Origin of the sequence: Parvularcula marina, from assembly GCF_003399445.1 — a bacterium.
Classification (GTDB): domain Bacteria; phylum Pseudomonadota; class Alphaproteobacteria; order Caulobacterales; family Parvularculaceae; genus Parvularcula; species Parvularcula marina.
Window position 1 is genome coordinate 1 of sequence record NZ_QUQO01000001.1, and the last position, 114,026, is coordinate 114,026.

105 protein-coding genes and 2 tRNA genes (1 of these 107 running past the window's edge) are annotated in these 114,026 nt (G+C 59.1%); 43 read left to right on the forward strand and 64 right to left on the reverse strand.

Annotation, left to right across the window (positions count from 1 at the left end):
- Positions 1-14: 14 nt before the first annotated feature.
- The 8 genes from DX908_RS00005 to DX908_RS00045 all read right to left on the reverse strand — a co-directional run bounded on the left by DX908_RS00005 (position 15) and on the right by DX908_RS00045 (position 7,021).
- Complete coding sequence (locus tag DX908_RS00005) at positions 15-764, reverse strand: electron transfer flavoprotein subunit beta/FixA family protein (protein ID WP_116390429.1); 750 nt, start codon at positions 762-764, stop codon at positions 15-17.
- Positions 765-912: 148 nt separating this feature from the next.
- Complete coding sequence (locus tag DX908_RS00010; RefSeq protein ID WP_116390430.1) at positions 913-1,473, reverse strand: PadR family transcriptional regulator; 561 nt, start codon at positions 1,471-1,473, stop codon at positions 913-915.
- Positions 1,470-2,198, reverse strand: a complete 729-nt coding sequence (locus DX908_RS00015; RefSeq protein ID WP_116390431.1) for a hypothetical protein — start codon at positions 2,196-2,198, stop codon at positions 1,470-1,472. The genes DX908_RS00010 and DX908_RS00015 overlap by 4 nt, the downstream gene beginning before the upstream one ends.
- Before the next feature lie 136 nt (positions 2,199-2,334).
- Complete coding sequence (locus DX908_RS00020; protein WP_116390432.1) at positions 2,335-3,159, reverse strand: DUF5694 domain-containing protein; 825 nt, start codon at positions 3,157-3,159, stop codon at positions 2,335-2,337.
- 42 nt (positions 3,160-3,201) lie between these two features.
- A complete protein-coding gene (locus tag DX908_RS00025; protein ID WP_116390433.1) occupies positions 3,202-3,798 on the reverse strand; it encodes a hypothetical protein in 597 nt (198 codons plus the stop codon).
- On the reverse strand, positions 3,795-4,373 hold the full coding sequence (locus DX908_RS00030; protein ID WP_116390434.1) for a cob(I)yrinic acid a,c-diamide adenosyltransferase: 579 nt from the start codon (positions 4,371-4,373) through the stop codon (positions 3,795-3,797). Before DX908_RS00030 ends, DX908_RS00025 begins: the two co-directional genes overlap by 4 nt.
- A 7-nt stretch (positions 4,374-4,380) precedes the next feature.
- Positions 4,381-4,587 (reverse strand): twin transmembrane helix small protein, encoded by a 207-nt coding sequence (locus DX908_RS00035; protein ID WP_116390435.1) that lies wholly within the window; start codon positions 4,585-4,587, stop codon positions 4,381-4,383.
- Between the two features lie 550 nt (positions 4,588-5,137).
- Positions 5,138-7,021 (reverse strand): hypothetical protein, encoded by a 1,884-nt coding sequence (locus tag DX908_RS00045; RefSeq protein ID WP_147303677.1) that lies wholly within the window; start codon positions 7,019-7,021, stop codon positions 5,138-5,140.
- A gap of 86 nt (positions 7,022-7,107) precedes the next feature.
- On the opposite strand from DX908_RS00045, the gene DX908_RS00050 reads away from it, so the two are divergent.
- A complete protein-coding gene (locus DX908_RS00050) occupies positions 7,108-7,593 on the forward strand; it encodes a GNAT family N-acetyltransferase (protein ID WP_116390438.1) in 486 nt (161 codons plus the stop codon).
- A gap of 11 nt (positions 7,594-7,604) precedes the next feature.
- Here DX908_RS00050 and DX908_RS00055 read toward each other — a convergent pair whose 3' ends face one another.
- A complete protein-coding gene (locus DX908_RS00055) occupies positions 7,605-7,985 on the reverse strand; it encodes a response regulator (RefSeq protein WP_158548380.1) in 381 nt (126 codons plus the stop codon).
- A gap of 32 nt (positions 7,986-8,017) precedes the next feature.
- Complete coding sequence (locus DX908_RS00060; protein WP_116390440.1) at positions 8,018-9,073, reverse strand: PAS domain-containing protein; 1,056 nt, start codon at positions 9,071-9,073, stop codon at positions 8,018-8,020.
- Between the two features lie 208 nt (positions 9,074-9,281).
- On the opposite strand from DX908_RS00060, the gene DX908_RS00065 reads away from it, so the two are divergent.
- A complete protein-coding gene (locus DX908_RS00065) occupies positions 9,282-10,241 on the forward strand; it encodes an SPFH domain-containing protein (RefSeq protein ID WP_116390441.1) in 960 nt (319 codons plus the stop codon).
- A gap of 27 nt (positions 10,242-10,268) precedes the next feature.
- Positions 10,269-10,742 (forward strand): NfeD family protein, encoded by a 474-nt coding sequence (locus DX908_RS00070; protein WP_116390442.1) that lies wholly within the window; start codon positions 10,269-10,271, stop codon positions 10,740-10,742.
- A 3-nt stretch (positions 10,743-10,745) separates the two neighbouring features.
- On the opposite strand, the gene DX908_RS00075 is transcribed toward DX908_RS00070, so the two are convergent.
- Positions 10,746-11,765 carry a lipid A deacylase LpxR family protein gene (locus tag DX908_RS00075; protein ID WP_116390443.1) on the reverse strand — a complete coding sequence of 340 codons (1,020 nt, stop codon included), beginning with the start codon at positions 11,763-11,765 and terminating at the stop codon, positions 10,746-10,748.
- A 126-nt stretch (positions 11,766-11,891) separates the two neighbouring features.
- Here DX908_RS00075 and DX908_RS00080 point away from each other — a divergent pair, with 126 nt between their 5' ends.
- Positions 11,892-12,830, forward strand: coding sequence for an NAD(P)-dependent oxidoreductase (locus DX908_RS00080; protein ID WP_116390444.1), 939 nt, complete (start codon positions 11,892-11,894; stop codon positions 12,828-12,830).
- Positions 12,831-12,952: 122 nt separating this feature from the next.
- Positions 12,953-13,552, forward strand: coding sequence for a hypothetical protein (locus DX908_RS00085; protein ID WP_116390445.1), 600 nt, complete (start codon positions 12,953-12,955; stop codon positions 13,550-13,552).
- Positions 13,553-13,555: 3 nt separating this feature from the next.
- Here DX908_RS00085 and DX908_RS00090 read toward each other — a convergent pair whose 3' ends face one another.
- Positions 13,556-13,882, reverse strand: coding sequence for a hypothetical protein (locus tag DX908_RS00090; RefSeq protein WP_116390446.1), 327 nt, complete (start codon positions 13,880-13,882; stop codon positions 13,556-13,558).
- An 87-nt stretch (positions 13,883-13,969) separates the two neighbouring features.
- Between DX908_RS00090 and DX908_RS00095 the strand changes: the two genes are divergently transcribed.
- A complete protein-coding gene (locus DX908_RS00095) occupies positions 13,970-15,517 on the forward strand; it encodes a cryptochrome/photolyase family protein (protein WP_116390447.1) in 1,548 nt (515 codons plus the stop codon).
- A 44-nt stretch (positions 15,518-15,561) separates the two neighbouring features.
- Complete coding sequence (locus tag DX908_RS00100) at positions 15,562-16,755, forward strand: BaiN/RdsA family NAD(P)/FAD-dependent oxidoreductase (RefSeq protein ID WP_116390448.1); 1,194 nt, start codon at positions 15,562-15,564, stop codon at positions 16,753-16,755.
- Between the two features lie 71 nt (positions 16,756-16,826).
- Here DX908_RS00100 and lexA read toward each other — a convergent pair whose 3' ends face one another.
- The gene (gene lexA, locus DX908_RS00105; RefSeq protein ID WP_116390449.1) at positions 16,827-17,522 is read right to left on the reverse strand and encodes a transcriptional repressor LexA; all 696 of its coding nucleotides are present in this window, start codon (positions 17,520-17,522) and stop codon (positions 16,827-16,829) included.
- A gap of 176 nt (positions 17,523-17,698) precedes the next feature.
- On the opposite strand from lexA, the gene DX908_RS00110 reads away from it, so the two are divergent.
- Positions 17,699-18,244 (forward strand): rRNA large subunit pseudouridine synthase E, encoded by a 546-nt coding sequence (locus tag DX908_RS00110; RefSeq protein WP_116390450.1) that lies wholly within the window; start codon positions 17,699-17,701, stop codon positions 18,242-18,244.
- Here DX908_RS00110 and DX908_RS00115 read toward each other — a convergent pair.
- Positions 18,241-18,939 (reverse strand): hypothetical protein, encoded by a 699-nt coding sequence (locus tag DX908_RS00115; protein ID WP_116390451.1) that lies wholly within the window; start codon positions 18,937-18,939, stop codon positions 18,241-18,243. The two genes, DX908_RS00110 and DX908_RS00115, sit on opposite strands and share 4 nt — an antisense overlap.
- A gap of 109 nt (positions 18,940-19,048) precedes the next feature.
- Here DX908_RS00115 and DX908_RS00120 point away from each other — a divergent pair, with 109 nt between their 5' ends.
- The 3 genes from DX908_RS00120 to DX908_RS00130 all read left to right on the forward strand — a co-directional run bounded on the left by DX908_RS00120 (position 19,049) and on the right by DX908_RS00130 (position 20,958).
- Positions 19,049-19,582, forward strand: coding sequence for a PadR family transcriptional regulator (locus tag DX908_RS00120; protein WP_158548381.1), 534 nt, complete (start codon positions 19,049-19,051; stop codon positions 19,580-19,582).
- Positions 19,579-20,409: a hypothetical protein gene (locus tag DX908_RS00125; RefSeq protein WP_147303679.1), complete on the forward strand. Its 831-nt coding sequence runs from the start codon at positions 19,579-19,581 to the stop codon at positions 20,407-20,409. The genes DX908_RS00120 and DX908_RS00125 overlap by 4 nt, the downstream gene beginning before the upstream one ends.
- Positions 20,410-20,487: 78 nt before the next feature.
- Positions 20,488-20,958 (forward strand): GyrI-like domain-containing protein, encoded by a 471-nt coding sequence (locus tag DX908_RS00130; protein ID WP_116390454.1) that lies wholly within the window; start codon positions 20,488-20,490, stop codon positions 20,956-20,958.
- Between the two features lies 1 nt (position 20,959).
- On the opposite strand, the gene DX908_RS00135 is transcribed toward DX908_RS00130, so the two are convergent.
- From DX908_RS00135 to DX908_RS00150, 4 genes are all read right to left on the reverse strand, one after another.
- Positions 20,960-21,469: a SixA phosphatase family protein gene (locus tag DX908_RS00135; RefSeq protein ID WP_116390455.1), complete on the reverse strand. Its 510-nt coding sequence runs from the start codon at positions 21,467-21,469 to the stop codon at positions 20,960-20,962.
- Between the two features lie 197 nt (positions 21,470-21,666).
- Positions 21,667-22,449 carry an indole-3-glycerol phosphate synthase TrpC gene (trpC, locus tag DX908_RS00140; protein WP_116390456.1) on the reverse strand — a complete coding sequence of 261 codons (783 nt, stop codon included), beginning with the start codon at positions 22,447-22,449 and terminating at the stop codon, positions 21,667-21,669.
- Positions 22,446-23,468 (reverse strand): anthranilate phosphoribosyltransferase, encoded by a 1,023-nt coding sequence (gene trpD / locus DX908_RS00145; RefSeq protein ID WP_116390457.1) that lies wholly within the window; start codon positions 23,466-23,468, stop codon positions 22,446-22,448. Before trpD ends, trpC begins: the two co-directional genes overlap by 4 nt.
- The gene (locus DX908_RS00150) at positions 23,465-24,061 is read right to left on the reverse strand and encodes an anthranilate synthase component II (RefSeq protein ID WP_116390458.1); all 597 of its coding nucleotides are present in this window, start codon (positions 24,059-24,061) and stop codon (positions 23,465-23,467) included. The genes trpD and DX908_RS00150 overlap by 4 nt, the downstream gene beginning before the upstream one ends.
- On the opposite strand from DX908_RS00150, the gene DX908_RS00155 reads away from it, so the two are divergent.
- Both DX908_RS00155 and DX908_RS00160 read left to right on the forward strand, forming a co-directional pair.
- Positions 24,060-25,025, forward strand: a complete 966-nt coding sequence (locus DX908_RS00155) for a divergent polysaccharide deacetylase family protein (protein WP_158548382.1) — start codon at positions 24,060-24,062, stop codon at positions 25,023-25,025. The two genes, DX908_RS00150 and DX908_RS00155, sit on opposite strands and share 2 nt — an antisense overlap.
- A 10-nt stretch (positions 25,026-25,035) precedes the next feature.
- Positions 25,036-25,638, forward strand: coding sequence for a hypothetical protein (locus DX908_RS00160; RefSeq protein WP_147303680.1), 603 nt, complete (start codon positions 25,036-25,038; stop codon positions 25,636-25,638).
- Positions 25,639-25,660: 22 nt separating this feature from the next.
- Here the strand turns inward: DX908_RS00160 and DX908_RS00165 are convergent, their stop codons facing one another.
- The 3 genes from DX908_RS00165 to DX908_RS00175 form a co-directional block, all read right to left on the reverse strand.
- On the reverse strand, positions 25,661-26,155 hold the full coding sequence (locus DX908_RS00165) for a TerB family tellurite resistance protein (protein ID WP_116390461.1): 495 nt from the start codon (positions 26,153-26,155) through the stop codon (positions 25,661-25,663).
- A gap of 73 nt (positions 26,156-26,228) precedes the next feature.
- Positions 26,229-27,752 carry an anthranilate synthase component I gene (trpE, locus tag DX908_RS00170; RefSeq protein WP_116390462.1) on the reverse strand — a complete coding sequence of 508 codons (1,524 nt, stop codon included), beginning with the start codon at positions 27,750-27,752 and terminating at the stop codon, positions 26,229-26,231.
- Entirely contained in the window at positions 27,749-29,611 is a 1,863-nt protein-coding gene (locus DX908_RS00175) for a peptidylprolyl isomerase (RefSeq protein WP_116390463.1), read from the reverse strand. The genes trpE and DX908_RS00175 overlap by 4 nt, the downstream gene beginning before the upstream one ends.
- A gap of 135 nt (positions 29,612-29,746) precedes the next feature.
- On the opposite strand from DX908_RS00175, the gene tpiA reads away from it, so the two are divergent.
- The 4 genes from tpiA to DX908_RS00195 all read left to right on the forward strand — a co-directional run bounded on the left by tpiA (position 29,747) and on the right by DX908_RS00195 (position 32,064).
- The gene (gene tpiA, locus DX908_RS00180; RefSeq protein WP_116390464.1) at positions 29,747-30,457 is read left to right on the forward strand and encodes a triose-phosphate isomerase; all 711 of its coding nucleotides are present in this window, start codon (positions 29,747-29,749) and stop codon (positions 30,455-30,457) included.
- A complete protein-coding gene (locus DX908_RS00185; RefSeq protein ID WP_116390465.1) occupies positions 30,457-31,470 on the forward strand; it encodes an alpha/beta fold hydrolase in 1,014 nt (337 codons plus the stop codon). The genes tpiA and DX908_RS00185 overlap by 1 nt, the downstream gene beginning before the upstream one ends.
- 24 nt (positions 31,471-31,494) lie before the next feature.
- Complete coding sequence (gene secG, locus DX908_RS00190) at positions 31,495-31,953, forward strand: preprotein translocase subunit SecG (protein ID WP_116390466.1); 459 nt, start codon at positions 31,495-31,497, stop codon at positions 31,951-31,953.
- A gap of 35 nt (positions 31,954-31,988) precedes the next feature.
- Positions 31,989-32,064 (forward strand) — tRNA-Val (locus tag DX908_RS00195).
- A gap of 1,095 nt (positions 32,065-33,159) precedes the next feature.
- On the opposite strand, the gene DX908_RS00205 is transcribed toward DX908_RS00195, so the two are convergent.
- From DX908_RS00205 to DX908_RS00245, 9 genes are all read right to left on the reverse strand, one after another.
- Positions 33,160-34,242, reverse strand: a complete 1,083-nt coding sequence (locus DX908_RS00205) for a polysaccharide lyase family 7 protein (RefSeq protein WP_116390468.1) — start codon at positions 34,240-34,242, stop codon at positions 33,160-33,162.
- Between the two features lie 54 nt (positions 34,243-34,296).
- On the reverse strand, positions 34,297-35,571 hold the full coding sequence (locus tag DX908_RS00210; RefSeq protein ID WP_116390469.1) for a TRAP transporter large permease: 1,275 nt from the start codon (positions 35,569-35,571) through the stop codon (positions 34,297-34,299).
- Between the two features lies 1 nt (position 35,572).
- Positions 35,573-36,052: a TRAP transporter small permease gene (locus DX908_RS00215; protein ID WP_116390470.1), complete on the reverse strand. Its 480-nt coding sequence runs from the start codon at positions 36,050-36,052 to the stop codon at positions 35,573-35,575.
- Positions 36,049-37,053, reverse strand: a complete 1,005-nt coding sequence (locus DX908_RS00220) for a TRAP transporter substrate-binding protein (protein WP_199564532.1) — start codon at positions 37,051-37,053, stop codon at positions 36,049-36,051. The genes DX908_RS00215 and DX908_RS00220 overlap by 4 nt, the downstream gene beginning before the upstream one ends.
- 257 nt (positions 37,054-37,310) lie before the next feature.
- The gene (locus DX908_RS00225) at positions 37,311-37,721 is read right to left on the reverse strand and encodes a cupin domain-containing protein (RefSeq protein WP_116390472.1); all 411 of its coding nucleotides are present in this window, start codon (positions 37,719-37,721) and stop codon (positions 37,311-37,313) included.
- A 5-nt stretch (positions 37,722-37,726) separates the two neighbouring features.
- Positions 37,727-39,892 carry an alginate lyase family protein gene (locus tag DX908_RS00230; protein WP_116390473.1) on the reverse strand — a complete coding sequence of 722 codons (2,166 nt, stop codon included), beginning with the start codon at positions 39,890-39,892 and terminating at the stop codon, positions 37,727-37,729.
- Positions 39,889-42,117 carry a polysaccharide lyase 6 family protein gene (locus tag DX908_RS00235; RefSeq protein ID WP_116390474.1) on the reverse strand — a complete coding sequence of 743 codons (2,229 nt, stop codon included), beginning with the start codon at positions 42,115-42,117 and terminating at the stop codon, positions 39,889-39,891. The genes DX908_RS00230 and DX908_RS00235 overlap by 4 nt, the downstream gene beginning before the upstream one ends.
- Before the next feature lie 125 nt (positions 42,118-42,242).
- A complete protein-coding gene (locus DX908_RS00240; protein WP_116390475.1) occupies positions 42,243-42,995 on the reverse strand; it encodes a FadR/GntR family transcriptional regulator in 753 nt (250 codons plus the stop codon).
- Positions 42,996-43,173: 178 nt separating this feature from the next.
- On the reverse strand, positions 43,174-46,437 hold the full coding sequence (locus DX908_RS00245; protein WP_199564533.1) for a TonB-dependent receptor: 3,264 nt from the start codon (positions 46,435-46,437) through the stop codon (positions 43,174-43,176).
- A 633-nt stretch (positions 46,438-47,070) separates the two neighbouring features.
- On the opposite strand from DX908_RS00245, the gene DX908_RS00250 reads away from it, so the two are divergent.
- The 3 genes from DX908_RS00250 (at position 47,071) to DX908_RS00260 (ending at position 51,956) form a co-directional block, all read left to right on the forward strand.
- Positions 47,071-50,010, forward strand: coding sequence for a TonB-dependent receptor (locus DX908_RS00250; RefSeq protein ID WP_116390477.1), 2,940 nt, complete (start codon positions 47,071-47,073; stop codon positions 50,008-50,010).
- A 271-nt stretch (positions 50,011-50,281) separates the two neighbouring features.
- Positions 50,282-51,160, forward strand: coding sequence for an NAD(P)-dependent oxidoreductase (locus DX908_RS00255; RefSeq protein ID WP_116390478.1), 879 nt, complete (start codon positions 50,282-50,284; stop codon positions 51,158-51,160).
- Between the two features lie 172 nt (positions 51,161-51,332).
- Positions 51,333-51,956: a putative 2OG-Fe(II) oxygenase gene (locus DX908_RS00260; RefSeq protein WP_116392918.1), complete on the forward strand. Its 624-nt coding sequence runs from the start codon at positions 51,333-51,335 to the stop codon at positions 51,954-51,956.
- Between the two features lie 10 nt (positions 51,957-51,966).
- Here DX908_RS00260 and DX908_RS00265 read toward each other — a convergent pair whose 3' ends face one another.
- Positions 51,967-52,722: a sterol desaturase family protein gene (locus tag DX908_RS00265; protein WP_116390479.1), complete on the reverse strand. Its 756-nt coding sequence runs from the start codon at positions 52,720-52,722 to the stop codon at positions 51,967-51,969.
- A 112-nt stretch (positions 52,723-52,834) separates the two neighbouring features.
- Here DX908_RS00265 and DX908_RS00270 point away from each other — a divergent pair, with 112 nt between their 5' ends.
- Both DX908_RS00270 and DX908_RS00275 read left to right on the forward strand, forming a co-directional pair.
- On the forward strand, positions 52,835-54,988 hold the full coding sequence (locus DX908_RS00270; protein ID WP_116390480.1) for an acylase: 2,154 nt from the start codon (positions 52,835-52,837) through the stop codon (positions 54,986-54,988).
- 64 nt (positions 54,989-55,052) lie between these two features.
- The gene (locus DX908_RS00275; protein WP_116390481.1) at positions 55,053-55,406 is read left to right on the forward strand and encodes a hypothetical protein; all 354 of its coding nucleotides are present in this window, start codon (positions 55,053-55,055) and stop codon (positions 55,404-55,406) included.
- Here DX908_RS00275 and DX908_RS00280 read toward each other — a convergent pair whose 3' ends face one another.
- The 7 genes from DX908_RS00280 to rpmH form a co-directional block, all read right to left on the reverse strand.
- The gene (locus DX908_RS00280) at positions 55,407-56,810 is read right to left on the reverse strand and encodes an FAD-binding oxidoreductase (protein WP_116390482.1); all 1,404 of its coding nucleotides are present in this window, start codon (positions 56,808-56,810) and stop codon (positions 55,407-55,409) included.
- 269 nt (positions 56,811-57,079) lie between these two features.
- Positions 57,080-57,742 carry a fatty acid desaturase CarF family protein gene (locus DX908_RS00285; RefSeq protein ID WP_116390483.1) on the reverse strand — a complete coding sequence of 221 codons (663 nt, stop codon included), beginning with the start codon at positions 57,740-57,742 and terminating at the stop codon, positions 57,080-57,082.
- 99 nt (positions 57,743-57,841) lie between these two features.
- Positions 57,842-58,462 (reverse strand): ribosome biogenesis GTP-binding protein YihA/YsxC, encoded by a 621-nt coding sequence (gene yihA, locus DX908_RS00290; protein ID WP_116390484.1) that lies wholly within the window; start codon positions 58,460-58,462, stop codon positions 57,842-57,844.
- A complete protein-coding gene (locus DX908_RS00295; protein ID WP_116390485.1) occupies positions 58,459-59,196 on the reverse strand; it encodes a Rossmann-like and DUF2520 domain-containing protein in 738 nt (245 codons plus the stop codon). Before DX908_RS00295 ends, yihA begins: the two co-directional genes overlap by 4 nt.
- A gap of 6 nt (positions 59,197-59,202) precedes the next feature.
- Positions 59,203-60,990, reverse strand: coding sequence for a membrane protein insertase YidC (gene yidC, locus DX908_RS00300; RefSeq protein ID WP_116390486.1), 1,788 nt, complete (start codon positions 60,988-60,990; stop codon positions 59,203-59,205).
- 42 nt (positions 60,991-61,032) lie between these two features.
- Positions 61,033-61,377 (reverse strand): ribonuclease P protein component, encoded by a 345-nt coding sequence (rnpA, locus tag DX908_RS16735; protein WP_199564536.1) that lies wholly within the window; start codon positions 61,375-61,377, stop codon positions 61,033-61,035.
- 11 nt (positions 61,378-61,388) lie between these two features.
- Positions 61,389-61,523 (reverse strand): 50S ribosomal protein L34, encoded by a 135-nt coding sequence (gene rpmH, locus DX908_RS00310; protein WP_116390487.1) that lies wholly within the window; start codon positions 61,521-61,523, stop codon positions 61,389-61,391.
- 200 nt (positions 61,524-61,723) lie between these two features.
- Here rpmH and DX908_RS00315 point away from each other — a divergent pair, with 200 nt between their 5' ends.
- The 3 genes from DX908_RS00315 (at position 61,724) to DX908_RS00325 (ending at position 65,174) form a co-directional block, all read left to right on the forward strand.
- On the forward strand, positions 61,724-62,485 hold the full coding sequence (locus tag DX908_RS00315) for a TVP38/TMEM64 family protein (RefSeq protein WP_116390488.1): 762 nt from the start codon (positions 61,724-61,726) through the stop codon (positions 62,483-62,485).
- A 27-nt stretch (positions 62,486-62,512) separates the two neighbouring features.
- Entirely contained in the window at positions 62,513-63,970 is a 1,458-nt protein-coding gene (locus DX908_RS00320; RefSeq protein WP_116390489.1) for a dihydrolipoyl dehydrogenase family protein, read from the forward strand.
- A 157-nt stretch (positions 63,971-64,127) separates the two neighbouring features.
- Entirely contained in the window at positions 64,128-65,174 is a 1,047-nt protein-coding gene (locus DX908_RS00325) for a sensor histidine kinase (protein WP_116390490.1), read from the forward strand.
- Positions 65,175-65,178: 4 nt separating this feature from the next.
- On the opposite strand, the gene DX908_RS00330 is transcribed toward DX908_RS00325, so the two are convergent.
- The 4 genes from DX908_RS00330 to DX908_RS00345 are packed head-to-tail and all read right to left on the reverse strand — an operon-like array spanning position 65,179 to position 69,174.
- Positions 65,179-66,126, reverse strand: a complete 948-nt coding sequence (locus tag DX908_RS00330; protein ID WP_116390491.1) for a lysophospholipid acyltransferase family protein — start codon at positions 66,124-66,126, stop codon at positions 65,179-65,181.
- Positions 66,123-67,112: a tetraacyldisaccharide 4'-kinase gene (gene lpxK, locus DX908_RS00335; protein WP_116390492.1), complete on the reverse strand. Its 990-nt coding sequence runs from the start codon at positions 67,110-67,112 to the stop codon at positions 66,123-66,125. Before lpxK ends, DX908_RS00330 begins: the two co-directional genes overlap by 4 nt.
- Positions 67,109-68,428 (reverse strand): 3-deoxy-D-manno-octulosonic acid transferase, encoded by a 1,320-nt coding sequence (locus DX908_RS00340; RefSeq protein ID WP_116390493.1) that lies wholly within the window; start codon positions 68,426-68,428, stop codon positions 67,109-67,111. Before DX908_RS00340 ends, lpxK begins: the two co-directional genes overlap by 4 nt.
- A complete protein-coding gene (locus DX908_RS00345; RefSeq protein WP_116390494.1) occupies positions 68,425-69,174 on the reverse strand; it encodes a lysophospholipid acyltransferase family protein in 750 nt (249 codons plus the stop codon). Before DX908_RS00345 ends, DX908_RS00340 begins: the two co-directional genes overlap by 4 nt.
- A 58-nt stretch (positions 69,175-69,232) precedes the next feature.
- On the opposite strand from DX908_RS00345, the gene DX908_RS00350 reads away from it, so the two are divergent.
- The 5 genes from DX908_RS00350 to DX908_RS00370 all read left to right on the forward strand — a co-directional run bounded on the left by DX908_RS00350 (position 69,233) and on the right by DX908_RS00370 (position 75,573).
- A complete protein-coding gene (locus DX908_RS00350; RefSeq protein ID WP_158548383.1) occupies positions 69,233-71,041 on the forward strand; it encodes an ABC transporter ATP-binding protein in 1,809 nt (602 codons plus the stop codon).
- The gene (locus tag DX908_RS00355) at positions 71,038-72,042 is read left to right on the forward strand and encodes a DMT family transporter (RefSeq protein WP_116390496.1); all 1,005 of its coding nucleotides are present in this window, start codon (positions 71,038-71,040) and stop codon (positions 72,040-72,042) included. Before DX908_RS00350 ends, DX908_RS00355 begins: the two co-directional genes overlap by 4 nt.
- Entirely contained in the window at positions 72,032-72,739 is a 708-nt protein-coding gene (locus tag DX908_RS00360; RefSeq protein ID WP_199564537.1) for an N-acetylmuramoyl-L-alanine amidase, read from the forward strand. Before DX908_RS00355 ends, DX908_RS00360 begins: the two co-directional genes overlap by 11 nt.
- 162 nt (positions 72,740-72,901) lie before the next feature.
- Positions 72,902-74,440, forward strand: coding sequence for a trypsin-like serine peptidase (locus tag DX908_RS00365; protein ID WP_116390497.1), 1,539 nt, complete (start codon positions 72,902-72,904; stop codon positions 74,438-74,440).
- Between the two features lie 23 nt (positions 74,441-74,463).
- Entirely contained in the window at positions 74,464-75,573 is a 1,110-nt protein-coding gene (locus DX908_RS00370) for a hypothetical protein (protein WP_116390498.1), read from the forward strand.
- Positions 75,574-75,636: 63 nt separating this feature from the next.
- On the opposite strand, the gene DX908_RS00375 is transcribed toward DX908_RS00370, so the two are convergent.
- The gene (locus DX908_RS00375) at positions 75,637-75,819 is read right to left on the reverse strand and encodes a hypothetical protein (protein WP_116390499.1); all 183 of its coding nucleotides are present in this window, start codon (positions 75,817-75,819) and stop codon (positions 75,637-75,639) included.
- 146 nt (positions 75,820-75,965) lie between these two features.
- Between DX908_RS00375 and DX908_RS00380 the strand changes: the two genes are divergently transcribed.
- Positions 75,966-76,667 (forward strand): hypothetical protein, encoded by a 702-nt coding sequence (locus DX908_RS00380; protein ID WP_116390500.1) that lies wholly within the window; start codon positions 75,966-75,968, stop codon positions 76,665-76,667.
- Between the two features lie 80 nt (positions 76,668-76,747).
- Here the strand turns inward: DX908_RS00380 and rpoD are convergent, their stop codons facing one another.
- Both rpoD and dnaG read right to left on the reverse strand, forming a co-directional pair.
- Complete coding sequence (gene rpoD, locus DX908_RS00385; protein ID WP_116390501.1) at positions 76,748-78,703, reverse strand: RNA polymerase sigma factor RpoD; 1,956 nt, start codon at positions 78,701-78,703, stop codon at positions 76,748-76,750.
- A gap of 49 nt (positions 78,704-78,752) precedes the next feature.
- A complete protein-coding gene (gene dnaG, locus DX908_RS00390; RefSeq protein WP_116390502.1) occupies positions 78,753-80,654 on the reverse strand; it encodes a DNA primase in 1,902 nt (633 codons plus the stop codon).
- Between the two features lie 212 nt (positions 80,655-80,866).
- Here dnaG and DX908_RS00395 point away from each other — a divergent pair, with 212 nt between their 5' ends.
- A complete protein-coding gene (locus DX908_RS00395) occupies positions 80,867-82,222 on the forward strand; it encodes an ammonium transporter family protein (protein ID WP_233508606.1) in 1,356 nt (451 codons plus the stop codon).
- A gap of 86 nt (positions 82,223-82,308) precedes the next feature.
- On the opposite strand, the gene DX908_RS00400 is transcribed toward DX908_RS00395, so the two are convergent.
- Entirely contained in the window at positions 82,309-82,779 is a 471-nt protein-coding gene (locus DX908_RS00400; RefSeq protein WP_116390503.1) for a GatB/YqeY domain-containing protein, read from the reverse strand.
- 221 nt (positions 82,780-83,000) lie between these two features.
- On the opposite strand from DX908_RS00400, the gene carA reads away from it, so the two are divergent.
- A complete protein-coding gene (carA, locus tag DX908_RS00405; RefSeq protein ID WP_116390504.1) occupies positions 83,001-84,185 on the forward strand; it encodes a glutamine-hydrolyzing carbamoyl-phosphate synthase small subunit in 1,185 nt (394 codons plus the stop codon).
- A gap of 22 nt (positions 84,186-84,207) precedes the next feature.
- On the opposite strand, the gene DX908_RS00410 is transcribed toward carA, so the two are convergent.
- The 6 genes from DX908_RS00410 to DX908_RS00435 all read right to left on the reverse strand — a co-directional run bounded on the left by DX908_RS00410 (position 84,208) and on the right by DX908_RS00435 (position 95,132).
- Positions 84,208-85,002, reverse strand: coding sequence for a nuclear transport factor 2 family protein (locus DX908_RS00410; RefSeq protein ID WP_158548384.1), 795 nt, complete (start codon positions 85,000-85,002; stop codon positions 84,208-84,210).
- A gap of 108 nt (positions 85,003-85,110) precedes the next feature.
- Complete coding sequence (locus DX908_RS00415; protein ID WP_158548385.1) at positions 85,111-86,412, reverse strand: patatin-like phospholipase family protein; 1,302 nt, start codon at positions 86,410-86,412, stop codon at positions 85,111-85,113.
- A gap of 144 nt (positions 86,413-86,556) precedes the next feature.
- Positions 86,557-88,503, reverse strand: a complete 1,947-nt coding sequence (asnB, locus tag DX908_RS00420) for an asparagine synthase (glutamine-hydrolyzing) (protein ID WP_116390507.1) — start codon at positions 88,501-88,503, stop codon at positions 86,557-86,559.
- The gene (gene xrtA / locus DX908_RS00425; RefSeq protein WP_158548386.1) at positions 88,503-89,408 is read right to left on the reverse strand and encodes an exosortase A; all 906 of its coding nucleotides are present in this window, start codon (positions 89,406-89,408) and stop codon (positions 88,503-88,505) included. Before xrtA ends, asnB begins: the two co-directional genes overlap by 1 nt.
- Position 89,409: 1 nt before the next feature.
- Positions 89,410-93,297, reverse strand: coding sequence for a translocation/assembly module TamB domain-containing protein (locus DX908_RS00430; protein ID WP_116390509.1), 3,888 nt, complete (start codon positions 93,295-93,297; stop codon positions 89,410-89,412).
- On the reverse strand, positions 93,297-95,132 hold the full coding sequence (locus DX908_RS00435) for an autotransporter assembly complex protein TamA (protein WP_116390510.1): 1,836 nt from the start codon (positions 95,130-95,132) through the stop codon (positions 93,297-93,299). Before DX908_RS00435 ends, DX908_RS00430 begins: the two co-directional genes overlap by 1 nt.
- Before the next feature lie 58 nt (positions 95,133-95,190).
- Here DX908_RS00435 and DX908_RS00440 point away from each other — a divergent pair, with 58 nt between their 5' ends.
- Both DX908_RS00440 and DX908_RS00445 read left to right on the forward strand, forming a co-directional pair.
- Positions 95,191-96,111, forward strand: coding sequence for a polyprenyl synthetase family protein (locus DX908_RS00440; RefSeq protein WP_233508607.1), 921 nt, complete (start codon positions 95,191-95,193; stop codon positions 96,109-96,111).
- A 53-nt stretch (positions 96,112-96,164) separates the two neighbouring features.
- A complete protein-coding gene (locus DX908_RS00445; RefSeq protein ID WP_116390512.1) occupies positions 96,165-97,208 on the forward strand; it encodes a zinc-binding metallopeptidase family protein in 1,044 nt (347 codons plus the stop codon).
- Here the strand turns inward: DX908_RS00445 and ppk2 are convergent.
- The 5 genes from ppk2 to DX908_RS00470 are packed head-to-tail and all read right to left on the reverse strand — an operon-like array spanning position 97,205 to position 100,154.
- The gene (gene ppk2, locus DX908_RS00450) at positions 97,205-98,119 is read right to left on the reverse strand and encodes a polyphosphate kinase 2 (protein WP_116390513.1); all 915 of its coding nucleotides are present in this window, start codon (positions 98,117-98,119) and stop codon (positions 97,205-97,207) included. The two genes, DX908_RS00445 and ppk2, sit on opposite strands and share 4 nt — an antisense overlap.
- On the reverse strand, positions 98,119-98,736 hold the full coding sequence (locus tag DX908_RS00455) for a peptidylprolyl isomerase (protein WP_116390514.1): 618 nt from the start codon (positions 98,734-98,736) through the stop codon (positions 98,119-98,121). The genes ppk2 and DX908_RS00455 overlap by 1 nt, the downstream gene beginning before the upstream one ends.
- Positions 98,733-99,023 (reverse strand): YdcH family protein, encoded by a 291-nt coding sequence (locus DX908_RS16880; RefSeq protein ID WP_116390515.1) that lies wholly within the window; start codon positions 99,021-99,023, stop codon positions 98,733-98,735. The genes DX908_RS00455 and DX908_RS16880 overlap by 4 nt, the downstream gene beginning before the upstream one ends.
- Complete coding sequence (locus DX908_RS00465; protein ID WP_116390516.1) at positions 99,020-99,574, reverse strand: TIGR02444 family protein; 555 nt, start codon at positions 99,572-99,574, stop codon at positions 99,020-99,022. Before DX908_RS00465 ends, DX908_RS16880 begins: the two co-directional genes overlap by 4 nt.
- Entirely contained in the window at positions 99,564-100,154 is a 591-nt protein-coding gene (locus DX908_RS00470) for a UbiX family flavin prenyltransferase (protein WP_116390517.1), read from the reverse strand. Before DX908_RS00470 ends, DX908_RS00465 begins: the two co-directional genes overlap by 11 nt.
- Positions 100,155-100,316: 162 nt before the next feature.
- Here DX908_RS00470 and DX908_RS00475 point away from each other — a divergent pair, with 162 nt between their 5' ends.
- From DX908_RS00475 to DX908_RS00495, 5 genes are all read left to right on the forward strand, one after another.
- Positions 100,317-100,496, forward strand: coding sequence for a YdcH family protein (locus tag DX908_RS00475; RefSeq protein ID WP_116390518.1), 180 nt, complete (start codon positions 100,317-100,319; stop codon positions 100,494-100,496).
- An 85-nt stretch (positions 100,497-100,581) separates the two neighbouring features.
- The gene (locus DX908_RS00480) at positions 100,582-101,388 is read left to right on the forward strand and encodes an SDR family NAD(P)-dependent oxidoreductase (RefSeq protein WP_116390519.1); all 807 of its coding nucleotides are present in this window, start codon (positions 100,582-100,584) and stop codon (positions 101,386-101,388) included.
- An 89-nt stretch (positions 101,389-101,477) separates the two neighbouring features.
- Entirely contained in the window at positions 101,478-102,290 is an 813-nt protein-coding gene (locus DX908_RS00485) for a M48 family metallopeptidase (RefSeq protein ID WP_116390520.1), read from the forward strand.
- A 101-nt stretch (positions 102,291-102,391) separates the two neighbouring features.
- Positions 102,392-102,468, forward strand: a tRNA-His gene (locus DX908_RS00490).
- Between the two features lie 109 nt (positions 102,469-102,577).
- Positions 102,578-103,030 (forward strand): RrF2 family transcriptional regulator, encoded by a 453-nt coding sequence (locus tag DX908_RS00495; protein ID WP_116390521.1) that lies wholly within the window; start codon positions 102,578-102,580, stop codon positions 103,028-103,030.
- Positions 103,031-103,033: 3 nt separating this feature from the next.
- On the opposite strand, the gene DX908_RS00500 is transcribed toward DX908_RS00495, so the two are convergent.
- From DX908_RS00500 to cydD, 4 genes are all read right to left on the reverse strand, one after another.
- Positions 103,034-103,906 carry an MBL fold metallo-hydrolase gene (locus DX908_RS00500; RefSeq protein WP_116390522.1) on the reverse strand — a complete coding sequence of 291 codons (873 nt, stop codon included), beginning with the start codon at positions 103,904-103,906 and terminating at the stop codon, positions 103,034-103,036.
- Between the two features lie 61 nt (positions 103,907-103,967).
- Positions 103,968-104,402, reverse strand: a complete 435-nt coding sequence (locus DX908_RS00505; protein ID WP_116390523.1) for an ArsR/SmtB family transcription factor — start codon at positions 104,400-104,402, stop codon at positions 103,968-103,970.
- Between the two features lie 153 nt (positions 104,403-104,555).
- Positions 104,556-106,202 carry an amino acid ABC transporter ATP-binding/permease protein gene (locus DX908_RS00510; RefSeq protein ID WP_116390524.1) on the reverse strand — a complete coding sequence of 549 codons (1,647 nt, stop codon included), beginning with the start codon at positions 106,200-106,202 and terminating at the stop codon, positions 104,556-104,558.
- Positions 106,199-107,881 (reverse strand): thiol reductant ABC exporter subunit CydD, encoded by a 1,683-nt coding sequence (gene cydD, locus DX908_RS00515; RefSeq protein ID WP_116390525.1) that lies wholly within the window; start codon positions 107,879-107,881, stop codon positions 106,199-106,201. Before cydD ends, DX908_RS00510 begins: the two co-directional genes overlap by 4 nt.
- Positions 107,882-108,024: 143 nt before the next feature.
- On the opposite strand from cydD, the gene DX908_RS00520 reads away from it, so the two are divergent.
- From DX908_RS00520 to cydX, 3 genes are read left to right on the forward strand one after another with little or no spacing between them, the layout of a single operon-like run.
- Complete coding sequence (locus DX908_RS00520) at positions 108,025-109,626, forward strand: cytochrome ubiquinol oxidase subunit I (protein WP_116390526.1); 1,602 nt, start codon at positions 108,025-108,027, stop codon at positions 109,624-109,626.
- Between the two features lie 9 nt (positions 109,627-109,635).
- A complete protein-coding gene (gene cydB / locus DX908_RS00525) occupies positions 109,636-110,781 on the forward strand; it encodes a cytochrome d ubiquinol oxidase subunit II (RefSeq protein ID WP_116390527.1) in 1,146 nt (381 codons plus the stop codon).
- Positions 110,782-110,798: 17 nt separating this feature from the next.
- The gene (cydX, locus tag DX908_RS00530) at positions 110,799-110,918 is read left to right on the forward strand and encodes a cytochrome bd-I oxidase subunit CydX (protein WP_116390528.1); all 120 of its coding nucleotides are present in this window, start codon (positions 110,799-110,801) and stop codon (positions 110,916-110,918) included.
- Between the two features lie 77 nt (positions 110,919-110,995).
- Here cydX and DX908_RS00535 read toward each other — a convergent pair whose 3' ends face one another.
- The 3 genes in view from DX908_RS00535 to DX908_RS00545 are tightly spaced (at most 33 nt apart) and all read right to left on the reverse strand, a layout consistent with a single transcriptional unit that may run on beyond the window.
- Positions 110,996-112,486, reverse strand: a complete 1,491-nt coding sequence (locus DX908_RS00535; RefSeq protein WP_116390529.1) for a hypothetical protein — start codon at positions 112,484-112,486, stop codon at positions 110,996-110,998.
- 22 nt (positions 112,487-112,508) lie between these two features.
- Complete coding sequence (locus DX908_RS00540; RefSeq protein WP_116390530.1) at positions 112,509-113,312, reverse strand: outer membrane lipoprotein-sorting protein; 804 nt, start codon at positions 113,310-113,312, stop codon at positions 112,509-112,511.
- A 33-nt stretch (positions 113,313-113,345) separates the two neighbouring features.
- On the reverse strand, positions 113,346-114,026 hold the 3' end of the coding sequence (locus tag DX908_RS00545; protein WP_116390531.1) for an efflux RND transporter permease subunit. It continues 1,974 nt past the right edge of the window; only the last 681 of its 2,655 coding nucleotides appear in the window; the start codon falls outside the window, past its right edge — the gene reads right to left on this strand; its stop codon occupies positions 113,346-113,348.

The following is a 114,026-nucleotide window of genomic DNA, read 5'->3' on the forward strand; positions in this document are numbered from 1 at the left end:
GAGAATGGCCATGATTAGAGTACCCCCGCTTCGTTTTTGAGTTTGTCGAGCAATTCGTCTACGGACGAGACTTTCACACCTGCTTCGCGTTTCGGCGGCTCGGTGACTTTGAGGACTTCAAGACGCGGGGCGATATCGACGCCGTAATCCGCGGCCGCTTTCGTATCGAGCGGCTTTTTCTTGGCCTTCATGATGTTCGGCAGGGAGGCATAGCGCGGCTCGTTGAGGCGAAGGTCGGTGGTGACGACCGCCGGCAGATTGAGCGCGACAGTCTGCAGCCCGCCATCGATCTCGCGGGTGACGTGGAGCTTGTCGCCTTCCTTTTTGACCTCGGACGCAAACGTGCCCTGCGGCCAGTCCATCAGCGCCGCGAGCATCTGGCCGGTCTGGGAGCGGTCATCATCGATCGCCTGCTTGCCCATGAGGACGATGTCCGGCTTTTCCTCTTCGCAGATCGCTTTGAGGATCTTTGCGACGGCCAGGCTCTCAAGGTCGGTGTCGGTGGTCACGAGAATGCCGCGATCGCCGCCCATGGCGAGGCCCTGGCGGATCTGATCCTGCGCCTTCTCCGGCCCGATCGAGACGATGACCACTTCCGTCGCCGTGCCAGCCTCTTTGAGGCGCACTGCTTCTTCGACGGCGATTTCGTCGAAGGGGTTCATGGACATTTTCACATTGGCAAGGTCGACGGCGGTCTGGTCAGCTTTGACCCGGACCTTCACATTATAATCGACCACGCGTTTGACCGGCACGAGCACTTTCATCGGCGCTTCTCCTCACTGGCGCGCCTCAACGGGCGCGATCTAGTCACTGTCTAAACCGGCATGTAGGCGAGGGTGCCCCTGCCGGTCAATGGGGGGATGTAGTCGCGGGTTTGGCCCGCTTTCGCAAGGGGATGGGGCAGGGAATTGCCTAGTCTTTCTCTGCTCCATCAATGCGAGCCAGACAGTCCTCAGCCCAGTCTACATAGAGCCGGAAGACCCGCTGGCCGAGATCGAACGTCATATGCTCGTAAAGGGCCTGACCGGTGAGATTATCGGGAAACGCAGGGCCGTGGTCGTCCCGCCAGACATCCTCAAGCGCGGTGAGGCGGTTGGCTCGGGCGCGGAAGTCATCGCGAAGCTGCTCGTAAAAGCTGCGCGGCTCATCGGGCGCGCGGGACTGGGCAAGGAAATAGGCCTGGGCGAGATAGGCGCGGCGCTCGGTGTTGAGCTGCGGGCCTTCTTCAAGCCAGTCGCGGAACGCCTCGCGACCTTTCTCCGTCTGCTGATAGACCGTGCGGGCAGGGCCTTTCTCGGAGGGTTCCTGCCATGATGTCACAAGCCCGTCCTTCTCCAGCTTTTTGAGGGCGGGGTAGATCTGGGCGAGCGCTGCCGACCAGAAGAAGCTCAACGACTGCTCGAATTCGCACTTGATGTCGTAGCCGCTGGCAGGCTCTTCCAGAAGACCGAGGAGAATATGCGGAAGGCTCATTGGGACGCCGCCGGGCCGCGAAGGATCGAGCGGCGGATTCTTTTCTCCGAAACGATGCCAATGAGAATGACAACGCCAACAAGGACGATGGGCGGTGTTGCGCCCCACTGCCAGATATCAATAAACCGCTCCGAGCCCAGAAGAATGAAGGCGACATGGAAAGCCAAACCTGCGCCAAACATGTTCGTGACATGCTCGGCAAGGCGTCTTTTCGGGTCAGCTCCGCGGCGGAACAGGAGCTTGACTTGATCCCAACAGGCATTGAGCCCCAGCGCGAAAGCTCCCGCCAGCGCCGGCCAAAGGGCAGGCTTCAGAATGAAGACGTAAGCGGCGAAGGCGGCAGTGGCGGCAATCGCAATGACGGCCCGGAGGAGCAGTCCCGGCAACGGAAGGTCATCCGTACGGTGATGGTATCTCGCAAGGACAGCACCTGCCCAGAGAAACACGCTGACCATCACGGAGATATAAAAGAGGACCGCTGCGGCCTGAAAGCCGTCCGGGTCGGAGAATATCGTGATGCCCTGCTGATAGGCACCATGTCCCCGCAAGATGACGGATGTTGCGGCGGCCCCCGCCACCATGAACCCTGCCAGCATGAAGAGCCGGCCTGAAAAGACATGTAAGGGAGAGCCTTTGCGGCTGAAAATCTGGATCCAGAAGAAGATAAGTGTCGCAAAACCTGCGCCGATATGGACGTAAAGATTGATGTCGAGAATGCGCTCCATGACCGGCCCCAGATAACTATATAAATATTTATATAGTCTGGAGTGCGAGCTGACAATGGGTGATTTGCGGCATGAAAAAAGCCCGGCAATCTGTGATGCCGGGCCGAACTCGTTAAGTGGATTATTGGATCTTCGTTCAGTCCCCGCGAAGATAGGGGACGGGATCGACCAGCGTCACGCCGGGCGTGTGCTCGGCAAGATGGTCGAGCCAGTGCTTGTGCCCCGCGCCATAGATCACGACGATACGGTCCCCGGGCTCGGCGATATCGAGCAGTTTAGAGAAAATCTTTGTGTTTCGCATGAACCAGTAACCCTGAAGCTCGGCGGCAGGCTGGGCCTCGCCTTCGTCAAAGGACGCCATCAGGTAGTAAAGTTCGGGACTGCTCAGCAGGCCCTCATTCACGCGGATGAGACCGTCGGCAATGGTGAGGCCAGAAATCGCCTCCATCTCGGTGGCGACCGTACTCTGGATTTCATCCATCATTGCCTGAAATACCGGCATCTGACCGGTCGCGCCGAGATGCTCCATCAGTTTGTTGAAAGGGAAGTAGTCGGGCTCTCCGTCCGAGGGCTGCTCATCTATGCCATAGACATCGTCGAGACCGGCCGCTGTGGCGAGGCGGTAGCCGAGCTGAACCCTTTCATTCGGATTGGTGGCCATAATATCGGGCGGAGAGGTGTGGAAGCCCTTGATGATATAATCCGGAGCTTCGGTTACGCGCTCAAGCGCGACAATGGTTGGCTCGAAGGCCATCAGCCGTCCTACGACATCCGCTAGTTCCTGCTGACGCTCCGCCTCAAGAACATTCGGTCCGTCAACATTGATGACATCCGCACCTGAATTTTTAAAATGCCAGGTGCCGATGACCATGACCTCAATCGGTTCACCATCGGGGTCAGGCTCGGCTCGGGCCGGCAGGGCGGCCAGTAAGATTAAGCAGATCGATAAAATCAGGCGCATGTCGTTCTCCCCCGGACTTTTGATTGAGACACTGGACGTGCCTCACTCCTCAGTTTTTTCTTGTTCCTCGCCCCAGACAGGCGGCGGGATGTCCGCATGAGAAAGAAGATCGAACTCGACGCGGAAGAAACGCTCCGGTCGGGTCAGTTCGTAAGCGAATTTCTCGCCCTCGATGATCTCAATCGCCCAGACATTGTCTGCCGATTGCGGAATATCCTCACGGATGAAGAGGTCTTTTGAGAACTGATCCGCCGGAAAGTTCTGGCGCGTGCCCTTGCCTTCATCATCCGTGGTGCCGCCATAGTTGGAGAGGACATCTTCCTCGCCATCTTCGTGCCGGTGAATATGTTTGAGGGTCAGGCTGTCATCCGATTTGGTGATGACCCATGTACGCGAGCGGTTCTCGCCGATAATGAAAGGGATGCGGATTTCCGTATCCGAACAATCCCTGACATACATCACCATGGGCTCGGCGGCGAGCGGTGCATCGACCTCATCATTGGAAACAAGGCGACCGTTGAAAGCTTTGCCGCACAGCACACTGACATTATCGAAAAATGTCTGCTGCGGGTCAGGTGTTTTGCCGCCGCAGCCTGTGAGGAGGGCGATCGCAGGTAAAAGGAGAAGAGACCTTTTCATGTGCCCTCCGCATTGGCACCGGGTACCCAGGTAACTTCACCGCCAGCCGCGCGAGCGACATGACGGGCAGCAACGAAGAGGTAATCAGACAGACGATTGAGATAGGACGGGATTGTCGGATTGAAAGCGGGTCCGGGCTCGACCTGCTCTCTCAGGATCCACACGGCACGTTCGGCTCGACGGGCGATCGCGCGGGCTAGATGCAGATGTCCTGCACCGCCGGGGCCAGAGGGCAGGACGAAGGATTGCAGCGGCGGCAGATCATCATTGAGCTCATCAATCGCCTTCTCGAGCCATTTCGGCCCGTTCGATGACAGCCTCAGCGCGCCCTTGATCTCTGCCGGGGTGGCAAGATCCGCCCCCAGATCAAAGAGGTCATTCTGGATCGCGAGCAATGTGCCTTTCACTCGGTCATCAGTGAGCTGGGAGAGCGCCACGCCTATTGCGGCATTCAGCTCATCGACATCACCCATCGCCATGATCCGAGCGTTCGTCTTCGTCAGGCGCTGACCTGTCGCAAGGCCTGTCGTACCCTCATCACCTGTGCGGGTGTAGATTTTGTTCAGCGTCACCATCGGGGGCTCAGCCCTGATTTTGTAGGATGACGACGAGGAGCGCGAGCAGCGCCAGCGCGATCCCCTGGAACATGACGCGCAGACGCATCAGCTTGTTCGAGTTGCGCTTGTTAAATTCGCCGCCCCGGCCGAGCGCGTAAATGCCAAAGCCCAGCGCGACGACGGTCCCCAGCATGGCGAGGGGTATGAGCAGATAAAGAAGTACGTTGGTCATGGGAGTTCCTTGATATGTATCCCATGTAGACCCCGCCGCCGTTTGTGCAAATCCGGTTGCGTCCAAAAGGCGCGGGGTGAGTGCAGCTGCGGGTTCAGACGCCAAGCGTCCACTGGGCCAACATGCCGGCCGAAAAGGCTGTAGCCATCAAAACAAGGGGCAGGCCAGCAAAGACTTTGCGGCCTGGCTGACCACCGAGAGCCGTATGGCGCCAGCTGCCATGTGCTTTCATCCGCTGATACGAGGGCAAGTCAGAGCGGACGGTTTGAGGCCGAGTCTGACGTCGAGAGCGCGTGGCAAACGCACGCACGGTCGCTTCGTCCTGACTGTCGAGAAAGCGTGCGCTCGTTGGGGCTGAGGCGCCAAGCGCGACACACGACAGCGTGGTCGTAGGGACGACTGTCGGGCGGGTTCCATCCATCTTCAGCATCGGTTTCTCCTCTCGCGGCTTTGGGGTGCCGGTAAGAAGGTATTAACCATAAAGTTGCGCGACTGCCTGTGATGGCGATCACGGGAAGAGAGCGGAAACGGGAAGAGCCGCAGGAAGCAGCTACCGTCTTCTGCGGCGCAGTTTGAGCGGTGGCAGGGGCTCGTCATTCACCGCATCGGAGTTGAGGATGATCGTTGCGGGCAACTTGGCACCTGGCTTTGTATGCTCGCCAGCCTCCTCCTCGAGGAAAGTGTAAAAGTCGATCACCGGCGGCGTCGCACGACCGATACCGCCATCCTCCGGTGGATGACGTGCGGGGTCTTTGAGCTCATCAGCCGAAAAGTTTGTCCGCAGATCATAGGTCCGGTCAGGGTCATTCCGCAGATAACGCTGCGCCTCGTACCATTTCTGTTTGTCTGGATCTTCCTGACAGGTCGCTAACTCGATGCCTTTGGCTCCCCAGCGCCGCTCCGGGCAGTGATAGGGGTCAAAGCTGAGATCGAAGATCCGGTCGATCGCGTGATGCATATTGAGCTTCACAACGGTGTCATCGGACCGCTTGTAATTGATCTCGCAGCTTTTCGCGGCACGGTCATAGACATCGAACAATGCCGCCGCGAGATCGCCTGTCGGATAGTTGATGTTCGGATCGCCTTCTTCGTGGCGGCGGATCAGGTCACGTGCCAGCTCATTGAGTTCAACGGCTTGCGTCTTCAAACGTGCATCACGAGACGGAGTCGCATAGCGCTCCCAATCCCCATAGGTGCCGTAGATATTTTCAGGTAGTTTCTCAGGCGCGGGCTTTTCATGCACGCCGGCATAGACGGCAAGATTGACAGCTGTCTTCCGTGCACGGAAAGACGAGCAGAGCGCCGCTGTCGCATTGGCCATTTCCTCGACCGGGTCATAAGGCGTGCCGGGTTTTCTCAGCCGCATGCGTACCCAGTCATAGTAGGGCAGGAAGCGGTCTTCGACGAAGAAGCGGCTGCGATCCCAACGTCCAGAGTCATCGGGATGCGTGCCCCAATACTGCTCCATTGAGAAATCAGGAAGCGTCGCGTTTTTTGCGCCGACAACGTTTCCGCCGATATAAGTACCCTTTGACGTCTGGCGGGCACCAGTCAGGCGGATCGGGCGCCATGCTTTCAGTCCAGAGCCAAGCTCAGGTTCAGAACGGACAACATGGTGGCCGTAAGGCTCGCGGCTGACCGTATAGTCAGGGTGCGAAGAGATCAGCAGGATGCGACCGTCATCCTCAATCTCATAGACGATGCTGACATGGCCGTAGATATCATAAGCGATGGTCCCCGGGCGCACGGCCTCGCGCGTCACACTGACGGGATAGAAATCAGCAAATTGCAGCCGCTCGTCTTCAGGATGGACACGGAGCATCGCAGTCGAGACGATGTTGAAGATCCGGTTGAGCAGGACCGGCGCGTTGCGCGGGCTGCGGCCCTCCGGCTGGATCACATCTGCGCGGCTGACGACTCGGTTGCCGTATTTCGAGTAACGCGCGTCATTGCCGGCATCCTTGCCGGGCCTGATCGAGATCGCATCCTGAAAAGAGAAGGGCAGGCCGCGTTTCCACGAATAATAGCCGCGCAGCACATAGACCATGTCTGTGCAGTCGCCGAGCCACAGCATGTCCTCGTCATCATAGACGCGGTAGGGATTGGCATCAGAACGCAGGCAGTCATCAATCGAGATACAGCCCGACCGGCCGATGGCCTGAACGAAGGCCTCATAGCCGCGCTCATCTTCCTCGGTCCATTCGGTGGCCCAGATCTCCCAAGAAGCCGTCTTGTTCCGTGCCGGCGGCATCAGCTCTAGAAGGTGGTCGAATTTCTTCTGGCCGAAGGCTTCATCGGTGCCGCGCACGACATTCCAGTAGCGTTCGCCCCGGACAACGTCCTCAATCGGCGGGAAATTGGAGGCAGGCTGTGCCGCGGCGGCAAGCGCCGGCAGCAGGCCCAATAGTCCCAGAATTCCCCAACGACGTCCCATCTCACCCCGTCACTTCTACAAAGTGCCACAAGAGCCTAGCGGAAATCGGGCCCTGACGGCAAGAAACGCGGCTCAAGGAGCCTGACATGTCGAAATTCGCCTTTTTGATCAGGCCTTACGTGGCTCTTGACCTGCCCGCGATCCGCGAAATGTGGGGGCGCTCGATCCGAGAGTTGGGCCCGCGCGCCTATTCGCCTGAACAGGTCGCGGCTTGGGCCGTGCGGACGAATGATATGGATCGGCTAGGGGAGAGGCTAGGGGACGGCCGGCAGGTCTGGGTCGCAGAAGGCGTCACCGAAGAGCCAATCGGTTTCATCGACCTCGAAGAAGATGGACATATCGACTTTCTTTATGCCGCGCCTGAGGCCGCGGGGCAGGGGGTAGCCGTCCGGCTCTTTGCTGAGGTCGAGCGCGCAGCGAAAGCCGCGAAGATCAGCCGTCTGCATACGGAAGCCAGCGAAGTCGCGCGCGGTTTTTTCGAGCGGATGGGCTTTGTGATGCTTCATCGCCGAGAGCTGGAGCTTGATGGCGTGCCGATCCATAACTGGAAGATGGAGAAACAGCTCGCCTGAACCCGCAAGGTTCAGGCAGAAAGATGGCCCGTCTGGGTCAGATGGTCGACAAGGCAGTTGACGAGTTGTTCGTCACTCGACGGTTTGACGACCACGGGCGCACCGATTTCTTCGATCAACTCACCCCGCCGCCGCAGATCGCCTGAATGCAGGATGAAGGGGATGCCATATTCCTTGAGGCGGACGGCGACATCCGCGCAGGTCTTGTTCTTGCCGAGATTTACATCGAGTACGGCGCAATTGAAGACGTGTTGGGTCATCGCCTCCAACGCTTCTTCGGGTGAAAGGCAGTGCACGACATCAGCGCCGTAATCCTGAAGGCTCATCTCGACGTCGAGTGCGATGATTGGGTCGTCTTCCAGTACCAGAATTTTGAAACCAGATAACTTCATGCCTGTCTCGCTCACGGAATACTGCAACATCATCACGACATCACCGGCATGTGCAAGGTCGCCTTCAGCCCGTCCTCTTGCCAATCGAGGCCGAGCTCTCCCCGTGCCGATTTGAGCAGGGTCGACATGATGCCGGAGCCAACCCCGGCCTCTTCGGGTACGTGATCAATTTTAGGCCCGCCGGTCTCCTTCCAGTCGAGGATTAAATGTCCATCCTCTTCGCGCCAGTCGAGAGTGACCTTGCCTTCGTCCGCACTCAGCGCGCCGTATTTCGTCGCATTGGTCGCCAGCTCATGAAGGACAAGTCCGACTAGTGAGATGGTCGAGGTCGAAAGGCCGATCTTTTCACCTCTCATGATAAAGACATCCTCCGAACCCGCCGCATAAGGAGAAAGGACGGCCGTCACGATCTCCGAGATGTCCGCTGGCCCAGCGCTGGCCGAGGAGAGGGCATTTTCATGCGCATTGCCAAGCGCCCGAATACGGCCATTGATCTTGTCCGTAACCTGCTTTGCACCTTCCTGACGGCCCGTCAGAGAGACGATTGAACCGATCACGGAGAACATGTTCTTCATGCGGTGGGAAAGCTCACGCGCCAGCAGCTTTGCCTGATGCTCATCCGCTCGCGCGGCATGGACGTCCGAGACGTTCCATTGCGAGCCGAAAAAGTAGAGCAGCTCCCCGGTGTCGCCGTCGTAGATCGGGCCAAGGTGAAGTGCGTTCCAGAATTTAGTGCCGTCCTTGCGGTAGTTCAAAACCTCGACAACCAGCACTTCTTCCTCCCGGATCGCCTTGCGGATCAGGTTGAGGGAGTCTTCATCCGTATCCGGCCCCTGGAGGAAGCGGCAGTTCTTCCCGATCACTTCGTCATGGTCGTAGCCGGTCAGCATAAGGAAAGCCCGATTGGCAAAAATGATCGGATTGTCGGGCTGGTTCGGATCAGTCAGGCAGACAGCCATGCGGGTCTGCGCCATGGCCCTTTCGAAAAGGACTCCGGTCGCACCCGTAAAATTATCTTCAGGATGCCCACTTTCGGTGTCGTCGTGAGCGCTCTGTGACTGGGAAATGTTTTCGGTCGTCTTTTCCATGTCGCCTCCGCAAGAAGAAACGTGGAACAATCATCCAAGGTTCCGAAGTGCTGGAAAGTCAATGTAAATCAATGACATAAGAATGTGCGTTGATGCATGTTTGGTAAGGCGGTCTGTACGGAATTGAGAGCGTCCCCCCTCGTAAAATAACGCTTCGGTCACCATATATAACTAGGTAGGCGCACCAGCGCCGTTGCAGGAGGGATTTATGGAGCAGGGTCTGATTTTCGTCGCGGTATTCGTCGTTCTCGCATTTATCATCATTAATTCGATCGTGAAGATCGTCCCGCAGGGCTATCAATATACGGTCGAACGCTTCGGCAAATACACAAAGACCCTGAAACCTGGCCTTCACATCCTCGTTCCTTTTATCGACTCGGTCGGCAAAAAAATGAACATGATGGAACAGGTGCTCGATATTCCGAGCCAGGAAGTTATCACCCGTGACAACGCCATGGTTCACGCCGATGCGGTCGCCTTTATCCAGGTCGTTGATGCCGCTCGGGCAGCCTATGAAGTCGCCAATCTTGACCGTGCGATTTCGAACCTCGCACAGACCAACATCCGCTCCGTGATCGGCTCGCTCGATCTCGATGAGACTCTGTCGAACCGGGATGACATCAATGAGCGGCTGCTGCGCGTCATCGATGCGGCAACCAATCCGTGGGGGATCAAAGTCACCCGTGTCGAGATCAAAGACCTCTCACCGCCTGCCGATATTACCGAGGCGATGGCCCGCCAGATGAAGGCAGAGCGTGTGAAGCGGGCGGAAATTCTGCAAGCTGAAGGTGACCGGAACTCGGCGATCCTCCGTGCCGAGGGCGCCAAGCAGTCGGCGATCCTTGAAGCCGAAGGCCGCCGAGAAGCTGCCTTCCGCGATGCCGAGGCGCGTGAACGTGAGGCACAAGCAGAGGCCGAAGCGACCAAGGCCGTCTCGGACGCCATTGCGGGCGGTGATGTTCAGGCCATCAACTACTTCGTCGCGCAGAAATATGTCGACGCCTTTGAAACGCTCGCCAAAGCACCGAACCAGAAATTCGTCATCCTGCCGACGGAACTGACCTCGCTTGCAAGCACGGTCGGCGGTGTCGGGGCACTGGCCAAGGCCATGATGGACGGCCAGCCGATCAGCCCGGCAAACACTTCCGTGCCGCCGGCGCGTAGCTGATTTGCCGGATAAGTTTGGGAGGCACTGATGATTGAATTCTTGACCGATATGCCCTTCTGGGCCTGGTTCCTGATTGCAGGGGGGCTCCTCGTCCTAGAGCTTCTGACGGGGACGACCTTTCTTCTCTGGCCGGCGATTGCAGCGGCCATTGTCGGGCTCATCACGACTGTGCAGCTCGACGGCCAGTGGGTGACGCAATGGCTGCTCTTTGCCGGTCTCACCGTCGGGCTTGGTGTGCTTGGCCGTCCTTATGCGGAGCGCTGGATCAGGAACACGCCGACCGACAAACCGGGTCTCAATGATTTCTCATCGAGCCGGGTAGGGCGACGCGGCGTGTCTGCGACGGCCTTTGTCGGCGGTCAGGGCCGGATCAGTCTGGGGGACACTGAATGGTCAGCTCGGCTGGAAACGGGTCACGGTGAGTTGGCTGTTGGTCAATCCGTTGAAGTGACAGCGACAGACGGGACGGTCATGATCGTCCGCCCGCTGGGGCAAGCCTGACGCTTACCACTTGCCCAATTTCATCGCGAAGCTGAGCGCGCCGAATTCATCCGAGCCGCCCGAGTTCTCGAATTCGCTTGATCGGAAGACGTGGATGTAACTCAGCTGGAAACGGTCATACTGCAGGACGACACCTGCTTGTGCGTCTCCGACCAGCGGGTGCTTGTCGACCGTAACGATATCATCCGAAAACAGACGGCCATCTAGGAAGATGCTGCGTGCAACCGCGCGTCCCTCAAAGCCGCCAAAGACATGCCAGCTGAAACCTGGTACCGATGCAAAATAGGCTGTGCCGCCGAGGCCCGGTGTGACGCGGACGGGGCCATAGTCCTTGGCCAGATTATCGCCAATGCGGAACGTCAGGCTGGTGTGCACGTCGGTCTGAACATTCCCCACGGTGACACCATAGGCCGGGATCATGTCGATCTCGATCCAGCCATCACCGATTGACGTGCCGATCCGGCGGCGCTGGTCCAGCGTGATCGCTATCCCTAACTCGTCCCCGATCTGATTATCCCAACCCTCGGCTTCGACGCCGCCGATCAGGCGATGGGCGAAGTTCTGAGCGTCCTCACCAAGAGCGGAAGGGCCGACCATGCCGACCTGCGCCGTCAGTTGCGTCAGGCGGTCATTTTCTTCGACCATGGTTGTGTATTCGCCATAGAGATAGGCCGCATACGGATGCTCACCCGGTAGAGGTGCCGTCGCGAGCGTGTGCTCTGGCGTATAAAGCGACTGGCCAAGGCCAAAACCGATGCGCGCCTCGGCACCCGGTCCCATGCCGAGGAGATGCTCAGCGGCAAAGGCGGCGAGCCCAGCTGGCGGGCGCGGCCCAGACAGCCATGAGGCTTTGGAGCCATTGGTGTAGTTGAAATCGTCCGAGGCGAAATAATCATTCTCGAAGGTGAATGAGATCGTCGCGTCGTTGATATGCGTGTGCTTCTTGTCGTCCGCCCCTGCAGAAGCGGCAGATGCGAAAAGGACCACGGCTGAGATGCCGGTACTCAGTAACTTGCCTTGCATCAGTTTAAAGGCCCCCCCGGGTCATACACATTCTGATGTCGGTATTGCTTAGACCAGAACGATAATTCTGGAAAGCTTTCTGCTGGCGCGGTTTATGCGGCACCACTTCCCCTTTAATCAAGCCTGATGACCCAGTTTCCCCTTCGTTCAATATTGGTGCCAGAGGAGGGCCAGCGCGCAATCGGTGCGCTGCTGGCAGGCGCCCGGCTTGATATTGAGATCGTCCTTGGGGCGGATGCCGAGCCCCTTGCGTCTCCTTATGCCGTGATCGCCTTCGATCCCGGCCCCGTCATCAACCGTTTTGCTGATGCGGCCTGGGTTCATGTCGCGGGCGCGGGGACCGACAAGATCGAAGCGGCGATGGAGTTCACGCCGCCGCTGATGACCCGCACGTTGGGAGAGCTCGGGGCGCAGATCGCCGAATATGTGCTCGGCTATGTGCTCCAGCGCAGCCAGCGCATGGCGGCGCGCGCCCAAGCGCAGGCGCGGGCAGAATGGTCGAAAGATGCAACGCAGCCGAGATACCTGAACGGCCAGCGGGCGGTCATCTTCGGCACGGGCGCAATCGCGCAGGAGATTGCCCTGCGGCTTACCCAGTTCGGCGTGATCGTCGATGGTGCCTCCCGCAGCGGGAACGCTGTTACCCCCTTCCGGCAGGTGGTGCGGGCCACAGACTGGCGCGCGCTTGAGCCTGAGACGGTAGATATCGTGGTGCTGGCCTTGCCGAACCGTCCCGGCACCAAGGGGCTGATCGGGCATGAGATCCTGTCCGCATTCCGCGGCGCGCAGCTTATCAATATCGGTCGCGGCGAAGTGCTCAACGAGCGCGCGCTGATCGATGCGCTGGCGGCGGGCGAGATCAGCGAGGCTGCGCTTGATGTCTTCGCGACAGAGCCCTTGCCGGCGAGCTCTCCGCTCTGGTCGCACCCTCACGTGAAGGTGACGCCGCATGTCTCCGGGCTCACCCGGCCGGAGGACACAGTGGACGCATTTCTTGCAGCTCTGGATGCGTTAGAGCGTGGCGAGACGCCGCCCCTTCTGGTTAATCCGGGGGCAGGGTATTGATTTTCCGCGCAAAGCGGGCTGATGGCATGAAAATCGCTGGAAGTAGCAGGCTGAGTCAGTTTATGTGCGCGCGGGAGAATGTCCCGGGCCTTTCGGTGGGGCGCCGACCCAAGGGGATGAGAATGCGATTTCGTTTTGCCAGTGTTTTGCTTGTTGCTGCCGCTTTGACGGCCTGTGTGTCGTCACCGAACCCGGAAGCGGAGAAGCGGGCCAAGGCCTGGCGCATGGTCAATAACACGACCGATGTGACCGTTGTCGGTGAGAACCGTCTGCGGCTGATCAGTGATACGCCTTTCGCCGCTGGCGGCGATGAAATGGAAAAGGCGATGCTGCTGCGCGCCGCCGGTGAAGCGATCGACCGCGACTATCCGCGCTTTTCGATTGTCTATGTCGATTACCACCAGCGCGGCATTGGCGGCTGGTTCGGGCCGGACCTCGGCGATTCAACCAAGCGCTGGATCGGTACCTATGAGGATCTTCTCTCAGCCCGCGACCGCGCCGATCTCGACGGCAGTCTCGACAGCCCGTTCGGTTTCAAGAGCATGGACGTTGTCATCCGCCTCTTGGCTGAAGACGAAGAGCCGACACGTGCCGCTTTCTCAACCGAAGCGATTTTCGAGAATCTGATCGATGACCGTATCGACCGGCATAATCTGCAGGCCAATCCGCGGGTCGCGATTCCCAAGCTGAAAACGCCGAATATCTTCAAGCGCAACCGCTAAGCGCTACTGTGTCACCATGGCGGCGGCCGCAAAGGTCGTCGCAAAGCCCACCACCGGAAACAGCACTGTCTTGAACTTGCTGTTCCGGAAAAGGAGCGCCATCACCCCGAGTGAGAACGCAAAGGCGAGCCCGCCAATGGTGGCAATGGCGCCGAGCACCTCTGCATCCAGAAACCGGGTCTCTTCCTCGCGCTGGGCGGCATAGATAAAGCCCGCCATCGCCACGAAGATGAAATATTGCAGGGCGAGGCCGACGACACTCTTGAGCACACTAAGCAAGAGCAGGAGCGCGCCTGCAGCGGCGATGATCCAGACCCAGCCATCCTCCATGTCGTGTGTCTCCCTGATTGCGGCGGCGTGCCGCCTGCCTCCTGACCACCATTAGGGTTTATATGGGGTTACGAAGTGGAGCCCGCCATGGCGGCATTGCGCCTTATCCTTGGAGATCAGCTCAGCCGTGGGGTCTCGGCCCTGTCCGGGCTCGACCGCGATGCAGATATTATCCTGATGGCGGAGGTCATGTCGGAGGCAAGTTACGTCCGGCATCACCAGCAAAAGATCGCTTTCTTGTTCTCGGCCATGCGCCATTTCGCGGCTGATCTCGAAAAGGAGGGCATCAGGGTTCGCTATGTCCGGCTTGATGACAGCGGAAATAGCGGGTCGCTTTATGGCGAGGTCGAGAGGGCACTCGCGGAATGCGATGGGCTCGATGAGCTGATCGTCACCGAGTGCGGGGAGTATCGTCTCGCAGAAGAAATGGCGGGCTGGGCGGATCGGTTGGGACGGCCGGTCGAGATCCGGGAGGATGATCGGTTTGTCTGCTCTCTGACGGAATTCGAGAAATGGGCCTCAGGCCGCAAGACGCTCCGTATGGAATATTTCTATCGCGAGATGCGAAAGAAAACCGGCCTTCTGATGGATGGGGATGACCCCGAAGGCGGCGAGTGGAATTATGATACCGAGAACCGCAAGAAACTCCCGAAAGGCTATAGGCCGCCGACGCGCAAAGCCGTCCGCCATGACGATGTGACGAAGGAGGTGCTGGATCTGGTCGCGGACCGCTTCGGGGATCATTTCGGCACACTCGATGGGTTCAGTTATGGAGTCACGCGAGATCAGGCCCTGCGTCAGATGGATGATTTCATCGAGGTCTCGCTCCCAAAATTCGGCGACTATCAGGACGCGATGGCAACGAGGGAAGATTTCCTCAATCACTCGCTTCTCTCGGCCTATCTGAATGCGGGGCTGCTCTTGCCGATGGAGATCTGCGAGGCAGCAGAAGAGGCGTATAAGGAAGGTCATGTGCCGCTGAACGCGGCGGAGGGGTTCATCCGGCAGGTCATCGGCTGGCGGGAATTTATCCGCGGTGTCTACTGGCTGAAAATGCCGGCCTATAAGGAAACGAATGCCCTGAAAGCAGACCGTCCGTTGCCGGATTTCTACTGGACTGGTGAGACGGACATGCATTGCGTGGCGGAAGTCGTCCGCTCAACGCGGGACAATGCCTATGCGCATCACATCCAGCGCCTGATGGTGACGGGGAATTTTGCGCTGCTCGCCGGGATTGCGCCGGAGGCGATCAATGAGTGGTATCTGATCGTTTATGCGGACGCCTATGAATGGGTGCAGCTACCCAATACGCATGGCATGGCGATTTTCGCTGATGGCGGGGTGGTGGGTTCAAAACCCTATGCTGCCTCCGGTGCCTATATCAATCGGATGTCGGATTATTGCTCAAGCTGCCGCTTCAAGGTCACCAAGAAGACAGGCGATGATGCTTGTCCTTTCAACTATCTCTACTGGGATTTCCTGATGCGGAATGAAAAATCCTTACGCGGTAATCACCGGATGGGGATGATGTTCAAGAATCTTGATCGCAAGAGCGAGGAGGAGAGTGAAGAGCTGAAGTCGCAAGCAAAAGCGTTTCTGGATGGCCTGCCTTCAGGGACAAAGGGGCTTTACTAAGATAAAGGCTTTTCCCGAAGGGCTGAGCCGCCTAGGGCGGCGACATGAATTCGAAATTCGATATTGTTGTCATTGGCGCGGGCGCGGCGGGACTGTTCTGTGCGGGGCTCGCCGGGCAAATGGGCCAGCGCGTGCTTGTCATCGATCATGCGAAAAAGCCCGCCGAGAAGGTCCGCATTTCAGGTGGCGGGCGGTGCAATTTCACCAATATCCATACGTCCCCGGACCGGTTCATCTCGGCCAATCCGCATTTCGCCAAATCCGCGCTGGCGCGATATACGCCAAACGATTTCTGTGAGCTGATGGCCCGCCATCATCTGACCTGGAATGAAAAGACGCTGGGGCAGCTTTTCTGTGACCAGAAATCGGGCGCGGTGATCCGGCTGTTACTCGATGAGTTGGAGACCGGGCAGGGCGAGCTGTGGCTGGAGACCAAGGTCGAGAACATCGATCCGTCAGGTGACGGATTTAGCGTCAAAACCACGCGGGGGACGGTTGAGGTCAACAAAGTCGTGATCGCGACCGGCGGGCTCTCCATCCCGAAAATGGGTGCTACCGGCTTTGCCTATCATGTCGCGCGGCAGTTCGGCCATGAAGTCGTGCCGCGTCGGGCGGGGCTCGTGCCGTTCACTTTCGAGGGCGAGGCACTGGAGAGGTTCGCTTCGATTTCTGGTACTGCCCTGCCGGTCCGGGCGGCGACGGGCGGCAGGACCTTCGAAGAGGCGATGCTCTTTACCCATCGCGGGCTTTCGGGCCCGGCGATCCTTCAGGTCTCGTCCTATTGGGAGGAGGGCGCGCCTGTCACGCTTGATCTTCTGACTGGCGCGGGGGGTGAAGATGCTCTTCTGGCACTCAAACGCGCGCATCCGAAAAAGACGCTTGGTGGGGCGATGGACGGGCTCCTACCCGGACGGCTCCTCCGGCTGCTGACGGAGACCGGGCATATTCCTCAGACTGGCCCGCTAGCGGAAGTCTCCGACCGGGATATCTCCACCGTTGCGGCGGGGCTCGGGGCGTTCGAGGTCACCCCATCCGGGACCGAAGGCTACCGCACGGCGGAAGTGACGTTAGGTGGGGTAGATACGGACGGGCTCTCCTCAAAAACGATGGAGAGCAAGCACCAGTCCGGGCTCTATTTCATCGGCGAATGCGTCGATGTGACGGGCTGGCTCGGCGGCTATAATTTCCAGTGGGCCTGGGCCAGTGCCCATGCCGCCGCGATGGCTGTAGTGGGGTAGAGCGCTCGCCCTTGTGCCTCGTCTTTCGAGGCTGACCTGCGGTCAGCACCTCAGGATGAGGCTGGTGGGGATCAATACTCCCGCAGCAATCCCGTCAGGCGGCCCTGTACCTTGACCTGATCGGCGCCGAAGATGCGAGTTTCGTAAGCAGGGTTCGCCGCCTCAAGTGCAATCGAATTGCCACGCTTACGGAGGGTTTTGAGGGTCGCTTCTTCATCCTCGACGAGGGCCACGACGATCTCGCCATTGCCGGCATCATCACAGCGCTGAAGGATCACGGTATCACCGTCAAAGATCCCGGCCTCGATCATGGAATCGCCCTGGACCTCGAGCGCGAAATGCTCACCGCCGCGCATCATGGAGGGCGGCACGGAGACGCGCGCCTGCTCATGCTGAATGGCGGCAATCGGCGTGCCCGCAGCGATCCGGCCAAGGACGGGGAGTTCGGTCATGTGCGGGGCAGGTTCGATCTCACGTCGTTTCGGCGGATCGAGGTTTTCGATCACGGACGGAATGAACCCGGCGCGTTTCTTCTCGGCGCCCATGGTCGCGGCCTCGGGCAGGCGGGTCACTTCCAGCGCGCGGGCCTTATGCGCAAGGCGCTTGATAAATCCGCGTTCTTCGAGCGCAGTGATCAGCCGGTGAATGCCCGACTTTGATTTCAGATCCAGCGCTTCTTTCATTTCCTCAAAAGAGGGGGAGACCCCGGTTTCGAGAATCCGCTCATGAATGAACATCAAAAGCGCGTGCTGCTTCGGCGTCAGCATATGTCATATCCTTTCCCGCACATCTGGCGGTGGTTTCGGGGCCGGACCCAAAACAGGGGCAATCTCGGCTCCGGAACAAAGCATGATCGTTCTAGGGTTGTTCTCATGCCCCGTCAACAGCCTTCGCAAGAGTGTTCCGCTTGCGGTGCATGGGCGAGGCCGATTAGGGGGCGGGGATGGCCCGCGTGATCCTTCTCAACAAGCCGTTTGGCGTCCTTTCGCAATTCACCGACAGGGGGAATGCGGACAGTCCGCGCGCGACACTGTCTGATTTTATCGATGTACCGGGCGTCTATCCGGCAGGCCGGCTCGACCGCGATTCAGAGGGGCTGATGGTCCTGACCGATGACGGACGATTGCAGGCGCAGGTGGCGGATCCCAAATACAAGCAGCCCAAAACCTATTGGGCGCAGGTCGAGGGCGTGCCCGATGAGGCGGCGATCGCGGCCTTGCGTAAAGGCGTGGAGCTGAAAGACGGCATGACGAAACCGGCCGAGGCCAGTGTGATCGAGCCGCCCGCCATATGGGAGCGCGATCCGCCGATCCGGGTACGAAAGAGCGTGCCAGATAGCTGGATCGAGCTGACGATCCGTGAGGGGAAGAACCGGCAGGTGCGGCGCATGACCGCGGCGGTGGGGTATCCCACTTTGCGGCTCATCCGGGTGCGGATCGGTATCTGGTCACTTGATGGGCTGGCGCCGGGAGAGTGGCGGGCGGTTTAGGGTCTGTCGATCCTTGTTTCGGGATCGCATTTGTCTTCGTCATAGTCGGCGAGACATTCCCGCATCAGCAACGCCCACTGGCCCAGAACTTCATTTTCCCAGAAGCCTTCTGCTTCGGCTCCGGCGATGTAGTCTTCGGCAAGCTGGCTCTTGGCGCTGTACATTGCGGGATAGGCCATGATGAGTTTGATAAAGGCCGCGTCAATGTCACCGGGCTTGGCAAGAAATGCCGTGCCCGCTTTGAAATAGGCGTCCATGAACTCCGCATCATTCAGCGTATTTGACGGATCATACCAGACCCCGATGAGGAGTTGCTCGAAACTGATGAAGGGGTCTGATGTTGGAGAAAGTAACCGCTCGGTCCTGTAAGCAACATAGAAACGCGACTTGCTCCGTATGGAGGCAAATTCATCGGTCTTCAGCCAGGCCTCAAGCTGGGCGACTTCGCCGGGGGTAAAGTCGCGATACATGGGCAGCCCGTTCGATGGGCATTGCGGCAATCGGGTAATGAAATCACAGGATGAGATCGGGCGGAGGGAAAGCGTCCTGTCGCCCATTCTGGAGCAGGAAGCCGTCCCGGTAATGACAAATTTCTCGCCGCCGACCGGGCAGGTCACATCCACCTTGGTCGGAATGCCTGCCGACCCGTTCGTGATGAGTGGGGCGCCCAGAATGGCCATGACTGAATCGAACATCTCTTCCTCCTCGACCTTTGATGAAGCGTAGCGAAAAGCGGGGCGTTTACAAAGTCGACCCGCAGTAGTACGAAACGTACTAATCCGGGTTTTAATGATGGGAGGGCGCGTGACGCTCACCTCGCTTTCATATGCGCTGATCGGCCTTGCGCTTGCCGCACCGCGGACGGGCTATGCCTTGCGAAAGGTGTTCGCGGACACGCCGCTTGGCGTCTTCTCCTCCAGCCCCGGCAGCATCTATCCCGCACTGCGTAAGCTGACGGCGAGCAGGCATCTCGACGCGCGCACGGACGGCAACAGCGCGATCTATCATGTGACGGCGAAGGGGCGGCGGGCGTTGCGCGACTGGGCGCTGGCGCCGGTGACGCTGCATGAAATTTCGCGGGAGGCAGATATCGCACTCCTGCGCTTTGCTTTTCAGGAAATGCTCGATGATGCGGCCGGAACGCGCGCCTTTCTCTTGAGTTTCCAAGAGGCGGTCACGGCGCATATCGCAGGCTTAGAGGCCTACATGGAGAGTGATGACGTGATCCATATGTCCGTGCACGGCAGGCTCGCTATGGAAAACGGGATCATGTCTTACCGTTGCAATCTGGCCTGGGCGGAAAAGGCACTCAGGGCCTTTCCCGAGGAGGGGAAATGATGAAGGGTTTTGTGGTCAATGGGCTAAGATGGGCCGCGCTGTGGGCGGCCTTGCTCGCAGGATCGATGGCGGGCGTAGCGATTGCCGGAATTGGCAGCGAAGGGGTGGGCACGGACGGGCCGTTCTCCTCCGAAGCGGCGTTCCTAATCGTCAACGGGCTTCATGCCTTTGTGCTGACCCTTGTTGCCACCGCCGCGCGGGTCAGCCGGGTGAAGCTCTTCCTCGGGATCTTCACGGTTTTCTATGTCGTCCATTCGGTTCTTCAGCATATGGAGGCGTTCTGGTTCATCGATTTCCTTGAACTGTCGCAGGAATTCCTGATCCGCAGTTCGCTCATGGTGCTGGTGCAGGCGCTGATTGCGGGCGCGGTGGCGGCCCTGATGTGGCCGAACAGATCGTATAAGGAAGAAGGCAAGACGCCTGTGGGGCCGTCCCGGTTTGGTGGATCGGTCATTCTTTATATTCTCTGCTATGGGCTGGCGGGCATGTATATCGCCTGGGCGAGCACGGATGTGCAGGCCTATTACGATTTCGGCGACGAGATTGAGACCGGGCCGCTTCTCCTCTTCCAGGTTCTGCGCGGCAGCCTGTGGGCGGCGATCGTCGTGATGCTAGGCCGGATGATGACTGGACCGGCCTGGACACGCGGGGTCATCACGGGCGTGGTATTTGCGGTGCTGGCCGCAGCGCAACTCATCTATCCCAGCAGCTTCATGCCGTGGGAGGTGCGCCAGATCCATCTGGTCGAGGTCGGCACGTCGAACTTCGTCTACGGATTACTGGCTACGCTGCTCCTCTTTGCCGGGGTGCGGCGGCGGGCGGTTTAGGGCCGGTTTTGGTAGGGCCAAGGGTTCTGGATCGGGCCTTTTCGGGTTAGGGAAGCTCCGGCAAGAGGGAGACCTGATATGACATTTGAGAAAAAAGACCTGCCCGCCCAGCATTATATCTATGTGGACCGCGAGGTCTCCATGCTGGATGGCGCGGCGATTGGTGAGGCGATGGGCTCGGCCTTTGGCGAGGTTTTCGGCTTTGTGGGGCAGGCCGGGATCACGCCGCAATCGATGCCGATGTCGGTCTATATGGAGATGCCGACGGACGGGAAAATGAAATTCCGCGGTGGCGTCATGGTCTCCGAAGCTGATGCCGCAAAGGCATCAGGCAATGTGAAGGCCGATCAGCTGCGCGCGGGCGCGGCGATGATGACGACGCATAAAGGCCCCTATGCCTCGCTCAATGTTTCGCACAAGGCGCTGTGGGATCATATCGAGACGCAAGGCCTACAAACCGCGATGCCGGTCTGGGAGATCTATGTCGATGATCCGACCACGGTGGATGAGGCGGAGTGCCGGACGGAGATCTACCGCGCGATCGGGTGACTTACGGGCAGCCCGGCCCGGAAAGCGCGTCACCGCCCGCGACCAGCAGGACCGTATCTTCGCCTGATACGCAATAGAGCCGGTCATAATCCGTCTCAGGCATTGGCTCGGCCTCACCGCCGAGCAGGATGACCAGCGCCGGGGTCGTGTTCGAATGCCCGACGACGAGGGCTGTGCGGCCATCCTTCTTCAGATGATCGGCAAAGCCCGGCAGGTCGGAGGGATCATAGCTTGTAATCTCAAGATCGAGCGCTTCTGCGAGCGGGGCGGCGGTCTCTTGCGTCCGGTGATAATTCGTTGAGTAGATGACCTCGATGCCGGCGTTCTCAAGCTGGCCGGCCAAGCGCTCGGCGCGGGCAGTGCCTTCATCGGTGAGGGAGGGGTTAGGTCCAGCCTGTTTCTCGGCATGACGCACAAGGAAGATTGCGGGGTCAGTGTCTCCGGCCATGGCCAGCATGTTGGCGGTCATCGCGGTGAAAACAAGCGCGGCGCTGAGGAAAGAGCGGATCATGTGCAGTCCTTTTTTAGGCTACAATGCCCGATCGGTGGTAAGACAGCAAGATGCCAAGGCCCTCACCCGGCATTGCGTCCGCAATGCCAACCTCTCCCAAAGTGAGAGGATGTTCTGGGTAGGGACAGATATTGGTGTGCTCCAACTCTCCCTTGGGAGAGGTTGGAGCCTGCGAAGCAGGCTTCGGGTGAGGGGTCTTAGACCCCCAGCAACCGTTTCGTGGCTTCGGTCACGTCATCATGGCGCATGAGGTGCTCGCCGACAAGAAAACGGCGGATGCCGGACTGCTCAAGGCGTTTGAGGTCGTCATGACTGGCGATACCACTTTCGCCGACAATGGCGCGGCCCTCGGCCAATTCAGAGAGGCGTTCTGAGACGGCCAAATCTGTCTCGAATGTGTGCAGGTTTCGGTTATTCACGCCCAGAATGCCGCCGGGGAGGCGCAAGGCGCGGATGAGTTCATCCGCATCGTGAACCTCGACAAGGACATCCATCTGATATTCGCGCGCGGCGGCAAAAAGCTCCGCTGCCTGATCATCTGACAGGACCGCCATGATGAGGAGGATCGCATCCGCGCCCCAGAGGCGGGCTTCGCCCACCTGATAGGGGTCGATCATGAAATCCTTGCGTAAGGCGGGCAAGTCGCAAGCGGCCCGCGCGGCGGTCAGATATTCAGGCTTCCCCTGAAAGGCGGGTGTGTCGGTAAGGACGGAGAGGCAGGCCGCGCCGCCCTCCGCATAGGCCTCAGCAAGACGAGGCGGATCAAAATCAGGACGGATCAGGCCCTTTGATGGGCTTGCCTTCTTGATCTCAGCGATCAGGCCGAAGCCGTCTTTGGCGGCTTTATCAAGCGCGGCTTCGAACCCCCGGACGGGATCTGCATCGCGTGCGTCGCGGTCAATCGAAGCGGGGCTGCGCTCGGTCTTGGCCTTGCGGACCTCGCCTTTTTTATACTCGATGATGTCGTCGAGAATGGTCATGACTTGCCGTTCGTATACGCAATGAAATTGACGAGGAGCTGTTTGGCGCCGCCTGAATCAATCACCGTCTCCGCTATGCGCGCGCCGGCGGCGAGATCATCGGTGCGGCCCGCAACGATCAGCCCTGCGGCGGTGTTGAGGACCACGGCGTCACGATAGGCGCCGGGCTCGCCATCGAGCAGCTTGTGGAGGGCGAGGGCGTTCTCGGACGGGCTGCCGCCCTTGAGGGCTTCAGGGGGGTGGCGTTCGAGCTTGGCTTCCTCGGGGCTCACCATTTTCTCGATGATCATGGAGTCCCGGACAATGGCGACATGGCTGTCCCCGGTCACGGTCAATTCATCAAGACCGTCCGTACCATGAACGACCCATGCAGAGACGGAACCCAGATCGCGCAGGGTTTCGGCAATCGGCAAAAGGAGCGACTGGTCGTAAACGCCCAGAAGCTGGCGTTTTGCGCCCGCGGGATTGGTCAGCGGCCCGAGCAGGTTGAACAGCGTGCGCACGCCGAGCGCCTGCCGCACCGGCGCCATATGCTTCATCGCCGGGTGATGGTTCGGCGCAAAGAGGAATGCGATGCCGGTCTCTTCGAGGCAGGATTTAGCCACCTCCGCGCCGCCATCGATGGCAACGCCCAGGGAGGTGAGAACATCCGATGATCCGCTGGCGGAGGAGACGCTGCGATTGCCATGCTTGGCGACCGGTACACCGCAGGCGGCGAGCACCAGCGCGGTGGCGGTTGAGATATTATAGGTCTCTGCGCCGTCACCGCCCGTGCCGCAGGTGTCGACCGCGTCTTCGGGCCCTTCAAAACCGATGGCGGCGGCCCGCATGGCGAGCGCGGCGCCTGCAATCTCTTCGGGCGTCTCGCCTCGGACCTTCAGCGCCATGAGGAAGGCACCCGCAGCGATGGGGTCGACCTTGCCATCGAGCAAGAGGCCCATCGCCGCTGTCATCTCCTCTGAGGTCAGCGGGATGCCTTCGGCCGCGCGGGCGAGGAATGGACGAAAATCTGTCTTCATGCGGCGGACTTTGCTTGCGGGAGCTGGGCGAGGAAATTGCCGATCAGCTGCGCGCCGAATTCCGACGCGATGCTTTCGGGGTGGAACTGGACGCCCCAGACCGGCTGGTCTTTCCAGCGGGCGGCCATGATCTCCCCGTCATCCTCGGCCTCGGCAAAGACCTCGATCTGGTCGGGCAGGCTAGAGGCCTCCGCGACAAGGGAGTGATAGCGGGTCGCGGTGAAGTGATCGGGCAGGCCGGCGAAAAGCGGGTCGTGCTTGGTCACGCGGATCTGGCTCGTCCGGCCATGCATCAGCCGCCCGGCGCGAATGATTCGCCCGCCTGCGGCCTGCACGATTGACTGATGGCCAAGGCAGACGCCGAGGAGGGGGATGCCCGCCTCGATCGCAGCTGGCACGAGCCCAAGGCAGATCCCCGCTTCATCGGGCGAACAGGGACCGGGGGAAAGAACAATGCCCGCAGGCCTACGCGCAATCGCGTCGCTTATGCTAAGCGCATCATTGCGTTCGACTTCCACGGGCGCACCGGTTGCCCCGATCAGATGAACAAGGTTCCAGGTAAAGCTGTCGTAATTATCAATGACCAGGATCATGACATTCCTTCTCCTCCGTTCCCTATCATGGGTTCGGGCGGTGACAAGCGGATTGAAAGATCGGCGTAAACTTGGCTGGGCGGCAATTTTCCTGATCGGCGTGCTCAGCGGGGTGATATTCGGCATCTCGACCGGTATGCCGGTGAGCAATGGCTTTGCCGCGCCGGCAGCGGACGATGTGCGCCTGCGGGGCTCGGCGCGCACGATCATGGCGCTGCGGACGCCGGATGCCGTGATCCCGGCGGTGCCCGACGGGTTGATGCCGGTGCAGCCGAAAATCGCCATCGTCATCGATGATCTGGGGCTAAGCTGGGAAGCCTTCCGCGCGGTCAATGAGCTGCCGTCGCCCGTGACCCTGTCCTTCCTTCCCTATGCGGGTGAGGCGCAAGGCATGATCGATCAGGTCGCGCCCGGCCATGAGGTGATGCTGCATCTGCCGATGGAGCCGCTCGAGAAAACCGAAGATGCCGGGCCGGGGATGCTCAAAGCCAGTCTGAGCGAGAAGGCGCTGCGCGCGCAGCTTCTTGAAAACCTGACGAGCCTGTCGGGCTATTCGGGCGTCAATAACCACACGGGCAGCAAATTCACCGCCGATCCGAGCGCGATGGAAGTCGTCCTCTCGGAGCTTGATCAGCGCGGGCTGTTCTTTCTGGACTCGATCACGACCAGCCAGCCGGTTGCCGCGCGGATCGGGCAGGTCCGGGGCTATGATGTCCTTGAGCGGAATGTTTTCCTCGATCATGACTATGAACATGTCAGTGCTGAGACGGTGAAGATGCAGCTCGCCGAGCTGGAGGCGATTGCGCGGGCTGACGGATATGCGATCGGGATCGGGCATCCCTATAAAGCGACCGCTGAGGCACTCAGTGAATGGATGGGCACCGCCGATGTGCGCGGCTTCGAAGTCGTGGTGGTGAGAGACCTTTTGCCGCCAGAGCCGCCGCAGACACTGGCGTCGCGGTGAGGTAAAAGCAGTGAATTTCGTTCTGGTACTGTTGGCTTTAATGGCTTCCGCGAATGGTCAGACAGAACCGGATAGCGTTTGCATCCCAACGAACTCGGACGAATTGTTTGGTTTCCAGACAGAACCATCGGCCATTCTGGATATTTCTATTGAAGTCACTTCTTTCGTGGGAAGCCAGAACTTATCCTTACGGTTGGAGGATTTTAACTGTGACGAACGAAGTCATATTTTCGTTGAAACGACTTTCCGGTCGGATGTTCAGACACTAAATGTTGAGGGAGGTGAATTCAGCATACTGTTTGATGACACGACCCGGTTCTCTTCCATGCGCTTGCCTCGAGAAAAGTTCGGTAGTCTTTATTCCTCATATCTGGATCTTGGTTTGCAAGGGGCCACTGATAAAAGAGTGTGTCATCACTGCGCAGTATTTCAAATTTATACGGAAGATAGTGATAAAGTGACGATAGTTACTGAAGATGATGATGGCTTTGAGGCATTAGTGGAGATGACCGCGGATATTATCTCGATCGTTGATCAGCGTTTCACGGATGACCAATTTCACACAGCTTCGATGAAGCATAAGCTTGAAGAAGCGGTCCTTAGCGGGCAGTGAGGGCAGATATCGGCCTTACAGTTCAATCCATCATCCGCTGACGTGTCCGGTCGAGGAGGATCTGCTGCATCGGGCTGATCTCACCATTCCGGGCAGCAACTTCGTTCATCAGGCGGAGGAGGTCAGCGCGTTCCTCAGGTGTGCAGGCATCTCGGATCGGCAAGAGGAGCTTTGAGAGCTCATTGGCCGCATCATTCCGCTGACCGAGGATATAGAGTGCCTGCGCGACGATCTCCTGTGCCTCATGAGCGGGGGTACGCAGATCCTTCTCGACGATTTCTGCGAGGCGGTCGCGGTCGGAGGGGCTGATCTCGCCCTCATAGCGCATCAGCTGGCCGAGCAGGATGACCGCCGCGATCCGCGGGTCATCGATGGCGGCCACAAGATCCTTACCGTGACGATGCTGCCATTTGATACGGCGGACAGCACCCTTGGCATCCGCCGCGCCATTCAGGAGCTGGTTGATGGCCCAGGCGAGCCCGCCGAGCGCCATGATGGCGGCGATGATGAGATGCATGCCCCTGTTCCCCAGATCGTTTCCCCGGAGAGGGTGCCAGTTTGAGCGCTCACGCGCAAGTTGAGCGGGTTGGCTACTGCCCGGACGTCCGCGCGGCAATCTTCACCGCTTCCATCATGGCACGGGCCTTGATCTCGCATTCGCGCTGTTCGGATTTGGGGTCGGAGTCAGCGACGATTCCGGCGCCAGCATTCACATGGACATGACCGTCCTTAAGAACCGCCATGCGCAGGCCGATACAAGTGTCGATGCCGCCATCTGCGCCGAAATAGCCGATGCAGCCGCCATAGGGGCCGCGGCCTTCCTGCTCCAGCTCGTCGATGATCTCCATGGCCCGGACTTTCGGCGCGCCGGTCAGCGTGCCCGCAGGGAAGCCTGCGGCCAGCGCATCGACAGGCCGCATGCCTTCACGAAGGCGGCCTTCGACATTGGAGACGATGTGCATGACGTGGCTGTAGCGTTCGATAGTGAAGGTCTCTGTAGGGACGACCGTGCCCATATCGGAGGCGCGGCCGACATCATTACGCCCTAGATCGAGCAGCATCAGGTGCTCGGCGCGTTCCTTGGGATCTGCGAGAAGCTCCTGCTCCAGCGCCAGATCCTCCTCATGCGTGCTCCCGCGCGGGCGGGTCCCGGCGATGGGGCGGATCGTGACCTTGCCGTCGCGTATACGGACGAGAATTTCGGGACTTGCGCCCATCAGGCTGACAGGCCGGAAATTGAGATAAAAGAGGAAAGGCGAGGGGTTCACCCGGCGCACCGCGCGATAAATCGTGAAGGGATCCCCCTGATAGGGCGCGGAGAAGCGCTGGGAGAGGACGACCTGAAAGATGTCACCGGCCGCGATATATTCCTTCGCCTTGGCCACCATCTCGGCATAGACACCTTTGGGCGTATGCGATGTAAAGACGGGTTCGGGTTGATCCGGCTGCGGCGGCTGGGCAACCGGGCGATTGAGATCATCAATCGCATCGGCAAGGCGCTCGGCGGCCCGTCCATAGGCGGCGCGGGCAGAGACGCCTCTGTCGGGGCGTACGGGGCTGACGACCACGACCTCGCGCTTCACATTGTCGAAGATCGCAATCAGGGTCGGGCGGACGAAATAACCGTCTGGCACGTCATAGGGGGCGGGCTTGCCGTTCGGCAGATGCTCCGTCAGCCGAACAAAATCATAGCCGAAATAGCCGAACATGCCGGCGGCCATGGGCGGCAGCTGGCGCTGGGTTTCGGCATCGAGTGTAATCGCCGATTGCTCAAGCACCCGATGCAGTGAGGGGATCGTCTCAAGATCATCGGTCTCGAACTGATCCGGGTTCGTTGCCGGGTGGCGGTTGATCTCAGCCTTCTGGCCATGCGCGCGCCAGATCAGGTCAGGTTTAAGGCCAATAAAGGAATAGCGCCCGAGCGTGTTTCCACCCTCGACGGATTCAAGAAGGAAGGTGTCCTTCCGGTTGCCTGCAAGTTTCAGATAGGCCGAAACGGGCGTATCGAGATCGCCAGCAAAGCGGCGCCAGACGAGCTGGGGCCGACCTTCCTTATACGCCTCTTCGAACTGGGCGAAGTCCGGGGCGGCTGAAGAATAGCCGTCCAGGGTCACTGCGTGGCGCCGAAACGCTGATCAAGAAGCGCCTGATTGGTCTTGACCCCAGCATCGGCCTCAAGCGTTCTCATATAGGCGTCGTAGAGGTCGCGGCTCAGTTCCTGTCCGAACTGGACCTCGTAACGGGCGATCATGTTCGCCGCCTGAACATTCGGCCCATAGCGGACGGCCTGAACCTGCGCGATGGTGACGCTGGAGTTCCCGCCACCTAGCGAGGAAAGAACGTCGCCGCTGGCACGGAAGAAGATATCTTCAACCAACGCGCTCGGCAGATCAGGTGGGGGAGCGGCGATGCTGATCGTCCGTGTGGCCGCGACGCCGCCAACTTCCGTGACGGCTTCTTCGAACGACTTGCCACCAGCCACAGCCTGCCGGACATCGTCGACCAGCTCGTTCAGCGCTTTGGTCCGATTGGCAGCCGCCGCGTCGAGGGCGACCTGCGCAGCTACTTCTTCAAAAGGCTTCAGCTTGGCTTCGGTGATGTCGTCGATCTGGATGAAGGCGTAGCCGCCATCGCCGAGCTGGATATCTTCGAAAAAGCCGTCCTGCTGCATGTTAAAGGCGGTACGCTGAACAGCGGATTCGATCTCAACCGTTTGCCCTGAAGGGGTCATGCCATTGGACGTGATCGGACCAATGGTTTCGGCGTTCAAATCGAGATCCAGTGCCGCAGCGGCTAGCGATGCGCCTGTGTCGCCTGCTTCCTGGATTTCGTCGTAAACGGCGTCTATCTCGGAGTTGAAGACTTCTTCGGCAAGCTCTGTCTCAAGGTCCGGACGAGCCTCTTCGAATGTCACGACGACTTCCGGGGTGATCGAGGTGATATCCGCGATAACGACGCCGAAAACCCCATCAACAGGGCCAACGACGCCAGCTTCTTCGGACCCAAAGACAGCCTCGGCGACAGTATCATCCGCAAGCGCCCTTTGAGTCTCATCGGTGAAGCTGGCCAGCGTGCCGCCATTGGCAGTCACAGCTTCACGGAACGGCGTGCCGGCTTCGATTGCGCCGAGCGCTTCATGGGCCGCGTCGATCGTGCCGAACTGGCCTTGGGTGAAGGAACGAGTTTCCGGCGAGCCAAGCTGCGTAGCTCGGGCATCGTAAAGCTGGCGGACCTGTTCTTCATCGACCGTCACGCGCGCGCGAACGTCGTCCTCATTGAGGCGAAGGAGGGTGTAGGTCCTGTATTCCGGAGACTGATATTTCGTCGGGTTCGCTTCGTAATAAGCACGAAGGGCCGCCTCGTCAGGCTCAGGCAGATTGGCGGCGGTCAAAACAGCGATCGCGGTGTCGCGCTCTTCGGTCTGGCGCAGGACCAGCTTGCTGGTCAGGGTCTCTGGCGCCGGCTGGCCGAGCAGCAGTCCGTCATTAAGCTGGTCACGGAGCAGATCGACACGGACGATATCGCGGAATTCTTCCACCGACAGGCCGTTGATCGCGATGAAGCGATTGACCCGGCTTGAGTCAAACTCGCCATCCTCGTTCTGGAAAATCTCGTCATTACGAATGTAATCCTGAATCATCGAGGTCGTGACCGCCATGCCGAGCCGGTCCGCTTCTTCACGCACAAGCGCATTCCGTACGAGGCTACCGATCGATTCACTGAGCAGGCCCTGCTCAATGGCTTCTTCCCGCGTCACCCCGACGTCGCTCTGGTCCTGCAAAAGCTGGTAACGGCGAGCAAATTCCTGCTCGACCTGTTGGGCCGTGAATCCCTGATTGCCGACCTCGACCGCTTTACCGCGGCCAAAATTCGACAGGGCCGGCACGCCGACCACCCCAAATGCCGCAATGATGAGGGCCATAAAGACATACTTGCCCGGGCCATTCATGAGCTTTCGGAACATCGTGAGCATGTGTGCGATCTCTCTTCTGAGCGTGCGTGCGCATTCGAGCGCGTGGTTTGGCGAGCCTTGTCAAACTTGGCAAGGGCCGGGGCGCGGGCCATAGACCAGCCAAACATCGGTCATCCGGAAGAAAGGACCGCAAACATGAAAAGACTGATCGCGGGGAACTGGAAAATGCATGGCTTGAAGGCGGCCATGGCAGAAATCGAAGCCCTGTCCGGCAAGCTGACGCCTGCTGATCTCGAGAAAAGTGACGTGCTGATCTGCCCACCTGCGACGCTTCTGATGGGGCTGGGTGAGCAGGCGCATAACGGTGTCGCGCTTGGCGGGCAGAATTGCCATCAGGAGGAAATGGGCGCCTATACCGGCGATATCTCCGCCGAGATGCTGGCCGAGGCGGGCGCAAGCTATTGCATCGTCGGGCATTCAGAGCGCCGTGCAAAACATGGCGAGCATGACGCGCTGGTCCGCCAGAAGGCCGATGCCTGCCACCGTGCAGGGATCACGCCCATCATCTGTGTCGGTGAATCCTTCACTGACCGGGCGCAGGGCAAGGCCGTTAAGGTCGTGACCTCCCAGCTCTGGGCATCTCTGCCTGAAGATCACAGCCAGGTCGTCGTCGCTTATGAGCCTGTCTGGGCGGTCGGCAGCGGCGCGATCCCAACTCTCGACGATATAGGCGAGGTTCACGCGGCGTTGCGTGAGGTTGCCGGGCAAAATGCACGGATTCTTTATGGGGGGTCTGTAAAGCCGTCCAACGCGGCCCAGATCCTGTCTGTTCCTAATGTTCACGGCGTCCTTGTGGGTGGAGCCAGCCTGAAGGCCGAGGAGTTTTACGGAATCATCTCTGCCTGATGCCTCATTCGCTCGTCTTTAATATCGGTCTGGCCCTGACCCTGTTCGTGATCCTCTGGTCCTACTGGATGGAGCGGCGGGTGACGCGGGCCAAGCCGCCGGCGGGCGAGATGATCAAGACTTCCCGCGGCATGATGCATGTCATCCGCCGCGGGGGCAGTGGAGAGGCCGCTAAAACGCCCATCGTCCTGATCCATGGTTCGACGACCAATGCGCTCGATATGGAAATGGATATGGCCTCAAGGCTGGAGGCTGAGCGGGACGTCTTCATCCCCGACCGGCCCGGGCATGGATTTTCTGACCGCTCGGAAGATGGCTGGCGTCTAGATGTTCAGGCTGCCCAGATCCACGAGGCGCTGAGGGAAGCTGGCATCGAAAAGCCAATTGTCCTCGGCCAGAGCTATGGCGGGGCCGTCGCGCTCCGTTATGCGCTCGATTACCCTCAGGATATTTCCGGGCTGGTTCTTGTCGCCGCCGTTACTCATCCCTGGCCGGGCGGGGTCAGCTGGTACAACAGGGTCGGCATCAATCCGCTTTATGGCTGGCTCTTCCGGCGGACCTTCATTGCAATTTACGGCCGTTACGGCTCGCCGCGCGGCGTTGCGCGGGCCTTGCGCGGCAGCAAGAATGCCAATCGCTATTTCACCCGCACGCGCGTGCCGCTGACCTTTCGGCCGCGCCATTTCCTCTACAATAATGAGGACATCGTCCGGCTTTATGAGCAGTTGTTCGCGATGGCAGATCGTTATGACGAGCTTGATCTGCCGATCGAAGCGGTAGCTGGCACCCATGATATGACGGTGATGACCTCGATCCATGCGCGCTCGCTCGACAGCCAGATCGGGGGCCTCAATCTCGAGGTCATCGATGGCGGCGGGCATGCCCTGCACCATACCCATCCCGACGAAGTGATGGAGGCGATACATCGCCTCGATACGCGGCTTGCAAATCAGGGACGTTCGCCCTTACAAGGCGCGCTTCGACGACTTACCTCTGTTTTCCCGGGCGCGTGACGCGCTGGATCCAGGACCCCATTCATGACTGCCGTACTGCTGACCATTCATACTCTTCTTGTGATCGCCCTTGTTGGCGTCGTCCTCCTGCAGCGCTCCGAAGGCGGCGCGCTGGGCATGGGCGGTGGAGGCGGCGGCATGATGTCTGGCCGCGGCGCCGCGAATGCGCTGACCCGTTCAACGACGCTGCTGGCAGCCGCGTTTTTTACGACCTCGGTCCTCTTGGCGATCACCTCTGATCGTGGGGTCACCGAACAGGATATCCTCGACCAGCTGACCGGTGAGGAAAGCGGGCAGGAAGGTGATATCGGCGACATCGACGCGGATGACATTTTCGATTTCGGCGATGAGGATGCAGCAGCTGCGACAGATCCCGAAGTGGTCCTGCCGGATCCGACAGACAGCATTCCGGGTGATGATGTCCCGGCAACGACGACCGGCGGTGAAGAACCTGCCGGTGAAGAAGAGCCGCAACGCGGCTGACAAACATTCCGTGTTCCGCTAACGGAGCACGTGAAGGGCGATTAGCTCAGTTGGTAGAGCGCTTCGTTTACACCGAAGATGTCGGGAGTTCGAGTCTCTCATCGCCCACCATATCCCCACGGAACAGCCGATATTGCCGCTCAGCGGCGGGGGGTGAAGCCGAACTCCCTTGTTTAAGGATGCGCGCCTCTGGCGCGACAGTTCGAGTCTCTCATCGCCCACCAGCCTTCGCCCTGACGGGCTACGGCTTGGCAAGCCAGCCTGAGCTGGACGTTATTTTCAGAAATGAACATGCCAATAGCCGCGGGCGAAGGCTGCCACGTTGCGGATCATAGTCACTCATGATCAGAGATTGATACGTGCATTTTGCTCATGCTCAATGCACCCTACTTGCTGGGGCGACATAAAGCGCTATGACTCAGCGAGTCGAAACGGGTTCAATAGATGGCGGACAAGTTTTAAAGGACGCTGCAGCTCGCGCGGTCTTCGGAGATGCGGCGGGCAGCACAAACAGGTCAAATAGCTAAATCTGCTTATGGAGATCCTCAGGCTAGGTCGCTATTCATTTTTCAATCAGGCGCTGCGTCTCAAGTAGCTGGCGAAGTTGGAAATCAAATTCGGCAAGAGATTAAAGAGAAACAACTTGACGGTCGTTAAGAATAGTAAAAATAGAAAAAGCATACTTGCAGAGGTATTACTCTTTTCCACAATTCGATATGTATTCTTCATAGCGATTGCTTGTATTATTGTAAAGTATATATATGGATGGAACTGGAGTGGATATTTTCGGGCGTTTTTATTCATGTCATTTATATCATTATTCGTGCATTTTATATTGAGTACACGAATTATATTATCTGAGATTTTCAAATTATCAAAAAAAAGATAGTAAAAAATCACGAGATTCAAGTGTTGTCTGATGCCGATTGTGATCTACACATTGGCTTCCATACTGGTCCCGTGTATCAGCCTCGGATCACAACTCTCTAGTTTCCGGGTCCCTTCCTGTTCGCGAATCTGATCCCTGCCTCCCAGCCAGATCACACCCCGTTGGCGCTGGTCACTGAGCTTGTTCGTGCCGCAAGGGATGAATCAGCAAGTAGAGTGCATTGAGTGTGAGCGAAATGCACGTCTTTGGTGACCTTCGTGGTCATCGATTTAAAGATGATCTTCCATTCGCAGAACGGAAGATCATTAAACTGACCATCACTCCTGCACCATCTCCACAGGCGCCTCTGACGGCCCCTGAATGATGCGGGAGAAGGTCGCCTGGGCATAATTGCCGTCGGCCTTGTCGGTTGCCCAGTCACCGGTACCGGGGCAGGCGGCATACCAGAAGCCTTCCGCCGTTGAGGCGCTGCACTGATTATAGATCCCCGCCTTGAAATAGAGGGAATCTCCGCCATAGCTGTACGGATTATCGTCCTCATCGACATGGCCGTAAGGATCGACATTGCTGATCAGGCTTTTGGTGTAGGTGACGGTGCCTAAGCGCTCATTCTCAAATGTCAGATACATCGTGTTGCGGTGAACATTGATCGTGTAGCTGAACTCTTCACCGAGCGCGATGCCGTCCGCTCTCGGATCATTAGGGTTCTCCCAGGTGAAGCCGAAAACGGGATAAGCAATGTCTTTTCGCACCGGATTGTCTTTTGCGAGATTGCGCTCATAGGTCCAGAAGACTGACCCTGTCTCATGATCGGGCCATTTCTTGTAATAGACCTTGATCGGCTCATTGCCATAGCCGAAGCCGCTGGATGTATCATCATATTTGATGGCGTGGATCTGTCCGACAACGGCAGAATAGGCGGCGGCTTTCTCCGGCCGCCCGGCGTTGCGCGAAACATGATCAACCTTGAGGGTCGCCTCGAGCTTGCCGCCGATACGCCCGTATTTCTCTGATCTCTTGCGCGCCTCGACCGCCCAATTGTTCTCATAACCGGCCGTTTTATAGCGCGTATTCGTGCCGCGGAGCATCTCGCGCAGCTCGCTTCTGGTGTTGGTCGAGTTTTTCGTCGTGATCGCCTTGTTGGGCGAGGCAAAGACGAGGTGGTCCTCCTCGTTGAGATAGAAGAAATCCGGGTGCGAATAGTCCTGAAGCTCTTTGACAGTGATCGTGTCGGGCTTGTTGTCGCGGTTATCATCCTGCGGCAGGGTCAGGTTCCACTGGCTGAGATCAAAATGGGCCGCAGGCACTTTTGTCTCGGCATTAGCGGTCGACACTGCTGCGATGCTGGTGAGCCCGAATAAAGCGAGACCCGTGATGTGTGATGTTAGGATCTGAGGCATCTTCACCTCCCATTTTTAGTTTTTGACAGGAGCGTACGAAATGGTGGCCGCCCCTCAGGATCCGACCAGCAGAAGCGATATCTGCGGGACGTAAGTGACGATCAGGAGACAGATGAGCAGGGCAAGATAGAACGGCCACATGGTCTTCACCGTATCTTCGACCCGCATCTTCCCGACAGCCGAGGCAACAAAGAGAACCGTGCCGACCGGTGGGGTGATGGTGCCGATCCCCAGCGCCAGCATCATGATGATGCCGAAATGCACGGGATCAACGCCGATTGACTGCACGACCGGCAGGAATATGGGCGTCACAATGATGATCAGCGGCGCCATATCCATGAAGGTGCCGAGCAGGAGCAGGCAAAGAAGGATAAGCGCCAGGATCATGAAAGGTGAATCCGTCAGGCCCAAAATGAAATCGGACATCATGCGCGGCGCTTCGAGAAGGGCGAGAAGCCAGCCGAACGCCGCCGCTGCACCGATGATCAGCATGATCATGGAAGTGGTCTTGGCCGAGCTGACGACTGCGGCGCGGAATTGCCGGATCCCGAGGGTCCGATAGACCAATAGCCCGATGATCAGCGTATAGATGATCGCGATGGCTGAGCTTTCGGTCGGGGTGAAGACCCCGCCCAGAATGCCGACGACGATGATGACGGCTGTCATCAGGCCGGGCAGGGCAGCAATCGCTGAATAGAGAAGTGCGCGGAATCCCGGGAAAACGCCCTTGGGATAGCCCTTTTTGGCGGCGATGATCGACACGGTGATCATCAGCGCAAGGCCGCAGAGAAGCCCAGGCAAGATGCCAGCCACAAAGAGATCGCCGATCGAAATCGAGATGCCAGAGGCGGCGGCGTAAATGATCATATTGTGGCTGGGCGGAATGATCAGGCCAAGGATCGCCGCCGCGGAAGTGACATTGACAGAGAATGACCTGTCATAGCCCTTTTCTTCCATGATCGGGATCATGGTCGAGCCGATGGCCGAGACACTGGCGATGGCGGAGCCTGAAACGGCGCCGAACATCATGGAAGCGCCGACATTTACATGACCGAGCCCGCCGCGGACGCGTCCGAAGAGCCCTTCGGCAACACGGATGAGCCGGGTGGCAATGCCCGTCTGGGTCATCAGATCGCCAGCAAAAACAAAGAACGGGACGGCCATCAGGGTGAAGACATCGATGCCCGCAGATAATCTCTGTACCGCGACGAGCGGGTTAAGACCGAGCAGGGCGAAGACCACCATGGAGGCGATAAGGAGGGCGAAGGCGACGGGGACGCCGATCGCCAGCAGGCCGAGAAGGCTCAGCAAAAGGACAACAAGTTCCATGTCAGCCCGCCTTTTGTTCTGTACGATCCGTCACGCCGAAGAGATGCGCGACAGAAAAGAGGGTGATCATGGCCCCGGCGATGGGGATCGGCAGGAGGGCGAGCCCCCTCGGGATGCCAAGCGCCGGCACAGCAAAGGCCCAGAGGGCGGTGGTGAGCTGGACTCCGGCGACCAGCAGGACCAGCCCCGCAATCGCTACAGCCATATGAGCGATGATCTCGAATAATTTTCCCAAGGGCGCAGGCACAGCATTCCGCAGTGCATCGATACGTATATGGAATTTCTCGCGCACCCCAACGGCGGTGCCGAAAAAGACGAGATAAGTGAGGAGCACCAGTGACAGGCGTTCTGACCAGGCCGGGCTCGCATTATAAACGTAACGGGCGACCACCTGATAGGTGATGATGCCGGTCATGGCGACGATGCAGAGCGAGCTGATAAAGAGGGCCAGCCGGCTGAGGCTATCAATCAGGAATTTCATGCTGAGGCCTCCGCAATACGCTCGATTTCCTCAAGATAGGGTTTGAGTTCAGGCGTCACGAATTGCTCATAAACAGGACCCATCAGCTCACGGAAGGGTTCGGTGTTGATGTCGGAAAGCATCTCGCCGCCACTGGCCAGAAGCGCGGCTTTGGAATCGGCCACCCGCTGGTCCCACAGATTTCGCATGACAGTGACGGATGCGCGTGCGGCTTCTTTGACCAATGCTTGATCCTCGGGCGAGAAATTCTCCCATGTTCTCAGGCTCATGATCAGCATGTCAGGCGTCATGAAATGGCCCGTCTCGGAAAAATAGGGCGCAACCTCATAATGGCGAGTACTGATATAGCTGGGCCAGTTATTCTCCGCGCCGTCGATGACTTTCTGGACGAGGCCCTGATAGACTTCGCTGAAATTCATCGGGGTCGGGTTCGCCCCCAGCGCCCGGATCGTCGCAAGGTAGATGTCGGAGTTCGGCACCCTGATCTTGAGCCCTTGCAGGGCCGATGGGTGGGGGATCGGGCGTTCGGTCGTATAAAAACCGCGACCGCCTGTGTCATAAATCGCAAGGCCACGCAGCCGATAGTCCGTAAGCGATTCAAGGATTGCTTCACCGACTTCGCCATCCACCACCTCGCGTTGGTGAGCGGTCGAGCGGAAAAGGAAAGGCAGGCTGAAGAGTTTTGTCAGTGGAGCGATATTATTGAGCGCAGCGCTGAATGTGCGGGTCATGTCGAGGCCGCCGAACATGGCGATCTCGATTGTGCTGCCTTCTGAACCGAGTTGCCCGCCAGGATAGGTTCGGACGGTCAGGCGCCCATCGGTTTTCTCAGCGAGGTATTTGCCCATGAATTTGACCGCTTCGACGGTTGGATAGCCGTCCGGCAGCGCATCGGCAGAGAAAAGGACGCGATCGGATGACCCGCCAGCATCTGAACAGCCGGCAAGAGCAAGCGATCCGCCGGCCAGTAATGTGCCAAGGTCTCGGCGCCTGATGTTCAAGCCAGCCTCCATTGGTCGGTCTGGAAGGTCATTTTCTTCATACGTCGTTGGGGAGAATACTCAGGCCCAATGAATGTTGTTGAGTCATGGGGCCATTGTTGTTGGTTATTCTCCGCGCTCCCTCAATTTATCTTTTTATGGTCGGGTTCTCGTCATAGCATGTCTGGTCAATTTATTCGCCAGATGCTGCTTATTTTCCCGGTGTGCCGCCTTTAGCGGCAGACGACAGCGGCGGGTAAGCGGCACTGCGAACTGGGTTACTTGCCATACGAACTGGTTGCGTCTTGCGGTTCAAGGAAGTCCTGGCGGGCAGGCGAGAAGACATCGATCAGGACACCATCCTCAAGGCAAACTGCGCCATGCATTGTGTTCGGCGGCGCATAAAAACTGTCCCCAGCGGAGAGCACCATCTCCCTGTCCCCGACGGTGACCCGGAACTGTCCGGACTCAACGTAAGCCATCTGGGCGTGGAGATGCGCATGGGTTTCGCCAACCGCGCCTTTAGAGAACCAGACGCGCACCCCCATGATCGTATCACCATAGCCGAGGATCTGGCGTTTGATGCCCGGGGCTACATCCTCCGCGCCGGCGGGATTGGTCTTTACAAAGAAGGGCCGCAATTCATCGCCCGGATTGGGGGCAACGCTCTCCTGAACGGTTGAGGACATTTTCTCTACTCCCTGAAGATCTTGTAGAAACCGGTCCAGGAATATGTCCGGCCATCATGGGTAAGTGTGTGTTTTTTGTCGGAAGGCTCTTCAGCCAGACCGATCACCAGTGCCTCACCGCCGGAGAATTCAATCCGGATAAGGGAGGCACGGTTTTTATGCGTGCTCTGAAGAGAAGTGATCTGGCTTTCGCTTTCGACCGTGAATTCCTGCGCAGGATCATAAGTGCCATGCGGCTCGAAAACCGAGATGAATCGAGCCGTCTTGCTGTCCTTCAGGCGGATCATAATGCCCTGTTGAGAGCGCAGATTGAAATTGGGATCATTCGCGCCGATCCGGACGATTCTGGCCTCGCCCGCGTCAGATGTCAGTGAATGATAGGTGTAGAAACGGTCTTTGTTCAGCCACGTAAAAAGGCTGTGACCGTCCGGAGTATCAGCAACTGCTTCGGTCCAGAGATGCTGGTAGCCATTCTTGTCACCAAGCGCCGTCTGGCGGGCATTATAACGCTGCAAGGGAAGGTCTGTATCGGTCAACTGACCTGAGAAATAGAACGGTAGATCGATGGTCGATCTCTTCGGGGCCGCGACATCAAAGACATCGACAAGCAGTGGTGCGCGCGTGTCATCGGCACTAATCTGCAGGCTGGTCCGCGTGAGATCCGTATCCGGATAGGCATCGCTAATGGTTGAGGAGACGATATTGACCTTATCCGATGTCTCAAAGAATCGGATAGTCGGCCAGCTCTCCTGTGCCCGTTCCCAGTCGCCGTCAAAATGGGTGGTCTCATTCACGACGACCGTGTTGTGCGCGACTGTCTGCTTGGCCCAGCTTGTGTTCTCGGGCAAATAACGGCCACCATCCTTAGACGGAACGTTGAGGAAACGAGCGGCACCGTAATCAGTCAGGATTTCCTGCCCGCCATCATATAGGATCAGGGCCAGCTTATCGAAATGCCCATGCCCCATGCCTTGGCTGGTGTGCTTGGCAACGACGGTCTGGGCGTCATCGCCTTTGCCCATGCGAAGGATCGCAAGGCCGCCCTGATTGCCATCAGGACCGTCACTCAGGATCATCGTCTCATAGCTGAAGGGCTCAGCATCGCCATTTGCGACGCTGGTTGCGACATTCAGCCCGTCGCCCGTCAGGACCGTCACGCCTTGCTGCTCAGCAATGGAAAGAAGCCCCTTGTCACCGGTCAGCGAATAGGCAGCGGCAACGCCGTAAACCAGTTCGATCGTATCCAGACCTTTCTCCCGGATCGCGTCATTGATCGGGAAGAATTTGCCGCCATAGCTTTGTTGGACGGTCGAAGTGATAGCTTTCAGAAGAATGCCGTCGCGGTATTCGAAAATCTTGCGGTCCGGCTCGTTATTTTCAATCGCCTGACCGAAGAGCACAAAAGGCATCAGCGCATAACGCTGGTAATAGGGGCCTTCGGTGTAATATCCGTCCGGGGAGAATAGCTGGTCGAGTTGCGCGAGAAAGCCGCTTGTCCCGTCCTTGTCGAGCCCCATGAGAGAGCGTTCGACCAGTTCAGGATCACCCAGCGCATAGCCGGTCATGCCGACAGCGGCAGCGGCCCATGTCCCGTGATTGTGGATCTTGCGGAAGGTCTCAGGCGATTCAGTCGACAGGAACTCAGCCATTGGACGGAGGAGGTCCGTCTCGATCCGTTCCCGCGATTGAGGGGAAAGATCGTCGCGGATCGCGTCATAGCCTTGTATCGAATAAACAAGCCACACCGCCTCATTCAGGCTTTGCCAGAAGAGCTTGCCGGGAGCCTGGTTCTTTCGCTCAGGATGTAAGGGAAGGTCCGTATACATATCCGCATAAGCGAGGAGATAGGCCTCTGCGTGATCCAGATATTTCTGCTCGCCCGTGAACTGATAGAGCAGGCCGGCATCATGGATGATCTTGTAATTCTCCTTGTGCCGTTCATGCGTATAACCGCCGCCGGGATCGGTGGGGACAGGGACGATGAGCCCGTCACGGATGCTCCGCGCGAAGCGAGTCTCCGCTTGACGGTAGGCTTTGGCAAAAAGAGGGGGATGCTCTTTCGTGGCCTGAATGGCGTCGACGCCATTCTCAGTCAGGATGAGGGAAGGTTGTGCCATGGCGCCTGAGGCGGCACTGAGCAGGCAGAGCGAGATGAGAGATGTACGGATCACTGGATGCCCTCTGAAAGCGAGGCGTCGATGGCTTTGCCATTAACACCGAAGAGGGTGAGGGAGGTCGAGGAGGCCGCAGCGTTACCTGACATCTCAAAGGGCAGGCCGAGCACCCGGCGGCGAATGTTCACCGTTCCTGTGTCCGTCAACTGATTATCGTAAAGTCTCAGCCCGTCGATCCCTTCAAGGTCAATGGCGACATCACCAGCACCGACATTCTCAAGCTGCGAGTCCGTCAGTGTGAAGCGTGGTCCGAATGTACTCTCATCGCGGCCTTCACGGCCAAATTCGATGAGAGCGCCCGACACATCTGAAAAATGGCTGTTCGTGATAATGATCTCATCGGAGAGATACCAGCCATCAAGACCGTAACCGCTCAGGGAAATGATGGAGCCGGTCCAGCCAATGACGGCCACATCATCCAGGATGACTTCTCGGGCGAAAGTCGCTGGATCTGCCGAGAGGACGGCGCCCGCCGCAGAGGCATCTGCGGTCAGACTGACATCGTTGAGTTCAAGGCGGTAATCACCGCGATAGATCTCCCCGCGCGCATGAAAGAGGGGCGCGTTGCCGCTCTGTTGTGTGAGCGAGAGGTCTTTCAGGATGAGATTGGCGCCGGCGTCGAGCGTGAACATCCCCGTCTTTGTGCTGAGGATCGATGTCCCCTGCATACCGGCGGTGCCTTCGATCGTGATATCAATGCTGATGACGAGCGGTTCGGCCAACTCGAATTCACCGACGTCGAGCTTCAGCGTGTCGCCAGGTTCGGCGTCCATGACGGCCTTGCGAAAGGCGGCGGCATTCGCTTCGACATCGATGACGTTGCCCGCCGGCCGCTGTTGCGGGGCTTTCTGATAATGGCGGGGACCTGTTTCGGACCGCGCGATGGGAGAGAGGTCGCGAGGTGCGCCGAAACTGCCGTCAACCGATGCGCCTGCCGGATACAGGAGGCCGTTTTCGGCACGCTCTAGAGTGAGGTCCGGGGTGGTGTCTGCGTTGATCGCCGCGAAACCGGCACTGTTTGTGACATTGCCATCAAATGAAATACCAGAGACATCATCGAAAATACCGACGGGCGTATCTTCGTCAGAGAGCAGAAGATTGCCGGACATCCTGCTGGAGACAGGCGCGGCGCTTCTCTCCTCATCGCTGCCGACACCGAAGCCCATCTGGACGAAATCGATAAAGCTGTTGTTTTCGATGAGGGCGTTTTCGACCTGGTGATAGCGGTTTTCCGGTGAGTTTGGCACGCCATTCATGACGACCAGTGCGCCCAGGAATTTCCGTCCACGGAGGCCTTCGAGATAATTGTCCCTGACGGTTTGGTTGTCATTGATGATGCGAATGCCCCCCGTATCGGGCACACCATTGCCGAAAAAGACGTTCCGCGAGACTTCGTTTCTGCCACCATGGCGGAAGACGACGGAGCCGCGCGACTCATAGAAGACATTCTCCGCGACCAGATTGCCTTCGGATTTGATCGAGATGATTTCGACCTCGCCATCGCAGCGCTCGAAATAGTTTTGGCGAACGATCGTGCCGGAATTGGTGCGCGAGGTCTGGCTCACGCCGATGCGCAGCGTTTCACCACCATTGCCGCCCAGCGGCGGGCGCTCCCCAAAGAAGTTCTGTTCGATCAGATGGCTGTTATTCTGGCTGTCCGGCGTGATGAGCCGGACGATCATAGTCGGCCCCTTATTGGTCTTGCCAAGGAACGCGTTGTGATCGATCCGGTTATTCTGTCCGTAAAGAACGACCCAGGAATCCTGCTCGGTACGATCCGGCTTGCTGAAATCCTCGATCACATTTTCTGTAAAACGGACATGACTGGCGAGCGTGTCATCGTCGGTGCGGAAGGAAATCACTTCATCACTTGGGCTATAGCCATCCGTGAAAGTAAGACCACTGATGACAAGATGATCTCCGCCAATGCGAAGGTTTGACTGGCCCGTCAGGTAAACCTCGCCGGGTGTTTCTGCCATCAGCGATACAGGTTTATCTTCTGTACCCGTTGCTTCGAAGGTGATTTCGAAGTCTTTCCACTCCCCATCGGCAAGGAGAATTCGGTCACCCGCCTTCACCCGTTTCAGGGCTTTGCCATACGCCTTCTGATCACTGACGAGAAAGTCCTTGGCCATCGCGCCGCCAAAAGCGGTCGCGGTGCACATCAGGACAGCGGCCAGTTTGAGGCAGTGGTGACGATAGTGACGGGGGGTAGTGGTCATGTTCGCTCCCAACGCCTCCTTTTGTGGAGGCTGTTCAGAACATGAGCCTATACGGTGCAGCTTTATCGGACAAGCGAATATGCAGTCCAATAATCAGATTATGGACTGTGAAATTGGTCTAGAAACTACATCAGGCTTTCGGCGCTTTCGAGGAAGCGCTGGCGAGTCTCATCGGTGCGCCGGCGTGCTTCTTCGATGGCTTTCTGCTCGGTCGTGCTCAGCATCGCCTCGATGATGCAAGCAAAGTGGCGCCGCATCGCAGTGCGTGCCTTTGCTGGATCACGCTCGCGCAAGGCGGTTGCAATGTCCTGGTGCTCGGCAAGCCGCATCTCCGGGGTCAGCCCGCAAATTGAATCATAGGCCTGCTTGATCTCGTCGATTTCCGTGCGGAAGCGCCAGAGACGCTCGATCGCATCGATGATCGCGGCGTTTTTTGATGCCTTGGCAATAGTCAGATGGAATTCGCGGTCGGCGTCCTGCTCAAGGGCCTCATTCCCCGTGCTGTCATCGGTCATATGCGCGATCAGCTCGTCGAGTTTTTCGAGTTCCTCATCCGTGATGGTGGCGGCGGCGAGGGCGGCGGCTTCACCTTCAAAGAGCGTCCGTGCCTGGGTTAGCTCAAAGGCGCTCATCTTCGGCAGGGTTTCCTGAGAGGGTTGCGGCGGCAGGACCTTGGCGCCCGAACCGGTGCGGACCTCGATCTTGCCTTGTGCCTGAAGGGCAATCTGGGCTTCGCGGACAGTGACCCGGCTGACGCCGAGCTGGGCGGCGAGATCACGCTCTCCCGGCAGGCGGCTCCCCGGCGGAAATTGCTCTTCCTCGATCATCGCGGTGATGCGGCGGGCAACTTCATTATAGAGGCGCTTATCGGTGGTCATTGTCTCTCTCGGTCCAATCTGATTCACAACTTTAGCACTGTCCGAACCGGACTACAAATTCTCTAGACCATATGTGTAAACAAAAAAGACGCCCTGCCATCTTCCGGGGGGAGAGGAAGAAGATGGTAGGGCGTCAGCTTACCCACTTTCAGGGAGGCTGGAGTGGATTGGGTGGGCCCTAGAAGCGGGCCCGGGCCCCGAAGAAGATCCGGGGGCCATAATCATTGACCTCGTAGAGATCATCCGAAACGAAGGCGAACTGCTCTTTCGGCTCGCTGGTCAGGTTGATGGCTTCTGCCGTCAGACGGATATTGTCCGTCAGGTTATAGGAAGCGCGAGCCTCCCAGACACCGACCTCACCGATATAACGCAGGCGCGTGCCGTCCGAGACAAAGGGCTGGAAGTAGCTGTCGCGGTATTTGTAGTTCACCTGCATGTCGAGCTCGCCAATCTGATAATAAAGCTGCGCTGACAGCGTATTTTCAGACAGGCCGGGCAGGCCGCCCGGATCGATAATGCCCTCATGGGTCTGTACGACCGTTCCATCGAGTTGGGTCGTGTAAAGATCACCATAGCGGCTGTCTTCGAATTCGAAGTCGGAATCCGCGTAGTTATAGCTGATCTTGGTACCAAGCCCGCTCAGATAGCCCGGCAGATAGCTAAAGCGGTGAGCGGCGGTCACTTCGATGCCGAGGAGGCTGCTTTCCTCATCGCTGGTCTGCTGGACAGCGACCGGGAACTGAACATCCTGGCCATTGAGGACATAAGTCTCATTGGCGATGACATTCGCAAACCCGCCCTGGAAGGTCTTGTAGTAAGCGCTCAAGGCAAGGATGGAGTCGTCATTCGGATACCATTCAAAGCCGGCATCATAGTTCCAGGACATCAGGGGATCGATGGACGGGTTGCCGCTCGCCGTGATGCCGGTGATCAGCGCTTCCAGAGACGTTGCGTCCTCATCATCGCCAATGACATTGATGCTCCGTCCAAAGCCCATATCGGCCGGATCGGGGCGCGACATCGCCCGGAAGATACCGAAGCGCAGCAGCTTGTCATCGGTCAGCTCGACGATGGCAGTCGCGCTCGGCAGGACCTTGGTATAGTCATGCTTTTGCGAGACGGCTTCGAGATTGCCTTCCGAGATAGAGAAGACACCGCCCGATTCCGTGACGGTGAGTTCCGGACGATAACCGGTCGCCTCAACCTCAGTCTGGATGATGCGCACACCGAAATTCCCCGAGACCGGGAAGCCGCCTACGGAGGTTTCGTATCCGGTCATCGCATAAAGTGCTGTCGTGACTTCTTCGACATCGATCGTCCCGGTATTGATCCGCGAAAGTCCCGGAATATCGCTGCTGAGCAGGGAGAGGGGGTCATCAACATCACCGCGGTCCGCGATGGCGAGATTGATCTCATCCATGATCGCATTGAGTGAAGCGATCGACATCTCGGCGACGCAGGCTGCATCGAACGTCGCCCATGAATTCGTCGAGCTGAGAACTGTTCCGTCATCGGCAATATTGGTGACGAGGTCACCCGAACGTTGACTACTCAGGAAGGAATTACCCTCAGGGAATTCTGTACGACATGCCGAGTTCGTCGAGGCGATGATGTCGACCCAGCTGGAGGCAAGGCCGGTCGAAGCTGTGCCGTCTCCATCGACGACCTGACGGTTGTTGATGGTGAGGTCGGTATTATCCTCGATCTCGAAAGAAAAACGGCCTGAAGAGGAGCTGTAGGGGTCGCCGGAATCCGAGCCGCCGGGCAGTTCGAGATAATCCTGATCGGACCACCGGACACCAGCTTCGAAGGTCGTGAAGAACTCGCTGTCGAGATCATAATCGACATCGAACCGTGCAGAGCGGATCGTGTTGTCGCGCTTCACGTCATTATCGACGCGTACCCGCAGGCGGTCGACATAGAGGCTGTGATCATTGACGTCGAATTCTTCGTCATAGAGCCGGTAGACCGGCACGCTGCCATTCCGGCGATCATATTCGATGACAGGGGAGATATTCGACTGGATACGGAATTCCTTGGCCCACTCTGTGCGTTCCGTATTCGAATAGCCAAGATCAGCGGATACACGCAGGCGATCGGAAACCTCATAGGCCAATGTGACGCCGCCGCCCGTATAGGTTTCTTTCCGTTCGTAATCGCCGCCCTGAACCTCGATCGTATTATCCGTGATCGCCCGAAGGATGGCACCGGTGTCAGTGTAGATCAGCGAATCGAGCGTCGTCGTGCTGCCACCCGGCCCGATATTCAGCGAGGTGTCATTCCGGCGACCACCGTTGAAGGTCAGGTCATTGCGGAGCTCGGACTGTGTGCGTTCCGACCACTGCATATCGACATTGATGTCGAGCCGGTCATTCGGCCGCCACTGGAAGGCACCAAAGAAAGCATCGCGCACATCATGCGTGTCGTTCTGGCGGTAATGACGTTGCGACGGGGCAAAAACAAAAGGAATGCCGGAATCAACACCAGAGCCGTTAAGGAGCTGAGTGTCTGCGCCTTCCACATCGACATCAAAACCAGGCGGCACCATGCCAAGATCGCGATCGCCATTGACGTCATCGCAATCGTCATCCCGGTCCGGATTATTGGAAAAACCGGTAATGTCTTCGCCGTCCCCATCAAGCAGGGTCGGATAGTTCCCATTGCTGATCAGACAGGCCGGACGGGAGTTACTGGTCGGACCAGTCTGGCGAGCCTCGGCTTCAGGTTGGGAGATATCACTGCGCTGGATGCCGATCGAAAGGCCGAATTCACCCGCTTCGGTCTGGAATTGATCCGTATAGCTGCCTGTCAGGCGATAGCCGATATCGCCTGCCATGGTGTCTTTCTGGTCAAGCTGATCCGGATTGACATTGCCTTTAGCTTCGAACTGGATCCGGCGCTTGCCGAAATCGAGCGGCTTGATGGTCTCGAGCTGGATCTGGCCGGCCACGCCGCCCTCGATCTGGCTGGCATCCTGCGTCTTGAAGACGGCCAGCTTGTTCATCAGCTCTGACGGGAATTGCGAGAAGTTGACCGAGCGGTCGCCCGAGCCGTTTGTGGCCGCGCGGCCATTGACGACTGTTGAGGAAAGATAGGGCCCAAGGCCGCGAATCGAGACTTCCGTCGCGCCGCCATTTTCACGGTGTGAGGCGACACCGGTCACATTCTCCAGCGCTTCACCGATTGAGAGAGCAGGAAGATCGCCAATTTCATCGGCGGAAAGTCCGTCTACAATCTGTGTGGAGTTCCGTTTGAGATCGATCGAGTCCTGAATGACCCGGCGGCTGCCAGTGACGACAACGACATCATCGCTGTCATCCGCGCCTGCTTCGGATTCTTGCGCGACAGCCGTCGAAGTGAGGGATGCGAGCGCGCTGCCCATCATCAGGGCGCTCATCCACTTTGAGCGAGACGTGTTTCTGATTCCCCATGTTCCGGTCATGACTATTCCTCCCTGGAATTGTGTTTGCATTCTTGTGCGGCCATAGGGGACCAGTCGGACCAAGGCGTCAACCGTATTACCAGACCAGATTTGAGAATAGCTTGGTAAAATTGGTATGTGTGATATGTGTGCATCATGCAGGCCAATTGGTATGAGTTTTCGGGTTTGGGCGGTTTCCTGCTGGTCTGCGCTGCGCTCTAGGGCTTCGAAATTCCCTCTATCAGCGGGCAAACGGGATTTCTCTGGCAGATTTCATCATGGTTTACGGCGTTGGCGTCCGGCGCGCGCCATGACTTGTCGACTTGCGAGGGAGGGGATCACACATCCCTTCATCCTGCTGGGATTCGTAAAAGTGTGACTTCGCTTTGAGGGCGCACGGGTGCCGCAGACCGTCCTGCACACATATTATACCGCCAGCGGATTTGGAGCGATGCGAATGCGATTTGGACGGTGAATCGCACCCAGTTTGGTATGTGATGTAAATATACCAATTAATTGCGAAAACGTCTCAATCGGACTGCTTTCAGGATTGATGGATTTGTAAAACTGCGTATTGATTGGCCTGCTCATCACGTGGGCCGAATAATAGATCACACGCCATGGCAGGGAATCTTCTTGGTAGGTGGGATCGGAATGGGAAGGAAAACCATGAAGTACACAGGATACAAAGCGGCGGCTTTGCTCAGCGTGAGTGCTGCTGCCATGATCTCGGCCGCCGTTGCGCAGGACGAGCAGTCAGAAGACGTCGTCGTCGTGACCGGCATTCGCGCAGCCCTTGAAAGCGCCCTTGATGAAAAGCGCGAGGCCACGAACCTCAAGGAAGTCATTCTCGCTGAAGACATCGGCAAGCTGCCGGACCAGAACCTCGCAGAGGTCCTCGAGAATATTACAGGTATCCAGATTACCCGGACGGCTGGCGTCGGTACCGGTGTTCAGATCCGCGGGACCAATGCGAACCGTACCGAGATCAATGGCGTCTCGACTGTCGGCTCAGGTTCAGGCCGTGGCGGCATCGATTTTGAAGACGTTGCGGCCGGCATTATCGCTGGTGTTGAAGTCACGAAAGCCTCGGAAGCAAAAACCATTGAAGGCTCCGTTGGCGGCACGATCAATCTGCGGACGATCCGCCCGCTTGAATTAGATGACTTTCTCGCAACCGTGCGTCTGCAGGGTGAAGACAGCAGTCTGACCACTGACGGCATCACGCCGCGTGTCTCCGGCACGATTGGTAACAAGTGGAGCACTGCATCTGGCGGCGAATTTGGTGCCGTTCTGGCGGTCAGCTTTGCGGAACAGGATGTCACTGCCTTCCGCCCTCGTGTGGACCGGGACAATCTGGTCGCATCCGATAGCGGTGCACCGGCTGCGCAGGCCTTCGATTTCCTGCCGATCCAGTTCTTTATTCAGGACTATGACAATTACGAATATGAGACGACGAACATTTCCGGGACGCTCGAGTGGGCGCCGAACGAGAATTTGAAGTTCTTCTTCGACACTGTCATCAATGATCAGGAGCGCCGCGAGGAAAGCTCACGTGTGCAGGCGTCTGGGATTTCGGATCTTCGAAATGACGCCATTCCGACTGAATTCGAGACGATCGATTTCGGCTCGCTCGATGGTCAGAATATCGGCAGCATTCAGGCTGCCGCGCGCGGCATCATTCCGATCCAGGCCGATGGCAGTGACGGTAATCTGCGCTTCTCAAGCGACACGAATTCCCGCCTGACCGACAGCAAGATCTTCCGTCTCGGTGCGGACTGGGTGCACGGTAAGCTTTCGGGTCGCGTTGAGGTCTCGACATCGCAATCCGATTCAACGACCCCCAGCATCAATACGACGCTGAACTTCATCAACCCGAATGCGGCAACCAATTCGTCAAACGAGAACGGCACACCGTTCGAGTACGACCTGACGGGCGGCTCGCTGACCTGGGGTATCGCACAGGATGCAGCTGGCGGTCCGACGACGGCGCAACTGCTTGATCCGGCGAATGTCGTCCTGCGGGATGTGAACATTTCTCGTGATAAATCCGAGAATGGCGAAGATGCTTTCCGTGCGGATTTCAGCTACGATCTCTTCGACAATGGATTTGGTCTCGATTTCCTCAGCTCGGTTGATTTCGGTTACCGGTATAACAAGACGACAAGCACGCGGGATCAGGTTCGCTCCAATGTCGGTTTGCGGAACATGTCAGACAGCCCGACCGGCGATCTGTTTGCGGATATCCTCGTTGCGGGGCCGGATAATTTCGGTGACGCCGACGGCCGTGAGCTCTTCGTCCGGGACTTCCTCCTGATCGATCCGGAGCTTGTGGCATCTGACCCTGATCGGGTGCTCTCGACCCTGAATGCAGCGATCACGGCGCATGGCGGCTCGATCGCGATTGATCAGCCGACCTCTAGCCAGAGCGCATTCTTCGATATCGAAGAAAAGACCCATGCGCTCTATGCGCAGGCGAATTTCGAGAAAGGTATCTTCCGCGGCAATGCGGGGGTCCGCTATCTCGAAACCGACGTCACATCGGTCGGCAATTCCATCCTCAACGGGATGGCGCAGGAAGTGACAACTGAAGCCAGCTATGACTTCGTTCTGCCACGGATCAATGTGGTTGCAACGCCGATGGAGAATCTGCAGATTCGTGCTGGCTGGGGCAAAGATATCCGCCGTCCGGATTTTGACAATCTGTCGACTTCCCGGACCTTCAGCACGAGCCCAAACCCGCCGGTCCAGATTGGCAATCCGGGACTTCAGCCGGAGCAGGTGGACTCCTTCGACATCGCAGCCGAATGGTATTTTGCGCCGGCGGCAGTGGTCAGCATCGGTTATTTCAACAAGAAACGGACCGATCTGCACGTCACCCAGCAGGATGATCCGTTCGAAGATCCGGTTACGGGCTATCGTGATCTGACCGACCCTTGCGAGGGCGGCGGTATCTTCAACCCGATCGCAGACCCGAACGTCTTCGCCCCGACGGGGACCCCGGTCGGGATCTGTGTGCCGGTCTCAACCACCGTCAATGATCCGGGCGAGACGACGCAGGAAGGCATAGAGATGGCCTTCCAGTATGATCTGTCGAACCATGAAGACCGTTTCGGCTGGGCGTCCGGCTTTGGTGTTCTTGCCAACTACACGCACCAGAAATTCTCTGGTGGTGACACCGTCAATACGCCGACAAGCCGTGCAGAAGCGGTCTTTAACTCGCTGGGGGCCATGAATGTGACTCTCAACCAGCCGCTGATCGACCTGTCCGAGAACGCGTATAACGCAACGCTGTATTATGAAAAATACGGTCTCTCGGCACGGGCACGCTACACATGGCGTGACGCCTACAGATCAACGGATTTCGGCAGCACGTCGAGCTTCCCATGGGGCTTCCCGGTTGTTCAGGATGCACGTGGACAGCTTAATGCCAGCATCAGCTATGATGTGACAGATAACTTTAATGTCGGCATTGAAGGCGTGAACATCACCGAATCGGAAGTTAATCAGTATTGTGTCAATGAAGGCGCATTGCTCTGCTTCCAGGGACTGACGGATCGCCGGGTCACTTTCGGCGCCAGCTACCGGTTCTGATGAACGGGTGACTGGTATCAACTTGGCATAAGGAGAAACGCCTCACCCCGGTGTGGGGCGTTTTTTCGCCTGTAAAACCAGCGGCATCTGCGTCCTGCGCAAGCCATAACAGATGGATCCATGACCGATACGGAATAATTATGGATTCATTTTCGAAGTTGATTTTTGGGCAGATGAATGTGTGTCCGCCTGAAAAACATGATGCAAAACAAGAAGTAATTGGTATACTGCTTTCGGCAAAGCAAGCACCTGATCTACGAGGAGCCACAATATGACAAAGCCAGTCATCGGATTCATCGGCCTCGGCCTTATGGGCGGCAACATGGTTGAGTGCCTGCAAAAGAATGGCTTTGAGCCGATCGTCATGGACCTCAACAAGGAGGCCGTCGCGACAGTTGTGGCGCGTGGTGCCACCGAAGCGAAATCGGCCAAAGAGCTAGCTGCTGCGAGTGATATCATCATGCTGTGCCTGACGACGTCGGCAGTTGTTGAGCAACTGGTCTACGGCAAAGACGGCATTCTCGACGGGATCAAAGAGGGCAGCGTCCTCATCGATTTCGGGACGTCTATTCCGGCTTCTACTCGCCGGATTGGCGCCGATCTGGCAGAGAAGGGCGCCGGCATGGTTGATGCGCCGCTCGGCCGCACACCGGCCCATGCAAAAGATGGTCTACTGAATATCATGGCAGCCGGCGAAAAGGCGACCTTTGATAAGGTGAAGCCGGTGCTCGATGTGCTGGGTGAGAATGTCTTCTATCTCGGGGCGCTCGGCGCCGGTCACACGACCAAGCTGATCAACAATTTCATGGGTATGACAACGGTCTGCGCGATGTCGCAAGCCTTTGCCGTTGCGGACCGGGCAGGCGTCGATCGTCAGCAGCTATACGATATCATGTCGACGGGTCCGTCCAATTCGCCCTTCATGCAGTTCTGCAAGAATTACGCGGTAGACGGTGTAAGTGATCTGGGTTTCTCTATCGCCAATGCGAATAAGGATCTGGGCTATTTCCTCAAAATGGTCGAGGATCTGGGCACGCGGGCAGAGATTGCCGAAGGTACCTCATCCAACCTACAGGCGGCCTTTGATGAAGGCATGGGCAATGGCAATGTGCCGGAAATCTTCGACTATTTCCTAAAATTGGAGCGCTAGGCGGCTCGAATGCCTTCCTGACAGTTCCAATAATACAGTCAAAATCACAAATGTAGTCGGCAAAAACCCGCTATCTGTTTTCGAATAACGGGTAATGCTTATCGCTGAGCGATATTCACATCGTTACACTTTCGTTACATTCTGGTAGGGCACAGAATGCGGGGTGATGACGATGGATATGGGGACGTACAAGGTCGAACCCTTGTTCGCCGAACCGATTTTCCGGGCCGGTGTCGGTCATGCGATCACGGACGAACAGGTCAATTTCATCAAATCTTTGAAGATGGTCCCGAACCAGACCAATCTGATTTCTGAAAACCTCTATATTTTTGACGAACCGGAGCTAGGCAGCATTAAACATGCTGTGCACGAATTGCTAAGTGCCTATGCCCGGGATGTCATGGGGATTACACAAGACCTCTATGTTACCCAGTCATGGGCGCTGCGGAATGATCCTGGCACGGGCATGCATGGCCATTCGCATTCCAATTCCATCATTTCCGGCTCGCTTTATTTTGACGAATTGCCGGAGCCCAATTCGGGCATGATCTTTGATCGGCACCGCATATATCAGCAGATCCAGCTGAACCCTGAGATGGACAAGCGGAACATCTTCAACACACATCTCAATGTAATCTATCCGCAGTCGAAGGAGGTCATGCTGTTCTCTTCAAGCTTACAGCATCTGGTGGAGGCCAACCGGTCGAACGTGCCGCGCTGGTCAATTGCTTTCAATACATTCGTACGCGGCGAGCTGGGCGACTACCGGAACGTCTCGAGGCTGAAACTCGGCTGAGGGGGAGACTTCAGGGAGGAGAGAGCGGCCGAGTAAGAAGGCCGGGCAGGGATTTCTCTGCTCGGCCCTCTGTGCCGATCGGCATGTCCGCCCAGCGCTCTGTCTTTGACCATGTTCCGAACAATCGGTCCCATAAGGTCAGGACGGTTGCATAATTACTGTCCGTATCGGCCCTGATATTGTGGTGATGCACCCAGTGATGGGAGGGCGTCACGATGAAGAGCCGCAGGGCTTTCTCGAATTTTGCCGGCAGCGCGACATTGGCATGGTGGAATGCAGCACCAAGCAGCACGAATGCGTCATAGATCAGCACAGAGACGAGATTGACATCTGCGAGGAAGACAAAGCAGCCCCGTGCAATCGCAGAGAGGATCACTTCCCCGAAATGGAAACGGACTGAGGAGCTGACATCGAGGAACTCATCGAGATGATGGACCTCATGAAAGCGCCACAGGAATGGTGTTTCATGCGCGGCGCGGTGCCAGAGATATAACCACAGATCGAGGATCAAAAGATCGAGTAGGATACCCCAGCCGCCCGTCAGGACTTCCGGCCGCCAGGGCGGCGCGTGAAGGGCGGCAAAGGCCGTGATCGGAACGATAATGAGGGGCGAGAGCAGCCCGTTGATCCCGGCAAGCGACAGGTTCGAGACAATCCGGCCCACGCTCTTGATGCGCGGCACCACGGGCCATCGACGCTCGGCATAAAACAGCCCACCAATAACGGTGATGGCGCAGGCGAGCTTGATCAGCGCGATGTTTTCCATGTTCGCTGCCTATCCTGTTTTGAAGGTCGGCAGAAGGCGCGACTGATGCGGCAGCTTGCCATAGCGTGCGGGATCACGCGACCATGCGCGAAAAGCGTGAGGGAGGGGTGCGATGCGCATCGTTCTGGCCCTTCTGGGGCTGATACTTGCCGGAATTGGTATCTGGCTGTTCGATCCCCTGCCGCGCGTGCCGGGCGCAAAGGAGCTGTCGCGCGGGGCGGAGGGCTATGCCGCCCAGATCATAAGGGATGATTGGGGGACGCCGCATATTTACGGCGCGCGCGATGCCGATACGGCGTTCGGGCTCGCTTATGCGCATGCGGAGGATGATTTCGAGACGATCCAGCAGGTGATCGCCGCAACGCGCGGCAAGCTTGCGCGCTATAAGGGGGCGGGCGCTGCGCCGACAGATTACCTCATTGCCCTGATGGGGGTGTGGGAGACGGTGGACCTTCGTTACGCGCCGGATGTGCCCGATGACGTGAAGGCTATCGCGGAAGCCTATGCGGCGGGACTTAATCTTTATGCGGCGGATCACCGGGATGAGGTGTGGGCAGGGCTTGCGCCCTTTGCCGCAGAGGATGTGATCGCCGGGTTCATCTTCAAGACGCCATTCTTCTATGGGTTCGATCGGGAGCTGCTGGCCCTGTTCGAGGGGGAGGGACCGCGCGAGCTGGCGCTTGATCCGGCAGAGGGGCGGGAAGCCTTTCAAATGACGGACCATCCCGCACCGGCAAGGGGTTCGAATGCTTTCGCCGTGGCGCCGCGCCGATCGGGAGATGGCGCCACCCGCCTTCTGATCAATTCACACCAGCCAATGACCGGCCCTGTTGCGTGGTATGAAGCGCATCTGGTCTCCGATGAGGGGCTCAATATGACGGGCGGGGTCTTTCCCGGCACGCCGGTCATCCTGCACGGTTTCAACGATCATCTTGGTTGGGCGAATACGGTGAACAAACCCGATCTTGTCGATGTCTACCGGCTGGAGGTGAACCCGGATGATCCGGGTCAGTACCGTTTTGACGGCGCGTGGCGGGATTTTGAGCAGGAGGTCGTGACGATCCCCGTCCGGCTCTTTGGCCCGTTTGTCTACAAGGCGAAACGCATCCTCAAGGAGAGCGTGCACGGCCCAGTGATCGAAGGGCCGGGGGGGACGTTCGCGATTGCCTATGCCGGGCGCGGCGAGATCCGCCAGCTTGAGCAATATTACCGCCTCAACCGCGCAGAGAACCTGCGCGAATTTATGTCGGCAATGCGGATCAACGCCCTGCCGAGTATCAATTATATCTATGCGGATGAAAGAGGAAATATCGTCTTCATCCATAATGCGCAATATCCCGACCGGCTGGCAGGCTGGGACTGGCAAAAGGATTTGCCGGGCGACAGGCCGGAGCTGGTCTGGTCAGATTACCGGCCGTTTGAGGACATCCCCAGATTGGTCAATCCGCGTTCGGGCTTTGTCTTTAACGCCAACAACACGCCCTTTACGGCCACGGACGGGCCGGACAATCTCAGCCCCGATGACATGCCGGCGGGGATGGGGCTGCAGACGGAGGAGACCAACCGTTCCTTGCGGATCATGGAACTAACCGGAAACGGCGAGCCGATCACTCGCGAGCGGCTGCTCGCGATCAAATTCGATAAGTCCTATGCGGAAGACTCTCTGGCCGCCGAGATCATCGCTGACTTACTAGCCGCCGACTGGTCAGGCGAGCCGCGCATGGCGGAAGCCGCAGGCTTTCTTGCCGACTGGGACATGTCGGCTGATGTCATGAGCCGTCATGCAGCGCTCGGTGTCCTGACCATGATGCCGGAGACCCGGCCCGGCGGGCAGGTGCGGACAGGCGAAGAGCGCCGCGCGATGTTCCGCGCGGTCGTTGATCACCTCCACCGGACCTATGGCCGGATTGATCCTGAATGGGGGGAGGTGAACCGGCTGATCCATGGCGAGGCGGACCTGCCGCTCGGCGGCGCGTCCGGTACGCTGCGCTCGGTGCATGGCGAGCTGATGGCCGATGGCCGCCTGCGCGCGATTGCGGGGGATACCTGGATTGCGCTGGTCGAATGGGACAGCCGGGGGCGCCAGACGGCCTCCGTCATCCACCAGTTCGGCAGCGCAACTCTCAATGAGGCATCTCCTCATTATGCGGATCAGGCGCCGTTATTTGCGGAGGAAGGCTGGCGTCCGGCTCTGCGGGAGTTGGAAGAGATCGAGGCGGTGGCGACGTCCCGCCGTCAGATCGGTGGTTCTGACGTTACAAGATAAAGGGTTCCCCCCTTTAGTTCATTATGCTCTTCTCCCTCTTCGCGAAGCTTCGCAGGGAATAGGGATGAGTATATTTCTCGGCCTTCTGGCCGGAATGACACTTCTGGGGCAAACCGATGCTGGCACGCTCTATGCTCGTGATTTTCAAGGGGAATTCGCGCCAAAGGGCTCATGCGCCATGCCCACTGAGCATTGGGTTTTTACCGCGCGGGAAGTGACGCAAGGCAAGATCGCCTGTCAGGTCGCCTCCCTCTCTTCGCAGGACGGACATGTGGTCGTCGCCACACGCAACTGCACCAAGAATGGCCAACCTCTGCCGGACCGGCACTACAGCCTCGACCTGATGTCCGAGGATATGGTCAAGGTGCAGGTTGGCGAGACCGCCTCTCTCCTGCAGCGCTGCCCCACCAATCGCTGATCAGAGCAGCTTGCCGGGGTTCATCAGCCCCTTGGAGTCGAGCACAGTCTTGATCGCGCGCATCATCTCCATCTCGACATCGGATTTGCGGGTCTTCAGCTCATCACGCTTGAGGAGGCCAATGCCGTGCTCGGCGGAAATCGAGCCGTCATGCGCAACAACCACCTCATGAACGAGGTGCTCAAGCCGGGCGCCTTTCTTCACGCCGAAGGGCGAGGCGCCGTCAGGGGCGAGGATGTCATAATGGATATTGCCGTCGCCCATATGGCCGAAGGCGATGATCCGTGCACCCGGGGCCTCTGCCGTGACGGCGTTGCCGGCCTTCTCAAGGAATGAGGGGACTTCGCGGATGGGGACGGAGATATCGCATTTGACACATTGGGCGGCGTCTTTCTTCATCGCCTCGGAGGCGTTGTGACGCAAAGCCCAAAGGGTGTACGCCTGGCCTTCGCTCTGCGCTATCGTCCCGTCACTGACGATCTTGCGTTCCATCGCGCCGGAGAGGATATCTTCGGTCAACTCGGCGAGGACTCCCTGACGTCCAGCCGAAAGTTCGGTCAGGACATAAAAAGGACTGCGGGTTTCGACCGGCCGGGGCAGGTCGGGGAAATGCGCCAGCACAAGTTCGAGCAGGTTTGCATTCATCAGCTCAAAGGAGGTGACGGCCCCACCTGATTTCTCCTGCACGAGGCTGAGGAGGTCGACAGCGGCGGCAGGTGAGGGCACGGCAAGGAAGGCCGTCTGAGTCTCTGCCGGGCGGGGATAAAGCTTGAGGACAGCTGCGGTGATGATGCCCAGCGTGCCTTCGCCGCCGATGAAGAGATGCTTTAAGTCATAGCCGGTATTATTCTTCCGCAGGCGGTTCAATCCGTTCCAGATGCGCCCGTCTGGCAGCACGGCTTCGATGCCGAGGACAAGGTCGCGGGCATTGCCGTAGCGAATGACATTGACCCCGCCCGCATTGGTCGAGAGCACACCGCCAATATTGCAGCTTCCTTCTGAGCCGATCGACAGCGGGAAGAGACGCCCGGCTTCTCTTGCGGCATCCTGCACGGCTTCGAGTGTCACCCCGGCCTCTGCGGTCAGGGTGAAATCCTCCGGCGAGATATCGCGGATGCGGTTTATACGGCGGGTACTGATCAGGACTTCGCCTTGCGGCACCTGCCCGCCGACCAGACCCGTATTGCCGCCCTGCGGCACGACGGCGAGATCATGCGCATGGCAATAGCGCATGATGCTTGAGAGCTCTTCGGTCGAGCCCGGCGCAAGTACCAGCGAGGCCTCACCGGGCCAGCGGCCGCGCCATTCTTCGAGCAGCGGCGTGCGGTCATCGCCCTCGATCAGGGCATCAGGCCCGGCAAGAGATGTCAAAGCAGTAAGGGCGTCAGATGAATGATCAGTCATTCGCACAGTGTCGGCGGCTCTAGCGCTGGCGTCCAGAGGCAAGCTGAAATCGTTATTGACCTTTTGTTACCGAAATAGGGGGCATCATCATGAAAGCGCCACATCCTGCCGCAACTTGGCCCCGCTTCACGGGTTATAGACGTACTGCCAATCGGAGTGATGATGATGGGTATAAGGACAGAAAAACCGTTTCCGCTCAACCGCCCGGTTAGTAGCTTTGCCCCGGCGCCGTGGAAAACCTCCGGCACCGGGACCACGTCGTCCAGCAATCAGCCGAGGAAGGCTCGCCGCGGCGACAATCGCCGCCTGAGCGAGTAACAGACAGCGCAGGTAATGCGCCGTGTCCGGTTGATCCACCGCCGCCCCAGCAGCGGGTGGGTATAAGCCTCCCGGTCCGTCCGGGGCGAGACTCCAAACAGGCCCTCCACAATCCCTTCAATGATGCGGAAGATGCGCAACCCGTCGAGTGTCGGGTTCAGCATATTCGTGATCGAGCAGTAATGGGTATTGTACCCATTGCGGTGGTGCGCCCAGTGATGCTGTGCGGTCTGGATGATCTTGGCCTGTTGAAGGGCACGGACTATCTTCGGCACCTCGGTGGGTTTGAGATGCGCCCAACGATGCACTTCATTGGCCATGACCCCGACCAGAAGGGCGGTGACGGTCATGACATTGAGCCAGCCGCACAGGCTGAAAATGCCGCCCACGACAAATGCGACGCCGAGCACGCCTCTTGTGCGTTTGAGAAGCGGCGCCTTAGTGAATTTCAGCGGGTCCTCATGATGGAGGATATTCGGCAGCATGACCGTCGGGCCGATGATCGGCCAGTTCGGATCGCCATAAGTATCCTCGAACCAGTGAACGATGCCGCTGATCAGATCAGCCAGCAGCACACCCAGCAGGATCTGGATGGTGATTTCATATGGTGACATGGCTCGCCCCTTTCGTGAACCCTGTTCAATTGAATTGAACCTTGTTCATTTCGAGCAGTATGACCACGAAATATTTCGTAATATTTTGGGGGGAGAGCGTCAGCTCTGGGCGGTTTCGGTCATCTCCTCGCGCAGCTCTTTGATCCCGTAATTCTTCTCGCTGGAGGTGAGATGGATCTCGGGGTGGGCGGCGGGATGGGTTTTGGCCATCTCGGCGACCTTCGCACGGGTTTCCTCGGCCTCGGTCGGCTTTATCTTGTCCGTCTTTGTCAGGACGATCTGATAGGGTACGGCGGATTCATCGAGCAGGGACATGGTCTCAATATCGACGGGTTTCAGGCCGTGCCGGCTGTCGATCAGGATATGCACCCGGCGCAGGTTTGGACGACCGCGCAAGTAATCGCGGGTCAGGCCTGTCCAAGCATTGACATCCTTACGCGAGGCGCGGGCATAGCCATAGCCGGGCAGGTCGACGAGGCGCAGCACGCCGCCGAGATTGAAGAAATTGAGCTCTCGCGTCCGGCCCGGCGTGTTCGATGTCCGGGCAAGGGCATTCCGGCCCGTCAGCGCATTGATCAGGGAGGACTTGCCGACATTGGACCGCCCCGCGAAGGCGAATTCAGGCAGGTCAGAGGGCGGCAGGGCTTCCATCTTCACAACGCCGAGCATGAAATCACATGGCCCGGCAAATAGTTTGTGTGCGGTGTCAGAGAGGGTCATGACGGAATGCCTTTCCGGGCGGCAGCGGTGAGGAGCGCATCATAAAGCGGACGCAATGCTGGCTGGCTCTCAAGGGCTGCAAGGTTTTTCTCAACGGTTGCCTGATCGCCGCGCGCCACGGGACCGGTCAGCGAATCAAGCGGCGACGCGGTGAAGCCGTCGATCAGGGAACGGAAATAAGGCACGAGCAGCGGGACGGGCGGCAGGCCGAGTTCTTCCTCGGCGACGCGCGCAACCTCGTTCCATGTAAAGCTGACAAGATTGCCGGAGAGAACGGCTAGCGCGTGATAGAGCGGTTTCTGTTCTTTGGTGATGGCTGTGCAGGGATTGCTCAGCATCGGGAAAATATCGCCGAAATCAGTATTTCCGTCCTCATCCATCTCCTCGCCGACAAACAGGATCGTGCTCATCTGGTTAAGGGGCACGGCATGGGCGGGGAAAGAGAAGAGCGGATGCCACCCGGTCATGCCCTCAAAGCTGTGGGCGCCCGAGAAGTGAACCAGCCGCTTGCCTTTAAGGATCGCGCGGTGTTCGGCAGCAAAGCCCTCAATCGCGCCGTCAGAGATGGCGAGAAGCACAATGTCGGCCTCGCTCACGACATCGCGTAAGGCAAGTCCGCCTGAAGCTTCAGCGCGGCGCGACCATAGGGTGAGCGCCGCACCGGACTGGTGCAGATAGGGACCGAGCGAAGTGGCGAGCCGCCCGTCGCCGATGAGGGCGTAGCGGGGGCTCATCTTTGCCTACTTCGCCTTGTTCTCATTGGCTGCATCTGGGCTCTTGCCGAAGCTGGCCTTGATGTTGCCGAGAATATCGACGTCCGCGCCCTGACGTTTCATGATCACATATTGCTGGAGCACGGAGAGGAAGGTGTTCCAGAACCAGTAAAGGACCAGGCCCGCTGCGAAAGGTGCAAAGATGAACATGAAGATCAGGGGCATCAGGCCGAAGATCAGTTTCTGAGTATCATCAGTGGGCGGCGGGTTCAGTTTGGTCTGAACATACATGGCTGCGCCCATCAGGAGCGGCAGGATGCCAAGCCCGAGGAAGGAGCCGATGACCGGAACCGACAGCGGATCATATGGTAGAAGGCCGAACAGGTTGAAGATCGAGGTCGGATCCCGTTCAGCAAGGTCCTTGATGTAAAGGAACGGCTCGTGGCGCAGCTCGGTGGTCACGAACAGCGTTTTATAGAGCGCAAAGAAGATCGGCATCTGCGCGAGGATCGGCAGGCAGCCGGCGGCAGGATTGATCTTGTACTTCTTGTACAGGGCCATCATTTCCTGCTGCTGCTTGGCCTTGTCGTCCTTGTAGCGCTCCTGAACCTTTTTGAGTTCAGGCTGGACTTTCTTCATCCCAGCCATGGATTTGTAGGAAAGGTTGGCTAGCGGGAAGAGGATCGCCTTGATGACAAGGGTAAGGAGCAGGATCGCCACGCCCCAATTGCCGACGAGCCCGTGGAAGAAGCTCAGTACCGCGAAAATACCGCGCGTCAGCAGCCACAGGATATTGCCCCAGTCGACGGCCTCATCAAATCGGTCAATGCCGAGATTATTCTCATATTCGCGAAGCTGTTTGACCTCTTTGGCCCCGCCAAAAAGATGCGAGGTCATGGTCAGCTCACCACCCGCCGGGACTGTCTGCGGGTCGAGCAGATAAGTCGACTGGAAGGTCGGGGTAACGGCGGCGTTGTCGGATTTGATATCCGCGCGGAACGGCATGTCCTGCGGCGGAATTACAGCGGCGAGCTTGTATTTGTCGGTCAGACCGATCCAGCCGCCGACGCCGCTTTTGAGGACCGGACCCTTCTTCAGGACGTTCTTGTATTTGCGGTCGATGATGTCGCCCTGCACGACCCCGACAGGGCCTTCATAGAGCATCATCATATTCTTCAGGTCAGGCGGGATGCCTTTTTGGAAGGCTCCAGCATATCCCTGTACTGTCGCCGGGGCATCGGTCTCGTTACGCACGGTTTGCGTGAAGGTGAACATGAAGTGCTCATCAACCGAGATCGTCACTTCGTGCTCTATATCGCCTTGCGTACGGGTGAAGGTGACCGGCGTCTCAAGTGTCAGGACGGCGTCTTGCGGCGCGGACCAGACAACACTCGCATCAGGCTGGCCGTTGATCTGTAGGCCAGAGCGCATGAACTGCGCATTCGGGGAGTTGCGCGGAGACAGCAGCGTCATCGGCGGTGAGTCGGGATCTAGTGTCAGCTTGTATTCGGACAGCTTGAGGTCATCGAAGACGAGCCCGCGAAGATTGATCGAGCCTTCAAGCTCATCGGTCTTGATGAGAACGCGGCCCGGCGCAGTGGAGAGAGCTTCCTCGCGGCCAACCTCAGCGGTTGAGGGCGCAAGAATGTCAGGATTACCAGAAGACGCGGTGGCAGGGCCTTGCGCTTCGATTGCGGCTTGGCGGGCAGCCTCGGCCTCTTTCCAAGCCTTTTGCTTGGGGCCGACAATGAGTGCCTGATAGCCGAAGATGATCAGCATCGACAGAACGAGCGCGAGAATAAGATTGCGATCCATGAAACAGTCACCAGCGGCCGAGAGGTCTTCGGCAGTTAAGGTTCATCGGGGAGGGATGGAACCCCCGGCCTCTACAAGCGCACTCCGAAGATCGTCAAGCAGGGCAGGAAAGGAGAGAGTGGCCGCGTGCGGCCGGGCGAGAAGATTATAGTCATGCCCCGGGGCGGCATGTTCGGGAAAGACGGCCGCCGCGGCGGCTCTCAGGCGGCGTTTGATGCGATTGCGCATCACGGCATTGCCGAGCTTTTTCGTGACGGTGAAGCCGATTCGGACTTCATCAGTGCCGTTTGGGAGAGCCTGCAACAGAAAAGCGCGCCGTGAGGCGCGCTTGCCGTGTCGTAGAGCGAGGAAGTCGCTGCGGCGACGGAGTCTGGCGAGGGCCAGCATCCTTGCGCCAGTTAAGCGGAGAGCTTAGCGCGGCCCTTGGAGCGGCGATTAGCCAAAATCTTGCGACCGCCGACAGTGGCCTTGCGGGCGCGGAAGCCGTGGCGGCGTTTGCGCTTCAGGTTGCTCGGTTGAAATGTGCGTTTCATGTCGGTTTTCCGCCAATTGGAGAATTCTCTGATGAGCCGCGTCCGGTAAAGGAGCTGTCCCCTTAGGTCAAGCGAAATCCGCTTTCACTTTCCCGGAACTGTAACCAGAATTTCTAACTGCCGAACAGGTGAGGGACATGTCGTTGCGTTGACCCATTTCGCGCTACACGCGCATCAGACCTTCCAAGGGGGAAGAACCCATGACTGACCAAGAGATCCAGATGGAGGCGCCGGCGGAAGCCAAGTCCGGCAGCCTCGTCACCCGCCTCATCATCGCCATTGGCGTCCTCGGTATCCTTATCGCCATTGGCTATTATTTTGGCCTGCAGAATTACCTAAATCTCGACGCACTGGGAGAGATCAGAACGTGGATCCAGGACAATCTTGTCCTCGCTACGCTGCTCTTTGTGCTGATCTATGCCGTCCTCGTCGCGATATCCTTTCCTGGCGCGACCTTCCTGACCATCGCCGGGGGCTTCCTCTTTGGCCAGTGGATCGGCACCGCCTCCGTTGTCATCGCCGCGACCATCGGCTCGACCATCATCTTCATGCTCGCCAAATGGGTGTTCAAGGATGCGTTGGCGAGCAAGGCGAGCGGTTTTGTCTCCAAGATGGAAGACGGCTTCCGCGAGAATGAGCTCAGCTACATGTTCCTTCTGCGGCTCGTGCCTGTCTTCCCATTCGTTGCGATCAATATCGGCGCGGGCGTTCTCAATGTGAAACTGCGCAATTATCTGATCGGCACTTTCTTCGGGATCATGCCGGGCTCGTTTGTCTATGTCTCGATCGGCAATGCGATCCAGGCAGGGGCGGCGAGTATCGAGGAAACCGGGCTGCTCTCGGTCTTTGCTCAGCCGCAGGTCTATGTGCCCTTTATCGGGCTCGCCGCGCTCGGTGCGCTCCCCATTCTGATCAAGAAATTCGGCGGCAAAAAAGCTGCCGAGCTTTCCTCCGACCAGTAATCCATCACAACAATTAGAGATTTTATCATGACACAGAAAATCAAGACCGATCTCTGCGTGATCGGCGCGGGATCGGGCGGCCTCTCCGTGGCTGCCGGTGCCGCCATGCTCGGCCGGAAAGTGGTTCTGATCGAAGGCCACAAAATGGGTGGCGACTGCCTCAATTTCGGCTGTGTGCCGTCAAAGGCGCTGCTCGCTGCCGGCAAAACGGCGCAGACCTTCCGTGATGCCCAGAAATACGGCATCGCCCCGGTCAATGATCCGATGATCGATTATTCAGCCGTCCATGATCACGTCCACTCCGTGATTGCGGCGATTGAACCCAATGATAGCCAAGAACGCTTTGAGGGTCTTGGCTGCACGGTGATCCGGGAATTCGCAAAATTCACCGGCCCTCGCGAAGTCACTGCCGGTGACTATGTGATCAGTGCCAAGCATTTCGTGATCTCAACCGGTTCCTCGCCATTCGTGCCGCCGATGGAAGGGCTCGACAGCGTGCCTTACATCACCAATGAGACGATCTTTGACCGGACGGAGCGTCCGTCGCATCTCCTGATCATTGGGGGTGGGCCGATCGGGGTCGAAATGGCGCAGGCCTATCGCCGGCTTGGCGCGGAAGTGACCCTGCTCGAACGTGGGCCGATGATCATGCCGAAGGATGATCCTGAACTCGTCGGGATAGTCATTGAGCACCTGACAAAGGAAGGCATCCGTATCGAGACCAATGCCATGGTCGAACGGGCCGAGAACTCTGCCGATGGTGGAGTCAGCCTTCACGGCACGAAAGACGGCCAGCCATTCAGTGTGACGGGCAGCCATCTACTGGTTGCCGCTGGGCGCAAGGCGAATTTCGAGAATCTCGGGCTGGAAGCCGCGGGCGTTGAGACCCATCAGCGCGGCATCAAGGTCAATGACCTGATGCAGACCTCGAACAAGCGCATTTATGCCATTGGTGATGTAACTGGTGGGCGGCAGTTCACCCATGTCGCGGGATACCATGCCGGGCTCGTCATCCAGAATATTCTCTTCAAGACACCGAACCTTACATTCGGCCTCAAAGGCGGCAAGAACCGCGACCATATCGCGCCATGGGTAACGTATACGGACCCAGAGCTGGCGCATGTCGGTCTCAACGAGCCGCTCGCGAAAGAGCTGAATGTCTCCTATACGCTCATCGAATGGGAATATGCGGAGAATGACCGTGCGCAGGCGGAGCATGCGACTTCCGGCAAGCTCAAGGCTCTGATCGGCAAGAAAGGGAAGATCCTTGGCTGCTCAATCGTTGGCAAGAATGCCGGCGACCTGATCGGCCCCTGGGCGCTGGCGGTGGCGAATGGCCTCAAGATCTCTGCCTTCACAGGCTCGATCATGCCTTATCCGACGCTGTCTGAAATCTCGAAAAGGGCGGCCGGGGCTTATTACACGCCAACGCTGTTCTCGAAGAAAACCCAGCGAATCGTCGGGCTCCTCTCTAGCTTTGATTGATTTATGTTATCGCCGTGCTGTGTTTTACGCAGCACGGCGGCTTCAACTTCATCAACTTGCGTAAATTGTGATGACGACGAGTTCCATATTAGAGCATACTGCTCGGGAATAAGACGCCATGATCGACTAGCGGTCTGGCCCATGAGAAATTCCCGGCATGCCCACGCGGTTCAAGAATACCAGTCTTTCGCATCTTGCAGCAGCACTCGACCAGCTCTGTGAAGGTGTGATCGTGACAGGGCCAACCGGTGCTTTGCAATTTGTCAACCGCGCCGCCGAAGAGCTGCATGGCGTCAGTAAACTTGATGTCGAACCTGACGACTATGCTGAGGCCTATCAGCTTCTGACAATGGAAGGGGAGCCATACCCTTCGCGTGAGCTGCCACTCGCCCGCGCCGTCCTTGATGGTGAACACATTAGGGATTCCCATTGGCGGATCAGGCGGCCGGACGGCTCGGAGATCGTCGCTGTCGGGTCTGCCCATCCGGTTACGGATGAAACAGGAGAACGGATCGGGGCCGTCCTCACGTTAAGGGATGATACTGAAAGGCTGGCAAAGGCAGAAGAACTCGCCGAGGCGATCAAGCTGAAAGAAGCGCTGCTTTTCGAAGTCAATCACCGGGTCAAGAACACGCTTCAGCTCGTTTCCTCGCTGATCAATCTTCAGTCCAAACGAATTGAAGACATGGCAGCGCAGGATTCGATGCGGAATCTGACGAGCCGGGTGAATATCCTGACCGGTATTCATCAGCGCCTCTACGAAGTCGGTACCCATGACCGCATCGAAATATCCAATTACCTGAGGGGTTTTCTGACGAGTAGCCTTCAGGCGCTGGCGGAGTTCGACACCGTCGAGCTTGATTTCGAAGCGGAGGGCGATCTCGTCCTGCCGGTCGATCAGGCTGTCTCAATTGCGCTTCTGATGAATGAGCTGATGCTGAACTCGCTTAAACATGCCTTTCATGACACGGCTGAGCCGACGATCAGGGTGGCGATTCGCAACAGGGAAGGCCGTATCCGGATCGATTACAGCGATAATGGCTGCGGCATTGCCTCAGGTGAGAGTAAGAGCAAATCAAGCGGCATCGGCATTATGCTGGTCTCATCGCTCGCACGGCAGCTCAGAGCCGATGTCGAGGAGACTGGCGGGCCAACAGGTTATGGGATGAGTCTGACCTTTGCTGCAGCGGAAGTCGTTGGCTGATCTTTTAGCCTGCGACTTTTTTCGGCCAGCGGCGATGGAGCCACAGCCATTGGTCCGGGCGCTCCAAAATAAATTCGCCGATCTTCTCATTCATTGCTGCGGTTAGGGTTTCGGTATCGACTTTGATGTCGCCAGTCTTCTCGATACTGACGGGCTCATGGACGGTCATTACAAAGCGCGAGCCGGGCTCACGGACGAGTTGGATCGGCACGAATGGGATGTCCTCACGCAACGCAAGGCGCGCCGCCGCAGGTGTCGTCATCGCCGGATGGCCGAGCAGGGGGACGGAAATGCCGTCATTAAGTTTCTGATCCGTCAGCATGCAGAGCGATAGCCCTTCATTGAGCGCCTTGACGAGGTCCCGCGCGCCGCGCTTGCCCTTGGGGATCTGGCGGCGAGAGATTGCCTGTGACCGGCGCTTGATGATCTCCGCATCGACGATGGGATTGTTTGCCGCGCGGTAGACGATGGCGTTTTTCAGCCCACTGGCGAACAGCGTCGCCGGCATGGCTTCCCAATTGCCCATATGCGCCGAGAAGAAGATCGCCTTCTGATCATTCTCGATATAGTGCCGGAGGCGCTCTTCATGGATGATCGTGGTGCGCTCGGCGAGTTCGGTGACATGGGCGAATTCACCGACCGTCATGCCCAGATTGCGCCAGACCCCACGCAAGATCGCAGCGCGTTCCGCCTGCGTCATGTCAGGATAAATGAGCGCAAGATTGTCGTGCCCGCGCTTCTGGACCGGGCGCAGCATCGGGCCGAGCCCGACCATCAGCCCGCCCATCCGTTTCGCTGCTTTCTCGATCGGCATCCGCCCGAGCATGGCGAGCAGGCCTTGCGCGATGGAGTTCTCGACCTTGTGCATGAAGGTCGTCGGGCGATTGGCTCGCGCCTCGGGTAGCGGGATGTCGGCATCCCAGCGGTCGGCGTCGAAAGTCGTCGAATTCATCGGACGGGCTCCGGTAGTGATGCCAGAAACTGGTCGAGAAGCGCTGGATTATCAAGGGTCAGCCGCGCGGGGATCGGGGTGATCCCGTCTGCCTGGTCTGGGGAGAGGCGCGCAAAGTCCTTCTCGGTCGTCAGGAGCTGGGCGTCATCGGCGGCGGCGCGGGCGATCAGACGGGCGATTTCCTCTTCCGTGAACATGTGGTGATCGGGGAAGGAGGTGCGTTCGAGCAACTCGACACCTGCGGTTTCGAGACCTTTGAAGAATTTCTCCGGGCGGCCGATGCCGCTGAAGGCATGGGCCGGCTGGCCGAGCCGTTCGAGCGGCACGACGCTCTCAAGACGCATCCGCATCACCGGGAGTGCGCTTTCGGGCAGATGCGGAGGCTGGTGCTCTTCGCGCCCGCCAACGATGACAAGGGCGGCAGCGCGGGTCAGCGCAGCATGGGGTGCTTCCCGCAAAGGCCCGGCGGGGAAGATGCGACCATTACCGAGCCCTGTCTCACCATCGACGAGAAGGAAGGTAACATCCTTGTGAAGGCCCGGGTTCTGAAACCCGTCATCCATGACGATAGCGCTCGCGCCTTCATCATGAGCGAGCTTCGCGCCTTCAACCCGGTCGCGTGAAACGATGACGGGGTGATCGCAGGACAGCATCCGGGCTTCATCGCCGATCTCGGCGGCGGTGTGCTCTGGCGCAGCACGTACAGGCCCTGTGAGGGATCCGCCATAGCCGCGGGTAAGGATAAAGGGCGTGTGCCCCATAGCGGAAAGACGGCTTGCAAGTTCGGCCACAAAGGGGGTCTTGCCGACCCCGCCCATGGTGATGTTCCCAGCACAGATGACCGGGATGGGCGCTTTCTCAGGCACGCTTTTGGCGAGCTTTCGGGCGACGGCCGCGCCGTATATCCCGCCGAGAGGTGACAGGAGAAGGGCGAGGGGATGATGCCGCCCCTCTTTTGCCGACCAGAAGCGCGGCGGCGAGATCATGCAGGCACCTTTGCTGGCGGCAGCAGCGGAGCGAGCGCCTCAATCGTGTCATTAAGGACTTTCTCACTTCCCGCATCTGACCAGGCGCGGGCCTTGCGGGCCATTTCCTGGCGGGTCAGGGGGTCACTCAGGAGGCGGATGATCGAGGCGGAAAGATCGCGCTCATTGCGCACAAGCGCCAGTGCGCCGTCCTGACGCATCGAATTGAACGTCTCCTGGAAATTGAAGACATGCGGGCCCGTCACGATGGCAGAGCCAAGCCGGGCGGGCTCCATCGGATTATGCCCGCCGGTCTCAACAAGGCTGCCGCCGATAAAGGCGACATCGGAGAGCCGGTAGAAAAGCCCCAGCTCGCCGAGCGTGTCAGCGAGGTAGACATTGTCATCCGCTTCCGGATTGTCGCCCTTCGAGCGGCGGCTCATCTTCAGCCCGCGCGAGGTGATCAGCTCTTCAAGCTCATCGCCCCTTGCCGGATGGCGCGGCGCGATAACGGTGAGAAGGCCGGGTGCTGTCTCCATCATCTGCTCATGCGCATCGAGGATCAGCTCTTCTTCCCCCGGATGGGTGCTGGCCGCTAGCCAGACAGGGCGGGCCCCAACGGCCGCACGCAGCTCGGCAAGCGCCCGCTGGTCGGTCGGCAGGGGGGCGGCGGCACGTTTGAGATTGCCGGGGACATGCACGGTCTTGCGCGCAAGCGCCTCAATCCGTTCCGCATTGCCCTCATCCTGCGCGAGGATGACAGAGAAGGCGGACAAAAGTTCATGGGCGGCCGTCTTGCGGCGTGACCAGCCTTTGTAGCTGCGCGGGGAGAGGCGGCCATTGACCAGCGCTAGCGGAATGCCGCGCGCATTGGTCTCACCGATCAGGACCGGCCAGAATTCAGACTCAACGAAAAAGCCGACATCAGGTCGCCAGTGATCAAGGAAGCGCCGGACATAGACCGGCTGGTCGACCGGCGCATATTGATGGACGGCCTGTTCAGGCAGGCGTTCGGCCATCAGCGCGGCAGAGGTCACGGTTCCCGTGGTCACAAGAAAGGATGAATCTGTGTACAGATGGGATAGCTTATCGATCAGCGGCAGGATCGAAAGGCTCTCTCCGACGCTGGCGCCGTGTATCCAGATGAGATGACCCTCGGGACGCTCGCGGCCCGCAACACCCCGGCGCTCATCGACCCGCAGCCTGTCTTCCTTGCCAAGCTTCAGGCGCTGTTTGAGGATCCTGTCAGCGATCGGCTGCAGGAGGGCGCTGCCGCGGCGATAGAATTTCAGACTCCATGCCTTGCGCGGCACAGGAATGGGACGGGGCGGCGTCATCGGGCGTTGGCCTCCTTAAGGTGCCCGATAGGGGCGGGGTCGAGAGGTTCGCGGCCCATTTCGCGGTCCGCCTTTTCGGTGATCCGGTTGAGCTCATCCTCAACGCGCTGGCGCAGCCATTCGGGATCGGTATCCCGGCCTTCAACGGGCAGGATCGGATCACCGAAAACGAAGATGCCCCGCGAGAACGGCAACGGGAAGGGCAGCAGAAAGCGGTCCCAGCTCGAGAAGGTTTTGCCGCGTTTCACGCTGTAAGCGATTGGCACAATCGGCGCACCTGTCAGACGAGATAGCTGCGCGATTCCGGCATGCGCTCTTTGACGAGGGCCTCGCGGGCCATCCGGAGTGATGCCAACCGTATAACCCTCATCCATCGCCTTTTTGAGGGCGCGCAAGGCTGCTGCACCGCCCTTATTCTTCTCCGGTTTCCGGGGATCTGCGGCCGACCCGCGCCGCACTTCAAGCCCGAATTGCCGGACGATGCGGGCGATGACCTCACCATCACGATGCTCGGACACCAGAACGGTTGCAGGTGCTTTCTGTAAGGGGGCGAGGGCAGGCAGCATCAACAGCCGGGAGTGCCACGCCGCACAGATATAGGGCTCCCCGCTATCAAGCAGGGCCTTGTATTGCTCTAGCCCATCATACCGCCAGCGCAGGGTCCGGTGGATAAGACGGATATAGCCTGCGAGCAGGAACGGCCCCAATCGGGCAAGGAAGGAATTCTGAGAAGTTTTGCGGGCCACGACGGTCTCGGTTAGACGGGCTCATTCTCCTAAACGCGGCCGTGCCGCAATGCAAAAGATGACAAAAGACGCTGAACCCCAATCTGATGGCTCCGCCCCGCGTTCGCACCTGATGCGCCGGCTGTGGGCGCAGTTCCTGTCGCCCTATCGGGGGCGGCTGGGGCTCGCTTTCCTGTTCATGGTGGCGCTGGCCGCCGCAGAGCTGGGGTTTGTGCTCCTCACCGAGTGGATCTTCTCAGGGCTTCAGCCGAATGAGAATTCGCGTTTCCATGCGGCCGCGCGGGACGTGATGGTCTGGGGGCCGGTTTTCGTCATCGTGCTGGGGCTGGCGCAAGCGCTCTTTTTCTACCTCTCGGCGATCACGTCCCAGAACATCGCCGTGCGCACTTTGCGCGATCTGCAGCGAGCCATGTTCGGACGAATCACCGAGCTTGATCTGGCGCAGAGCCAGGATGACGGCTCGGGCCAGCTCATCTCCCGCTTCACCAATGACATGACGGTCCTTCGCGAATCGCTGACGCGCGCGCCGAACGGGGTGCGGGATCTGGTCCGGCTCGCCGGGCTCGTCGGCGCGCTGGCGTTTCTCGACTGGGTGCTCTTTCTGTCGGTCCTCATCATTTATCCGACCATCGGCCTGCCGATCACTTGGCTGGGCAAGAAGATCCGCCAGCTTGGCCGCTCCGTGCAGCGACAGATCGGCGACATGACGGGGCTTCTCTCGGAGACCCTGCGTGGGCAGCGCATGGTCAAGACCTACCGGCTGGAGGAGCAGGAGCGCGCCCGGCTCGGTGAGGCATTCGATGAGCGCTACACGCTGCTGAACCGGCTGATCCGTATCCGCGCTGCCAACGAGCCGGTGGTCACCGTGATCGGCGCCATCGCAATCGCTGCGATCATCGGGATTGCCGCGTTCAGGATCGAAGCAGGCTTCATGACGGGCGCGGACCTTGTCGCCTTCCTTGTGGCGATGGCAATGCTGTCCCAGCCAGCGCGCGGGCTCGGCACCCTCAATTCCGTCGTGCAGGAAGGGCTGACTGCGCTCGAGCGGGTCTTTGACGTCCTCGACCGAACCCCCGCCATTAGTGATGCGCCTGACGCGAAAGAGTTGAGCGTGCCGAATGGCCAGCCACCTGAAATCGTCTTTGACCGGATCAGTTTTGGCTATGGCGACGGCCCGGCGGTGATCGAAGATTTCTCCCTGACGGTCCCGGCAGGGGCGACCGTAGCGCTGGTCGGCCCGTCAGGCGCGGGCAAGTCCTCCGTCTTCAACCTGATCCCGCGCCTCTACGAAGCAGGCAGCGGGGATATCATGATCAACGGCCTGCCAGTTCGCCAGATGACCATTGGATCGCTCAGGGACCATATCGCGCTCGTCAGCCAGGATGCCGTCCTCTTTGATGTCAGCGCAGGCGAGAATATCGGCTTTGGTGATCTCAGTGCGGACCAGCCCGCTATTGAGGCCGCGGCCCATGCCGCCGCCGCGGATGAGTTCATCGCTGGCCTGCCAGACGGCTACGGCTCCGCTGTGGGTGAGGGCGGCGCAAATCTATCGGGAGGCCAGCGCCAGCGGATCGCTCTCGCGCGTGCCTTCCTTAAAGATGCCCCAATCCTCCTTCTTGATGAAGCAACTGCCGCGCTCGATGCCGAAAGCGAGCGGCTCATCGGCGAAGCCCTGATCCGGCTTTCCGAAGGCCGCACGACCCTCGTGATCGCCCACCGGCTTGCCACTGTGCGCCATGCCGATCTTATCTGCGTCATGGACAAGGGCCGGATTGTGGAGCAGGGCACCCATGACGAGCTGGTGGACAGGGGAGGTCTTTATGCCCGGCTCGCCGCTCTTCAGTTCAGAGAGGAAGTGCCCGCATGACGCCGTTCCGTTTTGCCGTATTGCTCGCCATTTGCGTCGCCTGGGGGCTTCATTTCTCCGTCGTCAAATCGACGATTACGGGCGTGCCGCCCATCTTCTATGCGGCGATGCGGATGACGCTGGTAGCGGTCTTCCTCATCCCCTTCCTTAAATGGCATCGCGGCCAGATGAAGTTGATCTTTGCCGCAGGTGCTTGTTTCGGGGCGTTGAATTATGCCACTTTCTTCAGTGGACTGAAATACGTGCCGGCGAGCATTGGCGCTATCGTGATCGAATTCTATGTGCCTGCCGCGATGATCTTCTCGGTGATTTTCCTTCACGAGCGGGTTGGCTGGCGTCGGATCGTTGGGGCGACGCTCGCCATCGTAGGCATCCTGATCATCATCAGTGGGGGTGATGCGGGGCTTGGCCCGGACGATCGGCTGTTCCTTGGCGGGCTCCTTGTCATGTGCGGCGCTCTCTCTGAGGCCGCAGGCGCGATCCTTGTGAAGAAGATTGATGCCATTGCGCCGCTCCAGATGCTCGCCTGGTTCGGGGCCGTCGGCGCTGTCTCCTGCTGGGTCTTTACACTCCTCTTTGAGCAGAACCAGTTCGACTTTTTGAGTGAGGCGGGGCGGACGAATGTCTTCCTTGCGGTTCTTTATTCCGCCGTCATTGCATCGATATTCGGGCACAGCAGCTATTACTGGCTGCTCCAGCGCGTCGATGTCAGCCAGATCGCACCAGCCGGGCTGATGACCACCGTTTTTGCTGTCGCCGGCGGGGTCTTCCTCCTTGGCGAGACTTTCACCTTGCGTCTTGCCGCAGGCGCGCTTGTCACCATGACAGGGGTTGCGATCATTGTTGTACGGAGTGCTCAGCGCGCTACCGAGCGGGAGACCGAACCCTTGCCTGTCGCGGGCCCCGTGGGTGTGCGGATCGAGGAGAGCAATCTGGCTACCGACAACGAGCCGGACGCCGCGGATGAGGCAGAGGAGTTGAAGCCGGAAAATGCCACTTAATATCGTCCAGTCGCCATCGCCCAATCATTCAGACCGTCAGGGCACGCCCGTCTCGCTGGTCGTGCTGCATTATACCGGGATGGAGACGGGGCAGGAGGCCATCGACCGGCTGCGCGATCAGGAGGCGGGCGTCTCCGCCCATTACCTCATCGAAGAGGACGGCACAGTCCACGCCATGGTCGATGAAGAGTTGCGTGCCCATCACGCGGGGCTTGGCTTCTGGGCCGGTATCAATGACGTGAATTCGGCCTCCATCGGGATAGAGATCGTCAATCCGGGGCATTACTGGGGCTACCGGCCTTTCCCGGTGCCGCAGATCGATGCGCTGATAGAGCTCATGAAGGACATCTATGCGCGCCGCCGCCTGACGCCGCTGGCCGCTATCGGGCATTCGGATCTTGCGCCTGACCGCAAGGACGATCCCGGTGAGCTCTTTCCCTGGCCGCGTCTTGCCGCCGAAGGGCTGGCGCTCGCGCAATGGCAGAAGGGGGAGGAACCTCCGGCGCCTGACTATGAGGACGCGCTCAAAATGCTGGCCGAGATCGGTTATGGTGTGAATCTCAGCCACCCCATCGCCCCGGTACTCGCTTTCCAGCGCCGTTTTGCACCTCAGCTACTTGCTCATGGGCTGACCCCCAAAACGCGCCAGGCGATCCGCTGGGTCCATGGTCAGGTCATGAGGGCAAAATTGGGCTGAATATAGTTCGCCTGAAAACCTAATATTCAACAGTGCTTTAATCAGAGATCTTGCTGAAGTTTCTGAGTGTACTGACAAGTCTACTTGTCGATGAGGGAACAGTTTGGCATTCTTCCCTAGAAGGGGATGAGTGCTATGGGCTGGGTAAAAACACTCATATGCATGTTGCTGCTGCTGGGCAGCAGCGCCGCCGTGCAGGCGCAGGAAGGGACATCCGGCGACGGCGCTTTCTCGACCGGTCAGATCGGGCATGAATTCCCCGACGAAGCTGACCTTTACAATGATGAGTTCGTCCCGCTTTTCCCTCAGGAACATGACATTGATGATGAGCGGCTGATACTGGTCATCCCTGAAAGGGAGGATGAAGATCCTGCTCTGGATAGCGAAGAAATCAGGCGTCTGCTCGGCGTTGATCCCCCGGAAGATGATCCGCTTGATCCCCTCAGTCCATATGATCCGTTGCAGCCTGTTGATCCGGCTGGCGACCCGTTGATCCCTGATCCGTCGACTCCCTTCCCGGTCCTGCCCGAGGAGGAGCCTGAAATCGCCTCTGATCCGAATGATCAGTATAGGGCGGTTCCGCCCGGTGTCGGCACCGTCACGGGCGGTATTGCCGGGACGATCCCTCTTGCCGGAAGACCGCCCGGACGCGGAAGGGGATTGCCGGGCGGCAATGGCGGCAACAGCTCCCGCTTTGATGCGACGACCAAGGACTGCGACAAGGCGCTTAGCAGCTTTGACAAATATCAGAGTCAGACGATCCAGACAGCGAGGGAGAAAGCGGCGGCAAGGAAGTTTTTCGACAATTGCATGCCGGCGTCTGAGCGATCATCCACCTCACAGCGCCTGGGATGGCCGCTTGGGGCATGGGAGCTTTCACGGCGCGTTGTCGTGATCTTCCTGTGGGATGATGCATCAAGCCCTGATCTGACAAAGCCGATCAAGGGGCATTGCACAGGATTTCTTCTCGATAAGGACACGGTCCTCACGGCAGCGCATTGTCTGGATACGGTCAATGCGGACTATGAAATCCAGATGAAGCCGGGCATGAATTGTACCTCCTTCGGTGTTGAGGTCGAGGCGGATCTGGCGGGTGCCACCCGCCAGCGGATCAAGCTGAAACAAAATTCTCGCCATGCAAATGCGGACATTGAAGGCTGCCCCTTTCCCAAATTTGACGCGGCCCTGACGCAGAACGATATCGTTCTTCTCAAGCTGGCAAATGCTGCAGCTGGCATAGAGCCATTCAAACAGACCCCGCTTGTAACTGGGCTTGTGCCGGGGACGGGCCTTTATGTGATCGGCCTTCACCCTTTTCGTGACGTCTTTTCGGACACGCCGCGTTTGACCCTCAAATGGAGCAATTCCTGCCGGGTCATGATCGATCCTAACAGCCCGATGATCAGGAAAGAAAAAGGCGTCGAGGATATCCCGTATGAAGAACAGCAGGCGGATGAACTCAAAGGCAAGCTGTTGCATCAGTGTTATACGCATAAGGGGATGAGCGGGGGGCCTGTCTTCGTGCGGGATGCGGACGGATATCTCAAACTGATTGGTATCCACCAGTCCGCGGCAGTTAATCTGAGTGGCTGCATGGCCAGTTATGCTCGCACGCGCGCGCGGCCCGTCGGGTGGTGCAGCCGGAATTTGAGCAGATACAGTTTCCTAAACGCTGGACACCTTGTGGTGGCCCAGCCCTGAATGGTGAAATGAGGGATAGAGCCATGTATTCGAGATTTGTCAGAACGACAGTGTTAGCCAGTACCCTGATTGTCGGCCTTGCGGCTTGCGAGACCACGGCCGGAACGGCCATTGCCACCGAAGGGGAAACCCTGCCCAAGTCGAAGTCGCCGGGACGGGTCGCCATTCTCGATAACTGCATCCTCAATCCGACGGCGGAACGAGGCAATACCGAGAATATATTCGGGGCAACAGGGACGGCAGTACTGACCGCGCTCGGCGATGCCGTCATTCCGGCGGTGACAGGGTTCTTCTTTGACCGGGCCATTGCGCGGGCGGAGGCGGAGCTAAAAGCCAAATCCTCTTCGACCACCACCAAGAGCGATGGGCTCTATGATGAAACCTTCTACAATCATGACCGGGAGAAAGATGCGCTGAGCCGCCAGGCAGCCTGCCTCATCTTTGTGCGACCTGCCCATAAGGACAGCAAAATCGATACGGCTATGCGGGGCAAGGTCAATCAGGCGGCACCGAATTCAAACTGGCACATTACGATGAACACGGCCTTTCCGGGGCTCAACCTGACGGAAAGTACGGTGCCCGAGATGATCACGGAATTCCGGCTGGATCCTGTGATGACCTACAACACGACCAACAAGAAAGAGATCGAAGTTGGCTATCGTCTGCGAGCGGTCAGTATTGCCTATGGCGCGACCGGTGCCCGCAACACGTCAGATGAGAACAAGAAGGATCTTTCCTTCGCGCTGACGTTGAAGGGGCTGGTCCCGAAAAACGGCACACTCAAAGAAGAGACCCTCTACAGCCATTCCTATATCTTCGAAGACCTGCCGATCGGGTCTGTCATTCTCTATCCAGAAGATGGAGAGGGGGTGCCGATCGAGATCGCCGGTCAGATCGGACCAGTCCAGAGCATGCCAGCTGCCCGATACAAGGTGGATAAAACCGCGTTTGTCTCAACGGTGCCGCTGGAGGCAACGATCGTGCTGACTGAGACCGAGCAAGGCGGCGATCTGACCAGGGCCATGATCGATGCCATCGAGGCGAAGAAGTCCGAGATCACCAAACCCGTCAATGACCGGTTGAAAGAGGTGGTCAAGGACGTCCTTGAGGAGAAGGAAGACAGCGACGGTTGATGCTTCTCGGGGTAAAACCCAGCTTTTCCCTTGGTCTTTCCGGCAGATTTGCCAGTCTCGTGCCTATTCCCGGGGCGGCTCGCGGTCGGGATCGGGCGGAGGCGGGGCTCCCTGCGTGCCCGGGGTCGGTGCGATCACGCGCGGGCCGATCACGCCGTGCCACAGCGCCCAGAAGATCACGAGAAAGAACACTGCCATGCCCAGAAACGAGCGGGAACGGGCTTTTTGGGGCGTTTGATCGGTCATGAGGCGCCGATTAGACCGTTCTTTCGGGCGGGTCGAGTGCGACAATCTTAACAATCAGGGGGGGAGGCGACTTCACGCTTGATTCAAAACCGTCCTCGCCGCACACTCTTGACTGAACAACATTTATGGCAGGGGGTCAGTTGTCTATGTCCATGATTTCTATCGCAGCCGGTGTCGTCGCGTCGCTCGCCAGCATGCAATCCGCAAATAACGTCTCCAATCCGGGCGGTGTGATCACGTCATTCGACGTCAACACAGTCGCGCCGATGCTGCGCGAAATGGGCTGGGCGACTCAGGTCAACACGATGAGCTCCGGTGAGAAATTCCTCGCCGTGACGGCTTCCAACGGCATCAAGTTCGGCATGCGCCCGACGGTCTGCCAGTCGACGGGCCGTTGCCTCGGTGTCTTCATCCTCGCGCCGTTCCCGGCCGCTGATGGCAACCGGATCTTTGCCTTCAACAATGCTGTGCCGTTCATCAAGGCATCGTCCTATGGCAATCAGGGCTCCTATGTGGCCCGCTATGAAATTGCAGATGGCGGTTATGTGCGCGGCAACTTCCGCTTCATCCTGACCAACTTTGCCAGCGTCGCCGGTGACTATCAGCGCACGATGGGCGGCATGAGCGTTTCGGTTGACCCGGACAAAGTCCTCACCGACTTCTCCGCTGACAGCCTGAACCGCCGCGAAGCTGACAAGGACGCGCTCCTCGCGGTCAATTTCGAGCAGACCTTTGGCGGCGCGCACTCCGGTGCCGATGTCGAAGTCGCCGATGCGATCGAAGCGGCCTTCTCAGGTGAGTTCGCTGACACGCTGGTCAACAAGATCGAGTACAATATCGAAAACTAAGTCCGCATCATACGGACGAAAAGAAAAGGCGGGCCATGTGCCCGCCTTTTTTGTGTCTGGTTTATTCAGTCACCCGACGATCAATTGTCGAGGAAGCTCCGCAGTTTGCGTGACCGGCTCGGATGTTTCAGCTTGCGGAGCGCTTTGGCTTCGATCTGACGGATCCGTTCCCGAGTAACCGAGAATTGCTGGCCGACTTCTTCGAGCGTGTGGTCGGTGTTCATGCCGATACCAAACCGCATACGGAGGACGCGTTCCTCACGCGGGGTGAGGGAGGCCAGAACCCGAGTTGTCGTTTCGCGCAGGTTCGATTGGATCGCCGCATCAATCGGCAGGATCGCATTCTTGTCCTCGATGAAGTCGCCGAGATGCGAATCTTCCTCGTCGCCAATCGGCGTTTCGAGCGAGATCGGCTCCTTGGCAATTTTCATCACCTTACGGACTTTCTCAAGCGGCATGGACAGTTTTGCGGCCAGTTCCTCCGGTGTCGGCTCGCGGCCGATTTCGTTGAGGATCTGACGCGAGGTGCGGACGATCTTGTTGATCGTCTCAATCATGTGCACCGGGATCCGGATCGTCCGGGCCTGGTCGGCGATCGAGCGGGTGATCGCCTGCCGGATCCACCATGTCGCATAGGTCGAGAATTTATAGCCGCGGCGATATTCGAACTTATCGACCGCTTTCATCAGGCCGATATTGCCTTCCTGAATGAGGTCGAGGAATTGCAGGCCGCGGTTCGTGTATTTCTTGGCGATGGAGATGACGAGCCGGAGATTGGCTTCGATCATTTCCTTCTTGGCAATACGGGCCTCGCGTTCGCCTTTCTGCACGGTCTGAACGATCCGGCGGAAATCCTTGACCGTCAGGCCGGTTTCCTGGGCGAGCTGACCGATCTCTTCGCGCAGCTCGACAATGTGGTTGTAGCCCTTGGTCGTGAAATTCTTCCAGCCGCGGCCATCCATGTCGGAGACGCGGTCGAGCCATTCGGGGTCAAGTTCAGCACCCAGATAGGTTGAGAGGAATTCCTGACGGTTGACGCCGTAGCTGTCAGCGAGACGGACGAGCCGGCCTTCGAGCGCCATCAGCGAACGGTTGATCGCATAGAGCTGTTCGACCAGCGCTTCGATCCGGTGATTGTGAAGGCGCACCGAGCGGACCCGCTCGACGATATCCTTTTGCAGCTTGCGCAGGCGTTTGTGCTGGCTGTCCGAGAGGTCTTCGCCAGAGAGATGCTGCTCGATCTGGATGTCCTGCAGGCGGCGCAGTTTCTTGAAGTCGTCGGCGATGTCCTGGAAAGTTTCCATGACGCCTTCGCGCAGCTCGGCCTCCTTGGCGGAGAGCGACAGGTCGCCCTCATCCATGTCGTCCTCGTCGATGCCCTCGGCGGCGCGGGCTTCCTGCTCACGCTGAACGGCCTCGGCGACTTCCGGCTTGGTCATGTCAGGCTTTGACTCAGGGCCACCGTCATAGGTCGCATCAAGGTCAATGATGTCGCGCAGGAGCACGCGGCCTTCTTCGAGTTCCTCGCGCCAAACCGTGATGGCTTCGAAGGTCAGCGAGCTTTCGCAGAGCGCGCGGATCATCGATTCGCGGCCGGCCTCGATCCGTTTGGCGATGGCGATCTCGCCTTCGCGGGAGAGGAGCTCGACGGCGCCCATTTCGCGCAGATACATCCGCACCGGGTCATCGGTGCGGTCAGAATCCGCCTTGGTATTGGTCGTGACGGCTGCCGTGCCGTCTTTCTTGACGACGGACGAGCCGGTTGCCTTGGCCCCGTCGTCGTTGTCGTCATTGGCGGCGTCTTCGTCTTCTTCTTCCGCGTCAGTGACATTGATCCCCATGTCACTCAGCTTCGCCATGATGTCTTCGATCTGTTCGGAGGTGTATTCATCCTCCGGCAGGGCGGCATTGAGCTCGTCATAGGTGACGTAGCCCTGCTTTTTCGCCTTATCGATCATCTTCTTGACCGAGGCGAGGTTCAGGTCGAGTACCGGGCGGTCGCCTTCTTCCTTGACGGCCTTTTTGGTCTTGCTCATGCAGAATTCCCGTTGGACGAGGGGACAGGCTGAGGGATTGCTCCCCTGATCAGTCCTGGCTTTCGTCTGGTTTATGCTCGCTCACAAGGCGTGATCTGTGGCTGACAGCCTCACGCCAGATTTTCTCCTGTCCGGCATCCTGATGCGCCGAAATGGCGGCATCGGCGACCTCGGCTTCGAGATCACCGTGATACCGGTATTTAGACAGTGCATTCAGCCACCCCTGTTCGGCGAATTCGGCGGTGGCGCCCGGTTTGATGAATTTGAGCAAGCTCAATCGCGGGTCGGCCATCCAGTCGGAGTAAGTCTGAAGCGCTATTTCGTCCCCTGAGAGATGCGAAGCAACGGCGCCACTGTCAAGGTCTGGGTTTGCGGTAAAGGCGTCAAGAATGCGTCCCAGAACGCGAGACAGCCCCGGATCGGCAATTTCTAGTGTGAAAACCTCGTCTTCGTGCTCCGCGATAAGCCCCGGATGGTTGGCGAGTGCAAGGACGAGAACGGCCTCGGTGGCGGTTTCAGCCGATTTTGCCGCCGACATAGCTGATTTGAGGGCGGTCGAGGGCATCACCTGATCACGGTAAAAACCTGACCCCATAGGTCCACGGCTGTAGCCTTTGGGGCGGCCCCGCCATTCTGAACGCCCCGTGCCGCGGAAAGTCCGCTTGTCGGCATGTCCGCCGCCTGAGCCCTGCAGCTCATTGAGCTTCACCGCGAAATAATCGCCATAGGCGTGTTTGACGTCCGGATCGGCGATGTCCTTGACCTTCTCGCGAAGCTGGCGGCGGAAGGCGGCGGCCTGTTCAGGCGTCGTGCGCGGATGGGTTTCGCTTTCATGCTCCCAGAGGACATCAGCCATCGGGCGCGCGGCCTCGATGATTTCCTCCATCGCGCTCGCGCCTTTCGCGCGAATAAGATCATCCGGGTCCTGACCTTCTGGCAGGAAAGCGAAATTGAGCGATTTGCCAGGTTTGAGGATCGGTAAGGCGCGGTCGATGGCGCGGAAGGCCGCCGCCTGGCCTGCGCGGTCGCCGTCAAGGCACATGACCGGCGTGTCGGTCGCCCGCCACAGCATCTCCAGCTGACGCTCGGTAATCGCGGTGCCAAGGGGCGCAACGGCGGGCAGGCCCGCCTCCCACAGCGCGATCACATCCATATAGCCCTCGGCGACGAGCAGGGGCTTTTTGGTCTCGGCCTGCATCTTCCGGGCACGGTCATAATGATAGAGCGTCGCTGATTTGTGAAACAGCGGCGTCTCCGGCGAGTTCATGTATTTCGCCTGTACGTCTTTCGAGAGAGCACGGCCGCCAAAGGCGATCACCCCGCGCCGCCCGAGAATAGGGAACATCACCCGGTCGCGGAACTTGTCATAGGGCTTGCCGCCATCATCGGGCCGAATCACCAGCCCCGCCTCGACGAGCAAATCGAGCGGGAAGTCGTGATTGATCAGGTGATCGAGAAGGGCAGTGCGGGTGCCCGGTGCATAGCCGAGCCCGAAGACCTGCCGCGCACGCTCAGAGACACCGCGCCGGTCGAGATAGGCGAGGGCCTCGCGGCCTTCGGCACGGGTCAGCATGGCGCGGTAGAATTTCGCGGCCTCGACATTGGCCCCGGCTATGTCCTTGGCGACTTTCTCGCGCCGCTCATCGTCAGGTGTGTCCTTGGGGATCTCCATACCGGCAAGATCAGCCAGCTGGGAGACGGCCTCCGGGAAGGAGAGATTCTGGGTCTCCATCAGAAAGCCGACAATGTCGCCCGATTTGCCCGAAGAGAAATCAAAGAACCGTCCCTTTTCGTCATTGACGAAGAAGCTGGGAGTTTTCTCTGAAGTGAAGGGCGATAGGCCGCGATATTCCCGGCCTTCCTTTTTAAGCTTCAAATGCCGCCCGATGACATCCGACGCGCGGAGGCGCGCGCGCAATTCATCGAGGAAATCAGGGGAGAAGCGGGGCATCGGGACCTTCTGGATGGAAAGGGGTGCCCTTTACCACATTCCGCGCCGGACCTTCAGCGGTCTTTCTCTTCATTCAATGATGCTGCAATGCAACATGATAATGAGATAAACGACCTCATGATGGTCAGTTTTGAACATAAAACGCCAATCCTCTTGCATTGCAGCAAAAACTGGGTTCGAATTCCTTCTTCCCAGGCAGGAGGAGCATAAAAATGAAACCTGTTCTCAAACTCGGGGCCCTTGTGACGGCCGCAGGCACATTCGTTTCTACCGCGATGGCGCAGGAAGAAGTGGCTGAGGCCGCGGAAGCTGTAGAGGCCGTCATGACGGTCGCCGCCCCTGACACCGTCTTCATCTTCAATACGCTGCTATTCCTCGTGATGGGGATGGTGGTCATGTTCATGGCAGCAGGTTTCTGCATGCTGGAAGCGGGCTCTGTCCGGTCCAAGAATGTGGCCGCAATCTGCCTGAAGAATATCGGCCTTTATGCTATCGCCAGCATCGTCGTCTGGCTGGTTGGCTATAATCTGATTTACGGCAATGCCGACACGCCCGGCGGCTGGATCGGTACACTGAGCGTCTGGGCGCAGGATGACAGCGCGCCGCTTGAGCTTGGCTATGCATCGGGCTCTGACTGGTTCTTCCAGATGGTGTTCGTTGCCACTGCCGCATCTATCGTTTCCGGTACGCTTGCCGAACGCATCCGTATCCTGCCTTTCTTCATCTTCACAGTGATCCTGACCGGTTTTATCTATCCGGTGCAGGCAAGCTGGGAGTGGGGTGCCGGCTGGCTTGATGCCAATTTCGGCTTCTCCGATTTCGCTGGCTCCACGCTGGTGCACGCAACAGGCGGCTGGGCCGCGCTTGCCGGCGCGCTTGCACTTGGCTCACGGACGGGCCGGTTCAAGGAAGACGGTCAGCCGGTTGCGATGTTCGGCTCATCCATGCCGCTGGCGACGCTGGGGACATTCATCCTCTGGCTTGGCTGGTTCGGCTTTAACGGCGGCTCGCAGCTCGCGCTTGGTTCACTCGATGATTCGATCTCCGTTTCAAACATCTTCGTGAACACCAATATGGCGGCAGCCACGGGCTGTGTGACGGTCATCGTTTTGTCGATGATCCTCAAGGGCAAGATCAACCTACCCATGGTGCTTAACGGCGCGATTGGCGGTCTCGTCTCGATCACGGCTGAGCCGCTGGCGCCGGTCGTCTGGCACGCGGCTCTCATCGGCTCTGTCGGCGGTGTACTGATCTATGTCGTCACGCCGCTCCTTGAAAAACTGCAGATTGACGACGTTGTCGGGGCGATCCCGGCGCACCTTGCTTGCGGCATCTGGGGGACGATGATCGTGCCCTTCTCGAACAGTGATGCCACCTATGGCGGTCAGCTTGTCGGGGTACTTGCCAATGGTGCCTTCGTCTTCGGTATCAGCCTCATCATCTGGTTCGGTCTGAAATTCACGATCGGCATCCGGTCGAGTGAGGATGAAGAGAATATCGGCCTCGATCTCTCCGAGACCGGTCATCCGGGTTACGAGATCAATCCGGTTGTTGTCCCCGCAGAGTAGAGTTCACTCTACAATGCTTACTTGAAGGGCCCCGAAAGGGGCCCTTTTTTTGTCTTGGTAACGTGAACGGAGGAAGTCGGCTGGCCCTACTGGGTCAGCTTCTCTTTCACCTTCTGATTGGCGAGGGTGAAATCCATCGCGCCCTGAAATTTCGATTTCAGCGCACCCATGCATTTGCCCATGTCTTTGAGGCCCTCGGCACCGATCTCGCCGATGACGCCATCAACGGCGGTCGAGATTTCGTCCTCGGACATCTGGCGGGGCAGGTATTCGCGGATGATTTCGATCTCGCGGCGCTCCTGTTCGGCCAGCTCAATGCGGCCGGCGTCCTCATATGTCGCGGCTGAATCCTCGCGCTGTTTCACCATTTTGGTGAGGACGGCGAGAATATCGTCATCTTTCAGCCCGCAGCACTGGTCATTGGCGCGCGCGGCAATGTCCCGATCTTTCACAGCAGCCGTGATCAGCCGCAGTGTCGCCACGCGCAGCTTGTCATTGCGCGCTTTCATGGCGGTTTTCAGATCGGCGGTAATGGTCTCAAGAAGTACGGAAGTCATTCGAATCCTACCGGTTTTCGGGTCGTCCACGAGGCACGGACAGAAAGTATACGCTGTTTCGGGTCAAGTGGAGCGGGCTATAAGGGTGCGTTCCTAACGCTGTTGCCTCACCAGATGCATATCCCGGGCCGAGATGACTTCCCTCAAGGCGCAAGGCTCGTTAAGGGCGGTCGGCTCACCTCGGGAAAGGGTGGGCGCTCACTACGGAGAAATATGGAAAGATGCGCCTAAGTCAAGACGCTGCGAAACCGGTCCGCACAGCCCGCCTGGTGCTGGCCGACGGGACGGTCTTTGAAGGAGAAGGCTTTGGCGCCAGCGGCGTTGCTGTTGGCGAAGTCTGTTTCAACACGGCCATGACCGGCTATCAGGAAATCCTGACCGATCCGAGTTATGCCGAGCAGATCGTCACCTTCACTTTCCCCCATATCGGCAATGTCGGCGCCAATGATGATGATGCGGAGAACGCAACCGACGAGGCTGCCGTTGCGGCCCGCGGGGCCGTCGTTCGGGCGCCGCTGACGACGCCGTCGAATTTCCGCGCGCGGTTTGACCTGCCCGGCTGGATGAAACGTCGCGGCATTATCGGTATTTCCGGGGTTGATACCCGTGCGCTGACAGCTGCGATCCGCGAGGGCGGCATGCCGCATGGCGTGATCGCGCATTCCCCGTCGGGGCATTTTGACATGGATGACCTCCTTCGCCGCGCGAAAGGCTTTGCCGGGCTTGAGGGCATGGATCTCACCGGCCGGGTGTCGGGCGCGCGCGCCTATAAGGAAGCGCAAGCCGACTGGACAGGTGAGGGCTTCACAACGGGCAACCCGGATGGTCCGCATGTTGTGGTCATCGATTATGGCGTGAAGCGCACGATCCTCCGCCGTCTTGTTGCGGCGGGCTGCCGCGTGACGGTCGTGCCGCCGAAAACCGATTTCGAGACCATCATGGCGAAGAACCCGGACGGTGTGGTCCTGTCGAACGGGCCGGGCGATCCTGCTGCAACTGCGGAATATGCCGTGCCCGTCATTCAGAAAATCCTTGAAGCGAAAGTGCCGCTTTTCGGGATCTGCCTCGGGCACCAGCTCCTTGCGCTGGCCGTTGGCGGGCGCACCATGAAGATGCCGCAGGGCCATCATGGCGCGAACCACCCGGTGAAAGACCTGACGACCGGCAAGGTCGAGATCGTCTCGATGAACCACGGCTTCGCGGTCGATACGGAAAGCCTGCCCTCACGGGTGAAAGCCACGCATACGTCGCTTTTTGATGGCTCGAATTCTGGCCTGATCGTTGAGGATGCCCCGGCCATGTCGGTCCAGCATCACCCCGAGGCGAGCCCCGGTCCGCAGGACAGCTATCCTGTCTTCTCGCGCTTCGTCGACATGATGCGCGAGGAAAAAGGCAAGGCGGCCTGACCCGCCTCGCCTTCATGCTTCGTCAGAGAACGAAGCTGTTCACGATCTGCCAGTCGCCATTGAGCTTCATCAGCTGAACCTGTTCTGACCACGGACCTGCATCCACGCGGGCCGAGGCAACACGCGCCGTGAAATTATGCACGGTGAAACGCGCCTCATTTTCTTCGACCCCGAAAGAGCCGGCATCGAGGATCAGCGCTTCGCGGGCGAGGGGCTCGATATAGCTGGCGCCCCCATGTGTCGTGCCAAGCTGGCGGCGTTCAAGCTCGATATGGAGCGTCTCTTCCAGCCGGTCTTTGTCGCCGGCGAGCCCGGCAATATAGCTCGTCAGTACACCATCAATTGCGGCACTGTCTTCATCCGCGCTCTGGCTCTGATAGGTATCAAGTCCGCCATATACGCAATTGAGGAGGCTCCATTCGCCGTTGATCTTCACGGCGGTGAAGAAGTCATACCACTCGCCATTGACCATCTCGATCGAGGCGGCATTGCCGGTGATCTCATGGACGATGACGCGCGGGCTATCGACCTTCTGAAGCCGGTCATCATGATTATAAATCCGCCCGAGGATCTGAAGCCGCGCCGGGGAGAGATGCTCCATCATCTCTTGGCCGGTGCCACGCCAGTTATCGTCGCGGCCTTTTTTCGACAGCGCCGGATGGACGGTGGAGAGGACCTGTTCGGGGCTTTTCTCCCAGAAACCGAGCGCGAAGGTCTTGCCCAGCGCATCAAGTTCTTCAGCATCATCGGCGAGGGCGGGCGTGAAGAGCCCGCCAAGGATCAGGAGCCCCGCGGGCAGCATGGATTTGAGCGACATGGTCATCCCCTCTCATTATCGTTTATCGATAATGTATCGGATGAGTTCGTCCAGAAATCCAGAGCCGGAATCCTAAACAATCAGAATGGAAATTTCGCTCGAAGAGCCTCAGCGGCGTGGCAACCCGGTCGGCAAGGGCGAGCGGCGAAGGGCCGGGCTTTCAGCCAGTTTCGCCAGCCGCGAGGTCGTCATGTCCTTGACCGTCTCGGCGGGAGCTTCCTCGGCTTCTGCCTCAGGCTCCTTGGCCTGGGCCTTGTCCGCCGGTTTGATCGCCCGCGCTGCGGTCAGGGGTTCGAGATTGAACGCCGCCGGGAAGTGATCTTCCCTGACCAGCGTATCGGCGACGGCCTGACCGATCTCATAGGCGATCTGGAAGCCGTCCCGGTCCATCATGTTCCGTACACGGTTGAGCTGGCGCGTCGAAAGGCCGAGTCCGAATTCATCGGACAGGGTCTTGGCCGTCAGCTTCGCTTGATAGCGCTGATAGGTGCATTGCGGCTCCGGCGTCAGGCGGGCATCGCGAAGGTCACCGAATTCCTGGATAGTCTCCTGCGGCACGGCAGGCTCTGAAAGGAGCTGCATCAGCAGCTCGCCCGTGTGCTCTGCGCCATCAATCATGAAATTAAGGCCGCGCTGCGCCTGTTTGGCGCGAGAGGAACGGCGGTTCGACGCGGGCGAAAGTTCATTACACAGACTGCCAGTGCCGACAGAGGTGACAAGGAGCTGCTCCTCACCCTTGGTCCAGCCAAAGCCGCGATTATTGAGGGTCGCCAGCAGGAAGAGCTGGAAGGCCGGATTGTTGAACGGCGTGAAACCGGCATCAACGAAGAGGCCCTCTTCAAGATGCGGCAGGCGCGCAAGCTTGACCTGCGCGGGCGCGAATTCCCCCGGATAGGCGGTCGAGGCGCGGATCACATTGGCGACCGGATAGCGCGCATAGCCGAGCGCCGCTTTCTCCGGCGCGTCGTCGTAATTGGGGCCTTCGGGATTGTTGTGGAAAACGAGGGTCGAGTCGGTGTCGACCCGCCGGGCGACAACGGCGAGGCCGGTCGCCATCTCCCCACCAAGGGTCTTGGACCCAAAGATCCGCTCGAGTGCCTGGCCGAGGCGTTTCTCGTCGAACTGGCCCCCGCGGCGGAACACGTCGCGCGTCAGCTCTTCGTAAAGCGTGCGCAGCTCACTCGCGCGGACCGCATTGGTCGCAAGCGCCGCAGCAAGGATCGCCCCGGTCGAGGTGCCGCCGATGAGGTCGAAATAGTCGGACAGCTTGAAGCTGTCGTGATTGCCGTGCCGGCGTTGAAGCGTGCCTTCGATCTTCTCGAGAATTGCAATCGACATGGCAGAGCGCACCCCGCCGCCATCGAGCGCAAGCAGGCGCTTGGGGCCGGTCGGCCCAAGATGGTCATGCATGTCAGGACGCCGATAATTGCGCCGCCGGGGCTTGAAGGACAGGCCCAGTTCACCGGCACTATTCGCAAATCGGCTTAGCATATGACGTAACGATCCCCCGTGAGTTACATCAGGCAGGCCAACATTTCCCGCCACAGGGGACGACTATGCCACGGCCTCCCGCGCGATAGAAGGGGCATTTATGGAGGGAATCTCATCAAGCAGCGACCTGTTGCAGGACTGCCTTGTCAGGAAGGCGTCAAACATCAGGACTGACCACAGCTCCTGGCCATGCTGACCGCGCCCGGTACGGTGCCGCTTTGCCAGCTCGCGGACGCGGTCGAGGCTGAAATAGCCGCTGTCGCGCCATGCATCACGGGCCATCAGATTGTCGATCAGGGCGCCGCCATCATCGCGGAACCAGCCATCGACGGGGGCGCCAAAGCCCTGTTTTTGGCGAGCGAGGATATCGGCGGGCAGGCGGGGTTTGAGCGCTTCCTTGAGGATACGCTTCGCCGTCGGCCCTTTGAGCTTGAAGGAGCGGGGCAGGGTCGCGGCCCACTCGACCAGCCGGTGATCAAGGAGCGGCGGGCGCACCTCAAGGCCGCTCGCCATGGAGGCACGGTCGACCTTCACCAGCATTCGGCCGGGTAACCATGTCACCATGTCGACGGCCTGTGCGGCCAGGACAGGGTCGGAGATGTCGGCGGCGACCATCGCGCTCTCGATGATCGATTGCGGCTCGTAATCGCGCATTTCTGGCGCAAGCAAGGCGCGGCAGCGGTCGGGCAGGATGGCGGATACCGCGCGGGCGTAACCAGCCTCGGGTTCTTCGCTGACCGACTGGAGCGCGGTCTTCAGGCGAAAAGGAGCAGGCACGCTTGGCGGGAAGGCGGGATAGAGGTGTCCCGCTGCGCGGAAGACCGAGCGGCGGGCGACTTCGGGCAGGAATTGCCGGATGCGCGCTTCCTGCAGGATGCCGTCATATCGTCCGTAGCCTGCGAATATCTCATCACCGCCATCACCGGAAAGGGCAACGACCGAATGCTGGCGCGCGCCTTTGCACAACAGAACCGTCGGCACGGCGGAGGTATCGGCGAATGGCTCGCCATAGATCGCGGCTACCGCCGGGATCAGGAAGCTCGGATCAAAATGGGTGACGAATTCGCGGTGATCAGTGCCAAGGTGCCGGGCAACTTCGGCGGCGGGGCCGCGCTCGTCATAGGCGGGATCGTCAAATCCCATGGCGCAGGTCGTGACTTTTGCCTCACGTCCAATCTGCATGGAGGAGGCAACAGCGCTTGAATCAACGCCGCCCGACAGGAAAGCCGCAATCGGCCGGTCGGAGATCATCTGGTCACTGACGGCCTCGTCCAGCGTCGGCAGCATGGTTTCGAGCGCTGCCTCAAACCGGCAGCCCTGATCGGGTTTCATCCGCAGGGACCACCAGCGACGCGGCGGCGGAACATCCCGGCCGCGCCGGATCGTCAGCTCATGGGCGGGGGGCAGCTTGCGGATGCCGCGATAGATTGTCTTGGGGTCCGGCACATAGCCATAGAAGAGATAGTCAGCGACCGAGGTGGAATCGATCACCGGGGTGACGAGGCCACCAGCCAGCATCGCGTCAATCTCTGAGGCAAAGACGAGGAAGCCGTCACGAGTAATGTAGGTGTAAAGAGGTTTCTCCCCCAGCCGGTCACGGGCAAGGGTCAGGGTCTCGTTGCGCGGATCCCATGCGGCAAAGGCGAACATGCCCTGCAGCTCTGGCAGGCCTTCAGGTCCGCGAAGGTCCATCAGCTCGGCAAGGACTTCCGTATCCGACCGTGTACGGAACTGACGGCCCGCGCGGGTGAGGTCTTCGCGGACTTCCCTGTGATTATAGATCTCGCCGTTATAGCAAATCACCGTCCCGCCGGACGCGGTATAGGGCTGGCGCCCGCCTGCCTCATCGATGATCGCAAGACGGCGATGACCGAACCCAAGGCCGGGTTCGAGATGATAGCCATGCCCGTCTGGCCCCCGGTGCTCGAGGGCTTCCGTCATGCGTTCCAGCGCCAGCCGGTCGATTTCCCGGCGGCCCTCAAGGTCCACAATGCCTGCGATGCCGCACATCAGAAAAGTCCCCCCACGATGATCATACCACCTGCCGCAAGCCAGATCATGGGGCGGGGCGCCTCTATCTGGGCCATCGGCGGGGAGGATCTTACAGGGGCACCCGTCTCGGAAGCCTTAAGCGCGGCGATGAAAAGTGTCGCGAATATCAGGGCGAAAAGGCCCCAGCCGTAAACGAGATGATCAAATCCTGTGGCAAGCGACATGTCTGACGTAACGCCGATAAGGACGACCGAGACCGCGCGGATGAGATTGGCGATCACCGGCACGATGAAACAGGCCGCGATCAGGACGAGCTGCTTCCAGCGTGTGCGGAGGAGGAGATGCGCGAAGAGGATGCCGCTGACGACCATGCCGACAAGGAAGCGAAGCCCCGCACAGGCTTCGGCAACAAGGAAATCGCCGGGCTCGGTGCGGATCATCAGGCCCTGCCGGATCGCCGTGATGTCGAGGACATGCAGCGTGCCGATGATCGCAGCCGCCGTGATCTCCTGAAGGAACGGGGTGATCTCTTCGCCGACAGGGACTGCGCAGAAGAGGAAGGCCAGCGCAAAACGGTGGCGGATCGCAAAGGTCTTGCCGAAGACGAGCGCGAGGAGCGAAGTGATGCCGCCTGCAATGGCGATATGCTGGCCGAGCTGAATATCCGTGATCGTCGCAAGCGCATAAAGTGCACTTGCTCCGCCAACGCCCACGAGCGCGAGCGGCCATGTCGCAAAGACTTCGCCCTTGCGCCAGCCATCATAGATCAGCCCCGCGCTGACGATCGGCACCAGAAAGCCGTGCATATAGGCCGGGCTGATCCGCCAGACATTGATCATGTGAAGTAGCCCCTCGCGCCAAGCGATGAGCAGCAGCAGGACAAGCCCGCCAGCGCCCAACAGGCTCAGATGCCGGGGCCGCATCTCAGTAGTCTTTCTTGTAATTGACTGAGACATCCTGGGCGCCATTGGGCTGGAGGGTGGATTCGACGGTGACATCATCGGTGAGTTCATAGGTCACGGTAACTTCAGAACTCGTGCCACGCGCGGTCTGACGGGCGCTGACATAAAGATCATCGGAGATATATTTGCCGACCTGCACGACCCCTTCGCCGGTCGCCTCATCGACCCCGAAGGAAAGCGCGTCGAGCCCGAGGGTTGATTGCAGGCCCGTCCCGCCGCCGAAGGACGGGCCGATCCCGGCAAGGCTGCGCAGGGCGTTCGCGATCTGGAGCGATTCAAGCGCTGAGAGTTCCGTGGGCTGCTTGCCGAAGAGGATCAGCGCCATGACGTCTTCTTCCGGCATGGGCGGATTGGAGCTGAGCGAAATTTCGGGGCTCGTTACCGTGCCGCCGACATTCACATAGGCATCGACCTCATCGCGGCTATATCCGGCGCGGGCATTGATCGTCGCAAGGGTGTCCGTATGCGGCTGGAATTCGATGCGGCCTCGGTCGAAGTCAAAGGTCCGCCCGGCAAAATCGAGCGAGCCCCGGCGCAGGATGATATCCCCGTCAATGACTGGCGCAGCGCTGGTCCCGTCAATGTCGAGATTGGCCCGCCATTCGGTATCCAGCCCCCGACCACGGATGAAAATCTCGTTCTCCGCCGTGACATGCAGATCGAGCGTGACATTGGGTGCGCTTTGCTTGGGGGCCTTGAGTTCGGCAAGTTCCGGCTCCGGGCCGTCAACACGGACGACATTCACCTCCGTATAGGTCGGTACGCCCTCGCCATTGCCGCCTGCGGAATCTGGAATGCCTGAATCGATCTGGCCGATATTGACCGTGCCCGCGAGTTTGAGGTCATCAAAGGTGCCTGTCAGGGCCAGATCGGCACCTGTGCGAACCTTGAGGTTCGGGCCATCAACGATGGTCGCATCACTGAGGACGAGCTTGGCATCAACGGCGCTTTTGTCTCCGGCCAGCTCCACCGTGCCTTGAAGATTAACGGATTTATCGCGTCCGCTGGCACCGGCGCCGACGATGTCAAAGCGGCCCCTTGCGTTGTCGGTGCTGTAGCCAAGCTCGATCACGCCTGTCAGTTCAGTCATGGTGACGCCGATTGAGGGTTCCTCGAACCGGCCATCGGCGAGATTGATGCGGCCCTCTAGCAGCGGCGCATTCGGTGTCCCTGAGAGATTGATTGCGCCTTCAAGCTCGCCCGTGAAATAGGGCGGGACGGACGGAATGAAGGCGTAGAGTGGGGAGATATCGCCCTTGGCCCGGACCGTGCCGCTGATCTCTTCTTCGGGCAGAGCGATGGAGAGTCGCCCATTCGTGCGAGTCAGGCGCAGCGGCCATTTGACGTCCGTAGTGATAAAGGACTGGCCGCCCTCCGGCGCAATGGTAGAGGTGAAGGTCAGTGTCTCGCCGGACCAATTCCCTTCCGCGGCCAGGCGATAGGTGTCATCGCTTTCCTCAGGCGAGGCCGTGGCGGAGGCAGTGAACCGGGCCGGGGTCTCTTCATTCGTATCAAGAGTGAAGGCGCCGGTCACGGGCGAGGTAAAGCGCGGCAGCTCCACGCTTTCAAGTGAGACATCCGCGACCCAATGGGTCGGCGCAAAACTGCCCGAAGCGGTCACCTCGCCATCGCTGAGCCAGTCAAGCCGTGTTTGCGACAGGCTAATCGTCTTCCCCAGCGTGAGACGCGTCGGCGAGATAAGCGTGATGCGGGATTTCTCCGTGTCCTCATCAATCGCGGCGACAAGCCGGTTGATCTCGGCGCTCCGCGTCTCGCCATCGAGATGCCAGACTGTGCCGATATCGGCTTTGGCGAGATACACACCGGGCAGATAGGCGCCTTGCGCTGTCACATCCGCCCGCAGATTGGAGAGTGTGCCGCCTGCGGTGAACTCGGCTGAGGCAATGTCATATTCGCCATAACGGAAGCGCTCCAGCGTGCCCGTCGCCTCGACACTGTCCGTATTGCCATCAAGTTTGGTGTCGATATTCATCGCACCTGCAATCGTCTGTCCGGTGATGAGCGTCGTCGGGGTGGGCGAGTTGAGCGCGAGCTTGGCTTCCGCGCTGCCATTAGCAGGCTGGTAGGCGGCATTGCCTTCGAGAGTGAGATTGCCGCCTGTGAAGGTCAGGCGCGGTAGGGCGATCCTGTTTTCCGTGCTCGCAAGCTCGGCATAGCCGCGATAGCTTTCATCCGAGGACTGAAGGCGGATCGTACCGGCGGGCCGGGACGGCAGGCCGGTCAGGTTCGCTGACAACGTGCCGGGGGTGAAGCTGATCTCCTCATAGCTGCCCTGCGGGAAGCGAAGCGTCATGTCGGCCTTTGCATCCTGCGCCGTGCCTGATGCGCTTAACCGGTAGGGCAGGTCGGCACTGAAAAGCTTCTGCCCGGTGAGGAGGGCGAAGGCGTCCGGCCCGAGATTGCCGGCGAGGGTTGCGTCGACCGCGCCCGTCTCATGGGTATAGGCGGCGTTGCCTGAGAGCGTCATCCGCTGGCCGTCGGCCCCAAGCTGGCCCGTCATATTGGTCAGGCTGACCGCGATGTCATCCGTGACGCTGAGATCGCCGCTGACCCGCCCGCCCTGCGCAAGAATGGGGTCGATCTGTCCGGCGGAGAAAGGGATATCTCGGGCATCAAGCGCGATCTTCCCGGCAAAGAGCATCTCACCGCCAGAGGTGCCGTCCGTGACAGTCAGGCGCGCAAGTTTCGTTTCAAGCTCACCGGCAAAGGAAATGATGTCCCCGCGTTCGAACTGGCCCTTGAGGGTGACGGGACCGGCCAGCATGGGCGCGTCATAATCGGCGGCGAGGGCTTCGCTCAGCTCCCCGCTGATATCGGCTTCATAAACGCCTTTGCCATTCATCGGCAGGCTGACAGTGCCCGCGAGCTCCCCGAACCGGGCGCGGGCTTCTTCAAGCGTCAGGACGATCCGGTCATCCGCCGCTTTCGTATCGCCGCGAATATAGAGCGCATCGCCCACAAGGGTGGCGCTGGTCTCGGGCAGGAGCGGGCCGGGTACGATATTGAGCGAGAAACGCGCATCCTCGAAACTGACGAGATCGCCGCCAATGTCGCCCGAAAGTCCCCCAAAGAGACCGGCTTCCCCCTCAATCGTGCCCTGCCAGTCATCGAGCGGCCCGCTGCCATCAAGCGTCAACCAGACCGTATCCTCCGCGCCCAGCGCCGTGGTGATGAGCCCGTTCGGGGCACTGAGCGCCGACCCGCTCAGTTGCAGCCGGTCGCGGTCATAATCCATCTTGAGGCGGAGGGAATCTGAATCAGATGTGGTGTCGAGCTCGAAGCTGGCGCTGGCGTGCCGGTTTTCGGTCTTCGCATGGCCCTTGAAGGTCAGATCATAGCGCTCACCGAAGACGGGCTCACGGATCGAGAAACTGTCGACGGAGAATTCCTCGACCAGAATTTTCGGCAGCGGAAAGAGGCTGCGGCTTTTGTCCGTGGATGGCTCGTCCTTTTCGGGGCGTTCGGGTAGGACGGGCTCGCGATAGAGGATGATGTTCGAGCCTGAAAGAAGCTCGATGCGGATATCGCGGCTGAGTGCAGCCAGCGGTGACCATCGAAGCGTCAGCGTGTCCGCCGTCAGCCAGTCCTCTCCTTCCTGACTGAGTGACAGGTCGGAGATGATGATTTCACCAGGCAGGGCCCCCCTGATCCGCTCGAAATGGATGTCGCTGCCGAGCTGTTGCTCAACGATGCGCTCGATGCGCGGGCGGGCAATAGAATCTATGATCCGCTGGCCAACAGGTGTCTTCGGAAAGACGAACACTGTGCCGAGCAGGAGGAGGACCAGCGCCATAAGCCCGATCCCGAGATATATCAGGATACGGCGCATCAGAAAGGCTGCCCCAGCGCGATATAGACTTGGATCGGATCATCCTGAAAGATCGTCTGCTCCTCAAGCATCCCATCTTCATTCTCGCGCAGACCCCGGATCTCGCGCTTGTCGAGAGGGGTAGCGACATCAAGACGGATCGGCCCGATAGGGGTCAGATACCGAACGCCGACCCCTGCGCCGACAAGGAAGTCGCCGGAGAAATCTGGCGTTTCGCTTTCAAAGACAGAGCCGCCATCTGCGAATAGAGCGATCTGGATCTTCTCCTGAACCCGAAAGCGGGTTTCAAGATTGACCTCGGCAACAGAGGCGCCGCCGGTCGGATTGCCGGTCTCGCTGTCGATGGGACCTGCTTCCTGAAAGGCATAGCCGCGCACCGAGCCGCCACCGCCCGCAAAGAAACGCTCCGTTGCCGGAAGGTCCGTGCCGCTGGCACCGATGGTCGCGCCCATCCGCGCGCGGCCCGCAATCAGGAAGCGCTTGGTGGAGCCAAATCCGATCCGAGAGGCAGCGGAGAGCTCTGCCCGGTTGAATTGCAGATCTCCAAAGAACGGTGTGACTTCCGCCCGCAGACGATAGCCGGAGGTCGGGTTCAGCGCATTGTTCTCATTGTTATAGGCGGCGGCGAATGGCAGGCTTGCCGTCTGGAAGGTCTCTTCGAACCCGTCGGGGAAATCGGGATCCGAGAAATCCGTGATGTCCGAAATCGTATAACGAAGCCCGGCGGAGAGCTCCCATTTGCTCTCGAAGAATTTCTTGGTGACCCCGGCACCGACGGTCGCGGTCTGCGCTTCGAAGGCGTCTGTCGTCTCATTCTCCAGAAGAAGACTCGTATTCCACGACCCCGGCCAGCGCGGCAGAGGATCCTCGAAAATGACTTCAAGATCCTGTGCGGGGGCGGACCATTTCAGCTCCGTCGACAGACGCTCGCCGCCGCCGAAGATATTGCGGTTCTCCCAGTTCGCAGTCGCGCCGATACCGACATCGGTGCCGAAGGAGACCCCGGCGCCAATCGTGCGGTGCTTGCGCTCCTCGACAGTGACGAGAAGGTCTGTCCGGCCATCTGCCGCAGGCGGAGCGGGCTCGATCGCGACTTCACGGAAGAGGCTGGTGCCCGCGAGACGTGTGCGGAATTTGTCGATCTGCTTGCGGCTATAAATGTCGCCTTCGGCGGGTCGGAAATGCGCGGCGATGAAATCGGTATCAGTGCGCTTGAGGCCTTCAGTGCGGATATCGCCATAGGTGGCGATCGGCCCCGTTCGCAGGCGGAAGACCGCCGTGGCGGTCGAATCCTCAAACCGGGCCTCGACTTGCCGCTCGATCTCTTCTGTCGCGGGATAGCCATTGTTCCACAGGTAAGAGACGAGGGCGTCGCTCAACTCTTCGAGTTTTTTGCCCGCCGGATCACCTTTGGGGGTTTTCCCGATGGCGGCAAAATCTGCTGGGCGCTCATTTGGCTGATCGTCGACATAAATGATCACATAATCGGTGACCGTAAATTTCTCGCCTGGCGTGACTGCGATGGTGACGCGGACGTCGAGCCCGGTCCGCTTGATGTCGGGAACGACATTAGCGGCGTAATAGCCCTTTGAGCGCAAGGCCCGTTCGATGGCCCGCGCGTCCTGTTCGACAGCACGGCGCAGGGGCGCGAGCGCGGTGTAGGTTTCCTTGCCGCGGGCGACCTTGCTCAAGACCCGCATCTCTTTGTGCAGGGCCTCATTCTCGATGCCCGTCAGCTCGACGGCGACATCAAGTTCAGCTGCTGCGATAGCGGCGGCGGGGGCCATGATCAGGCACGCACCGGCTGCCAGGGTCCAGGGTCTCAACTCACGCATGATACCAATTCAAACTTGCGCCCCGCGAAGACGTTGCCTCTGCCGCCGGATCTTGACGATGACCATAGATCAAGGACATGCACCGGTCATGGGCAGTAATATTACAGAGATGTTGAGGCTTCGTGCGCAAATCGTCTCTGAGGCGCTTTCTCGCACTGTTTTCAGTGAAAAATCGGACATTCCGGCGCTTCTGAGGTTGCAGGAGGCGATGGCGCATGGCGCGCTAGGTGGCGGAAAAAGGTTAAGGCCTTTCCTTGTACTTGAAACAGCTGGTCTTTTCGGCGTCGTAGAGTCGCAGGCGCTGCCTGCCGCAACGGCGATTGAGATGATCCATTGCTATTCGCTGATCCACGATGATCTCCCGGCGATGGACGATGCCGACACCCGCCGGGGCCAGCCGAGCGTGCACAAGGCCTATGACGAGGCGATTGCGATCCTTGCAGGCGACGGCCTCCTGACGGATGCGTTCACGGTTTTAACTGCCCCCGGCAACTATTCTGCGGATGTCGCGGCGGCGCTGGTGCATGAGCTGTCGCGTGGGGCGGGCTCTGCCGGCATGGTCGGCGGGCAGATGATGGATCTTTATCCTGGGACACTCACCGAAGACGAAATAGCGGGTATCCAGAAAAGGAAGACCGGCGCATTGATCGAGGCCGCCGCCGTGATGGGCGGGATCATTGGCCGCGCCAGTGAGGATGAGCTGTCTCGCCTGCGCGCCTATGCGGCAAGTGTCGGCGAGGCGTTTCAGGTTGTCGATGATATCCTTGATGTGACGCAAAGCGCCGAAGCGCTCGGCAAACCGGCGGGTGCCGATGATGAGGCGGGCAAGGCAACTTACGTTTCCCTTCTCGGGCTTGACGGCGCTCGGGATCGCGTGGGCCTACTGACGAAAAAGGCCGAAGAGGCACTGGCGCCCTTCGGGGAGCGGGCGGTGGTCTTGCGTGACCTTGCCCATATGCTGGCGGACAGATCGCATTGAGGAATAAATTGTTCCGGCGTGGAGCAATGAGTCTACAGGCGCGTTGAGCGGTCATGAAGAGACAGAACTGCCCGAATTGCGGCAATGAACTTCATTTCAGGAACACGACATGCGTCGTCTGCCGCCGACAGGTGGGCTATGCGCCGCTGCTCGGCACAATGCTCGCCTATGACCCGGATCAGGAGAAGTGGCGTAAAGGGGACGGTAAAACCCAGCCCTATCGTCCGTGCAGTAACCAACAGCATCTTGCGTGCAATTGGCTGGTGCCGGTCTCTGACCCTGAGCCCCTATGTGTCGCCTGTCGGCACAATGACACGATCCCAGATTTGAGCGACGTGATCCATCTGGAAAGCTGGCGGGCGCTGGAACTTGCCAAACGCCAGCTTTTCTATTCGATTTTGCGTTGGGGACTGCGGGCACCGACGGCGGCGGAGGCCGAAGAGGGCGCGCTGATTTTTGATTTTCTCGCTGATCAGATCGCACCGGACGGTACAGTGACGCCTGTTCTGACCGGGCATGACAATGGCCGGATCACGATCAATGTTGCTGAAGGCGATGATGCCGAACGCGAGCGCCGCCGCGCGCAGCTAGGGGAACGCTACCGTACGGCGGTGGGGCATCTACGTCATGAAGTCGGGCATTATTACTGGGACCGGCTGATCCGTGATGGCGGGCGGGTCGAGGCTTTCCGTGCGCTGTTCGGGGATGAACAGGTTGATTACGCTGAAGCGCTTGATCGTCATTACAAGGAAGGCCCACCCGCTGACTGGCGCCAGCGGTTTATCTCTGAATATGCCTCATCCCATCCATGGGAGGACTGGGCGGAGAGCTTCGCGCATTACATCCATATGGTCGACGGGCTGGAGACGGCGCAGTCCTATGGCTTTCAGGTCGAGGGCGCGTCGCTCGATTTCGATCCCTATCACTCAGGTGAGATCGGTGTGCTGATTGCGGACTGGGTGCAGGTGACGGTCGCGGTCAATGCGGTCAACCGCTCGATGGGTCAGCCTGACCTCTATCCCTTCGTGCTTTCAACCCCGGTCGAGGAGAAGCTCGCCTTTATTCATGAAACGATCCGGCAGGCCTGCGGCTCTTAAAGCTGGGTTGAGGGCGCATCAAACGTGCCGCCATCCATCGCGATCAGGGGATCGATCTCACCGATCGCATCCTCATTCTTGCCGTGATAGGGCAGGCGTTTGAGCAGGGTGCGGATGAGGTTGAGGCGTCCGCGGCGCTTGTCATTCATGCGCACCACAGTCCAAGGCGCCACCGCCGTATGGGTCGTGCGCAGCATCAGATCGCGCGCCTTTGAATAATCATCCCAGCGGGTGAGGGCGGCGATATCCATGCCGGAGAGCTTCCATGTCCGGCGCGGATCATGGCGGCGCGAATGGAACCGCTCCATCTGGGTCTCGCGCCCGATGGCCAGCCAGAATTTAAAAAGATGGATGCCGTCGCGCGCGAGTGCAGCTTCGAAGCCAGGGACTTCGCGGAGGAATTGCTTGTGCTGGTCGGGCGTACAGAACCCCATGACCGGCTCGACACCGGCGCGATTATACCAGGAGCGGTCGAATAGAACCATTTCACCGCCCGCGGGCAGTTCTTTCACATAGCGCTGGAAATACCATTCGGTCCGTTCACGGTCGGTCGGCTTGGGCAGGGCGACGATGCGTGCATTCCGGGGGTTGAGAAACTCCCGCGTGGTCTTGATCGAGCCGCCTTTGCCTGCCGCATCCCGTCCCTCGAACAGGGAAAGGACGCGCGCGCCGGTTGCCTGTTGCCAGGACTGGACTTTGACGAGTTCGATCTGGAGGGCTTCGAGCGCGCGATAATAGACCTTTTTCGGCAGGCGCTCATCATACGGATAACCACCCGAGGTCACCCGGGCCTTGTCGATCCATTTGGGCAGTTCCGGATTGTCGATATCGAAAATGCGGAACTTGCCGCCAAGATCAAGCTGGACGGCGCGGCTCTCTTCTTCGCCGGGAACGTCTTCCCCCTTGGCCATTACTCACCTGCCGTTACGCCAACCTCATCTGCCGATATCGGATCGATGCGGAGAATGACGACCGGTTTGACCGGCACGTCCTTCTCGAAAAAGATTTCCCCCTCGGCAGGGCCGGTCTCCACCATGCCGATGGCATCTGCAATTTCCATACCGGCGACGACCTTGCCGAAAACGGCATAGCCTGCATCTTTCTTATAGACCTCGCCGGTCCGGTCGAGGAACGGATTGTCCTTGAGATTGATGAAGAACTGCGAGGTCGCGCTGTCAGGATCGGCATAGCGCGCCATGGCGAGCGTGCCGTGCTCATTCTTGATCCCGTTGGTCGCCTCATTGACGATGGGATCGAGCGTTGTCGGCCGCCGATAGAGCGATCTTGTATACCCGCCGCCCTGGATCAGCGTGCCGGCCACCACGCGATGAAAGACCAGCCGGTCATAATAGCCGCTGGTTGCATATTCGATGAAATTAGCCGTCGTGACGGGCGCTTCTTCCGTATAAAGTTCAACATCGATGTCGCCCATCGAGGTCTTGATGCGGGCATGGCTCGAGGTCGGCTCTTCAACCGCACTGCCGGTGAGCAGCATCAGGCTGGCAAAGAGGGCGGTCAGGAAGGTCATGCGATAATGTCCGGCAACAGAATATCGTGAATGCGCGTGATCTCGTCTTTCAGGATCAGCTTTTTCTTTTTCAGCCGCTGGATGGTCAGCCGGTCATAGGGCATGCGCTCTTCAAGGCTTTCGATGGCGACATCGAGATCCCGGTGCTCTTGTTCGAGCTGTGTGAGGCGAATGCGCAAAGCCTCGTCATTCGCACCCTCAGGAGGTTCGGGCTCATCCGAGCGGGCCGCAGCGTCCCCATCTATCGCGACAAGGCGCGGTCCTTCAGCGTCTTCTTTGTCGGTCATGCCGTCTCCTCCGATAGCGCTAGCTGGAGGACCTCTTCGAAGAGTTCCCCTGCCGCCGCGAATCCGTGGCTATCGGCCAGAAGCACCGGTTTTTCAAGGCTCGGACCAATATTCGCAAAATGAGTCCGGGCAGCGCTCATGATGTCATCGAGGTCCATTGTTTCTCGCTCGCCAGCACCCGTCGCGGTGAGTTCGGCAAGGCGGGTCTGGACCATTCTTTCGCCTTTGATCTCAGCATCGAGAAGCTCATCGCGCAGCTCGCCAAGGTCTCTCTCCGAAAATCCTTTTTTGGGGGAGCTGAGATAGCGCCGGACTTCGCGCAGGCGCTCGATACCATAGCGCGTGAACTGATCGACGGCGCGGGTCAGCTCCTCGATCTTCTCCTCATCGAGCTTCCATCCGGCCTGTGCCGCCCAGATCGCCCAGAGGATGAGATTGACGTTGAGGTGATGGCGGTCCTGCAGTTTGAGGAGTGCATCTTTCATCCCCGGCCGGGCGTAGACCTCAATCGACCATTCCCAGAAATCTTCAGCGGCGCGCTCAGGCGTCATCGGCGACCGGTCCCATATCTTCGCCCCAGCGTTTGGTCTCGGACGGCTCAAAGCCGAGCAGCTCAAGGCACCTGGCGGCGGACTGCCGGACAATGTCCTCGACCGTCTGCGGTTCTGCATAAAGTGCGGGTAAGGGCGGGGCGATGATCGCCCCCATTTCGGCAAGCTGGGTCATAGTCCGCAGATGCCCCAGATGGAACGGCGTCTCGCGCACCATCAGGACCAGCGGTCGGCGTTCTTTCAGGCACACATCGGCGGCGCGGGTTAGCAATGTAGAGGTCACGCCGGTCGCAATTTCTGACATGGTACGAACCGAACAGGGCGCGATAACCATGCCGTCCGTACGGAAAGAGCCACTCGCAATTGGGGCGCCGACATCGTTGATGCCGTATGTTGCGTGTGCGGGACCGTATTGGAACCCTTCGCCCATTTCATAGGCGGCAGTCAGCCGACCGGCACGGCTGACGACGAGATGCGTCTCAGCGCCAAGTCCTGCCAGCTGTTCGAGCAAAGAGCGCGCATAAGCCGCACCAGATGCGCCCGAAATACCGATGATAATTCGTTTCTTACGTTCGGTCATAAAATCAGTGAATTACCCTAAAATACAAAAAGTTAAAGCGAAGAAAGCCCGCCATCCAGCACTGTAAAAACACCTGCGTCTTAACCATTTTTCTCGTGACTCCGGTAACCGAAGGATGTTCCACTCGGGGTCTGACAGCAACCTTGAAAGGAGTGTCTCCCCATGAACATCGATGCACGTCTCACCAGTCTCGACGAACGTCATCGGAGTCTTGAGACTCTTATTGAAGAGGAAATGCGAAGACCCATGCAGGACGAACTCAGGCTGCATGACCTCAAGCGCCAGAAGCTGGCGATCAAGGATGAGATGTTCTCTCTGGAGACCATGCGTAAGCCGAACTGAGGACAGTTTGCATCTTGCCAACCGAGCCCCGGGGGACGACACCGGGGCTTTTTTCATGCCCAATTTCCGGGCGATGGAGCGATAAATGGGCGGCAGATCAGTCATCGTGACAGGCGCAGTGGACGGCATCGGCCGTGCGGCGGCCCTGCGATTCGCAAAATCAAAAGACAAGCTCATCCTTGCTGATACTGATAGCGAACGCGGCATAGCCTTGCGTGATGAGATCAATAGTGCAGGGGGCACAGCGACCTTCATTGAAGCGGAGCTTCACCAGAAACTCGACGTCCATAATATCGTTGCCGAGGCGCTCGACTGTTACGGCGAAATCAACGTGCTTGCTCATTGTGCGACCTTTTTCCATGCAGCCCCACTGCTGGATACGACGGAGACGGATTATGACACCGTCTTTGACCGCAATGTGAGAGCGGCCTTCCTCCTCAATCGGGCCGTGGCGCGTGAGATCATCCGTCAGGCGGGCGACACAGACGATGGTGGGGCGAATGCTGCTAAATCCGGCGCGATCGTCAATATCGTCTCAAGTGAGGCCGTCACCGCCACTGCCGATCACGCGATCTTCGTCGCAACGCAAGGCGCCATCGTGCAGCTGACTAAAGCCGTCGCGCTGACGCTCTCGCCCTATGCAGCGCGGGCCAATACGGTCGGTATCGCAGCCATCAAGTCAGAAATTGACGATGTCGAGCTGCAGAGCCGCGAGGACCGCAAGCACGCGATTGCAGAAACGCCGCTGGCCCGGCGCGGTGAGCCCGAAGAGGCGGCCAACGCCGTCCATTTCCTTGCATCAGAAGAAGCGTCTTTCATCACCGGCCAGACTGTCTTCGTTGATGGCGGCCGGTTGGCTCAGCACCGTAAGACCCGGCCCATGGACGGGTGAGCATTGAACCTGCGGCTTGCCGCAAGCGTTCAGATAAGGGACAAGCAATTACGGAATTGCGGTTAACGCGCCCCAAGGGAGAGCCATCGATGACAACCATTATCCCGAGCCTGCGCAAGCATCTCAAATCACTCGCAAAACCAGCTTTGGGACTTGGCGCTCTCGCCGCCGTCCTCGCCGGTTGTACTTATAATGAAGAGCTGGGGCGGAGCCAGCTTCTGCTCGGGGATCCGTCCTCCATGGTCTCCCAGGCGAATCAGGCTTGGGCCCAGATCAAGCAGCAGGAGCGGATCAGCACCGATCCGCGCTACACCTCACGTCTAGATCGCGTGTCGGTCCGCCTGATCCGGGCGATGGGCGATGATCCGGCCCGCTGGGAATACCGGGTGTTTGATTCGGACGACCTCAACGCCTTCGCGCTGCCGGGGAACAAGATCGGCGTCTATACCGGCATCATGGATTTGATGGAGAATGACGCCCAGCTCGCCGCTGTCGTCGGACACGAAATCCAGCACGTTCGCTACAATCACTCGCAAGAGCGTTATGCGCAGCAGACCCTCGGCCAGATTGGTGCGGTCGGCGTTGGTGTCGCTGTCGGCTCGCAATGTGAAACCGATGCCTGCCGCCAGCGTGCGCTGCAGGGCGCGACGCTTGGGGCGCTCGGCTTCTTCCTCCTGCCGAACTCCCGCGAGCATGAGCTTGAGGCCGATATTGGTGGGCTCCGCCTGATGGTGCAGGCGGGCTATAATCCATGTGAGGCGATTGATTTCTGGCGCAATATGGAGCGGGCAAGTGCCAATTCCAGCCGGCCGCCGGAATTCCTCTCGACCCACCCGGCACCGGGCAACCGGATCGCCCAGCTGCGCGCCGAAGCCTCGCGTCTCGGCTATCAGTGCAGCTAAGTCCGGCGGGGCAATATCGCCTCGCCAAAGCTTCTTGAATTCTCGGGCGGCGGGGCGTATGGCCTGCCGCTCGCGATCCGGCCCTGCCGGTGACCCGACGTGCCGCCTTAGCTCAGTAGGTTAGAGCGCTTGATTGTGGATCAAGAGGTCCCCCGTTCGAACCGGGGAGGCGGTACCATTTTCCTTCATTTATGAAATTTCGGGACGGTGCTTGGCCTTCGGTGTCAGGCTGCCTAAAAGTGGTATGTAAATTGCCATTTTAAGGCGGGCTGACTCGGAGACGCACCATCCGACTGACGGCGTATACGAATTACGCGCTGCGCACGCTGGTCTATTGCGCCCTGCATCCGGACGAGACGGTCCGGGTGGAGGATGTCGCGCGGGCCTACAGCATTTCCAGAGCGCATCTCCTGAAAGCAGCACGTCAGCTGGGCCAGCATGGGTTTCTTGAGAATATCAGGGGGCGGACAGGCGGCATCCGGCTCGGCATGACCCCGGAAGATATCCGGGTTGGCGATGTCGTGCGGATCACCGAGGGCGATCTTGAGCTGGTCGAGTGCTTTAACAGTGAGACTAATAGTTGCCCGCTGATCGGGGTCTGCCGGTTGAGCGCGCTGTTCCGGCGCGGGCTCGACGCCTTCCTTGTCGAACTAGACAAGGTGACCCTTGCGGATCTCACCGGCAATGCGCCGGTGCTGCTCGACCGGCTGGAAAGCTTTGCAGCTCAGACAGACGGCTGATCGTCAGAGGACGTTGAACGGGATTTTGAGGTACTGCACGCCATTGTCTTCGGCGGGCGGCAGTTCGCCCGCGCGCATATTGACCTGCACGGAAGGGAGGATCAGCCGCGGCATGCCGAGCGTCGCGTCGCGCTCCTCACGCATCGCGACGAACTCATCCTCGCTGATGGAATCGTTCGCGTGGATATTATTGGCGCGTTCCTCCGCCACGGTGGTCTCCCAGGCATATTCGTCCCGGCCCGGCGCCTTGTAATCATGGCACATGAAGAGCCGCGTCTCAGGCGGTAGGGAGAGGACTTTTCGGATCGAGCGGTAAAGCGTGCGGGCATCGCCGCCCGGAAAATCCGTCCGTGCCGTGCCGAAATCCGGCATGAAGAGCGTGTCGCCGACAAAGGCGGCATCCCCGATCACATAGGTCAGGCATGCGGGCGTATGTCCCGGCGTGTGTAGCACGCTGGCTTCGAGCGTACCGATCTTGAAAATCTCCTCATCCGTGAACAGATGATCGAACTGGCTACCGTCGCGCTGGAACTCCGTTCCTGCGTTGAATATCTTGCCGAAGACATCCTGCACCGTGCGGATTTCTTCACCGATGCCGATACGCCCGCCGAGCTTTTCTTTTAAATTGGGGGCCGCGGATAAATGATCCGCATGGACATGGGTTTCGAGAATCCATTCAACCGTCAGCTCATTCTCTTTGACGAATTCGATGATCCGGTCGGCGGATGACGTGCTCGTCCGGCCAGATGCCGGATCATAATCGAGGACCGAGTCGACAATCGCGCAGGCGCGCGTCGCCGGATCGCGGACCACATAGGACACCGTGAAGGTGTCTTCATCGAAAAAGGCGGTGATGTCCGGATGATTGGCGGTCATGTCGTTTTCCCGATGCAGTGTTCTCTGGCAAAATGCCAAAGCATAAGCGCGTGCGCAAATATCAGTTTTTGACGGTTCTGCGGTCAGCGATGACGGTGGGTTCTTCCTGAAAACTCACATCTGTGTCGTCGAAAACCTGCGAGATTGCTGCGGGGAGGGCGGCTTGAGTTGGAGGCTCGACGGACAAGGAGATCGAGAAGCAATCACAGAGTGTGCGTATCATCCGGGCGGTGTTCGTATCTGCGAGGCGGTAATAGACGACCTTCGACTCCCGGCGAGTTGCCAGCAGGCCACCATTGCGCAGCTTGCCCAGCTCCCGGCTAAGATTGGGTTGGCGGATGCCGAGATCTGTTTCCATGGCGCCTACGGAGCTTTCGCCAGAGAGCAAATGACAGCAGATCATCAATCGGTAGGGATGGGACAACAGCTTGAAGACGCCCGCCGCGTGGGTCAGCTCCGGCACTGGCCGGGATGTTTCCTGCGTCTGTTCATGCATGGCAGGTCCTCCTCGTCACGCGCCATGGGCAAGCCCGGCTATCGGGCCTGTATATCAATAGATACGTATAAACGCAAACAAGGAAAAACAAGGTTGCGGCTGAGGAAAATCGGAGGTGTGGCTGCGACTTTTTGGTCAGGCGAGGGGGATCGATTAGCTGCCGAGCCGGATGACCTGACGTTCTAGCGGCGCCCAGTCGAATTCTAGCGGGTCATGCATCGCGATCAGGAGCGCGCGGTCACCCTTCGCGGCCCAATTAGTGAGCCGCGCCGCGAGTTGAAGGGCGAGCCCTTCTTCCAGTCCGGCAAAGGGCTCATCGAGCACCAGCAGGGACGGGTCCGCAGCGATGGCGCGCGCGAGGCCGAGCCGCCGCAGCTCCCCGCCGGAAAGCCCCGCCATCTCCTCCGTCAGCCAATCGTCGAGTTTCATATCCCGGGTGCGGAAAGTTTCACTGAGGCCTGCAAATTCGATGGCCTGCATGATCGCTTCATCCGAAATATCGGGATCGGCCAGTTGGAATTGCGCGCGCAGAGAGCCGGGCAGGAAGGCGACAAATTGCGGGCTTAAGGACAGATGCGCTAGGACACTCGCTGTCCGGCACTCGGTCCAGCTTACCCCGTTATAGTGCAGCTCCCCGTCCGCGACGGGCTGAAGGCGCATCAGGGTTTCGAGCAAAGTGGTCTTCCCGCTGCCAGACGGGCCGGACAGAAAGGTAACGCTCCCCTTACGTAGCGTGAAACTGAAAGGCCCGATCTCGGCTGCGTCCTTAGCGGGGCTGATCACCATGTCCGTCGCTGTGACGGGGAAGATATCCGGCAAGGGCGCGGCTTCCGCTATCGGCGGGGAGGGGACCGCCTCTTGCCCCTCGATGATAGTGAGGAGCCGTGCTGCTGACGCCCCCGCGCGCGGGGCCGCTTCGAGCACTTTGGTCATGGCGCCTATGGCATCAAAGGCCGAGAGTATGGTGAGCGCGCCGCCGGCGGCCATGGCTAATCGTCCGGGCTCTGACAGGCCGGTCAGGAGGATCAGGAAGGCCAACACACCGCCAGCAACGGTATTGATGGCGCCGAACTGACGGAACGGGGCTTCGATCCGGCTGAGGGCGGATTGATGGGCGGTGAGCGCATCGGCGGCCTCATCGGCAAGGTGCGGCAGGGCGCCGATGACATCAAGCTCAACGGCGTTTTCGACCATATTGGCGATGCGGCCGCGTTCGGTTTCGGTGGTGCTGGCAAGCTTTTCTGCCTCTGTCCGTGCCCGCCTGACCGCGCGGCGGGGTAGCACCCAGCCGGTGAAGAGCATCACAAAGACTGTCACTGCGCCCAGCGCCGGATGGGCGGCCATGGCAAATCCGATGGCGATGAAGGCTGCAGCCAGCGTTCCTGCCAGCGGGCTCAAGACCCGCAGGAAACCGCCCTCGACCGTTTCGACATCGTCGATCAGCGCGGTGAGGGCGGCAGCGGGCAGCGGGGTGAACCCCCTTGTACTTCGCGCGCTCGCGGCAAACAGGCGGGGGCGCAGGCTGGCCGAGAGTTTGAGGGTGGCATCATGGCCAACCAGTTGCTCCGCATAGCGCGCAATGACCCGGGTTAAGGCAAATCCTCTGACCCCTGCACTGGGGTAGAGATGGTTGAAGACGTGGCCCGCCCCGGCGGTGCCCGCCAGCGCGGAGGCGGTGAGGAACCAGCCCGAAAGCCCCAAGAGGCCGATCCCGGCAGCCCCCGCTATGGCGGAGAGAAGGAGGGCCAGCAGGAAGCGCTTCCTGCCTGGCGCACCGAGGCGGTAGAAAAGATCGATCACGCGGCCTCCCGCGCCGTCATATGGCGGGTCAGATCGATGTGAATATCCGCCGCTTCGATGACGGCTTTTCGGTGGCTGGCAAGCAGGATTGTCCGGTTTGTTTTCAGCGAAGTCAGGAGGCGGAGGAAGTCGCGCTCCGCTGCTTCGTCAAGATGCGCGGTCGGTTCATCGAGAAGAAGAAGTGGTGCATCGCGTAGGAGGGCGCGCGCCAGTGCCAGTCGTTGCCGCTGGCCACCCGAAAGCCCAGCCCCGAACCGTGCAAGCGTGCGGGAAAGCCCATCTCCCTGCAAATCGATGAAGCTGGATAGTCCAGCCTGTTCCGCAACACGGGTCAGCTCTTCTTCGCTGGCATCTGGACGGGCAAGCCGCAGATTATCCGCGATCGTCCCTTCCGTGATCCATGGTGCCTGCCGGAGAAAGGCTGTGCTCTCAGCGAGGCTGTCCGGCGGGGCGAATGACTGGCCATCGACCTGAATTCGCCCCGCGCGAACCTCGCCCTGACCCAGAAGCGCGAGCAGGCAGGATGTCTTGCCTGACCCGGACGGACCGGACAGGACCGTGATGCTGCCGGGTCGCGCCTCGAATTCAAGTCCGGTGAGGATCGTCCGTCCTCCGACGGCCAGATCAGCCTGCTCGAACCCTATCGTCATAGATGCCGTTTTTGCCGGCCATTTTCGGGCGGCAGGCTGGTCCTTATCCGCAAGCCAGCCGCCGAGTTGGGCGGCAGCAGCGACACCATCCGCGCGGTCATGATGCAGCGAGGACAGCCTCCGGATTGGCGCGAAGAATTCCGGCGCCAGGACCAGCACCATCATGCCTTCGGCCAGGGTCAATGTCTCGCCCGTACCGAATGGGAAGACGCCGAGCAGCTTGAAGCCGACATAAACCGCGACCAGCGCAATCGAGATGGAGGCGAAGAAATCGAGCACGGCGGAGGACAGAAATGCCCGCCGCAGGATCGCCAATGTGCGTAAACGGAGCGCCTCGGCGGCGTCGCTGATGTAAGCGGTCTCTCGCGTGACCGCCCGGAAGGAGCGGATCAGCCCGGTCTGTGCGGCGCGGGCCTGAAAGGCTCCCGACAGCACATCAAGCGTGTCCTGCTGCGCGCGCGCAATGCTCGCCGTGCCGCTGGCGGTCAGCCAGATAAAGAGCGGCAGGACGAGTACCGACAAAAAGAGTAGGGCGGCGGCCAGCCAGCTCTGTGTCGCGGCAGCAATCAGAATGAGGATCGGGATCAGGATGGCAAGCCGCATCCCCGGCTGCCATCTTGCCGCATGACCGGCCAGCATCTGTGTGCGGTCGAAAATCTGCGCCACGCGCGCGCCGGGGCTGTCGCCGGCAAGAACCGTTGCGCCCGCTTCACCGATCCGGCCCAGTATCTCGCGCCGGGCCGCCTCGACGATCTGGCGGCCCGCCCGGTCGGCCATTCTTTCGCTCCGCCACAACAGGATCGCGCGTATAAGGATGGCTGCGATCCCAGCCGTGACGGGTGTTGCGGCATTCTGTCCTGCGGCCATCAGGCCAGTGGCAATTCCGACTGCCCACGCCATGACGATCCAGCAAAGGGCGCCGCCCAGCGAATAGAGAAGACCCATCGACACGGCCCCGCGGGCCGCCGCCGACCAGCGTTTCAGGGCCGCTTTTGCGGCAATTTGATCCATGTCATCCGGCTTTGTCATTTGGGCTTGTCATAGGTTGAGGCGCGCGACTATTAAAGTGGTATTGAAAATAATACTTATATGGCGAGCGACGGGACAGAGCTGCGATTCGTTCAGGATTTTGCACCGAATCCGCCATACTCCGCCCTCAAAGGAGACATCTGATGCCTGACTTACTCGTTGCCGATCTCTCCCGGTGGCAGTTTGCCTTAACGGCCATGTATCACTTCCTCTTTGTACCGCTGACTTTGGGTCTATCCATGATTCTCGTGGTCATGGAGGGCGCCTATGTCATGACGGGCAAGGAGGTGTGGCGCCGCACCACGAAATTCTGGATGAATCTGTTCGGGATCAATTTCGTGCTGGGGGTGGCGACCGGGATCACAATGGAATTCCAGTTTGGCACGAACTGGTCCTATTATTCCCATTATGTAGGTGACGTATTCGGTGCGCCGCTGGCGATCGAGGGGCTGATGGCCTTCTTCCTCGAAGCGACCTTGGTTGGCCTCATGTTCTTCGGCTGGGACAAACTGTCCCGCCCGGCCCATTGGATGGTCACCTTCTTTGTGGCGCTGGGATCGAACCTTTCGGCGCTGTGGATCCTGATTGCCAATGGCTGGATGCAGAACCCGGTCGGCTCGGAATTCAATCCGGACACGATGCGCATGGAGGTCACCAATTTCATGGAGGTGCTCTTCAATCCCGTCGCGCAGGCAAAATTCGTGCACACGGTCAGTGCCGGCTATGTCACGGCGGCGGTTTTCGTGCTCGGCGTGTCGGCTTGGTATGTGCTGAAGAACCGCCATCTGGGCCTCGCCAAACGGTCGATGGCGGTGGCCGCGTCCTTCGGTCTCCTCTCGTCCCTGTCGGTCGTCGTGCTGGGCGATGAGAGCGGCTATACGCTCACCGATAACCAGAAAATGAAGCTCGCCGCACTTGAGGCGATGTGGCACACGGAAGAAGCCCCTGCACCGCTGACGCTCATCGGTATTCCAGACAGGGAAGCCCGCGAAACGCATCTGGAAGTGCAAGTGCCTTGGGTGCTTGGCCTGATCGCGACACGCTCGCTGGATGGTGAGGTCGAAGGCATCCTGCCACTGGTGGCGATTGCCGAGGACCGGATCGAAAACGGGGTGAAGGCCTATGACGCCGTCGCTCGCCTGAATGCAGACCCGGACGATGCGGAGGCCCGCACCATATTCGAGGCGACGAAACGCGATCTCGGTTATGGCATGCTGCTCCTGCGATATACGGATACCCCGTCCACGGCGGATGAGGAGACCATCGCCAAGGCGGCGTGGGACACGGTGCCGCATGTCGCGATGTCGTTTTATTCCTTCCGCCTGATGGCCGGGCTCGGCTTCCTCTTTATCGGGGTCTTTGCGCTGGCCTTCTATTTCATCAGCCTGCGCCGGAACGTGCCGAAACTGTTCCTGCGGCTCGCGGTCCTGATCATCCCGCTGCCGTGGATTGCGGCGGAGCTGGGCTGGATCCTTGCCGAAACCGGGCGTCAGCCATGGATCATCGATGGCGTGTTGCCGACATTCCTCGGCGTCTCATCCCTAAGTGCCAGTCAGGTGATCACGACCATGGTCGGATTCACCCTGATCTACGGTACGCTCGCCGTGGTCGAGGTCAGCCTGATGATCAAGGCGATTAGCGCCGGGCCGGGGGCACGGCTGTTCCCGGCAGGCGGCGGAGGGAGTGACACGGACGAATTGTCACCCGCTGCTGCCGCTGCACCCAGCATCAAATTTGACGTCTAGGAGGCTGTCATGACGGAAATACCGCTCGATTATGCCACGCTGAAAATCCTCTGGTGGGGATTGGTCGGTGCCCTGTTGATCGGCTTTGCCGTGACCGATGGTTATGACCTTGGCGCGGCCTCGCTTCTGCCTTTCGTGGCAAAGACGGACAAGGAACGCCGGCTGGTCATCAACTCCGTGGGCCCTACATGGGAAGGCCATCAGGTCTGGCTGATCACTGGCGGCGGCGCGCTATTTGCCGCCTGGCCGTTTGTCTATGCAGTCAGTTTCTCTGGCTTTTATCTTGCCATGTTCGTGGTGCTCGCGGCGCTCATCCTGCGGCCTGTCGGGTTCAAATACCGCTCGAAACGGCAAAGCGCCGCTTGGCGGTCGGGCTGGGACTGGGCGCTGTTTGTCGGCGGGTTCGTCCCGGCGCTGATCTTTGGTGTGGCGCTTGGCAATGTGCTGCAGGGCGTGCCCTTCAATCTCGATAGCACGCTGCGCGCCAGCTATGATGGTGGGCTGTTTGGCCTCCTCAATCCTTTCGCGCTGCTCTGCGGGCTCGCCTCGGTGGCGATGCTGGTCATGCATGGTGCGGCTTATCTGGTTGCCAAGCTCGAACGTGGTCCTGTTCTTGATCGTGCGGCGGGTTTCGGGACGTGGGCCGGGATCGGTGTCCTGATCTTCTATGCCGCCGCCGGCGTCTGGCTGATGGTCTCCGGGATGGGCTACCGCATCGTCTCGGAGATTGATCCGCAGGCGGTGGCCAACCCGTTGCGCAAGGAAGTCGTCGTCGAGACCGGCGCGTGGCTGGCCAATTACGGCAAATATCCCTGGATGATCCTCGCCCCAGTGCTCGGTTTTGCGGGGACGGTGCTCGCCATTCTGGGCCTTCGCAAAAAGGCCGGCTGGACGATTGTGGCTTCGGGGCTCGCGGCAGCCGGGATCATCGCCTCGATCGGGGCATCGATGTTTCCCTTCATCCTGCCAAGCACCGTCAATCCTAATGCCAGCCTGACGGTCTGGGACAGTGCCTCAAGCCAGACGACCCTCTTCATCATGCTGATCGTCACGGTGATCTTCCTGCCCATCATCCTGATTTACACATCATGGGTCTTCAAGGTGCTGTGGGGCCGTCTGGGAACGGAAGAAGCCAATTCAGCTGGCGCATATTAGAGAGAAGGAACAAGATAATGTGGTATTTCTCCTGGATCCTCGGCCTTGGCCTTGCGCTCACATTCGGCATTCTCAATGCCATGTGGAACGAGGTGGCGATGACCGAAGCGGGTGAGGAAGATCTCGAGATCGACTGACCCTCACTGCTCACGCTGATAAAGAAAAGCCCGGCAGTGATGTGCCGGGCTTTTTCATGCGTACGGGGAAGAAGAGATCAGAAGGAGCGCCGGAGACCGGCATAGATATTGGTATTGTCCTCAAACTGACCAAAAAACGCCTGCGGCTCACCATAGAAGACATTGACCCCGCCATCGACGAGCCAGTTATCGTCGAGCTTGTAGCTCGCCCGGGCGCGCAGATAGCCATCTTCCTGATTGGGGCTGTAGAAAATGAACAGGCTGAGCGTCAGGTTCTGGTTATAGGCAAGTTTTGTCAGCCGCGTGGTGATGACATGCCGGATCTCGTCGGGCTCTTCAGCGCCCATGGGCAGGGCGGCGGCCAGCGCATCATGGTCGAGTGTCTGCTCAGTATAATATTGCAGCCCGATGGTCAGGTTGGTCATCGCCTCGCGTTCATAACCGACGAGAAAGCGGGCCTGACTGTTCGGCAGGAAGGGATTGTCCCCATCAGGATCATCCTTGCTGTCATAATAGCCGACTTCCGCATTACCGATCCCGCCAAGGAAGGGTCCGCGAATGCTGGCGCCATAGACAGCAAGCTCGGGGAAGATGAACCGGCCCTGAGTGTTGAACCCGGCGGGGCTCTTCCAGTAGCCGTCATATGTGTAAGCGGCGAGTTCGAACGTACCGGCATTGCGGGAGAAGCGGATGGCGATCTCGTCATCATCGAACCAGCCATCGGGCCGGACAGGATCGATCACCATGTCCTCACCCGCAATCATGCCGGTCAAGGGATTGAGATAGGAAATCCGTGTGCCGTCAATATAGCGGTCGGCATCGAAACGCGGCGTATAGACCAGATCAACATTGACGATGTCAGAAAAGAACGATGCCCGGATCGCATCGGATGGCGCTTTGAGATATTCATCATCGCGACCGATGAAGAAGGAATTATAATCCTTCGGGAACATGTCATTGATGAAGACAAGATCGCCCGTTCCCCAGGTTGCGATCTGGCGACCGATCTTGAGGTCAAGGAAATCGCTCGGGCGCAGGACCATATTGGCTTCGCGCAGATCGATGAAACCACGGCCTTTCTCCAGGTCGATGGCATAATCATTGGCAACCGGATCAAATAGGAAATCCGCTGTCAGGTTAAAGAGCGCCGGTCCGGCACTTAGCTCGGTCTGAAGCTGGGTGCGGATCTCGCCAATCGAGGCGCCGTCCTGCGTCTCGTCTTCCTGCAGGCGGATGCCGCCGCGGGCTTCGACGAAGCCTGTGAAGTGTTCCATGAACCAGTTTGGCGCCGATTTCTCGGCGTCCGGCGTATCGGTAGAGGAAGGAGCGCTTCCCAACCCCGAGGGGAGGCTGGGAAGCGCCTTATCCTGTACCGGCTTGTCCTTTTCGTCCGTCTTTCCCAGACCCGTCGGCAATGAGGGGAGGCCGGACGGAGAAGAGGCGGATTTTTCCTGCTCCTGTTTTTGCTCCTTATCCGAATCGCCACTCAGGCCTTTCGGCAGAGGCGGCAGATCCTGGACAAGGGCCGTCGACAGAAGAAGGGAGAGAAGGCTGACCGGAACGGACATGCTTGAACCTCAGTTTTGGCTGTCAGCGCATGTAACGGCGCGGCGGGGTGCGCAGATAGCGCTCCGAGAACACATCGTCGGGCAGGCCGACATCATATTCGACGGTCTCATAGGTGAGGGTCGTCGACCCGCCCATATTAGTGTCAGTCATTTCAGATTTCGTAACCGTCGGATGGCCTTCGATGACATCGACCGCCTGCGCCGTATAGGTACGGTAGATATTGCCCTGTGCGTCGAAATATTCCGTCTTCACCGGGATGAAGCTTTCCTTGTGGATATAGTTGCGGAATTTGGAAAACTCGACGGCGCCGGTATTTTTCGGCGTTGAATCTATGATGTAATAATCGTCCGTGACCTCCACGAGTTCGTGGGTATCCTCGGCGGGGCCACGGCCCGAGACATCTTCATAGAAGAAATGCGAGCCAACAAAGCTGGTTCGCTCATCGCTGGCGGCGATGCGTTTGACGAGGTCGAGCGCCGGCAGATAAAGCCAGCGGTCGTCATCGGCTTCCATGTGCTTCCACACCATAAAGGCCGTGCCCTTCACATCGGCGGGCAGGTCGAAGAGGACGTAGAATTTCTGGTCGCCATTATCGACATCGCCGACATCGGTGCGGAGGATCGTGAATTCGCGGGAGCGGGTGCGTCCCTGCTCATCCTTGATCTCCATATGGACTTTGGCCTTGCCGTCCTGACCCTGATAATAGGCGGTGGCGGATGCTTTGTTGACAATGTCCTGAACCGCCGGCGCGTCTTGCGCGAAAGCAGGCGTGCCGAGGGCGAAGACGATGGCTGTGCTGGCGATAAGGTTTCTGAGGTTTTTCATTTTGTGAACTCCTCTGCTCACTGAATATATGGGTCAGGCTTGCGCCGGTTCAAGAGGCTCCGGTTTCTCCTGTTTGGGGAAGAGAAACCGTTGCAGCAGGGTGATGATGGCAGGCAGGCCGATCAGCGTGCCGATCCCGGCAAGCACCAGAATGGCGGAGATGAAGACGCCCACGGTCTTGTAGGGGACGAGTGGTGCCATCAGTAACGGCAGGAAACCCGCGCCGATGACGATCACATTACGCAGGATGGCGCGTGCCGGCTCACCGAACATATAGCCGAGCGTGTCTTTCCAGTTGCCATAGCGGGTGAAGGATTCCTTCGCACGCGCATTGAAGTGGATCGCATAGTCGATCGCGAGACCCAGCGAGAGTGAGGACAGAACCGCAATCGGCATGTCGTAATCCTTCCCGATGATCCCGATTGCGCCATAGATCATGGCGATGGTCACCGTCAGCGGCGCCATGGAAATCAGCCCCCAGAGCAGTGAGCGGAACATGACCACCATGATGATCAGAACAATGATGAAGCTGCCGAGGAAGGATTTAAGCATCCCGGCGACCATCTTCGCCTGCCACACCGTGTTGATATAGGTGAGGCCGAACCAGTCGTGGGTCAGGCCGACTTCCTCACCATGCTCATCCATATAGGCAGCCACGGCGTGGACGACTTCATTCATGTCCTTGTTGTCACCGCTTTTGAGCTGCACCCAGAT

Bases quoted from the DNA above. Each gene is read 5' to 3' on its own strand.
- DX908_RS00005 (WP_116390429.1), bottom strand. From the start codon at position 764: ATGAAAGTGCTCGTGCCGGTCAAACGCGTGGTCGATTATAATGTGAAG.
- DX908_RS00010 (WP_116390430.1), bottom strand. From the start codon at position 1,473: ATGAGCCTTCCGCATATTCTCCTCGGTCTTCTGGAAGAGCCTGCCAGC.
- DX908_RS00015 (WP_116390431.1), bottom strand. From the start codon at position 2,198: ATGGAGCGCATTCTCGACATCAATCTTTACGTCCATATCGGCGCAGGT.
- DX908_RS00020 (WP_116390432.1), bottom strand. From the start codon at position 3,159: ATGCGCCTGATTTTATCGATCTGCTTAATCTTACTGGCCGCCCTGCCG.
- DX908_RS00025 (WP_116390433.1), bottom strand. From the start codon at position 3,798: ATGAAAAGGTCTCTTCTCCTTTTACCTGCGATCGCCCTCCTCACAGGC.
- DX908_RS00030 (WP_116390434.1), bottom strand. From the start codon at position 4,373: ATGGTGACGCTGAACAAAATCTACACCCGCACAGGTGATGAGGGTACG.
- DX908_RS00035 (WP_116390435.1), bottom strand. From the start codon at position 4,587: ATGACCAACGTACTTCTTTATCTGCTCATACCCCTCGCCATGCTGGGG.
- DX908_RS00045 (WP_147303677.1), bottom strand. From the start codon at position 7,021: ATGGGACGTCGTTGGGGAATTCTGGGACTATTGGGCCTGCTGCCGGCG.
- DX908_RS00050 (WP_116390438.1), top strand. From the start codon at position 7,108: ATGTCGAAATTCGCCTTTTTGATCAGGCCTTACGTGGCTCTTGACCTG.
- DX908_RS00055 (WP_158548380.1), bottom strand. From the start codon at position 7,985: ATGAAGTTATCTGGTTTCAAAATTCTGGTACTGGAAGACGACCCAATC.
- DX908_RS00060 (WP_116390440.1), bottom strand. From the start codon at position 9,073: ATGGAAAAGACGACCGAAAACATTTCCCAGTCACAGAGCGCTCACGAC.
- DX908_RS00065 (WP_116390441.1), top strand. From the start codon at position 9,282: ATGGAGCAGGGTCTGATTTTCGTCGCGGTATTCGTCGTTCTCGCATTT.
- DX908_RS00070 (WP_116390442.1), top strand. From the start codon at position 10,269: ATGATTGAATTCTTGACCGATATGCCCTTCTGGGCCTGGTTCCTGATT.
- DX908_RS00075 (WP_116390443.1), bottom strand. From the start codon at position 11,765: ATGCAAGGCAAGTTACTGAGTACCGGCATCTCAGCCGTGGTCCTTTTC.
- DX908_RS00080 (WP_116390444.1), top strand. From the start codon at position 11,892: ATGACCCAGTTTCCCCTTCGTTCAATATTGGTGCCAGAGGAGGGCCAG.
- DX908_RS00085 (WP_116390445.1), top strand. From the start codon at position 12,953: ATGCGATTTCGTTTTGCCAGTGTTTTGCTTGTTGCTGCCGCTTTGACG.
- DX908_RS00090 (WP_116390446.1), bottom strand. From the start codon at position 13,882: ATGGAGGATGGCTGGGTCTGGATCATCGCCGCTGCAGGCGCGCTCCTG.
- DX908_RS00095 (WP_116390447.1), top strand. From the start codon at position 13,970: ATGGCGGCATTGCGCCTTATCCTTGGAGATCAGCTCAGCCGTGGGGTC.
- DX908_RS00100 (WP_116390448.1), top strand. From the start codon at position 15,562: ATGAATTCGAAATTCGATATTGTTGTCATTGGCGCGGGCGCGGCGGGA.
- lexA (WP_116390449.1), bottom strand. From the start codon at position 17,522: ATGCTGACGCCGAAGCAGCACGCGCTTTTGATGTTCATTCATGAGCGG.
- DX908_RS00110 (WP_116390450.1), top strand. From the start codon at position 17,699: ATGGCCCGCGTGATCCTTCTCAACAAGCCGTTTGGCGTCCTTTCGCAA.
- DX908_RS00115 (WP_116390451.1), bottom strand. From the start codon at position 18,939: ATGTTCGATTCAGTCATGGCCATTCTGGGCGCCCCACTCATCACGAAC.
- DX908_RS00125 (WP_147303679.1), top strand. From the start codon at position 19,579: ATGATGAAGGGTTTTGTGGTCAATGGGCTAAGATGGGCCGCGCTGTGG.
- DX908_RS00130 (WP_116390454.1), top strand. From the start codon at position 20,488: ATGACATTTGAGAAAAAAGACCTGCCCGCCCAGCATTATATCTATGTG.
- DX908_RS00135 (WP_116390455.1), bottom strand. From the start codon at position 21,469: ATGATCCGCTCTTTCCTCAGCGCCGCGCTTGTTTTCACCGCGATGACC.
- trpC (WP_116390456.1), bottom strand. From the start codon at position 22,449: ATGACCATTCTCGACGACATCATCGAGTATAAAAAAGGCGAGGTCCGC.
- trpD (WP_116390457.1), bottom strand. From the start codon at position 23,468: ATGAAGACAGATTTTCGTCCATTCCTCGCCCGCGCGGCCGAAGGCATC.
- DX908_RS00155 (WP_158548382.1), top strand. From the start codon at position 24,060: ATGACATTCCTTCTCCTCCGTTCCCTATCATGGGTTCGGGCGGTGACA.
- DX908_RS00150 (WP_116390458.1), bottom strand. From the start codon at position 24,061: ATGATCCTGGTCATTGATAATTACGACAGCTTTACCTGGAACCTTGTT.
- DX908_RS00165 (WP_116390461.1), bottom strand. From the start codon at position 26,155: ATGCATCTCATCATCGCCGCCATCATGGCGCTCGGCGGGCTCGCCTGG.
- DX908_RS00175 (WP_116390463.1), bottom strand. From the start codon at position 29,611: ATGCTCACGATGTTCCGAAAGCTCATGAATGGCCCGGGCAAGTATGTC.
- tpiA (WP_116390464.1), top strand. From the start codon at position 29,747: ATGAAAAGACTGATCGCGGGGAACTGGAAAATGCATGGCTTGAAGGCG.
- DX908_RS00185 (WP_116390465.1), top strand. From the start codon at position 30,457: ATGCCTCATTCGCTCGTCTTTAATATCGGTCTGGCCCTGACCCTGTTC.
- secG (WP_116390466.1), top strand. From the start codon at position 31,495: ATGACTGCCGTACTGCTGACCATTCATACTCTTCTTGTGATCGCCCTT.
- DX908_RS00205 (WP_116390468.1), bottom strand. From the start codon at position 34,242: ATGCCTCAGATCCTAACATCACACATCACGGGTCTCGCTTTATTCGGG.
- DX908_RS00210 (WP_116390469.1), bottom strand. From the start codon at position 35,571: ATGGAACTTGTTGTCCTTTTGCTGAGCCTTCTCGGCCTGCTGGCGATC.
- DX908_RS00215 (WP_116390470.1), bottom strand. From the start codon at position 36,052: ATGAAATTCCTGATTGATAGCCTCAGCCGGCTGGCCCTCTTTATCAGC.
- DX908_RS00225 (WP_116390472.1), bottom strand. From the start codon at position 37,721: ATGTCCTCAACCGTTCAGGAGAGCGTTGCCCCCAATCCGGGCGATGAA.
- DX908_RS00235 (WP_116390474.1), bottom strand. From the start codon at position 42,117: ATGACCACTACCCCCCGTCACTATCGTCACCACTGCCTCAAACTGGCC.
- DX908_RS00240 (WP_116390475.1), bottom strand. From the start codon at position 42,995: ATGACCACCGATAAGCGCCTCTATAATGAAGTTGCCCGCCGCATCACC.
- DX908_RS00245 (WP_199564533.1), bottom strand. From the start codon at position 46,437: ATGACCGGAACATGGGGAATCAGAAACACGTCTCGCTCAAAGTGGATG.
- DX908_RS00250 (WP_116390477.1), top strand. From the start codon at position 47,071: ATGGGAAGGAAAACCATGAAGTACACAGGATACAAAGCGGCGGCTTTG.
- DX908_RS00255 (WP_116390478.1), top strand. From the start codon at position 50,282: ATGACAAAGCCAGTCATCGGATTCATCGGCCTCGGCCTTATGGGCGGC.
- DX908_RS00260 (WP_116392918.1), top strand. From the start codon at position 51,333: ATGGATATGGGGACGTACAAGGTCGAACCCTTGTTCGCCGAACCGATT.
- DX908_RS00265 (WP_116390479.1), bottom strand. From the start codon at position 52,722: ATGGAAAACATCGCGCTGATCAAGCTCGCCTGCGCCATCACCGTTATT.
- DX908_RS00270 (WP_116390480.1), top strand. From the start codon at position 52,835: ATGCGCATCGTTCTGGCCCTTCTGGGGCTGATACTTGCCGGAATTGGT.
- DX908_RS00275 (WP_116390481.1), top strand. From the start codon at position 55,053: ATGAGTATATTTCTCGGCCTTCTGGCCGGAATGACACTTCTGGGGCAA.
- DX908_RS00280 (WP_116390482.1), bottom strand. From the start codon at position 56,810: ATGACTGATCATTCATCTGACGCCCTTACTGCTTTGACATCTCTTGCC.
- DX908_RS00285 (WP_116390483.1), bottom strand. From the start codon at position 57,742: ATGTCACCATATGAAATCACCATCCAGATCCTGCTGGGTGTGCTGCTG.
- yihA (WP_116390484.1), bottom strand. From the start codon at position 58,462: ATGACCCTCTCTGACACCGCACACAAACTATTTGCCGGGCCATGTGAT.
- DX908_RS00295 (WP_116390485.1), bottom strand. From the start codon at position 59,196: ATGAGCCCCCGCTACGCCCTCATCGGCGACGGGCGGCTCGCCACTTCG.
- yidC (WP_116390486.1), bottom strand. From the start codon at position 60,990: ATGGATCGCAATCTTATTCTCGCGCTCGTTCTGTCGATGCTGATCATC.
- rnpA (WP_199564536.1), bottom strand. From the start codon at position 61,377: ATGCTGGCCCTCGCCAGACTCCGTCGCCGCAGCGACTTCCTCGCTCTA.
- rpmH (WP_116390487.1), bottom strand. From the start codon at position 61,523: ATGAAACGCACATTTCAACCGAGCAACCTGAAGCGCAAACGCCGCCAC.
- DX908_RS00315 (WP_116390488.1), top strand. From the start codon at position 61,724: ATGACTGACCAAGAGATCCAGATGGAGGCGCCGGCGGAAGCCAAGTCC.
- DX908_RS00320 (WP_116390489.1), top strand. From the start codon at position 62,513: ATGACACAGAAAATCAAGACCGATCTCTGCGTGATCGGCGCGGGATCG.
- DX908_RS00325 (WP_116390490.1), top strand. From the start codon at position 64,128: ATGCCCACGCGGTTCAAGAATACCAGTCTTTCGCATCTTGCAGCAGCA.
- DX908_RS00330 (WP_116390491.1), bottom strand. From the start codon at position 66,126: ATGAATTCGACGACTTTCGACGCCGACCGCTGGGATGCCGACATCCCG.
- lpxK (WP_116390492.1), bottom strand. From the start codon at position 67,112: ATGATCTCGCCGCCGCGCTTCTGGTCGGCAAAAGAGGGGCGGCATCAT.
- DX908_RS00340 (WP_116390493.1), bottom strand. From the start codon at position 68,428: ATGACGCCGCCCCGTCCCATTCCTGTGCCGCGCAAGGCATGGAGTCTG.
- DX908_RS00350 (WP_158548383.1), top strand. From the start codon at position 69,233: ATGACAAAAGACGCTGAACCCCAATCTGATGGCTCCGCCCCGCGTTCG.
- DX908_RS00355 (WP_116390496.1), top strand. From the start codon at position 71,038: ATGACGCCGTTCCGTTTTGCCGTATTGCTCGCCATTTGCGTCGCCTGG.
- DX908_RS00360 (WP_199564537.1), top strand. From the start codon at position 72,032: ATGCCACTTAATATCGTCCAGTCGCCATCGCCCAATCATTCAGACCGT.
- DX908_RS00365 (WP_116390497.1), top strand. From the start codon at position 72,902: ATGTTGCTGCTGCTGGGCAGCAGCGCCGCCGTGCAGGCGCAGGAAGGG.
- DX908_RS00370 (WP_116390498.1), top strand. From the start codon at position 74,464: ATGTATTCGAGATTTGTCAGAACGACAGTGTTAGCCAGTACCCTGATT.
- DX908_RS00375 (WP_116390499.1), bottom strand. From the start codon at position 75,819: ATGACCGATCAAACGCCCCAAAAAGCCCGTTCCCGCTCGTTTCTGGGC.
- DX908_RS00380 (WP_116390500.1), top strand. From the start codon at position 75,966: ATGTCCATGATTTCTATCGCAGCCGGTGTCGTCGCGTCGCTCGCCAGC.
- rpoD (WP_116390501.1), bottom strand. From the start codon at position 78,703: ATGAGCAAGACCAAAAAGGCCGTCAAGGAAGAAGGCGACCGCCCGGTA.
- dnaG (WP_116390502.1), bottom strand. From the start codon at position 80,654: ATGCCCCGCTTCTCCCCTGATTTCCTCGATGAATTGCGCGCGCGCCTC.
- DX908_RS00395 (WP_233508606.1), top strand. From the start codon at position 80,867: ATGAAACCTGTTCTCAAACTCGGGGCCCTTGTGACGGCCGCAGGCACA.
- DX908_RS00400 (WP_116390503.1), bottom strand. From the start codon at position 82,779: ATGACTTCCGTACTTCTTGAGACCATTACCGCCGATCTGAAAACCGCC.
- carA (WP_116390504.1), top strand. From the start codon at position 83,001: ATGCGCCTAAGTCAAGACGCTGCGAAACCGGTCCGCACAGCCCGCCTG.
- DX908_RS00410 (WP_158548384.1), bottom strand. From the start codon at position 85,002: ATGTCGCTCAAATCCATGCTGCCCGCGGGGCTCCTGATCCTTGGCGGG.
- DX908_RS00415 (WP_158548385.1), bottom strand. From the start codon at position 86,412: ATGCATGACCATCTTGGGCCGACCGGCCCCAAGCGCCTGCTTGCGCTC.
- asnB (WP_116390507.1), bottom strand. From the start codon at position 88,503: ATGTGCGGCATCGCAGGCATTGTGGACCTTGAGGGCCGCCGGGAAATC.
- xrtA (WP_158548386.1), bottom strand. From the start codon at position 89,408: ATGCGGCCCCGGCATCTGAGCCTGTTGGGCGCTGGCGGGCTTGTCCTG.
- DX908_RS00430 (WP_116390509.1), bottom strand. From the start codon at position 93,297: ATGCGCCGTATCCTGATATATCTCGGGATCGGGCTTATGGCGCTGGTC.
- DX908_RS00435 (WP_116390510.1), bottom strand. From the start codon at position 95,132: ATGCGTGAGTTGAGACCCTGGACCCTGGCAGCCGGTGCGTGCCTGATC.
- DX908_RS00440 (WP_233508607.1), top strand. From the start codon at position 95,191: ATGACCATAGATCAAGGACATGCACCGGTCATGGGCAGTAATATTACA.
- DX908_RS00445 (WP_116390512.1), top strand. From the start codon at position 96,165: ATGAAGAGACAGAACTGCCCGAATTGCGGCAATGAACTTCATTTCAGG.
- ppk2 (WP_116390513.1), bottom strand. From the start codon at position 98,119: ATGGCCAAGGGGGAAGACGTTCCCGGCGAAGAAGAGAGCCGCGCCGTC.
- DX908_RS00455 (WP_116390514.1), bottom strand. From the start codon at position 98,736: ATGACCTTCCTGACCGCCCTCTTTGCCAGCCTGATGCTGCTCACCGGC.
- DX908_RS16880 (WP_116390515.1), bottom strand. From the start codon at position 99,023: ATGACCGACAAAGAAGACGCTGAAGGACCGCGCCTTGTCGCGATAGAT.
- DX908_RS00465 (WP_116390516.1), bottom strand. From the start codon at position 99,574: ATGACGCCTGAGCGCGCCGCTGAAGATTTCTGGGAATGGTCGATTGAG.
- DX908_RS00470 (WP_116390517.1), bottom strand. From the start codon at position 100,154: ATGACCGAACGTAAGAAACGAATTATCATCGGTATTTCGGGCGCATCT.
- DX908_RS00475 (WP_116390518.1), top strand. From the start codon at position 100,317: ATGAACATCGATGCACGTCTCACCAGTCTCGACGAACGTCATCGGAGT.
- DX908_RS00480 (WP_116390519.1), top strand. From the start codon at position 100,582: ATGGGCGGCAGATCAGTCATCGTGACAGGCGCAGTGGACGGCATCGGC.
- DX908_RS00485 (WP_116390520.1), top strand. From the start codon at position 101,478: ATGACAACCATTATCCCGAGCCTGCGCAAGCATCTCAAATCACTCGCA.
- DX908_RS00500 (WP_116390522.1), bottom strand. From the start codon at position 103,906: ATGACCGCCAATCATCCGGACATCACCGCCTTTTTCGATGAAGACACC.
- DX908_RS00505 (WP_116390523.1), bottom strand. From the start codon at position 104,402: ATGCATGAACAGACGCAGGAAACATCCCGGCCAGTGCCGGAGCTGACC.
- cydD (WP_116390525.1), bottom strand. From the start codon at position 107,881: ATGACAAAGCCGGATGACATGGATCAAATTGCCGCAAAAGCGGCCCTG.
- DX908_RS00520 (WP_116390526.1), top strand. From the start codon at position 108,025: ATGCCTGACTTACTCGTTGCCGATCTCTCCCGGTGGCAGTTTGCCTTA.
- cydB (WP_116390527.1), top strand. From the start codon at position 109,636: ATGACGGAAATACCGCTCGATTATGCCACGCTGAAAATCCTCTGGTGG.
- cydX (WP_116390528.1), top strand. From the start codon at position 110,799: ATGTGGTATTTCTCCTGGATCCTCGGCCTTGGCCTTGCGCTCACATTC.
- DX908_RS00535 (WP_116390529.1), bottom strand. From the start codon at position 112,486: ATGTCCGTTCCGGTCAGCCTTCTCTCCCTTCTTCTGTCGACGGCCCTT.
- DX908_RS00540 (WP_116390530.1), bottom strand. From the start codon at position 113,312: ATGAAAAACCTCAGAAACCTTATCGCCAGCACAGCCATCGTCTTCGCC.